Below are 114,461 nucleotides of genomic sequence, written 5' to 3'. Positions count from 1 at the left end.
GACGGCACCGTGCATCGGGTCGACCACAACGGGTCGCGTGAACCGTGTCTCGTAGGAGACGACCACGGTGGGATCGCCGAGCCGTTCCGTGAGGGTCTGCAGGGCGAGGGCTGCGGTGAGCATTCCCTGGCAGAGCACGCCGGAGCCCTTCGCCGGCTGCGACGACGTCGTCGTAGTGGATCGGGTTGAAGTCGCCCGAGGCACCGGCGTAGCGGACCAGATCGCTGCGGGTCACCGTCAGTTCGGTCTTCGCGATGACCGCACCGACCTCGAGTTCGTCGAATCGTATTGCGGTGCCGAGTGTCATGCGTCGTCTCCTCGGTGAAGCAGTGTCGAAGTGACTACCGCGACCAGATCGTCCGTGTCGTCCCGGATCTCGCAGATCGTGGACAGGATGTGGTTGCCGGCGCGTTCGGTGACCTCCGTGATGGTGAGCGTCGCGGTCAAATCGTCGCCGGCCACGATCGGGCGCCGGTGCTCGACCTTCTCCGACCCGTGCACCACCCGGTGCAGCTCGAGACCGGTACCCGGCGTCTCCGGAAGCTGTGTCACCGACGGACTCTGGACGACGGTGGTGAAGGTCGTAGGAGCCACGACATCAGGGAAGCCGGCGGCCCGGGCTGCCTCCGGGTCGAGATGGATCGGATGCGTCGATCGGACGGCGCGGGCGAATTCCCGGATCTTCTCCCGGCCGACGAGATAGGACGTCGGCGGAAAGATGCGTCCGGCAAGGTCGGGGTTCAGCGGCATCAACGCAGCGTAGCGACGTACGGGGAGGATCGGTGTCGTGTTCGTGACCTACACGCCGAATTCGAGGTGATCGTGTGGGGACCGTCTCGGGATCACGTGTTGCACCCTCGTGCCGCGACCTTCCATCGCTCGACTACCGCGTCGCCGGAGACCGTGATCAACTCGTCCGCGAGGTTCACGGCATTGCACACGTGGTTGGGGATCACCCGCACCCTGTCGCCGAGTTGTGGGCGGGTCGATGCCTCCGGCCACTGCACCGTCGCGTGATGCTCCGACAGTGCGGTGATGCGCGCGTCCGGTTCCCCGAGGATGCGTCCGTACCCCGTGGCCCACGCGGCTCGATCGGCGCCGAGCGCCTTGGAACCGGCATCGAGCACGATCACCTCGTCGCGAGCGGAAACGACGGTCGCCAGGGCGGTCAGCGCGATGTCGGATTCGCTCACCGCGCCGAGTTCGAGTTGCTGCGCATCACCGAAGACGTACACGCCGGGACGCAACTCGGTTGCAACCGTGGGCACGTCGAGATGTGCCGTGGGGGAGGAACCCCCACTGATCACGGTCGGCTCGATCCCCGCTGCTCGTAGCGACGCCGCTGCTGCCGCCAGTGCGTCGGCTTCCTCCCGTGCTGCGCTGTCGGGCGCGTCGGGTGCGTACGAGTGGCCGGGGAAGGTGAAGACGCCGCGCACGTCGAGGCCCGCCTCGCGGGCCGCCGACGCCACGGTTCCGGCCTGTTCGGGCAACACGCCGGTGCGGTGGTGCCCGCTGTCGATCTCGACGAGCACCCCGATCGCGGTGCCGGCGTGCTCGACGAATTGCCGGGCTCCGGTCGCGGAATCGATCCCGACCGTCAGGCGCACCCGGTCGGTCAACGCGCGCAGCCGTGCACCGCGGGCAGCGTCGACCCACAGCGGGTACGCGACGAACAGGTCGTCGAAGCCCTCGTCGGCGAAGACTTCGGCTTCGGAGACGGTCGCGACCGTCAGGCCGCGGGCTCCCGCACCGAGCTGGCGTCGTCCGATCTCGGAGCACTTGTGCGTCTTCGCGTGGGGTCGCAGCGACAGGCCTCGTGAGGCGGCGGACTGCGCCATCCGCGCGATGTTGCGGTCGAGGATGTCGCGGTCGACGAGCAGTGCCGGGGTGATGTCGAGGTCCATGGCCGAACCGTAGACCGTCGGAACCGGGAATTTAGAGAGTGCGCGGCCTCTTTTTCATGTACCCTCGCGCCATGAGTGGTGTGGATCACAATTACGGGGATTTCGATGTCATCGTCCGAGGTGGTCTCTGGTTCGACGGGACGGGCGCACCCGGCGTCGTCCGCAACCTCGGTATCCGCGACGGAGTCGTCGTCACCGCGACCTCCGACGACCTTCCTGCCGGCCCGAACACCGAGGTCGTCGACGCGCACGGCCGCTGGGTGATGCCGGGCTTCGTCGACACCCACACCCACTACGACGCCGAAGTGCTCGTGGGTCCGGGTCTGTCCGAGTCGGTGCGGCACGGCGTCACGACCGTGCTCATGGGCAACTGCTCGATCTCGACGGTCTTCGTGCCGCCGGTCGACGCTGCCGACCTGTTCAGTCGCGTCGAAGCACTCCCGCGCGAGCACGTCCTCTCAGCCCTCGAGAAGTCCAAGACGTGGAGCACGCCCCGCGAATACATCGAGGCGCTGAACAAGCTTCCGCTCGGCCCGAACGTGACGGCCTTCGTGGGACATTCGGACGTCCGCGCGTCGGTGATGGGGCTCGGACGCTCTACCGAGTCGGCGAACCGACCGACCCGGGCCGAACTCGCCGAGATCGACGCCCGCATCGAGGACGCCCTCGACGCGGGCTTCCTCGGCGTGTCGACGATGACGAACCCGTGGGACAAGATGGACGGCGACCGCTATCGCTCGCGCACCCTGCCGTCGACCCACGCGTCGTGGTCGGAATTCCGCCGCCTGCACAAGATCCTGCGCCGACGCGGTCGCACCCTGCAGGCCGTGCCGAACCTCAACACCAAGTACGACGTCGTGTTCTTCGCCCTCGCCGGCACGGGCATCGGGCGCAAGCCGATGAAGACGTCGGTGCTCGCAGCGGCCGACACGAAGGCCGAACGGTGGGTCAACCGCATCTTCGGTCCGATTGCATTCGCGGCCAACCGGATCGGCAAGGGTGCCTTCCGCTGGCAACACCTGCCCACGACCTTCGAGGTGTACTCCGACGGCATCGACCTCGTCGTCTTCGAGGAGTTCGGATCAGGCCGTGCCGCACTGCATCTGCAGGACGAACTCGTCCGCAACGACCTGCTGCGCGACGAGGCCTACCGCCGCTGGTTCCGGCAGGACTTCGAGAAGAAGTTCTCACCGCGCGTGTGGCACCGCGATTTCGACGACACCCGGATCGTCGAATGTCCCGACGCCTCGCTCGTCGGCCGGTCGATCGGCGACGTCGCGCGCGAGAGGAAGCTGCATCCTGTCGACACCTTCCTCGACCTCGTCGTCGAGTACGGCAGGAAGTTCCGGTGGCACACCGTGATCGCCAACGACCGAAGCAAGGTCGCCGACCGGCTCATCCGCACGCCCGGCGTCACCGTCGGGTTCTCGGACGCCGGCGCCCACCTGCGGAACATGGCCTTCTACAACTTCGCGATCTGCCTGCTCCGCCGCGTCCACGACGCCGAGAAGGCGGGCAGGCCGTTCCTCCCGCTGCCCGAAGCCGTCCACAAGCTCACCGGCGAACTCGGTGACTTCTACGGAATCGACGCCGGCCACCTGCGGGTGGGCGACCGCGCCGACTTCGTCGTCGTCGATCCTGCCGGACTGAACGCCGACGTCGATGCCTATCACGAGTCGCCGCTCGAGGAGTTCGGCGGAATCCGCCGCATGGTCAACCGCAATGACCGCGCGGTGACGGCGACGGCGGTCGCCGGCCGGGTGGTCTTCCGCGACGGCGAGTTCGTGCCCGGTTACGGACATACCGTCGGCACCGGCCGGTTCCTGCGCGCCGGGGTGGAGGAGCGCGGACCCGCGCCGATGCGCATCTCGGCGGGTGAGCCCGTCGCGTGAGTGCATCCGTAGTACGCCGTACCCAGCAGGAGCGCAGGGAGGAGACGATCGGCCGCATCCTCGACGCGACCATCACTGCCCTCGCCGAGCTCGGTTGTACCGCGACCACGATCGGTGAGGTGTGCCGGCGTTCGGGGGTGTCGTCGGGTGGGGTGTTCCGGCACTTCCCCACGCGACTCGACCTGATGATCGCGGCGGCCGACGCCGTCCGGGAACGCCAGTTCGCGAACTTCGAAGCGGGTCTCGCGGCGCTCGGTGACGAGCACGCGGACATCTCCGAGTCGCTGCGGGTGTGCCTCGAACTGCTGCGCACCGCCTGCCGGGCCCCGATGAACGCAGCCTGGTACGAACTGCTCGGCGCGGCGCGCACCGACCCGGCGTTGCGGGAGCATCTAACGCCGATGGCCGAGCGCTACCACGCCCAGATCGTCGATCTCGGCAGGTCGCTGCCTGTCGCGGCACGGTTCCCGGCCGACGTCTTCGACACCCTCCTGCTGTCGCTCGTGCACATGTTCGACGGCGAAGCGCTGGCGTCGACGGTGCATCCGCAGCCGGAACTCGAGGTGCGACGGATCGAACTGATGGCCCGGATGTTGGCGCTCGTCACATCTGACATAAGTTCGAATAATGAGCAATAGTGGATCTGCTCCTCAGTGGTTCGTCGACGCCCTGGCCACGCCCGTCGAGACCGGGAAGGTCGAGGCAGCCGGTGCGACCATCGCCTACCGGGCGTGGGGCGAATCCGGTCTGCCGGGCATCGTGCTGGTCCACGGCGGCATGGCGCATTCGGGGTGGTGGGACCACATCGGCCCGCAGCTTGCCGCCGGACGTCGTGTCGTCGCGCTCGATCTGAGCGGTCACGGCGACAGTGACCACCGCGAGCACTACACCCTGGAAGCGTGGTCCGCGGAGGTCGTCGCTGCGGCCCGCGCCGGCGGTATCAGCGGTCCACCGGTCCTCATCGGTCACAGCATGGGCGGGATCGTCTCGTTCGCCGCCTCACATCTCCACGGCGACGAACTCGCCGGTGTGGTGATCATCGATTCGCCGATCCGCGACATGACGCCCGAGGAACTCGAGATGCGCGCGAAGGCCGTCGCGAACGCCGGACCGCCGAAGGTGTACGCCGCGGCGGAGGACGCCGTCGCCCGATTCCGCCTCGTGCCGCCGCAGGACGACGCCGAACCCTACGTGCTCGAGCACATCGCCCGCGGATCGCTGAAGCAGGTCGACGGCGGCTGGTCGTGGAAATTCGACAATCTCCGCATGGGACGTGAGGGGCGCCGTAGCCTCGAGGCGATGAGTCCGGGATGCGCCGTCGCCTACTTCCGCTGCGAACGCGGCATCATCGACGACGCGCTCTACGGGCGGATGGTCGACAATCTGGGTCCTGATGCGTTGTTGATCGATCTTCCGGCCTCGGGCCACCATCCGATGATCGATCAGCCGCTGGCCGTCGTCGCCGCCGCCCGGACGCTGCTGGCAGCCTGGGGGAGATGACCGCATGAATCCGCTCCGACCGGTCGCCGTCCGTATCGGAGCGTTGCCGTGGTTGCCGCGGTATTCACAGCCGATCATCGCGGTGGACAAGACCATCCAACGGGCCACGCGCGGCAAGGTCACCCTGCTCGCGATCGCGGGACTGCCCTCGCTCGTGCTCACCGTGAAGGGCCGCAAGAGCGGGGTGCCGCGGTCCACACCGCTGCTGTGTGTGCCGCACGACGGGGGATGGCTCGTGGTGGGGTCGAACTGGGGACACCCGAAAGCCCCGTCCTGGGCGATCAACCTGCGCGCGGCCGACCAGGCGCAGGTGCTGTACGACGGGCACGAGCACGCGGTGTCGGTGCGGATCGCGGAGGGCGACGAACGCGCGCGGCTGTGGCAGGTGCTGCTGCAGACGTGGCCGAACTACGCGCTGTACGCGAAGCGCACCGACCGGGTGCTCCCCGTCTTCGTACTGACGCCGCTCGAGTCCTGATCGCAGGTCAGAGCGGGCGGTCGGCTTCCTCGACGCTCACCGGCCTCCGCCGTTCGCGCAGCAGGTGCCGCGCCGCCCAGTCGAGCCAGAACCCGAGGAAACCGATCACGACGATCACGGCCATGACCTGGTCGTAGGCGAGCTGGTCGCGGGCGTTGAGGATCTGGTAGCCGAGACCGGACCGCACGCCGAGCATCTCGGCGGGGACGAGCACGACCCACGCGATACCGAGACCGACCCGCAGACCGGTCTGCACCTGCGCGCGGATGGCCGGCAGGACGACGGTGGTGAGCAGTTCGAGTCGCGTCGCACCGAACGAGCGGGCCACCATCAGATAGCCCTGGTCGATGCCGTGCACACCGGCCGCCGTGTTGATGACGATCGGCCAGATCGCGGCGGCGGCGATGAGGAAGAAGACGGGCTGGTGGCCGATGCCGAACAACGCCACGGCGATCGGCGCCCACGACAGCGGCGAGATCATCCGCAGGAACTGCATGATGGGCATCGTCGCGCGCTCGACCAACGGGTTGAGTCCGATCAGCAACCCGAGCGGGATGCCGAGCGTCGCGGCGATCAGCAGACCCACCAGCAACCGCCACAGGCTCGCGAGCGTGTCGGGCAGCAGGACGCCGCGTGCGAACAGGTCGACGATCGCCGGGAAGACGTACTGCGGGGCGAAGTCCCGCACGAGCGAATCCGGCGCGACGAGCACCGTCGTCACCAGCCACCACAAGGCGATCGCGATGACGATGGCGACGGCCTGGGGGACGAGGGGCAGCTGCCGGACGGTGCGGGCCGTCTCCGGCGCCGTGCCGGTCGGGGCGCTCACGAAGGATCGACCTCCTCTGTGCGGGTGAGATCGGCGGGAAGGCCGAAGGCATCGGTGCCGTCGACGCGGGTGAGGGATGTGCGGACGAAGCGGTCGTCGACGAGGTCGTCGTGCACCGTCGCAGGGTCGAGACGAGAGAGGAACCGTGTGTCGCCGTCGACGACGGTGTCGTGCATCGCCTCGATCAGTGCCGCGGTGAAGGTCGGGAAGGGGAACGGCTGGTACCCGATGCGTTGCGGCTGCCACTGCGGGTGCATCGTGCCGGCCTCGCGGTCGGGATAGGTGAGGGCCTTCGTGATCGCGGGCAACGGCTGCGGAAGGTATCCGGCGGACAACATCGCGGCCGCGGCCTGACGGTCGGCGCCGATCTGCAACTGGGCGGAGACCACCGAGTCGGTGAGGGACTGTACGGCGACGGGGTCGCGTTCGATCAGGTCCTCGTGCACGAGCAGGGCGCAGCACGCGTGGTCGCGCCACACATCACCGAGGAAACGGTGGATCCGCCCCACCCCGCGGACCTCCGCGGCGGCGTTGAACGGATCGGCGACGGTGAACGCGGCGATCGAGCCGTTCGCCAGGGCCGGGATCATGTCGGACGGACCCATCACGACGAGGCCCACGGTACGGGCGGACTTCGACGGCGCCTCCCGCACGACCGGTGTCAGTCCGTGCGCCCGCAACAGCTGTTGCAGAGCAATGTTGTGGATCGACCACCAGAACGGGATCGCCACCGTCTGGCCTGCGAGATCGCTCAGGTCGGTGATGTGCGGGGCGACCGTCAGCGCCGAGCCGTTGGTGTGGTTCCAGCCGAGGATCCGCACGGAACTACCCAGGCTGTACCGCAACTGGACCGCCATGGGCATGAGCAGGTGCACGACGTCGACGCGCCGGCTGATGAAGGCTTCGGCGAGCGACGCCCAACTGCGGAAGAGCACCGGCTTCGCGGAATCGACGACGCCGGAGGGATACAGGCTCGACCCGTGCGCGACGAGCAGCGGCGCGGCGTCGGTGATCGGCAGGTAGCCGATGCGCAGTTGCCCCGTGCGATTGGCGCGGTCGGTGGTCGCGGTGCGCGCGAGGTCGATCGTGCCGGCAATACCCCCGGCTGCCGCGAGGCCGAGCGCACCGCGCATGAGGGTGCGACGGCTGAACAGACCCGGATCGGTCATGTCGCGGACAGCGACGAATCGCGGTAGTGCGCCAGGATGGCCGGACGCAGCGCGTCGCGGTCGAGCGCCGACATGCCGCCGAGCGCCCATTCCTGCTGCACCACACCCGAACTCCCGAACAGTGCGATGCGGTCGGCGAGTTCGAGCGCCTCGTCGATGTCGTGGGTGACGAGGACCGTCGTGAAACCGAGATCGCGCGCGAGTTCGCCGAGCCACGACCGCAAATCGGAGCGGGTGGCCGGGTCGAGGGCGCTGAACGGTTCGTCGAGCAGCAGCAGTCGCGGACGCACCGCGACGGCGCGGATGACGGCGATGCGCTGGGCCTGACCACCGGACAGCTGGTCGGGGTAGTAGCCGGCGAGCGCGGAGAGGCCGAAACGCTCGAGGAGCGAATCGGCGTAGGCGGTGTCGAACCGCTCGCGGTGCGCGGCGAACCGTCCACCGAAGGCGATGTTCTCGCGCACGGTGAGCCACGGCATCAGGAAGGGCTGCTGGAAGACCATCCCGGTGTGCGGACGGTTGTCGCCCTCGGTGTCGGGCCAGTCGACGGAACCGCGATCGAGGTGATCGAGACCCGCGACGATCCGCAGCAGCGTCGACTTGCCGCTACCGCTGCTGCCGAGCACCACGAGGAACTCGCCGGTCGCGATATCCAGATCCACCCCCTGGAGAACCGGGCTACGACGACCGGCGAAACTCTTGTATCCGTTCGCTATTCGTACTGCGACAGTTCCCACCGCAGCTGTCCTTCCGACGGCGATTGAATGGGCAGGAAGGCCGCCTCACGGAATCGGCGGTTGGTGGCGCTGGCCGTCGCGTATCCGGCACCGCCGCGCAGTGTCGCTTCGAGGCGGGTCGCGGCGACGGCGACGACCGAACCGTCGAGACGCAGGCGGATGAACTCCGCAGGAGCGATCGAGGTGGGATCGGTGGCGAAGCGGTACAGCCGTTCGCGCAGTGACTCGTACTGCGCCGAAAGCTCTTCGTACTCACCGGTGAACTGCTCGCCCAGTCCGTGCAGACGGCCGACGGCCTCAGTGAGCGATGCGCGTGCCATGCCGACGCAGAACGAGGTCTGCAGCATCATGAAGGTGGGCCGGATCGAACCGCAGAAGTTTGCGAGATCCTCGGTGAGGATGTGCGACTGCGGAATCCGCACACCATCGAGCTTCAGCGAGGTCGACGACGTGGCGCCGAGCGCGAGCAGTTCGGGTGAATCCGCGATGGTGATGCCCTCGGCGTCGGCGCGGACGACGGCGACGAGGCGGTCACCGTCGGCGGTGCGGGCCGGGAAGACGATCACCGAGTCGGGAAAGACGTTGGACGCCCAGTGGATCGGGCCGGTGACGGTGATGCCGTCGTCGGTTCGTTCGGCGACGAGGGGGAGCTCGCCGAGACCGGCAAGATGCTTGAGCGCCGCGGCCATGGCGGTGACGCCGATCGTGCGGCCGGACGCGAGGTCGTCCCGGTAACGATCGCGCAGGAACTGCGGTGCGCGATCGATGTATTCGAGCGCCATGCGCTGCGCCCACAGCGAGAAGCCGACGGTGAGCGATTCGGCGGCGACCTCGTCGATGACCGCGACCATCTCGGAGAGACACTCCCCGCTCAGCCCCTTGCGGAGCAGGCCGAGCTCGCCTGTACGGGCGATGTCGGTGCGGATGTCGGTTTCTCCGCGATCGAGAGCAGCTGCGCGATCGCGTACGAACTCTGCGATCGCCGCGCGCTGTTCCTCGCTCGTCCGGTCAATGGCCGCGGTCATCGGATGCTTATCCTTCGAGGGAGTGGAGACGGTCGATGGGCGTGCTGACGACCTCGCGGGCGCGCACGACGGCGGCCTCGTCGGGGGCGTTGTAGAAGCACAGGCACTTGTCCATGTCCTCGCGGACGTAGGTGCGCAGGAAGCTCACCTCGGGGACGTCGGCGTACTTCGGTGAATTCGCCTTCTTGCGCGCGAGGTAGGTCTCCATGTCGATGGTGTCGGGGATGTCCCACTCGACGAGGTAACCGGCCTCGGGGCGGGTGGCCTTGATCTGGTCGAGCTCGGCGCCGACCAGACGGACCTCGTTCGGGCCGACGATCTCGGCGACATCGAGGGAGGCCGACTCGAGCTGGGCGGGGCGGCAGGCGTCGAACTCGGCGATCGCGAAGACGCGCGTGCCGCCAGTGGTGACCTGCGATTCGATCAGTTCGCCGCCGGCGGCGACGACAGCATCGTCGAAGGCCTTGATGGCAGCTTCGGCCTGGCCCTCGGTGGGGACGAGTTCGTAGAGATACAGCGACATGGGGTCACCTTCCGGGAAAGCGGGTTGGAACTGTGACCGGTCCGGGCACGGCGGGGCGCCGTTTCGTCTTCGGACGGGGCGACTACGGCATGCGGCGCACGCAGACGAGGCCGGTCAGAGAGAGGAGCGACAACACGCAGCAGTCGACACCCGCACGAGATCCACGTGCAGGCGGCGAGTCAGAAGGCTGTGTGTCACGTGCTCCACCGTACTGTGAATAGAACGGTCTGTCTATCGCGCCCTGTCCGTTACTCTGGGTACGTGCGTACGTTCGTCGAGAGTGAATCGATCGGCACTCCGAAGGGCACGGCCGGTCCGAAGGGGAAAGCCGAGCGATCGCCGTCCAAGCCCTCACCCTCCACACGTCTGCTCGACACCGCAAGCACGCTCTTCGCCGAGCACGGCATCCGTGCGGTGGGCATCGACCGCATCCTCGCCGAGGCCGGCGTCGCCCGCGCGAGCCTCTACTCGTCGTACGGGTCGAAGGATGCACTGGTGCTCGCCTATCTGGAGGATCTCGACCAGCGCGACCGGCAGCGGTGGCACGCCGCCGCCGAACCGCTCGACGATCCGATCGCGAAGATCCTCACCTTCTTCGATCTCGCGATGCAGTCGGCGCCGAAGAAGAACTTCCGGGGATGCCAGTACGCCAACGCCGCGACGGAATTCCCCCAGGAGCCTCTCGAACCGGTGCTCGCGCACCGGGAATGGCTGAATTCGACGCTCGTCGACCTGCTGAATCTCGCCGGGGCGACCGAATCCGAGGTGGTGGCCGGGCGCGTGCAACTGATCTACGACGGTGCCTTGTCCGGCAGCAAGTTCGAGCACTCCGTCGAACCGATCCGGCTCGGCCGCGACATGGCTGCAGCGATCATCGAGACGCATCTCCCCCGCTGACCCGGGGTCCGCGTCGACCCGTGGACTCAGCCTGCCGAGTTGCTCCGCTGCTGTGTGCGGCGCTCCGTGGTCGCGGAGATTGCCGGCCGCGGCACGAGAGCGCGGAAACACACGCTCGCCAACACGAAGGTGCCGAGCGTTCCCAGCACCGCGGCAATGCCCGTCGAACCGGGACGGTCGTCGATGGTGTAGTCGGCCAGTGCGCTGTCGGCGAGCCGATGTTCCTCGACGTCCCGTGCCATGCAGTCGCCTGTGAGATCCTCGGCGAGCGAGTCGATCTCGCAGCCGCGTGAGGTGGCCACCTCGAGAGCGCCGGGGGTGTCGACGGCGAGCGGCGCGAGGATCCCCGCGACGACGAGCGAGGTGAACGCCAGGCCGATGAACAGCGTCCCGCGAGCGCGCGGACGCGGAGGCGGGGGCGGCGAGGCGGTCGCGTCGAGAGGATTGACCGGAAGCCGGGTGAGATGGACGGATTCCGGGGAGATCCGCGCAACGGCGAGCACGACGGCGGCCGTCACCACACCCTCGACCAGCCCGACGGGAATGTGCGTGGCGTAGAGGAATCCGATGTTCGACACCGGAACCGCAAAGGTGCCGCCGAGGGCGTACTCGACGACGAAACCCGTCACCGCCGCGAGGACCGAGACGAACCCTGCGACGAACGAGACCAGACCGAGCATGACGAACCGCCGCACCCCGTGGTGTTCGCACAGTGCGCGCAGCGCCGTCGCGGCGAGGAAACCGGCGGCGATGGCGACGAGCACCATGTTCGTGACGTTGGCGCCCAGTGCCGACAGGCCGCCGTCGGCGAAGACGAAGGCCTGCACCACGAGGACGATCGTCAATGCGACCGCACCCACGAACGGGCCGAGCAGGATCGCCGCGAGCGCGCCGCCCACGACGTGGCCGCTCACGTCCGGCAGCACCGGAACGTCGACCACCTGCAGGGCGAACAACAGGGCGCAGACCACCGCCGCAGTGGGCACCGACCTCTTGCTCAGGTCGCTGCGTGCGTACCAGGCGGCGATGCTGACCCCGATCACGGCGATGACGAAGAACCACGCGGACGCGCGGTCGGCGATCAGGCCGTCGCCCATGTGCAGGGCGAGGACGTCCGTGCCGGCGAACCCACTCGTATCGACCATCTCCGATGTCCCTCCCACCGACGGAGTGCTCTGCGGCGAAGGCTAGTACCGGCATCGGGGGAGGCGGAGCGTTTTCGAGAGCTCGGCGGGACGGGAGCCTGGGCAAAAAGTGAAACCCGTTCTATATTTGCGTCATGTACGAGTGGTCCGACACAGACCTCATGTTCCGCGATGCGCTTCGCGGTTTCATCGAGAAGGAAATCCGCCCGCACGTCGACAGTCTCGAATCGGGAGAACTGCCGCCGTACGACATCATCCGGAAGTTGTACGCGACTTTCGGCATCGACGAGATGGCCCGTGAGTCGCTCGAACGCGCCCTCGCGAAAGAGGAACGCGGAGAGAAGCCTTCGGGGTCGTCCGGTGGTACCGGTGGGTCGCCGGGGATGGCGGCGTTGCTCAATATCGAGATCGCCGGGGTGAGCCTCGGGCTCATCGCCTCGCTGGGCGTCAGCCTGGGCCTGACCGCGGGCACGATCCGCAGCCGCGGCACCCTCGCGCAGAAGAAGCGATGGCTGCCCGAGTTGGTGACCTTCGAGAAGGTCGGAGCGTGGGCGATCACCGAACCCGATTCGGGTTCGGACGCCTTCGGCGGGATGAAGACGACGGTGCGCCGCGACGGGGAGGACTACGTCCTCAACGGCCAGAAGACATTCATCACCAACGGTCCGTACGCCGACGTGATCATCGTGTACGCGAAGCTCGACGAGGGCGACTCCTCGGTGGATCGCCGCGACCGCAAGGTGCTCGCATTCGTGCTGGACAAGGGCATGGAAGGGCTCACCCAGAGCCCGCCCTTCAAGAAGATGGGCATGAACTCCTCGCCGACGGGCGAGCTGTTCTTCGACAACGTGCGCCTGACCCGCGACCGGCTGCTGGGTGAGACCGAGGACGGCGGTCGCAGCGACGGCAAGGACAGCGCGCGCGAATCCTTCGCCACCGAACGTATCGGCATCGCCTATCTGGCCCTGGGCATCATCGAGCAGTGTCTGAAGCTGTGCACCGAGTACGCGAAGTCGCGGAAGCTGTGGGGCAAGGAGATCGCACAGTTCCAGTTGATCCAGCTCAAGCTCGCCGAGATGGAGATCGCGCGGGTGAACGTCCGCAACATGGTCTTCAGCGCGATCGAACGCACGCAGGCGGGGAAGCCGGTGAGCCTGTCGGAGGCGTCGGCGATGAAGCTGTACTCGTCGCGGGCTGCGACCGAGGTGGCGATGGAGGCCGTGCAGCTGTTCGGAGGAAACGGATACATGGCCGAATATCGCGTCGAACAACTCGCGCGTGATGCGAAATCGTTGATGATCTACGCCGGTAGTAACGAAATTCAAGTAACACATATCGCGAAGGGATTGCTCGCACAGTAAGCCCTGAATACGACCGCTCGAAATTAGCAAAAAGGACAATTTTCGGAGGGGGGATGACAATTCCCCCACTGTGTCGACTATTGTTCGCCATGAGAAAAGTTATGCCGGTCGCCGACGAGGGGAGCGACCGGTCCGGAGGGGAGTCCGAGCGGAAATCGGGGGAGCGATGTACGCGGAACGAAGGGACGGCGAAAAGCCGTCGGTCACGACGGACGGCAGGAGCGCTCGCGCAGAGCGCACCCGGCAGGCCGTCATAGAGGCTCATATCGCGCTCATCAGGGCGGGAGAGCTCAAACCCACAGGGGCGCAGATCGCCTCGCGGGCCGGGGTGTCCCTGCGATCGTTGTGGGGACACTTCGGCGACCTCGAGACATTGTTCGCCGTCACCGGCGCCGAGCTGATGCGGCGCCAGGTCGACGCCTACGAGCCGATCGATCCGTCGCTGCCGCTCGAGGAGCGGATCGACGCCTACTGCAGGCAGCGGGCGGCGATGCTCGAATACATCGCGCCGTTCGCACGGTCGTCCGAGATCCGGGTGCCGTTCTCGCGCGAGTTGCAGCGCAACCGCGTGCGTTATCTCGACCGGGCGCGATACGAGATCGGGGCGTTGTTCTCCGACCAGTTCGAGGGCGTCGACGGCACCGTCCGCACCCACATCGAGAACCTGCTGGGTGTGTCGACGACCTGGCCCACCTGGGTGTCGCTGCGGGACGTACTGCGTTTGCCGGTGCCCGAAGCCGTCGAGGTCATGAAGCGGTCGGTGTCGGCGCTGCTCGCGGAGGCATCCGGAGCCGGCCGGCAGCAGGCGGTGGCCCGTGTTGCGCAGGAGAAGGCCGCGGTCGCACCGCACCGGAGGGCGCAGCAGTCCCGGCCGGTGCCGGCGATGACACCGCGGGAACAGGTCGTCGTCCCGGCCTGAGCGCCCGGCCTGAGCATCAGAGCGTGTCGGTCGGTTTCCGACCGGCGCGTGCCGAGAGAAAGGTCTCGACCGCAGGCAGCGCGGCCGAGACCGTCTCGGCATGGTCCACCCCGCGCAGGATCGCGAGTCGCGCACCGGGGACGGTGCGCGACAACGCGCGGGTGTCCTCCACGCGCAGGCGATCGTCCGACCCGACGACGGCGAGCACGGGCACGTCGATGTCGGCGAGCATCTCGTCGTCGATCCCCGGTTCCCGATCCGACCGGCGGAAATAGGCGGCGAGAGCCTGCGCGTCGTTCTTCAGGAAGGCCGAGCGCGTCGCGGGATCGACCGGCGTGCGACGCCGCTCCTCCCAGGCACGGACGAAACCGTCCATGCCCTCGCGCTCGAGCACGTCGACGGTGCCGGGGAAGAACATCGCGTCCATCGATCCCGCCTGGGGGCGTGCGCTCCCGCCGAGCAGCGTCAGACTCGACAGTCTGTCCGGAGCGTCGACGGCGAGCGCGAGTCCCGCACGGGCGCCGAACGAATAGCCGACGTAGTGCACCCGGTCGACCCCGGCCGCATCCAGGACGGCCAGCAGGTCCCCGACGATCGCGTCCATCGCGTAGGCGTCCTCGTCGTGAGGGGTGTCGCTGCGGCCGTGCCCACGCAGGTCGGGCATGACCAGCCGGAAACCCCCGCTGAGTGCCTTCACGTAGCCGAAGGCCCGCCACACCGCCGACGACAGGGCACTGCCGTGGACCAGCAGCACGACCGGTGCCCCCTCGGGACCTGCCGTGGTGAACCGGATCCGGGTGCCGTCGGCGGGATTCGTCGCGTGGCTCATCCCAGCAGTATCGCCGAACGGCTCACCGCCCGAGCTCGACCGACCGATCCACCTCCACCTCCTCCAGGAATCGTTCGTCGTGCGAGACCACCACGAGCGCACCGCTGTAGGCACGCAGGGCCTGGGTCAAGTGCGCGAGACCGGCCAGGTCGAGGTTGTTGGTGGGCTCGTCCAGCAGCAACAACTGCGGAGCGGGATCGGCCGCGAGCACGATCGCGAGCGCGGCCCGCAGTCGTTCCCCACCCGACAGTGCCCCCACGGCGACCTCGGCGTGCCGGCCGCGGAACAGGAAGCGCGCCAGACGTGCCCGCACCTGCTGCGGAGTCAGGTGCGGCGCACGATCCTCGGCGTTCTCCGCGACCGAACGATCGTCGTCGAAGATGTCGAGCCGCTGCGGGAGCAACGCGAAGGGAACGTGGGGTTCCGCCTCGACGATGCGGTGCAGCAGGGTCGTCTTCCCCGACCCGTTGGGGCCGCGCAGCGCGATCCGTTCCGGCCCGACGATCTCGAGCGGTGCGTCCGCCACACGCCGGCCGGGTGGAACCGCGGTTCCGGGCAGGTCGATGCGGATCTCCGGATCGTCGCGCACGGCGTCCTTCGCGCGATCGAGGTTCTCCCGTGCAGTGGTCAGATCCTCCTCGTGCTCACGGCGGAATCGCCCGGCGGATTCCTGCGCCTGCCGTTTGCGCGCGCCCATGACGATCTTGGGTTCGCGCTTCTGCTCGTACATCTTCTGCCCGTAGCGTTGCCGCCGGGCGAGCGTGACGTGCGCCGCCGCCAATTCGCGTGCCTGGCGCCGCACGTCGTTACGGGCGTCCCGCACTGCGGCCCGTGCCGCCTCCTGCTCCTCCGCGACGATCCGTTCGTACTCGCCGAATCCGCCGCCGAACAGGCGCAGAGCCCCGTTGCGCAGTTCGGCGATCGAGTCCATGCGGTCGAGCAGTTCCCGGTCGTGCCCGGCGACGAGCACCGTGCCGGGGAACCGGTCGAGCGCATCCTGCAGGCGCGCACGTCCGTCGGCGTCGAGATTGTTCGTCGGCTCGTCGAGCAACAGCGCGTCCGGCTCGTCGAGCAGGCGTGCGGTGAAGGCGAGCAGCACCGTCTCCCCGCCGGAGAGCTGACCGACGGTGCGGTCGAAATCCCCGACGTCGTGCAGGATCCGGTCGAGGCCGACGCGATGCATGAGCGCAAGAGCGCGGTCCTCGATGTCCCACCGATCGGCTACGACCTCGAAGTCCCGATCGTCGAACGATCCTGATTCGATGCGGCGCAGGGACTTTCGGATATCTCCGATGCCGAGGACGGAATCGACCGGCACCGTCGGATCGAGGGTCACGTCCTGAGGGAGGTAGGCGACCCGTCCCCGCACCGTCGACGAACCGGAGGTCGGGCGGAGTTCACCCGCGATCAACCGGAGCAGGGTGGTCTTCCCGCTTCCGTTGCGTCCCACCAGGCCGATCCGCCCCGCCGGGACGACGGCGTCGAGATCCTGCACGGCGACGGTGCCGTCCGGATGGGCGTAGGAGAGTGCGGACAGCGTGATACCGGATGAAGACATGATGGCTCCCGAAGGGTGAGGGTCGATTGCGCGAGTGCGCGGGGGACGGGACCTCTCACAGGAGCAACGGACTTCTCCGATCGACGGGTACTGGATGCGAACACCATGGTGAGCCCGCACCGTCCGGGATGCAACCGAATATTTCACCCCGACTCCTACCTGCGATAACAGGCACGGGCTCGAAAGTGCAGGCATGATCGGGACCGTGTGGATCCGACTGATCGGTATGGGAGTCGCGACAGTCACGGTGCTGTCGCTGTCGGCGTGTGCCCTCGGCCCCGATCAGCCCGAGACGATCGCGGAGGAGTTCGCTGCCGCTCTCGACGCCGGCGACGTCTCCGGAGCGGCAGCGCTGACCACCGATCCGGTAGCCGCGGAGTCCGCGATCGATGTCCTCTTCGCCGGCCTCGGCCACGACGACCCGACCGTGAGTGTCGCGGGGACGGGCGACGGCGACACCTTCGACCTCGACGTGACGTGGAACTTCGGGGAGGGCCGCGACTGGTCGTACCGCACCACCGGCAGCGCGACGGAGGACCCCGAGGCCGACGCGTGGCGGGTCCGCTGGGACCCCACGGTGCTGTCACCGGAACTGGCGGGCGGCGCGTCGCTGGAGTATCTGACCACCGTCGGCGCCCCGCCGACGATCTTCGACCGGGCCGGGCGGCCGCTCATGGGGGAGCAGGTCGTCACCGTCGTTAACCTGGATGCCACCGCCGATCCGGCCGCGGTCGCTCCCGTGCTGGCCACGGTCGTCCCGACGATCACGGCGGAGAGTCTCGCCGAGCAGGTCGCGGTGGCCGCCGGCGGCGCTGCGGGAGTGATCACGCTGCGTGAGGAGGACCTCGCACCGATCGAGGATCGCCTCGCCGCGCTGCCCGGCGTGACGCTCGTGCCGCAGACCCGTCTGCTCACCACCGAGCGCGACCTCGCCTCGCCCGTGTGGTCCGGCCTCGCCGAACTGTGGCAGGAGGGGCAGGACGCCTCGGCCGGCTGGGTGATCCGGCGGGTCGCGGCGGACGGCACGACGAGCCAGGTCGCCGGCGAAGCCGGACCGGAGGCACCCGACCTGACCAGCACGATCGACCTCGACCTGCAGCGACGGGCCGAGGAGGTCCTCGCGGGTTTCGACACGCCCGCGGTGATCGTCGGGATCGAACCCTCGACGGGCGCGATCCGCACGATGGCCCAGAACGACGCGGCCGACGCCGAGGGGCCGATCGCCGCGACCGGCCTCTATCCGCCGGGGTCGACGTTCAAGGTGGTGACGACGGCGGCGGCGCTCGATGCCGGGCTCGCCGAACCCGACACCGTGCTGCCGTGCCCGGGCGTCGCATCGGTCGGCTCCCGAACGATCCCGAACGACGAGAACTTCGATCTCGGCCCCGTGCCGCTGCACACCGCGTTCGCGTTCTCGTGCAATACGACCATGGGGCAGCTCGCTCTGGACCTGCCGCCCGACGCCCTGCGCGCCACCGCGGAACGCTTCGGTCTCGGCATCGATTACGTCACGCCCGGTCTCGTCACGGTCACGGGTAACGTGCCGGTCGCAGACACCGATGCTGCCCGCGTGGAGGCAGCGATCGGACAAGGTCGGGTGACGGCGTCGCCGTTCGGGATGGCGCTGGTCGCAGCCTCGGCGGCGAACGGCCGCACGCCGGTTCCGACGATCGTGGAGGGGCAGCCGGCGACCGCGGATCGGGAGGCCGAACCGATGCCCGAGAACGTGCTGACGGCACTGCGAGAGATGATGCGCGAGACTGTGATCGAGGGTACAGCCGGCACGTTGCGCGACATTCCCGATCTGACGGGGAAGACGGGGACGGCGGAGTACGGTGACAACGTCGGGGCGCACGGCTGGTTTATCGGATCACAGGATAATCTTGCCTTTGCGGTGTTCGTGTCGGGGGCGGACGGCTCCGCCCCTGCCGTCGAGGCGGCGGGTCGATGGCTGAGGGGGTAGGACGCGTGGCGCAATTGTGATGTGTTCGTGCACAACGCGTGCTGGCATCTCGTGTGACTGAAGTGAAGGTTGTTACATATGAGATTTCGTGATTGGCGGGGGAAGCGGGGGCGCATCGTCGCGCTGGCCGTGTGCCTCGTCGTGGCTGTCGTCGCTCTGACGACGGTTGTGTTCTCGGATTCTCGAAGCGAGGCGCAACGCCTCGTCGACGACTTCGTTGCCGCCCTCGACGATCGTGATGCGGGCGCAGCGGCGGCCCTGACCTCCTACCCGAACGCGGCGGAGGAAACGATCTCGCAGATGTACGACGGTCTGTCCGACGGCACCGTCGACTACGACGTCACCCAGCTGGTCGAACTCAACGACGACTCGGGATACTTCACGCTCTCCGCCGGCTGGAATTTCGGTGAGGGCAAGGACTGGTCGTATCAGGTCACCGGTTCGGTGCGGAAGCTCGCCGTCGGCTGGCGTGTGTCCTGGGACCCGGAGGTCGTCGTCCCCGACCTGTCCGGCGGACGCACCGTCCACCACGTGCGCACCGACGCCGCGCCGCCGAAGATCTTCGACCGCACGGGCCGCCTCCTCATGGAGGAACAGACCATCAACGCCGTGGTGCTCGACCCGGCGGCGATGCCCGACCCCGTCGACACCACCACTCGTCTCGCGGCGGTTCTCGAGCCGGTCGCACCCGTCATCACCGCCCAGCTGATGCAGGAGCGGATGGCGGAGAACCCCGGAAACCGGATCACCGCGGTCAAGCTCCGCGACCAGGACTACCAGTTCCTCGAGGGCGGCATCGTGTCGATCCCCGGGGTCGAGGTGCTCACGACACCCACCCTGATCAGCGCCGATCGGCGGATCTCCACGCCGCTGCTCGACTCGCTGCGCTCGGCCTGGCAGCTCGAACGCGACCGGACGGCAGGCTGGGCGGTCACCCTCGAGGATCCCGAGGAGGGCCCGATCCAGGTGGCGGGCTTCCAGGGCCCGCCGCCTCCGGACCTGCAGGCGACCGTCGACTCCCAGGTGCAGCTCGCCGCGAAGGAAGCGGTCGTCACCGCAGGTACCCCGGCCGCGGTGGTCGCCATCCAGCCCTCGACCGGTGGCATCCTCGCCGCCGACGTCAACAACTGGGCCATGGAACTCGGTCCCGTCATCACCCACGGTCTCTACCCGGCCGGCGGCGTTCTCGATCCGGTCCGGCTCGCGGCCGGCCTCGAGCACGGCGTCGATCCGAACGACGTGGGATCCGATGACGTCGCCTCGACCGCCCGTCGCCTCGGCCTCGGCGTCGACTACGACGTGCCGGGCTTCGAGTTCGAGACCTCGCAGATCGGGCACAACCGCTCCGGAGTTGTCCAGTTCGCCGGATCGGATTCCGACGAGAACCTGATCACGCCGCTCGGCGCCGCGGTGCTGGCCGCCTCGGTCGCACGGGGCAGCGTCGCTGCCCCGACGATCGTGCAGGGCCAGGAGACGGTCGTCCACGACGCCCCCGAGGCGCTGCCCGGTTCTGTGATCGACGCCCTGCGCGGCATGATGATCGACAACGTGCAGAACGGTCCGGCGTCCTTCCTCCGCGGACACGCCGGTCTCGCGGGTATCGCCGCGGCGAGCGGTGAGGACCGCTGGTTCTTCGGCTACACCGGCGGCGACCTGGCCTTCGCGGTCTTCGTCGCCGATGCCGACGGCGGCGACCGCGCGATCAAGATGGCCGACACCTTCCTGCGCAAGCTCGGAGAACCCCTGCTCGGGGAGTGATCGGCCGGAGGCCGGTCCATGGTGCGCTGATCCGCCGGAGGCCGGTCCGCGGCGTACAGGTACGTTGAGCGACCGTGACCGTCCTCGACCTGGCACTGCTCGTGGTTGCCGGATTCTTCGCGGGTGTCGTCGGGTTCGTCACCGGCCTGGCGTCGATCGTCTCGTATCCGGCGTTGCTCGCCGTCGGCCTCCCGCCGGTCGCGGCGAACGTCACCAACACCGTCGCGATGGTCGGTGTGGGTGTCGGGGCGCTGACCAATTCGGCGCGGGAGGTCGTCGACACCGGCCCCCGCGTGTGGTGGTGGACGCTCTACGCCGCGCTCGGCGGCGTGGTCGGCGCGGCTGTCCTGCTCGTCGCGCCGCCCGACTCGTTCGAGGCGATCGTTCCGGGTTTCGTCGCGCTCGCCGCTCTCGCGCTGCTGCTCCAACCACGCATCCGCACCCTGGCCGGCGGTCGCGACCTGCCGCGGGTGTTCTCCGTGGCGGTCTTCGTCGTCGCGGTCTACGGCGGATACTTCGGTGCCGGCGCCGGCGTCGTCTTCTACGCGCTGGTGCTTATCTGCACGTCCGAGCAGATTTGGCGCGCGAGCATCCTCAAGAGCTACCTGCTCGGCGTCGCCAACCTGGTCGCGGCGATCGGGTTCGCAGTCTTCGGACCCGTGCACTGGGGTGCGGCGGCCGCCATGGCCGTCGGCGCGTTCGCGGGTGGCTACTGCGGTCCGCCGCTCGTGCGGCGCATACCCCCGAACCTGCTGCGCGTGGGTGTCGCGCTCGCAGGGTTCGGGTTGGCGGTATGGCTCGCTCTCCGCTGAGCAGCGTCCTGTGCAGTGGTGCTACTGCACGCCGTGCATGAGCTTCTTGATGTGCGGCGCGAAGAGGGCCAGCACGATGCCCACTGCGATCGACGCTCCGCCGATCCACAGGTAGTACGGCACCTCGTTGTTCTCGTCGTAGAACCCCGCGAGGGTGCCGGCCATGGCCGTACCGCATGCGACGGACAGGTAGAACAACGCGACCATCTGCGTGTGGAAGTTCTTCGGCGCGAGCTTCGTCGACAGCGACAGTCCGACGGGGGACAGGAACAGCTCGGCGAAGGTGAACAGCAGCAGGATGAAGACCAGTCCGAGCAGCGGAGCGCTGTTGGGGCCGCCACCGGCCATGGGGATGAAGCACAGGAAGGCGATGCCCATGATGATCGTGCCTGCGGCGAACTTGATGGGCGACGAGGGCTGACGCGGTCCGAGTTTGGTCCACACGGCGGCGAAGACACCCGCGAACAGGATGATGAAGACCGGGTTGATCGACTGCACCCAGGACGGCGGGAACTCCCACCCGAACAGATTACGGTCCAGGCGTGTGTCGGCATAGACGGCGACCATCGTGAACTGTTGCTGGAAGAGCGACCAGAACACCGCGCTCGCGATGAACATCGGGATGAACGACAGCACCCGGCTGCGCTCGACCGGCGTGATCTGCTTGCTCGACAGCATGAGGACGAAGTAGGTGATCGTCGCGATGATGGTCAGGGCGACGACGATGTCGGACATGTTGCTCGTCGTGACGAGGCCGGTCAGCGCGGCGACCGCGATGAGGACCACGGCGACCAGACCGATCCCGGCGGCTTTCGTGCGCGTCTCGGCGGGAAGCGGATGGGGTGGCACCTTGCCGATGTCGCCGAGATGCTTGCGGTAGATCGTGTACTGCAGCAGGCCGAGGAACATGCCGACCGCGGCGAGACCGAAGCCCCAGTGGAAGCCGTAACGCGTCTGTAGGAAGCCGGTGAGCAGCGGGCCGACGAGCGCGCCGATGTTCACGCCCATGTAGAAGATGGAGAAACCGGCGTCGCGTCGCGGGTCCTGCTCGTCGTAGAGATCGCCGACGATTGACGTCGCCGTGGCCTTCAGACCACCGCTACCGAACGCGACCAGCACCAGGCCGATACCCACCCCGACGAAACCGGGCAGCACCGCGAGCGCGATGTGGCCGAACATGATGAGCACGGCGCTGTAGAACAGGGTCCGTTCGGAACCCAGCAGCCGGTCGGCGATCCACGCCCCGAGAATCGTCGACAGGTAGACCGTGCCGCCGTAGGCGCCGACGATGGAGGTCGCAGCCCCCTGGCTGATCCCCAGCCCGCCCTCGGATGCCGAGTAGTACAGGTAGTAGATCAGGATGCCTTGCATGCCGTAGAAGGAGAATCGCTCCCACATCTCGACACCGAACAGGTTGGCCAGGGGTAGTGGCTGACCGAAGAACCGATGGTCGGATCGCGACCCGGTCAGAGTAGGTGGTTCCAGCGTGGACATGATCTCCACTGTTCCACCGCACGGGGCGCGAGCGCGAAAAATTCGCGTATCCCGCGGTCGCAGATCACACTTCGCGTGTGAGTGCGAGAGCTGCGACCGGAGGGTCGGTACTGGTCGACCTCGGCGAGGTCAGTGAGCGTCGACCTTGCGGTGCTGGAGCAGTCCGACGACCACGCGCCAGCCCACCAGGAACAGGCCCAAGAAGATCGTCGCGACGATGATGAAGGCGGTTGCGGTGCCCTGACCGGTGACGGCCCGCAGCAGCATCCCCACGACGAGGGTGCTCACCCACACGAGCAGTCCGGTGGGAACGGCCGCGAAGGCGTCGAACTTGTCGCGGTAGAGCCACGCGGTGAAGAACCATCCGACGGTGAGGCCGCCGAGGAACGGCCACGCCGTTCCTGCGAGCCCCACGAGATCGAGCACTTCGTCGTGACTGGAACGACCGAGCACGGCGAATACGACGACGAGAACGACGTCGATCGCCAACGCCGGGATGTACTTCTTCACGGGTCCAGAGTAGCGGCGGCGCGGGGCGCGTCGGAATCTCCGGCGCGTGCTCTCGAGCACGATCCGGACCGGTAGAGCGGGTGGAACGCGGCAGCGCCCCTGCCGGAGCAGGGGCGCTGTCTGTGCGAGAGGGGTCAGGCCTGCAGGCCGGCCTCGATCTCGAGGGTGATGGTGATCTTGTCGCCGACGACGGCTCCGCCGCCTTCGAGCGGCATTTCGATGCTGATGCCGAAATCCTTGCGGTTGATGACGGTGGTGGCCTCGAAGCCGGCGACCGGGCCCTGGCCCATGCCGGGGTTGACGCCGTTGAACTCGAGCTTCAGGTCGACCGGGCGGGTGACGCCGTGGAGCGTGAAGTCGCCCGTGACGATGTAGTTATCACCGTCGGCACGCACGTCGGTCGAGGTGAAGGTGGCGACGGGGAACTGCTCGGCGTCGAAGAAGTCGGCGGAGCGGACGTGCGCGTCGCGGTCGGCGTTCTTGGTGTTGATCGACTTGACGTCGATCTCGGCGTTCACCGATGCGGTGCCGTCCTCGGCGACGGTGATGGCGCCGGAGAAGTTCTCGAAGGTGCCGCGAACCTTGCTGACGACGAGGTGCCGGACGGTGAAGCCCACGTTCGAGTGGACGGGATCGATGGCCCAGGTGCCGGTGGTCAGGCCGGGGAAGGTGGTGGTGGCGGTCGTCATGGTGGTCCTCCTCGATGGTCAAACTTTCAACTGCCTGTCGACAACCATGCCACCAAATAGTTGCATGCGCAACTACATCGTGAGGTGGATCACGCCGGCTCGGGATTCTCGACCGGACGCCGCCGCCGCTCCAGGGCGCTGCGCTCGTGTTCTGCGCGCTCGGCGATCGGATCGATCTCGTCGGGTCCGTTGCCCCGGTACATCGCGGCGACGGTGGCCCAGCCCGCCAGGGCCACGAACGCGAAGCTCACCATCCGATACACGAAGACCGCTGCCAGCGACTGCGACGCGCTCAGCCCGGCAGCGGTGAGCGTCGCGATGAGGGTGCCGTCCACGAATCCGAGGCCGCCCGGTGCGAGCGGCACGCTGCCCACGGCCTTCGCCGCCGCGAACGCGATGAACAACCCCGCCACCGACGGGGAGCCGCCGACAGCCCAACACGCCAGTCCGAGGCACGCGACATCGGCTGCACGGTGCACGGCCGACCACGCCACCGCGGCCACACCGTCGCGACGCGCGAGTTCGACGGACTCGAGCTGCGCGAGGGTGCGTTCGAAGACGTCGAAGCCGGTGTCCCTCGGCTTCCTCGTGATGCGGTTGACCCGACGGAGCACCCACGTGCCCGCCGCCTCGATCGACGTGGGGTTCTTCGCGACGTACCGCAGGCCGAAGATCAACGCGATCGCGCCCGCGAGCGACAACACGAGAGTGACGGGGCTGATCCGGCTGCCGACCGCGAACGCACCGATCATGCCCACCGACGCCAGGGTCACGGCCGCGATGACGCCGGAAACCGCGAGTTGCCACGAGGCGACCACGGGGGTCGCACCCCACTTGCGGGTCTGCTTGTAGGTGAAGGCCGTGGAGAAGACCGGACCTGCGGGCAGGGTCACCGCCATCGCCGTGCTGCCGTAGATCACCGACGCCGAACGCCAGTGCCCGACGCGCACCCCGCCGGCGCGGAGCAGTCGCTGCTGCACTCCCGCGAAGCCGCTGAGGGAGATCATCTGCGCCAGCACGGCCGCCGCGAACCAGCCCCAGTGCATCTCCGTGACCGCGCGCCACGAGTCGCTCATCGTCGGCCACAGGTAGATCGCCTCGACCGTCAGCAGAGCCACGAGGGCGATCGCCNCCCACTTGATCCACCGGAACGAGCCCCGACGCGGCGTGGCGTCGGGGCATGGAGGATCGTCGTGCGGCTGCGCCACGCTGTTCACCGTAACCGACCGTCGGGTCACGAAGAGGGCGCTGTGGCCGTTCCGCGTCGTTCGCGGGTGTCGCGGGACGGACCGTCACTCGTCCGTCGAAGTGTCCGTCCCGTTCGCTTCTCCGGGGGCTCCGGGATAGCGAACCGGCCATGCGAGATGGGTCATCCGCCGCCGGCCGCGAAGCTGCACCTCGTCGCCGAGTTCCCAGTGGCTGCGCTCCTCGTCGTCCGCGAAGTACAACGCGCTCGACGACGCGAGAACCCTACTCGGACGCAGTTTCGCCAGCTCGGTCAGGCGCGAGGCCTCGTTGACCGGGTCGCCGATCACCGTGTACTCGAAGCGCTCCGCCGCGCCGATGTTGCCGGCCACCGCGAGTCCCGCCGACACGCCGATCCCGACATCGAGTCCGGTGATCTCGTCCAGAGCGAAACGCAGTTCGCGGGCCGCCGCGAGCGCCGCCGTGGGGGCGTCCGGCCGGTCGAGGGGAGCGCCGAAGATCACCAATGCCGCGTCGCCCATGAACTTGTTGACGAAGCCGTGATGATGGTCGACCACCTCGACGACGACACGGAAGAACTCGTTGAGCAGTTCGACGACCTCGCTCGGCGGGCGCTCGGCGGCCGTCGCCGTCGAACCCACCATGTCGACGAACAGCACCGCGACGTAGCGCGTCTCACCACCGAGCTCGGTGCCGTACTGCAGGGCCCGGCGCGCGACGTCCTCACCGACGTGCTGACCGAACAACTCCCGCAGACGCCGGCGTTCGTCGGACTCGGCCATCATGCGGTTGAAGCCGACCTGTAGGCGTCCGATCTCACTGCCGTCGAACACCTCGACCTGCACTCCCGAGGCGCCGCGCTGCACGCGTTCGATCGCCCAGCGCAACTGCTTGATCGGGTCGGAGATCTGCGCCGACGTCAGCAGCGACAACACGAGCGCGAGACCGATCGACGTCACCGCGAGAGCGAGCACGGACAGGGCGAGCGCGTCGGCGTCGAAGTCGGTGTTGGCGCTCAACTGCGTCACGCACAGCAGCACGATCCCGGCGACCGGCATGAGCGTGCCCAGGCCCCAGGTCATGGCCAGGCGCGTGCCGACGCCGGGAGCCATCGTCCGGTCGAAGTTCCCCTCGCTCAGCGCCCGCGCGGCGACCGGCCGCAGGATGCGTTCACCGAGCATGTAGGTGAAACCGAAGGTGCTGGTCGCGGCCATTGCGACGGTGACCGAGACCGCCACCGCGAGCGACGGCATCTCCTCGGCGGTGAGGAAGACGAAGAGCACGCCGCCGAGCAGCCACAGACCGAGGTGCACGATCGCCTGTCGCAGCGGGGCGTGCAGGGCCGCCATCTGTTCGGCCCGGGTGGGCGGGCCGCCGCGGAGCTGCCACCGGACGACAGAGCGCAGCGTGATCGCTGCGGCGCCGAGGCTCACGATGCCGGCGAAGACCAGGTACACCGCGAAGACCGCGAAGTTGCGGACCCGATCCGCGATGATGGCGTCGGTCTCGGCGATGGGGATGCCGTACCGGACGAAGGCGAACACGAGCATCGCACCGAACAGGTTCGACGCGCCCATGGAGACCATGTAGAGCGGCCAACGACTCCGCAAGGTGGCGGCGACAGCTCGGTACGACCTCAGCACGACTTCAAATCAAACCACTGTGCGGACGGTCACAGGATGGGGCGGTCACTGTTGGAGGCGCGGAGTGGTTGGATTCACTCGCCCCACCTACTGTGACGAAAGGTGCGAAACGTACACATGAGGCCGCCTCCGACCGGTCCCGACGCGGATGCACCCCTGTGGCGGGCCGCCCAGGTCTTCCGGCTCGTGACCGTCGCATATGCGGTGGGATCGCAGTTCTCGACCGTCGTGAACTACACCCGTCCGGGCTTGTCGTGGTTCTTCACCGGGGTGCTCGTGACGTGGTCGCTCGTCTCGGCGGTGTTGCTCTCCCGCGAGGCACGACTGCGCCGCACGGTCACCGTGGTGGACCAGATCCTCGCCGTCGCGTTGATGGCGGCGACCCGGCTGGTCGCCGACCACGACTGGTACAGCAACCACCAGACCATGCCCACCACGCTGTGGGTCGCCAACGCCGTGCTGTCGGCCGCGATCCTCGGCGGTCCGCTCACGGGCATCGGCTCGGCGCTGCTGATGTCCGTCGTCAGCGCGGTGGTGCGCGACCAGATCAACCTCGACCTGTGGCGCGACGCGACGGCGCCGGTGCTCGTCGCGTGCGGTGTGGCAATGGGTTTCGCCACCACCACCGCGCGCAGTGCGCACCGGCAACTCGAGCAGGCCGTGCGCGTGGCAGCGGCCACCGAGGAACGGGACCGGCTCGCCCGGCAGGTGCACGACGGCGTGCTGCAGGTGCTCGCGCTCGTGCAGCGGCGCGGACTCGAGCTGGGCGGTGATGCGACGGAACTCGCCGAGTTGGCCCGCGAACAGGAGACCGCGCTGCGGCAGCTGATCTCCGAACAGGACACCGACGTCGACCGCGGCGGTGAGCATGCCGACCTCACCGCCCTCGTCCGGGCCAGGGCCGGGACCGGTGCGACGGTGTCCGCGCCCGCCGGCCCGATCATGATCCCGCGGGATCGAGCGGAGGAACTCGCGGCGCTCACGACAGCGGCGCTGTCGAACACGCAACTGCACGCCGGCGCCGGTGCCGCCGCCTACATCCTCCTCGAGGATCTCGGCGACGAGATCGTACTCAGCATCCGGGACGACGGCGTCGGGATCGAACCGGGCAGACTCGACGAAGCTCGCGAACAGGGACGCATGGGGGTGTCCAAGTCGATCGTCGGGCGAGCGGAATGGCTCGGCGGCGTCGCACTGCTCGACAGCGATGTAGGCGAAGGAACCGAATGGGAGATCCGGGTACCGAAGGGGAATGAGTGGCCGAGATCAGCGCGGAAACACACGAGAACAGCACAGAAGAACGCAGCACCGTCAGCGTGATGGTGGTCGACGACCACCCGATCTGGCGCAACGCCGTCGGACGTGACCTCGAGGAGGCCGGGTTCACCGTCGTCGCCGAGGCCGACGGTGTCGCGAGCGCCGCGCGCCGTGCCGCCGTCGTCCGCCCCGACGTCGTGCTCATGGACATGGCGATGCCCGACGGCACCGGCACCGAGGCGACCCGCGCGGTCCTCGAGGTCTCCCCGGACAGCCGGGTGCTGGTCCTGTCGGCGTCCTCCGAACGCGACGACGTCCTCGGCGCGGTCAAGGCGGGCGCGTCCGGCTATCTCGTGAAGAGCGCCTCGGTGCACGAACTCGTCGACGCCGTCCTCGCGACCGCGCGGGGACAGGCCGTCTTCACCCCCGGACTGGCCGGGCTCGTGCTCGGCGAGTACCGCCGGATGTCGAACGACGTCGCCGACCGGAGACCCCCACCGACCCTGACCGGCCGGGAGACCGAAGTGTTGCGTCTCGTCGCGAAAGGGTTGTCGGCGAAACAGATCGCAGCGCGACTGACGCTCAGCCACCGCACGGTGGAGAACCACGTCCAAGCGGCGCTACGCAAACTGCAGCTCGCCAACCGCGTCGAACTCACCCGCTACGTCATCGAACAGGGCCTCGAATAGCGCTCCGCACAGTGGCTCCGACGACTTCGGAGGCATACCGTTCGTCCCGTTAAGCTCAGGGCATGGAACCGAAGGATCTGCGGGTGTCGGACGCCGAGCGCGAGCACGTCGGCGAACTTCTGCAGCGGGCGGTCGGGCAGGGAATGCTCTCGCTCGGGGAGTTCACCGAACGGATGGACACCGTCCTCGCGGCCAAGACCCGAGGCGACCTGAACCAGGTGCTCGTCGACCTGCCCGGTATCCAGATCCGGCCCGAGTTCCAGGAGCAGAATCTGCCGGGCATGTCGCAGGCGCACTATCCGGCGCCGAGTGCGGCCGGCTACCCCGCGCCGAGTGCAGCTGCTTTCCCCGCGACCGGCCAGGGCGCTCCTCTCGTGATCAAGGGCCGCGTCTCCGGCATCGAACGCAAGGGTCGCTGGCACGTGCCGCCCGCCGTCGTTCTCGACACCGTCGCGTCCTCCGTGACCCTCGATTTCACCGAAGCGGTGATGCAGACGCAGGTCGTGCGGATCGACGTGAGCGACTACCTCAGCTCGATCAACATCGTGCTCCCCGCCGAGGCCACGGCCGACGTCAACGGCGTCGAGAACGTCGCGTCGAGCGTGTCGTCGAAGGTGCGCGGCGGAGCGCCGTACGGACCGCTGCACGTCGTGGTGACAGGCAAGGTCCGCGGCGGGAGCTTCAACGTCACCCATCCGCTGTCCACGCGGCTGCGGAAGTTCTTCAACGGCAGCTGACCCCGGAAACACCCGAGGCGACCCGCTCTGCGGGTCGCCTCGAGTTCGTTCGTCAGATCAGTCGCGACGCTGCCGGGCGATCAGCTCACTGACGCTGATCGAACGGCCGCTGTCGGGACCGTGGCGTCCACGCCTCCGCGACTCCGCGTCGTTCTGCTCCGGCTGCGATTCGTCCGCTCGCGCTTCCGGCCGCTCGCCGGCCGGGCGGGGCGGCTGCTCCGGACCACGGGACCGGGAGGGCAGAGGCGGACGGGGACCGTTCTGTGTCGGCGGCTGCATGCCCTGCGTCGGCGGCTGCTGAGTGCCCGGCACGGGCGGTCGGGCAGGTCCCTGCGCCGGAGGTCGCTGGGCCTCCGATGTCGGGGGACGTTGCGAGTCCGGCGCCGAGGGGCGCGGTGCGTCGGAAGTGGGCCTCGGTCGCTGGGCCGAAGACTCCCCGCCGGGCGACGTACGGCGCAACTGCGACAGCCAGTTCTCGATCGCCTGCGGATCCCGTCCACGACCGGTGCCGGGTTCGCTCGGACGCGGAGCCGGGGCACCGGGCAGAGCTTCCGCATCGCCCGGGACAGCGGGCGGTCGGATGAAGGACTGCGGCAGCGGCGGCGGAACCTCCCCGCGCTGACGGCGGGGGAGCGGAGGCACCGACGACGGCGACGACGGGTCGGACGCACCGCGCTGTGTGGCATCGAGCGCACCGCGCTGTGTCTGATCGAGCGCACCGCGCTGTGTCTGATCGAGCGCACCGCGCTGCGTGACATCGCGCTGCGGCATCTCCGGGGCACGACGTTCGGGCTTCTCCGGGACACCCTTCTCCGGGCCTCCGAGCCCCGGAAGAGCCGAGCCGTTGCGCTCGTCCACCGGCGGCCGACCCTCCGGGCGACGACGCGGCTCCGGGATCGGACGCGACCGACGCCCCGGACCCGTACCGGGCTGCTCCGGACGGCTCGCCGGCATCGGACGCCCGGCTGCGGGCGGCACCCGTTCGCCGTTCCGCGGAGCAGCAGGGGGACGACCGGACGCGGGCGCGGCCGGACGGACCGGGGGGCGGCCCGGGGCCTGCCGTCGCACCGGCGGCGGCGTGAGATCGCGGAGCTTGCGCTGTTCGGCGGCCGGCCTCGGCGGAGCGATCTTGGGCAGCGGCTGCGTGAGGTCGGAGCCGCCCTCGAAGGCACCTGCCGGGAAGCGGTGCGCGCCCGTGGCCGCGACCGTCGCCGGCCCGAACATGCCGACGGTGATGAGCTCGGGAACGTCCTCGGGCATCAGTTCGTCGGCGAGGATCGGCTCGCCCAAGCCGATCTTCTCCTGGATCCGCTTCATCCACGCCGGAGCCCACCAGCAGTCGTCGCCGAGCAGCTTCATCACGGCGGGCACGAGGAACATGCGGATGACGGTCGCGTCGATGATCAGCGCGGCGATCATGCCGAACGCGATGTACTTCATCATCACCAGCTCCGAGAACCCGAAGGCACCGGTGACGACGATAAGGATCAGGGCGGCCGCGGTGATGATGCGACCGGTGTGGGCGGTACCGATACGGATCGACTCGGTGGTGCTCGCCCCCATCGATCTCGCCTCGACCATTCTGGAGAGCAGGAACACCTCGTAGTCGGTCGACAGGCCGTACACGATCGCGATGATCAGCACGAGCACCGGCGACATGATCGGCCCCGGGGTGAAGTTGAGCAGGTCGGCGCCGTTGCCGTCGATGAAGATCCAGGTGAGGATGCCCAGCGTCGAGCCGAGACCCAGGGCGCTCATCAACACGGCCTTGACCGGCAGCACGAGCGAGCCGAACGCCAGGAACATCAGCAACGTCGTCAACAGCACGACGACCACGACCATCAGCGGCAGGGTCTCGAGCAGGGCCCCGATGGAGTCCTGCTCGATCGCCGGGGTGCCGCCGACGAGCACTTCGACACCCTCGGGCCATTCGGCTGCGTGCAGGTACTCGACGGTGTCGGCGGACTCGTTGCGGTCGGTCAGACCGGCCTTGAGCACACGGACGCCGTCCTTCGCGGGGCCGGTGATCTGGAACTTCTCGACGAGGCCGGGAGCTTCGCTGGCCGTCGTGATGATCTTGTTGAGGTCGCCGCCCTCGGCGCCGCGGACCACGAGCTTGACCGGCTCGGCGCGCTGGCCGGGGAACAGTTCGTCGAAGGTCTCCTGCGCGACGCGCGTGGGGTGCTCGGGCGGCAGGTAGGTCTCGTTGATGCCGCCGAACTTGATGCCGGTCAGCGGCATGATGAGCAGCAGCAGGCCGATGACCGTCGGGATGGTCACCTTCATCGGGTTGACCATCACCCAGCGGCACAGGCGGCCGAGGAAACTGTTCTCGACCTGCTCGTTCGACTGGATCTGCCCGAAGCGTTTCATGCCGAACTTGTCGATGCGCCTGCCGAGGATGCTCAGGATGGCGGGCAGGATCGTGATCGACAGCAGGGCAGCCAGTGAGACCGCCGAGATCGCGCCGTAGGCGACCGACTTGAGGAAGCCCTGCGGGAACAGCACGAGACCACCGAGGCTGGTGACGACCATCGTCGCCGAGAACACCACCGTGCGACCTGCGGTGACGACGGTGCGTCGCACCGCCGCCGGGGTGTCGTAACCCTCGGCGAGTTCCTCACGGAACCGCGACACCATGAACAGGCCGTAGTCGATCGCCAGGCCCAGGCCGATCAGTGAGACGACCGGTGCGACGAACGAGTTGACCTCGGTGAAGTTGGTGATCAACCGGACGATGCCGTTCGCCGCGACGATCGTGAGACCACCGGTGATCAGCGGGAGAGCGGCCGCGACGACGCCGCCGAAGACGAAGAACAACAGGATGCCGACGGCCGGGATCGCGAGGATCTCCATGCGCTTGATGTCGTTGGCCATCGTGTCGTTCAGTGCGCCGGAGATCGGCTGCAGACCGGCGAGCTGCACGTCGACGCCGTCGATGTAGAAGGCGTCCTTGATCTCGCGGAAGTTGCCGGTCAGCTCCGTGTCGTCCTCGCCGGCGATCGCGACCGACGCGATCGCGTGCTGACGCGACGGATCGGCCAGCGACGGCAGCGACGGCGCGTCGTCGGTGGGCCAGTACGCACCGTTGATCTTGAGGATTTCGTCGGGATGCTCGGCGACCAGCGAGTTCAGGCTGTCGGTGACCTTCGCCGCGAACTCGGGATCGTCGACCGTGCTGCCCTCGGGTGCCGTGTACAGCACCAGCACGTCGCCCGCGGTGTCGCGGCCGAAGGTGCCGTCGGCGAGCTTGGCAGCGGCGACGGACTCCGAACCGGGATCGTCCCAGCCGCTCTGGCTGAGGTGATCGTTCAGGCTCAGCCCGTACCCGGCGAGCGCGAGCAACCCCGCGACCATCACCGCAATGACGGTGAAGCGCGCGCGGTAGACGAGCTCTCCCCAACGGTCGAACACGTAAGTCTCCTATTCGGCGACGCTCTTGCGCCCCACCAGGAGAGCAGAAAGCGGTCGGAACGGCTGCAGCCAGGCACCCTCGTCGGGCAGCGATTCCAGGCTGACGCGGGGCAGCGGTTCGCGGAACACACCGGGAATGTCCTCGAGATCGAGGAACTGGATGATCTCGGAGGTCACCGCCCAGCTGGCGTGCTCGCGGAAACCGAGCACCTGGGTCGCGATGCCCTCCTGTGCGAGCCGCTCGAGGGGTTCACGGAACGCCTGCCCGTCGGCGGAGGCCACCATGACACCCGCGAGACCTTCCCGGTGCCTCAGCTCGATGTGGTCCAGCATGTCGGAGTCGACATCGCTGTCCTCGTCGATCTTCGGCTTGGCGAACACCGCGAAGCCCACATTACGCAAGGCCTCGACCCAGGGGCGGACGACGTCCGCGCTGCCGGGGGCGATATTGGTGAACACCGTGGCTTCGGGTTCGAGGGTCGCGGAGTGCAGACGCGACAGTTCGGCGGTGCGTCCGAGCAGCCACCGGCCGAGAGCGTCGAAGCGCGGGCGGTAGGCCGCGGTGGGCCGGCCGCCGAGGATCGCGCCGAGGCCCATGTCGAGGTTGGGTGCGTCCCAGACGAGCAGGACCTTTCGGACCGGCTCGACACCGTCGATCGCGGAGGGGTCGGTCACGCCGGGAAGCTCTTCATGGACACTCATGCTCCGATCTTCCCCCAGACGAACTCGTTGATAGCGCTACCCACCTGGTGTGCCTTGTCCTCGAACTTGGTGACGGGGCGTTCGAGGCTGATCGGGGAGGTGCCGGTGAAGCGGGCGAGGCGCGGTTCGGCATCGCCCACCTCGGCGATGGCCTCGGCGTAATCGGCGTGGTCGGTGGCCACGTGCAGCACTCCACCGGGCTTCAATCGGTCGGCGATCAGAGCGAACGTCGGGGCCTGCAGGAGTCGGCGCTTGTGGTGGCGGGCCTTGGGCCACGGATCCGGGAAGAACACCCGCACGCCGGTGAGTGACGCGGTGGTCAGCATCTTCTCGAGCACCTCGACGGCGTCGCCGCGCAGGATCCGCAGGTTCCGGATCGGCGCGTCGGTGTTGCAGCTGCGTTCGATGTTCTGCAGTGTCTGGGCGATGCCGGGCTTGTAGACCTCCACGGCGATGAGGTTCACCTCGGGCTCGGCTTGGGCCATAGCGACCGCGGCGGTTCCTGTTCCGGATCCGATCTCGAGGACGAGGGGCGCGGAGCGACCGAACCAGGCGTCGACGTCGAGCGGTTCGTCGCCGACTTCCTTGCCGAGTTCGGGCCAACGACGGTCCCAGCACTGCTGCTGGGGGTCGGTCAGCGATCCACGGCGGGACCGGAAACTCGTCACCCTGGGGTATAGGCGGTTCCCGCGGGTCGGGCGCTCCTCGAGCGTCTCGGTGGTGTGCTGATCGGCTTCGTTCACCGGTCCATTGTCGCGTATTCCGAGAGTGTGTGGCGGGAGTGACCTGAGTGGCCACAGTGTTTTCTCAGGGAAGCATTCGTTCGGCTGCCTGTCAGCGATCTCTCTGCGACAATTTCCGCCGACGATCGGGGGATCATGACGGGGGAGTTGTGGCACCACCTCGCCGCGCAGGTCGAACAACTGGATGCGCAGGCAGGGCGGTTGATTCGCAGGGCGCTGACCGAGCATACGGCCGCGCTGCGGGTGCAGGTCGCGGGGCGGGCCGGGACCGGCCGGGAGAGCGTCGAGACGCAGGTACGCGAACTGCTGCTCCGCAGGGTCGATATCGAGGGTGGGCGAGTAGACGCGGCCGTGGGCGGAGTGGCAGTGGACACGCCGGACGGTCCCGACCCGGTCCTCGACGGTGACGTCGTCGTCTACGTCGTGCCGCGTCGTCTCGACCCGGCCGTCGCCCATCCGGCCGACCGCGCCGCGCTGACGGCCGTGGATCCTTGTCGCCTCGTCCTCGTGGTGACGGGTGGGACGGATGACAGCGAGTGCGCTCTCGTCGCGCGTGCGACGGGGGTGCCGCCGGATCAGGTGGTCGCGGTCCGCGATGAGGAACTGCTCGGGGAACGGCTCGCCGCGCGTGCGGTCGTGGCGCGCCGCCTACGTGACGAGGAGCTCGCCCGGGTCGTGGCGGGCGTCCCGGCGGCACCGCAGGTGCGCGAACTCGTCGAACAGACACTCGACCTGGTCGGGCTGGACCCGATGGAGTCCGTCGCCGCGGGACTACGGTGACACCGCCGAGCGGACTCGTGGATCCGGCCGACGACGTCCTGCGCCGATGGAACCCGCGCGGATGGATGGGACTGCACCGGCCGGCCGCGACCGGCGTGCGGGTCGTCGGAGTGCCCGGTTCCGGCGCCGACACGCTGGCAGCGGAGCTACGACCTCTGGGCGGGCTGGACATCACGGACGACGGCCGCGCCGTCACCCTCGTGGTGTTCGACCCGTCGGCGACGATCGGCCGCACCGAACTCGACCTCGTCCGCTCGGCGGCAGCCGAGTCGATCGAGGTCGTCTGCGCACTGACGGGCATCGACCGCTTTCCCGACTGGCGTGCGGTCCGCGACGCCGACGTCGAGATCCTGCAGCGGCACGCATCCTGGCTGCCGAGGGTCGTGGTCCTGCCCGTGAGCGCCGCGGCCGCTCGGCGGGCACGCGAACTCGAGGACGACGCGAGCGAGGCGGTCCGGCAGACCCTGCTCACCGCGTCCGGACTCGTCGAACTGCGGGACGTCCTGGCCGCCACGGTCCGGTCGTCACACGACCCGCGACGAGCACGCGCCGCGGTCGTCGCCGCCACCCGGCCGATGATCGAGGAGGAGATCGGACGACTGAGCGCGGAGGACGAGGAAGGGGGCCTGCGTGCGGAGCGCTCCCGCCTCACAGCCGCAGCACCACCCGCGACCTCCGGCCCCGACCTGCGCCGGCTTCAGGTGACGCTGTTGCAGGAGGTCGCGATGCGCGTGCGGGCGGCGTCCACCGCCGCGGGCGAGGTGCTCGAGACCGCGGACGCGGATGCGGTGGTCACGACGATCGACACCCACGTCGACGACCTGTGTGCGCGGCTCACCGACGAGACGGCCCGGATCGCACCGGGCACTCCGGCGCCGGAACCCACGCGCACCGCCCGCCCACCGCAGACCGCGCGGTCGATGGAGGACACGCTGACGGTGGTCTTCGGTGCGTCGGCAGGCGCGGGTCTCGGCAGACTGCTCCTCACCCCGTTCGGGGACCTGCCGGGCTGGATGTCGCTGGTGGTCGCGATCGCGTGCGCGGTTCCGGCCGCCGGATGGCTGATGCGGATCCGTAGGCGAATCGCCTACCGCGACCGGATGCGGCGGTGGATCGCCGACGAGCTCGCGACCGTACGGGCGGAACTCGACACCTGGATCCGCACCCGCATCCACGAGACGGAACTGCAGTCCACCGCGCTCGCGGTCGCTGCGCGCGACCGGCACGCGACCCGCGTGCGGGAACGCGTCGCCGCGATCGACGCGGAGATCGCCCGTCGCCGGGGCGAGCGGCGTGCCCGCACCGCCGCGTGCGAACGCGACCTGGCGGCACTCGGACACATCCCGGAACCGCAAGGTGCCGGGGTGCGTCCAACCGGATAGGAGCGATCCGGCGCGTGCCGGGTCGGAAAGGGGAGACGATGGCCGAATTCGCCGGCTCGGGTGGCACACCCCAGCCGTTCACCGATCCCTTCGATCCGTCCGGGTTCGATCCGTCCGAGTTGGCCGCCTGGGCCGACGAGCTCGCCCCGACGACCGACCTCGACGGTGACGGCGCCGCCGAGACGGTCGTCGCCGATACCGAGCACTGGGGAGTCGGTGGCGACTGGGGCGACGGTCTGGTGGTGGCTACCGACACCGATCTCGACGGCAGCAGCGATCGCCTCTCGGTGATCGCGGACGACGGCCGTTACGGCGTGTGGGAATACTGTCGCGAGCTCGACGGATCGGGTCGGTGGAGTCGACTGGACACAGGTAGCCTTGAATACGACGTACACCACGGAGAAGAGTCGAAGTGATTCATATCCGGCTGCGCAGCAGGGGGAGGGGACGGTATTGTGCGCAAGTTCTGAATCGTTTCTGTGAGATTTCCGACCGGCCCCGAGTGACGCCGGTCGACATTCCGACGTTAACCTCTATGAAAAGGACATCCGGCGCCTACTTCGCCTGTTCGGCCACGGACGAAGTAGGTGGTACCCCTGCCGAGAGGGGCAAGCCCGGGTCTGCCCTCGTCCGCACAGAAGAACGTGCAGGTCGGAGGTGGGATCCCGGTTCCGGGCACACCCCAGGAGAGTTTTGATGACCTCAGCGACCATTCCCGGTTTGAACGGTACCGACGACAAGCTCCCGACCCAGCATGCCGAGTTGCTTGCCTGGGTCCAGGAGATTGCCGAGCTCACCCAGCCCGATCGTGTCGTATGGGCCGACGGATCCGATGAGGAATGGGACCGTCTGACCTCTCAGCTGGTCGAGGCAGGCACCTTCACGCGTCTGAACGACGAGAAGAAGCCGAACTCGTTCCTGGCCAATTCCGATCCGTCGGACGTCGCACGCGTCGAGTCGCGCACCTTCATCTGCTCGAAGAACGAGATCGACGCGGGCCCGACCAACAACTGGGTCGACCCCGACGAGATGCGTGCCACGATGACCGAGCTGTACCGCGGCAGCATGCGCGGACGCACCCTCTTCGTCGTGCCCTTCTGCATGGGCCCGCTCGGAGCCGAGGACCCGAAGCTCGGCGTCGAGCTGACCGACTCGGAGTACGTCGTCGTCTCGATGCGCATCATGACCCGCATGGGCAGCGCGGCTCTCGAGAAGCTCGGCACCGACCGTCCGTTCGTCAAGGCGCTGCACTCCGTGGGTGCGCCGCTCGAGGCCGGTCAGCAGGATGTCCCGTGGCCGTGCAACGACACGAAGTACATCACCCACTTCCCCGAGACCCGTGAGATCTGGAGCTTCGGCTCCGGCTACGGCGGCAACGCCCTGCTCGGCAAGAAGTGCTACTCGCTGCGCATCGCGTCGGCCATGGCGCACGACGAGGGCTGGCTGGCCGAGCACATGCTGATCCTCAAGCTGATCTCGCCCGAGGAGAAGGCCTACTACATCGCTGCGGCGTTCCCGTCGGCCTGTGGCAAGACCAACCTCGCGATGATCCAGCCGACCATTCCGGGCTGGCGTGCCGAGACCCTCGGCGACGACATCGCGTGGATGCGTTTCGGCAAGGACGGCCGCCTCTACGCCGTGAACCCCGAGTTCGGCTTCTTCGGCGTCGCGCCGGGCACCAGCGCCGACTCGAACCCGAACGCGATGGCGACCATCGAGGCCGGCAACACCATCTACACCAACGTCGCGAAGACCGACGACGGCGACATCTGGTGGGAGGGCATCGGCGGCGAGACCCCGGCGCACCTCACCGACTGGCTGGGCAACGACTGGACCCCCGAGTCCGGCACCAACGCCGCGCACCCGAACTCGCGTTACTGCACCCCGATGTCGCAGTGCCCGATCCTCGCCCCCGAGTGGGACGACCCGCAGGGTGTGCCGATCTCCGCGATCCTGTTCGGTGGCCGCCGCAAGACGACGGTGCCCCTCGTCAGCGAGTCCTTCGACTGGCAGCACGGCACCTTCCTCGGCGCGACCCTGTCGTCCGAACAGACCGCCGCGGCAGAGGGCAAGGTCGGTAGCGTCCGTCGCGACCCGATGGCGATGCTGCCCTTCCTCGGCTACAACGCCGGCGACTACCTGAACCACTGGATCACGCTCGGCAAGAACGCCGACGAGGACAAGCTGCCGAAGATCTTCTACGTCAACTGGTTCCGTCGCGGCGACGACGGCCGCTTCCTGTGGCCCGGCTTCGGCGAGAACTCGCGCGTGCTCAAGTGGATCGTCGACCGCATCGAGCACAAGGCCGGCGCGCAGTCCACGCCGATCGGCTACGTGCCCAGCGCCGCCGACCTCACGCTCGACGGTCTCGATGTCGATCCCGCCGACGTCGACGAGGCCCTGAAGGTCGACGTCGAGGAGTGGAAGTCCGAGATCGACGGCATCGCCGAGTGGTTCGAGTTCCTCGGTGAGAAGGTGCCCTCGGGCATCCGCGACGAGTTCGAGGCCCTCAAGCAGCGCCTCGGCTGAGTCCGTACACGACGACGAATGCCGTTCCCGGTTTCCCGGGGGCGGCATTCGCCGTCTGTGGGGTGAAATCCGGGAAATCGTTCACAGCGGATATCTCGGTTGTGCCACGCCGACCGGTGACGTAGTTCCACGATGCACTGCAACTACTTCCGTCGGCGAGCGGGTCGTCTCGTGCGTGGTTCGAGTCGTATCGGTCGGAAGTGTGCGGCACTGGTGGGGGCATTGCCGGGCGACGGCGCAGTCCGTGCGCTGTCACCTTCCCTTGACGAAATAGCCCAGGGCCATCACGCCGTCGTCGAATCGCTTCTGCGCACGCCTCTTGTCGAACACTGATCCCCCCGGCTCTCGTACGGAACATCCGGGAGGAAGATCCTAGTCAGCGTGCACCGAAGGGTGCTCCGTGGGCAACTGCTTTACACCTCACGCGTTCTGCGTTGCCGCCCACTCGTCGAGCCGTCGCTTTGCTTCCTCCGCGGGCACGTTCTCGACCCGCGTCATCACGGCCCACCGATGACCGAACGGATCGAGGATCGACGCGAACCGGTCGCCGGTGACGAAGGTCGACGGTTCCTCGAACACCCGGGCACCGAGGGCGACGGCCCGCGCGAACACGGCGTCGGCGTCCGCGCAGTACAGCACGTACGAATGGTCGACGTCGTTCGTTCCGCTCGGCGCGTGCAGGCCGATGCCGAGATGGGGATCGCTCAATTGCAGTCGGCCGTAGTCGAAGTCGAGCTCTGCGTGCATCACCGTCCCGTCGGGGCCGTCCATCCGCTCGACGACGGTCGCTCCGAACGCGTCGCAGTAGAAGTCGATCGCGCGGGAGGCACCGTCGACGACGAGGAAGGGGGTGAGGGAGGTGTATCCCTCGGGGATGGGGTTCACCGAATTCGTCATGGCGCCAGTGTCGGACGCCGACCGTGCGCTCGTATTGAAGAAATCCGACCGGTGACGACCTAGGGGCGGAAGACCGCGCGCAGGCAGTCGTCCTCCTTGTTCTTGAACATCTCGTAGCCGCGTACCGCGTCGGTGAGCGGAAGGTCGTGCGTCATGAGCCAACTCGGGTCCAACCTGCTCTCGAGGACGTGTTCGAACAGGGTGGGCACGTACCGCTGGCCATGTTGCTGCGCCGTCCGCAGGGTCAAGCTCTTGTTCGTCAGCACCGCCATCGGGAACTTGTCGGTGACACCGTAGATGCCGAGCACCGACACGACTCCGCCCTTGCCGCAGGACAGGATCGCCTCGCGCAGAGAGGTCGCGCGGTCGCTCTCCATCCGCAGCGCCTGCTTGACCTTGTCGTAGGCCTGCATGACGCCGGTTCCGTGACCCTCCATGCCCACAGCGTCGATGCAGGCGTCCGGTCCGCGTCCGCCGGTGCTCTCGCGGAGCGTCTCGTAGACGCTGTCGACCTCGGCGTAGTCCACGGTTTCGGCGCCGACCTTCTTCGCGGCGCGGTCGAGGCGGTCTCGGAAACGGTCGATCACGATCACCCTGTCGGCGCCCATGATCTTCGCGCTTGCCGCGGCCATGAGACCGACGGCGCCGGCGCCCCAGACCGCCACGGTGTCGCCCGGGGTGATGTCGCAGAAGTCGGCGCCCATGTAGCCCGTCGGTACCGCGTCCGACAGGAACAGGGCCTGTTCGTCGCCGACACCGTCGGGGATCTGGAAGCAGTTGACGTCGCCGAAGGGCACGCGGATGTACTCGGCGTGCGAACCTTGGTACCCGCCGAAGGGATGGGTGTAGCCGTAGATTCCGCCGGTGGGATAGCCCAGCACGGGTTGCTGCATCGCGGCGTTCGGGTTGGTGGTGTCGCACACCGCGTGCAGGCCGTCGGCGCAGTACGGGCACTTCCCGCATCCGATGAACGACGGCACGACCACCCGGTCGCCGACCCGCACGTTCGTCACCTCCGGGCCGGTGTCGACGATCTCGCCCATGAACTCGTGGCCGATCACGTCGCCCTCCCGCATCCCCGGCAGGTACCCGCCGAGGAAGTGCAGATCGGACCCGCAGGTCGTGGTGAGGCGGACCGCCACGATCACGTCGTGCGGGTTGACCAGGCCGGGATCGTCGACCGTCTCCACCGACAACTCGTTCACCCCTATCCAGCACAGGGCTCGCATCACGCGTCTCCTTCCGATGCACGGGCACTCGGACTGCCCTGCAGGGTGGGGATCTCACCGGTCTGCATGAGAGCCCGCGCACGGTAGAGCGCAGTGAAGGTCAGGGCGCCGGTGACGAGATCGGGGACGGGAACCTCGGCGCGCAGGGTCATCTCGGTGCCGCCCCGGGGCGCGTCGGACACCGCGAGCACTACGCGCGGACCCGGGGTGTCCGCGTCGTCCTCGCCGACGAACGCGAGTCCTTCCGAGGTGACGTCGATGCGGGTGTCCCAGGTCGTCGTCCCGCCGGGGCTCTCCCAGGTCCAGCGCAGCCGGTTCGCTTCGACCGTCTCCACCCGGACGTGGTCGCCGAAGACTCTGCTCAGGTTCTCGGGATCGCGCCAGAACTGCATGACCTGTGCGCGCGGAGCCGCGACGGTCACCGTCTGCGGTTTCCGAGCGTCGACGGGCCGGTCGACGGCGCGCCGGACGAATCCGCCCACCGAGCGACCGGCGTCGTCGATCGCCCTGTTCGCGTTCTCCACGACTCGGCTCGCGTTCTGCACGACTCTGTTGAAGTCGACCACGGTCGTCTCCTTGCTCGGATGCTCGGATGCTCGGATGCTCGGGTCGGTGTTCGGTGTTCGGTGTTCGGTCTAGTCAGGGTCTTCCGCGTTTCGGCGTCTGTTCGGCGACACCGTGCCGTAGCGGGGGGGTGATCGTCCACTGTGCTTCGTCGAGTGCACGGATCCTCGGCGCGAGCGTGCCCGGCGCCAGTTCGTCGTAATCGGGGACGGGAAGATCGTGACGACTCATATGGTCGGCTACCCGTGCTCGGTGGCCGGGCAAACCCGGTCGAGCCGATCCGAAATCTCGCGGGGCACGAACCCGTCGAGGCCGGGCCGGGCGACGACACGCCGACTCGCCGGGGAATAACGACGGCGTACGGATACGTTCGTACATCGATGGGCCCGCCGAGTCGTCCGATGACGGCGAAATGGTGCAATAGACCGAGACCGCGACCCGAGCCGCCGTGTGTGGCCATGAGGAGGATCGAGCATGAGCAGGATCTACGACAACGTCACCGAGCTGGTCGGACGGACCCCGATCGTCAAGCTCAACCGTCTGACCGAGGGAGCCGGCGCCACCGTCGCCGCGAAGCTCGAGTTCTACAACCCGGCCAACAGCGTCAAGGACCGCATCGGTGTCGCGATCGTCGACGCCGCCGAGAAGTCCGGTGAGCTGAAGCCCGGCGGCACCATCGTCGAGGGCACCTCCGGCAACACCGGTATCGCGCTCGCCATGGTCGGCGCTGCGCGCGGCTACAAGGTCATCCTCACGATGCCCGAGACGATGTCGACCGAGCGTCGCGTGATGCTCCGCGCCTACGGCGCCGAGATCGTCCTCACCCCCGGCTCCGAGGGCATGAAGGGTGCCGTCGCGAAGGCCGAGGAGATCGTCGCGAACACCGAGAACGCGATCCTCGCCCGCCAGTTCGGCAACCCCGCGAACCCGGAGATCCACTACAACACCACCGGTGAGGAGATCTGGAAGGACACCGCCGGTGAGGTCGACATCTTCGTGGCCGGCATCGGTACGGGCGGCACCATCACGGGCGCGGGCCGCAGGCTCAAGGAGTACAAGCCGGACGTGAAGGTCGTCGGTGTCGAGCCGGTCGACTCGCCGATCCTCAACGGTGGCGAGCCCGGACCGCACAAGATCCAGGGCATCGGCGCCAACTTCGTGCCCGACGTGCTCGACCGCGAGGTCTACGACGAGATCGTCGACGTGTCGTTCGAGGATTCGATTCGTATCGCGCGCGATCTGGGCACCCAGGAAGGCATTCTCGGCGGCATCTCGTCGGGTGCGATCGTCTGGGCGGCCCTCGAGCTGGCGAAGCGTCCCGAGAACGCCGGCAAGCTGATCGTCGCCGTCGTCTGCGACTTCGGTGAGCGGTACATCTCCACCCCGCTCTTCGAGCACATCCGGGACTGATCGCCGTCGTGGGTATCCTGCACACTCTCCGGGAGGATCTGCAGTCGGCGCGCGGCCACGATCCGGCCGCGCGCAGCGACGCGGAGAACGCCATCGTCTATTCGGGGCTGCACGCGATCTGGTCGCACCGCATCGCGCACCGGATGTGGCAGGTGCCCGCCCTGAAGGGACCTGCGCGGATCCTCGCGCAGTTCACCCGGTTCCTCACCGGCATCGAGATCCACCCCGGCGCGACCATCGGCCGGCGCTTCTTCATCGACCACGGCATGGGCGTGGTCATCGGAGAGACGGCCGAGATCGGCGACGACGTGATGCTCTACCACGGCGTGACGCTCGGCGGCCGGTCGCTGGCGAAGGAGAAGCGTCATCCGACGCTGGGCAACCGGGTCACCGTCGGGGCGGGGGCGAAGGTCCTCGGCCCGGTGGTGATCGGGGACGACAGCGCGATCGGCGCCAACGCCGTGGTCACCCACGACGTGCCGGCGGATTCGATCGCAACGGGTATCCCCGCGACCGTCCGGTCCCGCAAGAAGCACGAACCGCTCGTGGATCCGACGACGTACATCGATCCCGCGATGTACATCTGAGGTCGCGTCCTCCCGAAACACGAAAGAGGGGAGGATATGTGCGAGTTCTCCGTCGAGAACGTACATATCCTCCCCTTTTTTTCCGGGATCAGCCCTCGTAACCGAGCGGGTACAGCACCGACTTGGTTTCGCAGTACGCCTCGACGCCCTCGGGACCGTTCTCGCGGCCGATGCCGGAGTTCTTGTAGCCGCCGAACGGTGAACCCGGATCGAATGCGTACCAGTTGATTCCGTACGTGCCGGTGCGCACGCGCGAGGCGATCTCGAGGCCCTTCTCGACGTCGGTGGTGTACACCGAACCGGCCAGGCCGTAGTCGGAATCGTTGGCGATCTTCACGGCCTCGTCGACGCTGTCGTAGGGGATCACGCAGATGACGGGTCCGAAGATCTCCTCGCGGGCGATGGTCATGGAGTTGTCGACGTCGGCGAAGATCGTCGGTTCGACGAAGTAGCCCGTCTCGATGCCCTCGGGGCGACCACCGCCGAGCACGAGACGCGCGCCTTCCTCCTTGCCCTTGGCGATGTAGGACTCGACGCGATCGCGCTGCTTCGCGGAGATCAGCGGACCGAGTTGTGCGCCTTCGGTATCGGGCAGTCCGACGGGGAAGAAGGCCGCGGTCGCGGTCATCTTCTCGATCACCTCGTCGTAGCGCGACCGCGGCGCGAGGACGCGGGTCTGCCCGACGCAGGCCTGACCGGTGTTCATCAGGCCGGACATCACCAGCATCGGCATCGTCGAGTCGAGGTCGGCGTCCTCGAGGATGATCGCTGCCGACTTGCCGCCGAGTTCGAGCGAGCAGCGCTTGAGTCCGCGCGCGGCGATCTCACCGATGTGACGACCCACGGCCGTCGAACCGGTGAAGGTGATCTTGTCGACGTCGGGGTGCGAGACCAGGTACTCGCCGGTCTCGGCGCCGCCGGGCACGAGTGAGAGGACGCCCTCGGGAAGCCCTGCCTCCGTGAAGATCTCGGCGAGGACGTTCGTCGTCAGCGGCGATTCGGGAGCGGGCTTGAGGACCACCGTGCATCCGGCGAGCAGGGCGGGTCCGAGTTTGTTGAGCATCAGGAACAGCGGCACGTTCCACGCGATGACGGCGGCGACGACGCCGACGGGTTCGCGGCTGACGCGGCTGCGACCGAACAGGCCGGTGCGCTCCTCGGTCCATGGGAACGAATCGGCAAGCCCCGCATAGTAGTCGAGTGTGGCCAGGCCCGACGTCAGCTGCATCATCTCGACCGAGGCCGGCGGCTGGCCCATCTCCGCGGTGAGCGAGGCGCCGATCTCCGCACGACGCTCCTCGATGAGCTTTGCTGCCTTGCCGAGGATCTCGGCGCGCTCGCTCGGGGTGGTGCGCGACCACGGGCCTTCGTCGAAGGCCGTGCGGGCGGCGGACACCGCGGCATCGATGTCCTGCGGTCCCGCGACGGGCACGGAACCGACGCGCTCTTCCGTGGCGGGGGAGAACACCTCGAGTCTCTCGTCGGTCGACGGTGCCACCCATCGGCCGCCGATGAACAACTTGTCGTAGTCGGTCATGTCGCTTCCTCACCTGGCTGTGCTCGTGTATCGGCCGCATTCGTGTGACCTCGAACACTAGAACACGTTACAACTATTGACCAGGGGGTGACCAGACCGGACGGGATGGGAAGGCTCGATCCCCGAGATGGCAGCGACGGTGCAGGAGCCGAATCTCCTGCTCGAACTCGGGAACGGGCCCGTCGACGACGGCCTCCGGCACGACCTCGCGGATCGGCAGCGGACGTACCGGTGCCGGCGGCACGCCCATCTCGCCGAGCCACCGGACCAGTTGCTCGGAGGACGCCGCGTAGACGATCCGCCCCAGGCCCACCCAGCCGTGCGCGGCCGCGCACATCGGGCAGTGCTCACCGGAGGTGTAGACGGTGGCGGCGGCACGCCGGTCGGGTTCGAGATGTTCGGCCGCCCACCGCGCGAGCGCGAACTCGGGATGCCGGGTGCGGTCGCCGCCGGCGATGCGGTTGCGGTCCTCGGCCAGGACCGTGCCGTCCGCGTCGACGAGCACCGACCCGAACGGCTCGTCACCTGCCGCGACCGCCTCCTCCGCGAGTTCGACGCACCGCCGCAGATGCTGCAGATCCGTGTCGTTCACCATGGACGTCTCCTTCCTCCCTCGACTGCACCGTAGGGCGGGGGAGGAGCCGGGTGGCGCGAATCGGCGACCGTCACCACACTGGAGGGTGCCCAACGGTCAGGAGACATGTCATGGCGGAGAACAATCCGTTCGGGTTCGACCCCGAAGATCTCGACCGCGTGGTGCGGGAAGCCGGTGAGGAACTGCGGGAACTGAAGGACCGTATCTTCTCCTTCCTCGAACCGCCGGTGGCGCCGACGCGCACGCAGCCGCGGCCCGAGACCACCGGTGAGAAGGGCGACGGCGTCTGGGTCGTCTACACCACCGAGGACGACGGCGTGGCCCGCGTCGACCAGGTCCATCGCACCGAACTCGACGCGCTGCGCACGCTCAAGGGCAACACCGACCCGCGACGCTCGGTGCGGTTCCTGCCCTACGGGATGAGCGTGAGCATCCTCGATCGCCCGAGCGCCACCGAGGGCGGTGCCGCAGAGGAGAGTGCCACCGGCGACACCGCTCCCGACGACGCCGCGACCGGCGAGAACTGATCAGTTCTAGCCACCATCGTGGATGTAGGAGGCGAGCTGGTCGCGTTCGGTCTGTAGTTCGTCGATGCGGCTCTTGACCACGTCGCCGATACTGACGATCCCCACCAGCCGAGCGTCCACCACGACCGGTAGGTGCCGGATCCGTTGTTCGGTCATGGTCTCGGCGAGACTGTCGACCGAATCGGTGGGCAGGCAGGTCGTCACCGTCCGCGACATCAGTTCGTGTGCCGGGGCGGCGAGGATCGACGGTCCGCGTTCGTGCAGGGCGCGTACGACGTCGCGTTCGGTGACGATCCCGGCGACGGTCTTGCCCTCGCACACCACCATCGCGCCGATGTTGAACCGCGCGAAGTCGCCGATAAGCTCGCACACCGTGGTGTCGGGCTCGACCGTGTGCACCGCCGAGCCCTTGTTCCGCACAATGTCAGCAATCCGCATCCGGTACCGCCGATCTGCTCGCAGAGCATCCCGGCGGCCCCTCACCGGTTTCCGCCGGGACTCCGATGTGGTCCTCAGGGTAGGCCGGAAAACCGGGTGTGCCCGATCAGGTTATCCAGTCGTGACCTGCGGCGACGATCGATGCGCCGGTGAGGGTGCCCAGTGCGCCGAGTTCGGCGGGGACGATCTGCAGGTCCTGCACGAACCGTAGGCGGGCGTGCCGGGCCGCCGACGCGAGCATCGGCCGCCACAGGTGCCCGCCCGATTGCGCGAAGCCGCCGCCGACGACCACGCGTCCCACATCCGTCAGTGCCGCTGCCGACGCGATGACCTGGCCCAGTGCCGTCCCGGCCCGTTCGAGGGCCGCGGCGGCGACGCCGACCCCGGCCTCGGCGTCCGTGGCCAGCGCGACACCGTCGGGGCCTTCCCAGCCGTGGGCACGGGCCCAGCGCACCGCCGACGGGCCGCTCGCCACGGTCTCGATGCAGCCGACGCCTCCGCACGCGCACACCGTCGTGCCGTAGGGCGAGACGACGTGCCCGATGTGGCCGGCGTTTCCGGTGCGGCCGCGCACGATCCGGCCGCCGAGCACGAGACCGCCGCCGATGCCGGTGCCGAGCACGACCCCGAGCAGGTCGGCGACATCGCGTCCGGCACCGAAGCGCTGTTCGGCGAGGGTCGCGGCCGCGCCGTCCATCACCGGATCGACGCGGGCGTCGGGGAACACCGAACGCACGGCGTCGACGAGTGCGAAGCCGGAGCTCCACTCGGAGATGTTGATCGGGCCGATCGTCCCGGCGTTCGTGTCGACCGGTCCTGCCGCAGCGATACCCACGGCGGTCACCGGTCCCTCGCCGATCTCCGCGACCTCCCGCAACAGTCCCGCGCACGCGCCCCACACGTCCTTCCGGGGGACCGGCACGGATCGGGCTTCGAGCGGGGTGCCGTCGTCGGCGGCGACGGCCGCGGCGAGCTTGGTGCCGCCGACGTCCAGGGCCAATGCGGTCATGGCGACGACACTAAGCGACGGGTCAGCGTCGGCGCAGGACCAGTACGAGGTTGCTGGCGAGGAACTCCCGGACGCCGGGCACGTCCACGAGCCACCACGCCCAACTCGGGTGGTAGCGGGGGAAGGCCGCGAGCAGTTCGCCATCGGGTGTCGAACGTGCCCAGCGCAGACCGTCGCTCGCGCCCACGTCGAACAGCGACACCCCGTACCGGTTCTTCGGCTCCCTGCCGTGCTTGCGCGCGTAGCGCCGGGCCGCGTACTCGCCGCCGAAGGCGTGCCACGGACCGGTCTCGTGCCCGCCGAACGGTCCCCACCACAGGGTGTACGACAGCACCATCAGTCCGCCGGGCCGCGTGACGCGCAGCATCTCGTCGGCCATCACCCACGGCGTCGCGACGTGTTCGGCGACGTTCGACGAGAAGCACACGTCCACCGACCCGGTGCGCAACGGCAGCGCCAGGCCGGAGCCGCGGATCGCGCCGCCCACCTGCAGGCCGGCGGCGTGCATCTCCGACGGGTCGGGCTCGATCGGCACGTAGCGCGAACCCACCTCGGTGAACACGTCGGCGAAGTAGCCCGGTCCGCCGCCGACGTCGACGACCGTGGTGCCCGTCAGATCGGCGCCGGTCAGACCCGTGTAGAGATCGCCGATGAGGTCGACGGTGTCGCGCGCGAGACCGCCGTAGAACTTCTCGGGTGCTGTCTGCTCGAACCGGAAGCTGCCGAGCAACCCCACGGAGCGGCGCAGTGTGGCGCGGCGGGCGAACAGCCGGGTCACGTCGGTGCGGGGTCGGGTCGTCGATGGCACGTCCAGTCACCTTAGTGCGGGCCTCACACTCGTCCCTCACCTGTTGCCGCCCGGCACCCGCTACTGTGTCCCTGTCATCGTCCGAGTCACATCTGCCCGGCCGGGTGGTCGAGTCGACATACAGGGGGTCACCGCGTGCGGGAGGTTCTGCTGCTTTGCTGGCGCGATAGCGGACATCCGCAGGGTGGTGGCAGCGAGCGGTATCTCGAACAGGTCGGGGCGCAGCTCGCGGCGCGCGGCGTCCGCGTCGTCCTGCGGACTGCCTCCTATCCCGGAGCCGCCGAGCGAGACCGGATCGACGGCATCACCGTCAGCCGCGGCGGGGGACGGCTCACCGTCTATCCGCGCGCGCTCGCCGCGATCCTCGCAGGCAGATTCGGTGTCGGCCCCCTCGCCGGTATCCGTCCCGACGCCGTCATCGACACCCAGAACGGCATTCCGTTCTTCGCCCGGCTCGTCGCCGGTGCGCCCGTCACGGTGCTCGTGCACCACTGCCACCGCGAACAGTGGCCGGTCGCGGGCAGGCTGATGGCCAAGCTCGGCTGGTGGATCGAGTCGTCGCTCTCGCCGCGCGTGCACCACCGCAACCAGTACCTCACCGTCTCCCTTCCGTCCGCCGACGAACTGCGCGCTCTCGGGGTCGACCGGGAGCGGATCGCGGTGGTCCGCAACGGTGTCGACGCCGTTCCCGCCGGTGTCGCGGTGGGTGGCGACGACACGCGCACGGCCCACCCGAGCGTGTGTGTGCTCTCGAGGCTGGTGCCGCACAAGCAGATCGAGGACGCCCTCGCCGCGGTCGCTGCGCTGCGCGGCACCGTCCCGGGTCTGCATCTCGACGTCATCGGCGGCGGCTGGTGGGAGCAGAACCTCCGCGATGCGGCCGCCGAACTCGGCATCGGCGACGCCGTCACCTTCCACGGCCATGTCGACGAGCAGCGCAAGCACGAATTGCTCTCCCGCACCTGGATTCACGTGATGCCCTCGCGCAAGGAGGGGTGGGGACTGGCGGTGGTCGAGGCCGCCCAGCACGGTGTGCCCACCATCGGTTACCGCAGCTCCAAGGGATTGACCGACTCGATCATCGACGGCGTGACCGGTGTGCTCGTGGACTCGCCCGCCGAACTGACCGCCGCCGTCGCCGATCTGATCGCCGACGCCGACCGTCGTCGTCAGCTCGGCAACAAGGCCCGCATCCGCGCGGGCGAGTTCTCGTGGGAGGCCACGGGAGAGGGCGTGCACGAGGTCCTGTCCGTCACGACCTTCGGGCACACCGTCTCAGGACTGTTCCCGCGCGCCGACGAGCCGTCGACGCTCGCCGACCCGCTGCCCGAGCGCGCAGCCAGCGCCGCCGGCCAGTACCAGTAGCCACACGACGTGCGCCCCGATCGCCAGGGCGCGATGGGGTGACGGGGTCGAAGTGACTCCCTCCACCCGGTACAGGCTCAGATCCTCGTCCTGATAAGCGGTCTCGAGGGCTCCGAGCGTGCTCTGCGCGTCACCGAGTTCGCCCGGCGTGCCGTGCTCGACGAGCACCCAGCCCACCCCGCGGGCGGCGAGCGCACTCGGATCCGCGCCGGACAGCAGCAGGGCTTCGACGTCCTCCGCGCGACGACCCTCCCCGGCGACACTGCCCTCGGCGACGATCAGGGTTCCGGTCTGCAGGACGTCGGCGCGCAGCATGCGCGGGGACGGATCGAGCACCGGTACGGGCCCGGAGAAGTCGAAGACCCGGAACATGCCCACGGGCAGCACCGCCACGTCGCCGTCGTCGGCCGTGGCGATCTGCGACACCTTCTCCCAGCCCAACGGATAGCGCACGGGCTGCAGTTGCCCGCCCACACCCCACACCAGGTCGGGCAGCGCGACCAGCACGGCGGCGATCGCGGCCGCCGCCCACACCGGTTCGGGCGCCACGAAGCGCCGGGCGAGGACGGTCGTGCCGGCCGCCGCGGCGAGCGCGTAGGCGGGCATCGCCCACGCGACCCACTTCTGGGTGTCGCGCAGCAGTCCCGCGCCGGGCACGTTCACCATCGCCCATTCGCCGACGGCGAGTCCCGGGCCGGTCGCGGCGAGGGCGATGACGAGCACCGCAAGGACGGCAGGCACCGCGACCGCGACGATCACGGAGTTCCTACGTCGCCGCCACAGTGCCGGCACCCCGCACGCCACCACCGTGAGCAGCAGCAGGGTGCCCATCAGCGCCCATGCGGTAGTGCGCGAGGTGGGGACGGATTCGGCGTTCCAGATCCCGCCGAGCCCTGCCACCGAACCGATCGTGCCGAGCAGTGGTTCGGCCCGGGCGGCGAAGGCGCGCACACCGGCCGGGTCCGCTTCGGTGCCGCCACCGGCGAGCGCCGTCGCGATCAGCCACGGCAACGACACCGCGACACCCAGCGCGAGTGCGCCGCCCACGCGCGGCAGCACCCGCGTCCGCCCACCGGGCGCGACGAGGACGGCGCAGGCCGTCACGATCGCCAGCAGGGCACCGGTCGGGGTCAGCCCCGCAGCGGCCAGGCAGACCGCCAGCGACGCCCAGCCGCCGCGTCTCCGTCGCCGGATCGCGACGACCGCACAGATCGTCCACGGCAGCGCGGCGTACCCGGCGAGCAGACTCCAGTGGCCCTGCAACAGCCGCTCGGCGACATAGGGATTCCAGATCGCGACCGTCGCCGCGACGAGCCGGGCGCCGGTTCCGCTCGTCGGCAGCACCACCGCGACCAGCCGTGCCGCACCCCATCCCGCCGCCCACAACGACGCGACGAGCAGCGCCGTGACCGCGACACCACCGTCGACGACGGTGCTCACCCACGCCAGCAGGGCGTCCTGCGGCACCGCGCGGGCGGCGGCGTCGGACAGACCGAGCGCAGAATCGGTGAGGAACGATCGGGGAGTGCTCACCGCGTCGCGGAAGAGCAGGTAGCCGGGGGAGACGAGGAACGGACCGAGCACCGCGACCGTCAGGACGAGGGACCAGACCGCCGGGAGAGCCGCCGTCGTGGACATGCGGGACGACTCCGGGCGGGACATGGCGGCAGAATACGGTGTCGTTCCGGATGGGAGGATGAGCGGATGCCGCGAACACCCCGACCCGCGTCGGAGGGAACCGAGACCACTCGTGGTTCGACGACGGGAACCGCCGTCACCGGCATGACACTGGTGACGGTCGGCGCGATGACCGCGAACCTCGCGTCCTATCTGTTGCANGGACGCTGGCTCGGGCCCGCCGGATACGGCGAGTTCGCGAGCCTGCTCGCCGCGCAGCTCGTCCTCGCCGTGCCGGCACTGGCGTTGCAGACGGTCGTCGCCCGGGAGGCCGTGCACGGCACCGGCGCCGCGGCGCTGCGTCGTCTCGGTTACCGCTGCGCCGTGCTCGCCATCGTCGTCGCGATGCTCCTCGTGCCCGTCGTGGCGTGGGCGCTCGACACGAGTGTCGGCGGGGCGTTCGGGTCGCTCGTCACCGCGCCGCTGCTCGTCCTCCTCGCCGCCGAACAGGGCCTGCTGCAGGGCCGGGGCAGGTTCGCAGCGCTCAGCGTCGTCCTGTCCGCCGCGGGCGTCGCGAAGGTGGTGCCGGCCGTGGCGGTGCTCGCCGTCGGAGGCGGCCCCGGTGCCGCGCTGTTCGCCGGGGCGCTCGGCACGGGTGCGGTCGCGCTGGCCGCGAGTGTGCTCGTGGGCCGGACGTCGGGTGGACGGACGGAACCGGTCCCGACCGCCGGGGCGGTGCTGCGTGCCTCCCAGGTGCAGCTGGCCCTCATCGCGCTCACGTCGCTCGACCTGCTGCTCGCCCGCATGCTGCTCGATCCCGATTCCGCCGGGTTGTACGCGCTGGGGGCGGTGGCGACGAAGGTCGCCTTCTGGTTGCCGCAGGCGGTCGGTGTGGTGCTCTATCCGCGGATGGCGAATCCCGCCCAGTCGGCGGCCGCGGTGCGGTCGGCGCTCACCGTCCTCGTCGCGATCGGCGCGGTGCTCGTCGCCGGCGCGGCGATCTGCGCACCGATCGTCCCGATGCTGGTCGGCGACGCCTACGGGCCGGTGCAGTCGCTGCTGTGGCTGTTCGCACTGCAGGGCGCGTGTCTGGCCGTCCTGCAGGGCGCGCTGCTGTCGGCGATCGCCGGGGAACGTACCCATCTCGCGCTCGTCGCGTGGGTGGGCCTCGCCCTCGAGGCGGTGCTGATGTTCACGGTGGCGTCGACCCTGCGGCAGTTCATCGCCGTCGCTGTCGGTGTGGCCGCCGCGACGGCCGCGGTGGTCGCGGTGCTCGCTCTGCGCGGTGCTGCAGTGGCCCGGTCGTCCACGGACGACGCGGTGACCCCGTCCACCGACGAGTCACCCGCGAACGACACCGCCCCCCACCGGGATCGGTGAGGGGCGGCTCGGTTCGTCTACCGGACGATCACTCCTGCGTCGGAGGCTTCCGCAGATCGGTGCGCGGGATCTCCTGCGTTCGATCCGTCGTCCAATCACGCTGCTGCGCGTTCGGATCGGTCTGGCGCGGGATGACCTCGGTGCGGTCCTCGGTGTGATCGCGCTGCGCGCCGCCCGAATGCGCCGGGCCGACCGTGGTCGTGGCCGGACCTGCCGGGGCGGGACCGCCGGTCGCGGTGGCCGGACGACGGTTGCCGCCACCGCGGATGCCGAGCACGAAGCCGACGATCAGCAGGATGACGCCGAGGATGCCGAGGATGATCGGCAGGGTGCGGCCGAACAGCGAGATGGTGTCCTGGCCGTCCTTGGCCTGGCCGATCTGGTACTCGATCGTCTCCTCGTCGAACGGCAGCGTCACGTTGAGGACCGTCACCTCGGGCTTGTCGGCCTCGCGGGCGTAGTACTGGTCCTGCTGCTCCTGGCCCTTGACGACGACACCGGTGACCGGGTCGACCCACAGGTCGCGGATGTTGTTGTACCAGCGGGTCATCGTGATCGGCTCGTCGCCCTCACCGACACCCCAGGTGGAGGCGGGCAGGCTGAGCTTGTAGGTCGGGACCTCGGGGTCGGCCTTCGAGAGGTCGACCGGCCCGATCTCCTGGCTGAAGTGGTAGACCTTCATGCCGTTGATCTCCTCCTCACCGACGAAGTCGATGGGGAAGTTCTCGCGAGCGTTGATGTCGTAGTACGGGTACGACTCCTGCTGGACGTCGAACGGGAACTTGTACTGCAGTCCGGCGCGGTTGTCGATCTCCACCGGCGGCTTGTCGGCGCTCACCTGGATCGTGCTCACGCGCTCCGGGAACTCCTCCTCCGAGACGGGCATGGAGGTCTTCCGGTCGATCGTGAGACGGTCGACGACGGCCGAGACCAGGCCCGTGTCCCCTTGCATGTCGAGTCGTCGCACGGTCTGGCCTGCCTGCAGCGTCATGACCTCGGCGTTCGAGGGATCCTCGACGGTGACGAAGCGCTGCGCGACGATCGGCACGTCGCGATCGACCTGCGCGTTGCCGGCGAGCAGCTGACGGGAATTGAGGATGTCGCCCGTGCCTTCGGCGACCGTGGTCACCTCGAGATCGAGCGGTGTCGTTCTCAGCTTCCCGAGCGTGTACGTCGGCACGAGAATCGCGATCACCAGGAGGAAGGCCCCCAGGCCCACCAGAATCATTGCCAGTATCCGGCCGGAGCTCGAACGCTCAGCCATGCTTTCTCCTCACTCAACGGTCGTCATCGAGTACCCCCACCGGCAGCAGCAGGGCTGCACGGATCGCCTGGCATCCGGCCCGCGAACACCACGTGAGCTCAGACACTAACAGCCCGGTATGGCAATATGCGCGCCCGCTCGCCGCTGGGATGGATCGGTAGTCGATCTTCGTCGCGGCCGGGATCGTCCCGTTCCGGGTGATCCTGCTCTGTCCACCGCTCCCGCGACACGGCACACTGGTGCCCGATGACCACTACCACCGACCGGAACCGCAGCATGAGCGGATTCCTTCCGGCACTCGAAGGAATGCGCGGTTTCGCCGCAGTGGGCGTGTTGATCACCCACGTCGCGTTCCAGACCGGCGCGGTGCACGACTCAGTGATCGGCCTGGTGTGGGCGCGGTTCGACCTCGCCGTCGCCCTGTTCTTCGCCCTGTCCGGTTTCCTGCTGTGGCGACCGCACGCCGCCGCGGCCCGCGCGCTCGGTCCGTCCCCCTCGACGACCCGCTACTTCCTCTCCCGCGCGACCCGCATCCTCCCCGCCTACTGGACCGTCGTGATCCTGGTGCTGTGGTTGCTGCCCGGCGCGGGCGGCGGCGCGACGGTGTGGTGGTCGAATCTCGCGCTCGTGCAAGTGTTCGTCCCACTGACCCTCACCGAGGGCCTCACCCAGATGTGGAGTCTGTCGGTGGAGGTGGCCTTCTATCTCGTGCTGCCGCTGCTGGCGCTGGCGGTGAGCGGGCTGCGCGGGGACGCCGCCCGTTACCGCGTCCCGCTGCTGCTCGCCGTGAGCGCACTGTCGCTGCTGTGGGCGTGGCTACCGGTCGGCACCCCCGACCACATCAACCACACCAACTGGCTGCCCGGCTACCTGCCCTGGTTCGCGGCGGGAATGATCCTCGCCGAACTCGTCACCGGCCCCGAGACGTGGATGCACCGCTTCGCGGCGCGGCGCACGGTGATGGGAGCGATCGCCGTCGCCGCCTTCGCTGCCGCCACCACCCCGCTGGCCGGACCGGAGACGCTCACCGATCTCGCACCCACCGAATATCTCGCCAAGATCGCCCTGGGCGCGATCATGAGCTTCGCCCTGCTCGCCCCGCTGACCCTCGCACCGCGCCGGCAGCACCGCGTCCTGGCGAGCCCGGCCGCACTGGCCGTCGGACGCTGGTCGTACGGCGTGTTCATCTGGCATCTCGCGGTGCTGTCGATCGTCTTCCCCGTCTTCGGGATCCCGGCTTTTGCGGGGCACTTCTGGTTCGTCCTGACGGTGACGGTCGTGCTGAGTCTGGCCGTCGCGTCCGTCAGCTACGCCCTCGTCGAGGAGCCGGCGCGGGCCGCCTTCCACCGCTGGGACAAGGCCCGGCGCGGTACCGCCGCCAGGCCCACCGCGACCACGCCGACGAGCGCCGCGAACTGAATCAGGAACGAGTGCCCGACATATCCGTCGGGTGATCGCCACGGCCCGGTGGACAGCAGCGCCATCGCCAGCATCGTCGCGCCACCCGCGGTGCCTACGAGCACACGCGACGCCAGGACGGGGCCGTGGCGCACCGCGAGCGCACCGATCCCCACCGCGCCGGCGACCGCGACGGCGGCACCGGCCCATCCCGCGAGGAGCGTCGCGGCGACCAGCACACCGGTCAGCGCGAGAACCGACGAACCCCAGGTGCGCGGCATCGGACCCGGATCCTCGACCCGCCGCCGCGGCCACACGGCCGCCGCGAACAACGGGACGAGCAACAGCAACCCGCCGAAGATCCCGAGCCGGTACCAGCGGTCGGTCGCGAACTCGAGTGTCAGCGTCTGCTCCGGCCCGGCCGGCACGATCCAGCCCTGCTGCCAGCCGTCCACGACGACCGGCGTCGCCACGGCACCGTCCGGGGTGCGCGCCACCCAGCCGACGTTGGTGCTCTCGGGCACCACCACGAGCCGGTCCTCGTCGCCCGCCGGAACCATCACTTCGCGCAGGTTCTCCGTCCAGCGGCCCTTGTCGAGTTCCGTCGGCTCCGCGACGGGCGCGTCGGGACCGGGGACGTCGAGCCGAAGGCCCGAGACGACGAAGGCCGCACCGGGATCGACGTCGATGTCGACCCGGCCCGGGTTCATGCCGACGACGTCGGTGCCGCACAGTGTCGCGGGGACCTCCACGCCCGCCGCGAGATCGGCGACCCGCGCGGTGAGCGACGTGCGGTAGCTGCGTCCGTCGATCTCCACGACGGGTCCGCGCTCGCAGTCGACGGTCACCGTCTCGTCGTAGACGGATCCCTGTGCCCCGATCGGCCCGTCGTCGCCGAGCACCGACACCTCGGCGAGCCCGGGCGGGGTGAGTTTCGAGAAACCCAGCACTGTGCGATCGAGGGTGTCGCGCCAGTGCACCACGGTGAGTTCGATCCGGTCCGTGACGTGCGGGGTCAGATCGACGATCGTGTCGTCACCGTCGAGTTCGCGCACCTGCGGTCCGTTGCCGAGATTCACCGCGACCCGCGACGGCGCGACCGGCAGCGCTCCCAGCGCCGTCCTGATCTCCAATCCCGTGACGCGTTGTTCCTCAGGAAGCTCCAGCGTGAGCGACGGCCGCGGCGCACCCGCTTCGAGCGAGCTATCCTCCGCGGTCCACGACGTCCGCGGGTCGCCGTCGGTGAGGGCGAACGCCGAGCCATGCAGGTCGACGACGTCGGCGTCACCGCGCGCGACGACCCGATCCGAACGGTCCGCGAGGTCCTCGAGCGCCGGCCCGGGGCGCGCGCGCAGGAGCAGTTCCGGGCGGACCCAGGTCTCCTGCGGCACGTCCAGGGTGCGGGTGAACATGCCGGGTTCCTCGGCGGAGGTGGCGAGTCCCCGCGCGCAACGGACACGGTCGTCGGTGTCGACGCAGCTGCCGCGGCCGGGGAATTCCTGGCCGAGCTGCCATCCGCGTACCGCGGCGTCCTCGACCGGGCCCGGCACCACGATGCGGCGACGGATGTCGATCGGGCGTGGTTCGTTCCGGTCGGTGAAGTCCTCGACGACCACCTCGGTGAGACCGAACTGGTTGCCGACCGTGCCGCGTTCGGTGTGCACGGACGTGATGCGGATCCACGAGGTGGTGCCCAGCGGCAGCGCGACTGTCTGTTCGCGTCCCGGTTCGTCGACGCGCACCGCCGTGCTGCCCCGGTCGGTGGACACCTCGAGCCACTTGACGGGATCGCCGAGAGCACCGGAGCTGGTCGTCAGGTGCAGCAGACCCGCTTCGATCGGCCGGTCGAGGTCGAGCTGCAGCCACTGGCCGATCGCCGATTCGAGTCCGTTGCTGTGCCAGCCGGTCGTCGGATCGCCGTCGACCACCGCGGCCGGGCTGCTTGCGACCGACGTGCCACCGAGCTGGGTGGCATCCGACGCCGCGCTGGACACGCTGATGCGGGCGCCTTCCCATTCGGCCCGGACGAGTTCGGTGTCGGGCACCGGATAGTCGGGGACGGCGTTGTGGGTGCGACGCGGGTCGTCGGCGGTCCGGATCGTCGACGAATGATGGTCGACCTGCCCGTAGTCCGTCTCGCGGTCCGTCGGGGTGTCGGTGACCGTCACCTCGTCGACGGGCAGACCCGCGCGGGCCGCGTCGGCGGCGAGGAGCGTGGGACCGACGAACTCGGGCTGCGCGGTGTTGCGGCGCAGCAGCGCTTCGGGGCCGCCCTGCACGACCGGCACGTCGGCGATGTCCACGACGTAGGGACCGACGGGTGCCGCGGCGGGTTCGGCGACGCGGTAGATCTCCACGGCCGGATAGGCAGGTCGCAGGTCGGCGTCGGTGACGAAGTCGTCGGGGTTGTCGAAGACGATGTCGTCACCGAACTCGGCGACCCGCTCGATGCCCGGCGAACCGTCGAGCGCGCGATGCACGAGTGCCGGTCGCGCGGCGGGAGAGGTGTCGGGATCGAGGTCGTTGCGCACCACCAGGAAGCCGATGCCCTGACCGCGCAGGGTCGCGGCGAGACCGTCGGACGGGCGGCCGTCGGCGATGTCGCGTTGCACGGCGTCGAGGGCACGGATGGCGCCGGGTGGCACGAGCGGGACGGCGTCGCGCACCGCCCACGGCGTCGATGCGAGTGCCTGCAGCGGTTCGTCGCGGGTGAGCCCCCACATCTGGCTGCCGAACGGCGCGCCGGGAACGATGAGGGCGCGTTCGCCGCGCTCGCTCGTGTTGTCCTCGAGCCAGGCCGCCGTGGCGTGCCAGTGCTCGGGGACCTCGTCGAAAGCGCCGCGCGGAGCGAGCCGCCCGGTCCACGCGAGTGAGGTCGCGAGCGTCATCGCGACGAGGATCAGCGTCGTCACCGCGACCATCGGATTGCGTTCGGGATGCGCGAAGGCGTTCCGGGCACGCGTCCACGGCACCGATCCGGGCAGAGGAACGGCGCGCAGTAGGTGCGCGATCCCGAGCACGATCGGCAGTCGCACGAGCGGCTCGAGCTTGTGGACGTTGCGCAGCGGCGCACCGGCGGTGTCGAGGAACAACCGGACCTGCTCGGCGAACGGCGAGTCGAGCTGGCCGACGTAACCGACGCCCATGCCGACGAGACCCACCACGAGGATCAGGGTGAAACGACCGCGCGCGGGCATCGACCGCATCGCGAGACCGGCGAGACCGACCGCGGCCAGGGCGCCGGTGACGAGGACCGCGGCCGGTTGCGTGACGAGCACGGCGCCCGCGATGCGTTCGGGGGAGACGAAGGGCGTCCAGCTGCTGGTGCCGCGCAGCACCTCGGCGAGCGACGTCCATTCGGTGGTGACACCGGACGATTCGATGAAGTCGAGGAAGGGCGGACTGACGCGACCGAGCAGCAGCAGCGGCACCATCCACCAGGTCACCGCGACGACGCACAGCGGCAGCCACCACAGGGTGAAGCGCCACCAGCGCCGGTTCGGACGGTGCGCGGCCCACCACAGCGCCGCGACGAGACAGGCCGCGGCGGTCGCGACCGCGTTGATCGCGCCCATGAGCGCCACCGCCACGGCGGACTGCGCGGCGAGCCGGCGGGCCGAGCCCGGATTCTGCGTGTTCAGATACCGCACCAGCGGCAGCAGCACCCACGGCGCCAACATCATCGGATGTGCTTCCGACGAGATGGAACCGAGCGTCGTGAGGACGCGCGGGGACAGCACGAACACCGTCGCCGCGATCAGACGGGAGCTACGGCTCCCGATACCGAGGGCTTCGGCGAGGCGGACGAGACCCCAGAATCCGGCGACGAGCAGCAGCACCCACCACACCCGCTGGGTGATCCAAGGGGGGATGTGCAGCAGTTGACCCGCGGCGAAGAACGAGCCGTGCGGGAAGAAGTAGCCGTACGCCTGGTTCTGCACCTGCCCGAGCGGCGCCACACTGCTCCACTGGTGAGCGGCGCGCGTGAGGAATCCGATCGGGTTCTGCGTCAGGTCGTACTTGGTGTCGGCGACGACCAGGCCCGGAACCTGGGCGAAGGACAGGACCACCGCCACCGCGGTGACTGCGTACAGCCACCGGCGGGACAGCGGTTCGGCGGACGGGAGCTCCGTCTCGCCTCGGTACGTGCGTGAACTCGAAGCGTTGCCGGCGCCGTCAGCGGCTGCCGTACTCAACCTGGTTCAGGAGGGACGAATCGGCGTTGCCACTGCGATCGATCTGAGGGCGCGAATTCTCCTGCACAGCGGCCGTTACGCCGAAGACCGCCACGGCGCCGAGTACGGCACCGACGACCACGCTACCCAGGCCCGGTCCCAGGAACTTCCCCATTCCGTCTCCCCATCTCCAGTGACGCAGGCAGTCATCGCCGGCCGCCACGCTGTCTATCGGTCCGCGCCAAACTATCACCCCGGAAGGCGGTGGTGGACGGTGCGAGCCTCCGAGTCGATCTTTACCGTCGCCGCGGTGCGCTAGACGCCCAGTGCGCCGAGCAGTGTGCGCAGTTTCGCGGTGGTCTCGTCGAGTTCGGCGAGGGGGTCGGAGTCGGCCACGATGCCGCCTCCTGCCCAGGCCACGGCGCGTCGGCCGTCGGAACTGAGCTCCGCGCACCGGATGGCGACGAACCAGTCGCCGTCGCCTTGTTCGTCGCACCAGCCCACCGCGCCGCCGTAGAAGCGCCGGTCGCCCTCGACCCGGGAGATGNCGGTGGGGGTGCCCGCCACGGCCGGGGTGGGGTGCAGAACGTGGGCGAGGGTGAGCGCGTCGGTGTCGGGGTCGCGGAGGGTGCCGGTGACCGGCGTGGCGAGATGCCAGACATCGGGTGTCGCGGTGAGCTCGGGCTTGTCGGGGATGTCGAGGTCGCTGCACAGCGGGGCCAGTCGCGTGCGGATCCAGTCGACGACGTAACCGTGCTCGGTGAGGTTCTTGTCCGAGGTCAGCAGATCCTCACCGGCGCGGCGGTCCTCGTCCGGATCGGCCCGGCGCGCGGCGGTCCCGGCGAGGGGACGGCACGTGACGGTCTCGCCACGGCGGCTCACGAGCAGTTCGGGCGTCGCCCCGACCAGCGTGTGACCCCAATAGCGTTCGCCCGCCGCGCTCAGATCCAGCGCGTACGTCGCCGCGTCGGGATGGCGTTCGATCATGCGGGCCGCGAGAGCGAGCGGGTCGAGCGGTGCGTCGGCCTCGAGGGCGACCCGCCGGGCGGCGACGACCTTCTCCATCTCCCCGAGGGACATCTGCTCCACGAGCCGGCGCACCCGCTCGACGTGCACGCGGGGCAGTGGCAGTTCGGCGGAGATCCGCACCGGCGGCAGGTCCGACAGGTCGGGCGGGGCCTGCCACGGGCCGTCGAGGATCTCGACGTCGTCGGGCTGCGCGAGGGCCACCGGACGGTGCCGCGAGAACGGCAGTGCACCGACGACGATCGTCGCCTTACCGCTGCGGAGTGCCTGCGTGGCGGAGCGGACGTCGTCGAAGAACCGGCGGGTGCCGGTGGCGTGCACCGAGCGTTCGGTGCGCGAGAGCAGGAATCCGTCCATGGTGGATCGACAATATCCCTGCCCGCACCCGGCGCCGGTGACCCGGTGCGGGGCGTCAGCGACCCGGCGGCACGATCAGGACCGGCCGGTGACTGTGCCGGAGCACGTGATCGGCCACCGACGACTGCAACAGGGACCGCAGACCGGTGGTGCCGCGGGTGCCGGTGACGATGATGTCGACGTCCAGCTCGTCGGCGGCCTCGATGATCGCCGACCACACCGCGTTGACGACCTCGACGGTGCGGCCCTCGGCGTGCAGACCCACCGAGCGGGCCATCTCGAGCCCCTCGTCGTTGGTGATGCGCGCGTCGGAGAGGGCGACGTCCTCGCTGTCCTCGTCGGGCACCCAGTCGGGTTGCATGACACCGGACAGGCCGGACATGCGGGCGGCCTGCCGGACCATCGGCTCCCAGGCGGTGACGACGACGGCACGGCACGACTCGAGGAAACGACCCGCATACTGCACGGCACGCTTCGAGTTCTCGGAACCGTCGTAGGCGATGAGGATCAGATCTGCGCCCACCGCGTACCCCCTGGGTCGGATTCGGATGCTCGGGTGCACCTTAACCCGCCGGAGCGTCCCCGGGGGAGGTTCGAGCTGTGGATCCGCGAGGTTCGTCCGCTACCGTCGGCACCATGCGGATCCGTCACACTGTCGCCGCCGTGCTCGCGGTCGCCCTCACCACCGCGGGATGCGGTTCGTCCGATTCGGGCGGCGACGACCCGGTCGAGACGACGTCCGACACCGCGCCCGCCTCGTCCACCACAGCGACCACCGAGGCGACCGCGGCTGCGACGTCGGCGACCTGCGGCGACGATCTGCTCGCCCGGTTGACGCTGCGGCAGAAGCTCGCCCAGTTGCTCAACGTCGGGGTCACCGGAGCCGCCGACGCGCAGGCCGTCGTCGAATCCGAGCAGATCGGTGGCATCTTCATCGGCAGCTGGACCGACGCGTCGATGCTCACCGACCGTCTCGTGCCGCAGGTGGCCGCGCGGAGCGCATTGCCGCTCATGGTCACGATCGACGAGGAGGGCGGCCGCGTGTCGCGCGTGGGCGACCTGTTCGGGCCCGATCCGTCCGCGCGGGTGACGGCGCAGACGATGACGGTCGACGAGACCTACCGAATGGCGTTCGAACGTGGACAGGAACTGAAGTCGCTGGGCATCACGGTCGACTTCGCGCCGGACGTCGACGTGAGCAGCCAGCCCGACGACTCCGTCATCGGCGACCGCTCGTTCTCCGACGATCCCGAGGTCGTCACGCAGTACGCCGGCGCCTATGCGCGGGGACTGATCGACGCGGGCATCATGCCGGTGCTCAAGCACTTCCCGGGACACGGCTCGGCCTCCGGTGATTCGCACACCGGTGCCGTGACCACCCCACCGATCGAGCAACTGCAGCAGAGCGATCTCGTGCCGTACCGCAGCCTGGTCTCGCCCGAGGTGGGCGTCATGCTCGGCCACCTCGACGTGCCGGGTCTGACCGGCGGGCTGCCCGCGAGCATCAGCCCGGCAGCGGTGGACCTGCTCCGCTCGGGTGCCTACGGCGGCCCCGCCTTCGGTGGCGTGATCTTCACCGACGATCTGTCGGGGATGCGCGCGATCACCGACACCTACGGCATCACCGAGGCCGTCGAGGCCGCGATGGTGGCGGGCGTGAACCAGGCACTGTGGCTGACCACCGACGAGGTGCCCGCCGTGCTCGACCATCTCGAGCAGGTCGTCGCGGAGGGCACGCTCTCACCGGAATGGGTCGACGAGTCGGTACGGACCGTGACACGCGCGAAGGGCGCTCTGGACTGCTGAAATGTCGCAGGTTGCTTCGACCACAGGCTTCCTACCGTAGAGTAAGAACTTCATTCGAGGAGTCCGGGAGGAGTCATGGCGGGCGGAACCAAGCGACTGCCGCGTGCGGTCCGCGAGCAACAGATGCTGGACGCCGCCGTCGAAGTGTTCTCCGAGCACGGTTTCCACAACACATCCATGGACGCCATCGCGGCGCGGGCGTCGATCTCCAAGCCGATGCTCTACCTGTACTACGGGTCGAAGGACGAGTTGTTCGCGGCGTGCATCGCCCGCGAAGGGCAGCGGTTCGTCGAGGCACTCACACCGGCGGGCGACCCCACCCTCGCCCCGCGTGAACAACTGCGGGTCGCGCTCGAGTCGTTCCTCGGCTTCGTCGACGAGCACCGGCCGTCGTGGATGGTCCTCTATCGTCAGGCGCTGTCGCAGCAGGCCTTCGCGCCCCAGGTGCAGGGCAGCCGCGACCGGCTGATCGAACTCACCGCGCACTTGCTCGAATCGAGCACGCGCGATCCGGAACCCGACACGAACTTCACGATCATGGCCGTCGCGCTCGTCGGTGCCGGTGAGGCCGTCGCCGACCGCATCGCCGGCGGTGAGATCGATGTGCAGCAGGCAGCGGATCTGCTCGAGAACCTCGCGTGGCGCGGTCTCGCGGGACGCAAGCGCTCCGATCAGATGCACTGATCCGTCCCGCCGGGAACACCTCGGCCNCGGGGCGGGACGCCCCCATCGCGTCCCGCCCCGCCCGAAATCTCGGTGATTCCCCGCCCTACCGCAGGGTGGCGGTCAGGTGCGGGTACTGCTTCTTCGGATGCCGCAGTGCCAGATCCCATCCGTCGGCGACGTGCTGCGCGTACAGGCTCAGCGACGACGGCAGCAGGACCGGCTTCCCGAATCGCACCGCGTAGGTCACCTTGCCGGGGATCCGTCCCTCGACGGCCGAGAGGGTGGCCGCCGCGCTCCACATGCCGTGGGCGATGGTCTTCGGGAATCCGAAGGCCTTGGCGCCCAGGGTCGACACGTGGATCGGGTTGCGGTCACCGGAGACCGCCGCATAGCGGTCGATGACCTTCTGGTCGACCCGCAGTGTGGAGGTGGGGACCGGGGGGATCTCCTCCTCCTTCGGCTCCGGCTTGGGCTGACCCGACAGCGACGTGCGCTGCTGGTGCAGGAAGGTCGACGTCTGCCGCCACACCAACTCGCGTCCGACGTTGACCTCGCTGACGAGATCGACGAGCAGGCCCTTACGGTGTTCGCGCATGTTCTCCGCGTGCACCGCGATGTCGAGCGGCTCGGTGACCGAGATCGGCCGGAACTGCTCGATCACGTTCTCGGCGTGCACCGAACCGACGGCGGCGAACGGAAAGCCCTTCGACACCATCAGTTTCATCACGAGCGGGAACGTGAGGATGAACGGATAGGTCAGCGGCAGGCTGTCGCCGAACCGCAACCCGCACACCTTGGTGTACTCGGCGAGATCGTCGGGATCGACCTTCAGCGACCGCAGGACCAGGACGTCGTCGGGCAGACTGTCGCCCGACGCGCCCACCACGGGCAGCGCCCCGAGCACGGCCCGGCTGTAGATGTCGAAGGTCGACGGCAGCGAGGGCAGTTCGATCCGTGCCATCTAGGCCCCCAGCATGGACTGGCCGCACACGCGCACGACCTGCCCGGTCACGGCGCTCGACGCGGGGTTCGCGAACCACGCGACGGTCTCGGCGACGTCGACGGTCTCACCGCCCTGCTGCAGCGAGCTCATCAGACGACCGGCCTCGCGGGTGGCAACCGGGATCGCGGCCGTCATGGCGGTCTCGATGAAGCCCGGAGCGACGGCGTTGACGGTGATCTTCTTGTCGGCGAGCGCCTCGCTGGTCGCCTGGACGAGGCCGATGACACCGGCCTTCGAGGCGCCGTAATTGGTCTGGCCGCGGTTACCGGCGATACCGGCGATCGACGACACGTCGATGACCCGGCCACCCTCCTTCAGCGCGCCCTTCTCGACGAGCACGTCGGTGATCTTCCGCGGGGCGATCAGATTCACGCCCATCACGGAATTCCAGCGAGCGGCGTCCATGTTGACGAGCAGCTTGTCGCGGGTGATGCCGGCGTTGTGGACGATGATGTCGGCGCCGCCGTGACGCTCGAGCAGGTGAGCGGCGAGCTTCTCGCCGGCGTCGGGGGCGGTGACGTCGAGCGCGAAGGCGGTGCCGCCGACCTTGTTGGCGGTCTGGGTCAGCGCGTCGCCTGCAGCGGGGACGTCGGCGGCGACGACGGTCGCGCCGTCGCGGGCGAGGACCTCGGCGATCGTCGCGCCGATGCCGCGGGCCGCGCCGGTGACGACCGCGACCTTGCCGGCAAGCGGGCGCTCCCAGGACTCGGGGGCGGTGGCGTCACCCTCACCGATGCGGATCACCTGGGCGTCGACGAAGGCCGACTTCGCCGAGAGCAGGAAGCGCAGCGTCGACTCCACGCCGGACAGGCCGGTCGCGGCCTTCGGGGAGACGTAGACGAGTTGCACGGTGGCACCGCGACGCAGTTCCTTGCCGACGCTGCGCGTGAAGCCCTCGAGGGCGCGCTGGGCGATGCGCTCGTCGACCGACCCGGCCTCCTCGGGCGTGGTGCCGAGGACGACGACGCGGCCGCTCGGGGCGAGATTGCGCAAGGTGGGCTGGAAGAACGTGAAGAGCTGTTCGAGCCCCGCGGGGTCGGTGATGCCGGTAGCGTCGAAGACGAGTGCGCCGAACTTCGTGTCGGACGGCTCGGCGAACGTGTAGTCGCTCAGGAGGTTGCGGATCGGTTCGACCAGGCGGCCGTTGCCGCCGAGCAGGACGGGGCCGGGGAGCGGGGGCTCGCCGGGCTGGTAGCGCCGGAGCTTCTCGGGCTGTGGCAGACCGAACTGCTTGGCGAGGAACGCTCCGGGTGCGGACGAGATGAGCTGGGCGTAGAGCTTGGGTGCGCCCTTGGCTTCGGCCACGATTCCACCTTCTTCGATTCGGTCGTCGGTGCAGTGTTCGACAGCAAGCGTGTTCGACAACAAACTTACCCGTGAGTAAGAATAGTAGCCAGAATTCGAATCCGTCCGAAACCGGGAGACACCAGTGACCACCAAAGCCCGTTCCACGCAGCAGCGCCGTGTCGCCGTTCTCGGAGGCAACCGGATCCCGTTCGCCCGGTCCGACCGCAAGTACGCCCGCGCGTCCAACCAGGACATGTTCACGGCCACCCTCGACGGTCTCGTCGGCCGCTTCAACCTGCAGGGTGAGCGCCTCGGTGCCGTCGTCGGCGGTGCGGTCCTCAAGCACGCCCGCGACTTCAACCTCGTCCGCGAGAGCGTGCTCGGCAGCGCGCTGAGCCCCTACACCCCGGCCTGGGATCTGCAGCAGGCCTGCGGCACCGGCCTGCAGTCGATCATCGCGGTCGGCGACGCCATCGCCGCCGGACGGATCGAGGCGGGTATCGGCGGCGGCGTCGACACCACCTCCGACGCCCCGATCGCCGTGAACAACCAGCTCCGCGAGTTCTTGCTCTCCCTGAACCGGGCCCGCACCACGGCCGACCGGGTCAAGCTGCTCGGTAACGTCCGCCCGTCGATGCTCGGCATCGAGATCCCGCGCAACGGCGAGCCGCGCACCGGCCTGTCGATGGGTGAGCACGCCGCGATCACCGCCAAGGAATTCGGTGTCTCCCGCGAGGCGCAGGACGAACTGGCCGTGGCGAGCCACCGCAACATGGCCGCCGCCTACGACCGGGGCTTCTTCGACGACCTCGTCACCCCGTTCCTCGGGCTGACCCGCGACGACAACCTGCGTCCCGACTCGTCGGTCGAGAAGCTGTCGACGCTGAAGCCGGTCTTCGGCACCAAGCTGGGCGACGCCACCATGACTGCCGGTAACTCGACGCCGCTCACCGACGGCGCGTCGGCCGCGTTGCTGGCGAGCGAGGAGTGGGCCGCCGAGCGCAAGCTCCCCGTGCTTGCCTACCTCGTCGACTCCGAGACCGCCGCGGTCGACTACATCCACGGTGGCGACGGGCTGCTCATGGCACCCACCTACGCCATCCCGCGCCTGCTGCAGCGCAACGGCCTGACCCTGCAGGATTTCGACTTCTACGAGATCCACGAGGCGTTCGCTTCCGTGGTGCTCGCCACCCTCCAGGCGTTCGAATCGGAGGAGTACTGCAAGGGCAAGCTGGGCCTCGACGCCCCGCTCGGCTCGATCGACCGCAGCAAGCTCAACGTCAACGGCTCGTCGCTCGCGGCCGGCCACCCGTTCGCCGCGACCGGCGGCCGGATCGTGGCCTCGCTGGCCAAGATGCTGCACGAGAAGAAGCAGGAGACCGGCAAGCCCGTCCGCGGCCTGATCTCCATCTGCGCCGCAGGTGGACAGGGTGTGACGGCGATTCTCGAGGCCTGATCGACACCCCTCGGAAGTCGTTGAGAGAAATAGTTCCGTTCGGTGTGTAACGCTCCGCGACGGACAGCGATAGACCCATCGACCCCGCGCTGCTGCCTGACCCCCGACCTGGTAGCAACGCGGGGTCTTCGCATTCCGGGCGCAGCCGCTCTGAACCGGGGCACTACCCTTGAAAGCAGGTAGTCGGCGCGCGAATTCGAAGGCGTGCCCAGCTTTGCGAAGGGATCTGGGTGAGCGGCAGCAACGGGACCGACGAGTCCCCTCACGAGCACGACGACGCACGGACCGAGAACATCGGTTCGTCGCCGGAATCCGCTCGTGAGGGTGAAGGCGCGTCGGCTCCTACCGAGCGGTTCGAAGCGGTCGATCCTCACCGGGAGGTGGCCGAGGCGAAGGCGAGCAGTGTCACCGAGTCGCAGGCGAGCAGTGTCACCGAGTCGCAGGCGAGTGATGTGACCGAGTCGCAAACCGAGGCCCCGGCTGCCTCGCAGGCTCCCACAGAGGTCCGAGCCGATGGCACGAACCAGGCGGCTCCCACCGGTGCTGACGAACCCCCGACCCAGAAGGTCCATCCCTCGGAGGAGCCCACCGCGGTCATCCCGGTCGTCGCGCCGGGAAACCGGGCACCGGGTGACGGATCGTCCGCCGCCACCGATCGGCTCCTCCATTTGCAGGGGGAACAGAACCCGGCACAGCCCGGTCCCGAACAGGCAAGGGCTCCCGTCCCACCCACGTCGACGGCAATGCCCTCGGCCGCCCACCCACCGCAGGGCGACCAGCAGACTCAGCAGATGCAGGCGGGTCCGCCGCCGCAGGGACCGCCTCCTGTCACTCCTCCGCCCACCGGCGGACCGCGAGGTTCCGGCGGAGACGGCGACGAACCGGGCAAGCCTGGATCGAATCTGCCCCGGCGCACGATCGCGCTCGTCGTCGGTGGCGTCGTCGCACTGTTCGCCGTGTTCTACGTGGCCGATCTGGCGTTGTCGTCGGGCAAGGTGCCGCGCGGTGTCACCGTCGCAGGTGTCGAGATCGGCGGCATGTCGCTCGACGCGGCGGAGGCAGAGCTCACCGAACAACTGACGCCGCGGCTCGACATGCCCGTCGACGTCACCGCCGGCGACACTCAGGGGCAGATCGTGCCCTCGGAGGCCGGGATCGGGATCGACTGGCCCGCGACCCTCGACCAGGTGGGTTCGCAGCCGCTCAATCCGTTCACGCGACTCGCGTCGTTCTTCGGGAACGACGAAGTCGGCGTGGTCTCCACACGCGACGAGGTCGCCCTGTCCGCAGCCATCGAAAAGGCCGCCGCTGCCGCCGCGCACGAACCGCGCGAGGGCAACATCGTCTTCGAGGACGGCACACCCGTTCCGGTGACGCCGCAGCCCGGCCAGCAGCTCGACGTCGCAGTCGCGGGCGACGTCTTCGCCGAGCGCTGGCCGTACGGTGATGTCTCGCTGCCCGTCGAGAGCGTCGACGTCACCGTCACCCGCGAGGGCCTCGACCGGGCGCTGGCGGAGGTCGCCGTTCCGGCCGTGGCACAGGATCTGGTCGTCCGGGGACTCGACGGGTCCGTCGGTGTGCTGCCGCGCGATGCGGTGGGCGCTGTCCTGTCGTTCGTGCCGGACGGTTCGGGCGGACTCGAACCGCAGTACGACACCGAGGCCGCGATCGGCATCCTGGCGCCGCAGCTCGCCCCGTCGGAGACCGAACCGAAGGATGCGCGGATCGTCCTCGACGGTGGTCGTCCGACGATCGTGCCCAGCGAGACCGGCGAGATGGTCGACTGGCCCGTCACCCTCGAGAGGTTGCCCGACCTGCTGAAGGAAGCGGGCGACCGCAGCACCGACGCGGTGTACAGGAAGGCCGAACCCGAACTCACCACCGAAGGCGCCGAGAAGCTCGGCATCAGGGAGGTGGTCTCGGAGTTCACCACCAGCGGCTTCGAATACGCTTCCGGCGTCAACATCCGGCTGGCCGCGCAGGAGATCAACGGCGCCATCGTGAAGCCGGGGGAGACCTTCTCCTTCAACGACTACACCGGTCCGCGCGGTGCGGCGCAGGGGTACATCGAGTCGGGCATCATCGAGGCCGGACGTCCCGGTAAGGCCGTGGGCGGTGGCATCAGCCAGCTCGCGACCACCCTCTACAACGCGACCTACTTCGCCGGGATGGAAGACGTCGAGCACACCGAGCACAGTTACTACATCTCCCGGTACCCGGTGGCCCGCGAGGCCACGATCTACGACGGCGCCATCGACCTGAAGTTCCGCAACCCGTTCGACACGGGCGTCCTGATCCAGACGATCGGCACGAGCTCGGACATCACGGTGCGCATCTGGGGCACCAAGACCGTCGACGTCCAGTCGGTCACCGGCAACCGCACGAACTTCACCTCGCCCAACACGATCACGTTGCCCGCCGGTTCGGCCTGCATTCCGTCGAGCGGCGCGCAGGGCTTCACCGTCACCGACACCCGGATCGTCACCGACGCACGGACGGGCGCGCAGATCTCGAGCGCGACCCGCACGGTCCGGTACGACCCGGTCCCGATCGTGAAGTGCATCAGCCCCGAACCGGAACCGAGCGACGAGCCCTCGGGCGGCGGCGACGCGACCTCCGGCGACACCGGATCGGAGGACGCCGAGGCCGAGGACGCACCGGCGCCCGCACCCGAATCGCCTGCGGCCGAAGCGCCGGCAGTCGAGGCACCTGCAGCGGGTGGAACCGAAGAGGAGTAGCGGACGTCCTCGAAACTTCGGGGAGGTTGTGTGCGGTTCCGGTGAAGGAACACGCACACAACCTCCCCTTACTTCGTCACTCCGGAAGCGGCGCCACGTCGGGGATCTGGCCGTCGAGGAGGCGGAGCTGCTCCCGAGAAACGACGAGACCGACGTCGTGTGCGAAACCCGTGGGGGAAATCGCGCACAACGTCGGTCTCGTCTATCGCGCTACCGCCGTGAGCGGTTCGATCAGAACGCTGCTTCGTCGAGCTCCATGATGTCGAGGTCGACGTCGGTGATGATCTGACGCGCGACGCTCAGCTCCGGCAGGACGTTCTTGGCGAAGAAGGACGCGGCCGCGACCTTGCCCTCGTAGAACGCTTTGTCCGAGGCATCGACGCCGGCGTCGAGCGCGGAGAGAGCGATCTCGGCGTGCTCGAGCAGCAGCCAGCCGATCATCAGGTCGCCGAACGCCTCGAGGAAACGGACCGAACCGAGGCCGACCTTGTACAGCTCGGTGGGCTGTTCCTGCGCACCCATGAGGTACTGGGTGAGCGTCGCGACCATCGTCTGGGTCTCGCCGAGCGCGGTGGCCAGGAGCGTGCGCTCCTTCTTCAGACGCTGGTCGGCGTCGTCGCGCTCGACGAACTTCTTGATCTCACCGGCGATGTGGGCGAGCGCCACGCCACGGTCGCGGGCGATCTTGCGGAAGAAGAAGTCCTGCGCCTGGATGGCCGTGGTGCCCTCGTACAGCGAGTCGATCTTCGAGTCGCGGATGTACTGCTCGATCGGGTAGTCCTGCAGGAAGCCCGAACCGCCGAGGGTCTGGAGCGAATCCTTCAGGTACTGGTAGGCCCGCTCGGAGCCGCAACCCTTGACGACCGGCAGCAGCAGGTCGTTGATGCGGTGCGCGAGAGCGGCGTCGGCACCCGAGACCTGCTCGGCGACGACGTCGTCCTGGTGCGCCGCGGTGTACAGGTACACGGCGCGCAGGCCCTCGGAGTAGGCCTTCTGCATCGCCAGCGAACGCCGCACGTCCGGGTGGTGCATGATCGACACGCGCGGGGCGGTCTTGTCGGACATCTGGGTCAGGTCGGCGCCCTGGATGCGCTCCTTGGCGTAGTCGAGGGCATTGAGGTAGCCGGTCGACAGGGTCGCGATGGCCTTCGTGCCGACCATCATGCGGGCGTGCTCGATGACGTCGAACATCTGTGCGATGCCGTTGTGGACCTCGCCGACGAGCCAGCCCTTGGCCGGAACGCCGTGGCCACCGAAGGTGACCTCGCAGGTCGCGGAGGCATTGAGGCCCATCTTGTGTTCGACGTTGGTGACGAACACGCCGTTGCGCTCGCCCAACTCGTCCTTCTCGAAGTCGAAGTGGAACTTCGGGACGAAGAACAGCGACAGGCCCTTGGTGCCGGGGCCGGCACCCTCGGGGCGGGCGAGGACGAGGTGGAAGATGTTCTCGAACAGGTCGTCGGAGTCGGCCGAGGTGATGAACCGCTTGACACCTTCGATGTGCCAGGAGCCGTCGTCCTGCTTGATCGCCTTGGTGCGACCGGCGCCGACGTCGGAACCGGCGTCGGGCTCGGTGAGGACCATGGTGGCGCCCCAGCCGCGCTCGACGCAGGTGGCGGCCCACTTCTTCTGCTCATCGGTGCCGTTGTCGTAGAGCACGCCTGCGAAGGCGGGGCCGGCCGCGTACATGAAGGCCGCGGGCTGGGCGCCGAGCATCATCTCGTTGACGGCCCACAGGAGGCTGCGCGGTGAGTCGGTGCCGCCGAGCTCCTCGGGGATGCCCATGGACCAGTAACCGGCGTCCCACCAGGCGCGGAACGACTTCTTGAACGGCTCGGGAAGCGACACCGAATGGGTCTCGGGGTCGAAGACCGGCGGGTTGCGGTCGGCGTCGGCGAAGCCTTCGGCTGCCGGCCCCTCGGTCAGTGTCTTGACCTCGGCGAGGATGCCGCGCGCGGTGTCCTCGTCCAGGTCGCCGAACTTGCCTGCTTCGAGGACCTTCTGAATCTTCAGGAACTCGAAGAGGTTGAACTCGAGGTCGCGGAGGTTGCTCTTGTAATGGCCCATGTCGTCGGTGTCTCCCAGTGTGGTGCGGTCCAGCTGGCTTCAAGTACCGCCCAAGTTATTACTCGTCGGTAACATCTCCATGTTACTCGTCGGGCAACTAACTGCCAAGAGGTGGTTTGCTCGCCACGACGAGCGCGTCGATCGCGGTTCCCGCATCGGTTTCCCGATATCGCCGTTCGGCAATCCTGATGTCCAATCTGCCGTCGATTTCCTCGACGAGATCGGTTGGTGTGTAGAGGATTTCCTTGTCCTGGGGTCCGCCCACTCCTTCGTTGGGATTTATTGCGTCGTGCCCCAGGAATATGAGGATTCCTTCAGGTTTCAGTGAATTGATCGCGTGGTCGAGAAGCGCCTTCCGCTGTGGCGGAGGAAAATGCAGGAAGACCGAGAGGATCAGGTCATACTCTCCGTCGAACGAGTCGGTCGTCACATCCGCGCGGACGTAGCGGAGCCGGTCTCGTGAGCGGGACGGCGCCTGCGCAGCGACCTGCCGGGCCTTGTCGAGGGCGACCTCGGAGAAGTCGACGCCCACGACTTCCCATCCGCGAGTCGCCAACCACAGGGAGTGACGACCTTCACCGCAGCCGAGATCGAGGGCGCGACCGTGCGGTAGCGACGTCACGTGTTCGACGATCACCGGATTGGGCGGCGTGCCCCAGATCAGTTCCGACGCCGCGTACTTCTCGTTCCAGGCCTGTGCATCCATGACCGCGACGCTAGCCTCGCGTGGCGATTGGGACCCCCGCTTGCGGTGAGGGTTACGGAAGCGCATCGTCGGGGTAGCGCTGTGACGAAATCGTGACCTGCGATATCGTTGACCGGATGCGATGTACCGACACGCGGTACGTCGAGGAGGAGGAGTTCGTCTGATGGGTGCACAGATCGCTGTCCCTGCCCCGCTGAGGAACAGCGCGCTGCTCGGTCTGGGTGTGCACCGCCCCGAGCGCATCGTCACCAACGACGAGATCTGCCAGCAGATCGACTCGAGCGACGAATGGATCCAGTCGCGGTCCGGAATCAAGGAGCGCCGCTTCGCGAAGCAGCATCCGGAAGAGTCGGTCGTCGACATGGCGACGAGCTCCGCCGAGCAGGCCCTCGTGGCCGCCGGCCTCACGGGTGCGCAGATCGACACCGTGATCGTCGCGACCTCCACCTACCCCTTCCAGACCCCGCAGGCCGCGGCTCTCGTCGCCGACCGCATCGGCACCGGCGGCGCCGCGGCGCTCGACATCCAGGCCGGCTGCGCGGGCTTCTGCTACGCCCTCGGTGTCGCCTCCGATCTCGTGCGCGCCGGAACGGCCGAGCACGTGCTCGTCGTCGGTGTCGAGCGCATGAGCGACACCACCGAGCCCACCGATCGCTCGGTGCGCTTCATCTTCGGCGACGGTGCCGGTGCCGTGGTCGTCGGCCCGTCCGACGAGGTCGGCGTCGGTCCCACCGTCTGGGGCTCCGACGGTTCGCAGGCCAACGCGATCCGTCAGGAACCCGACTGGGTCGATTTCGCCACCAACCCGGACCAGAAGCGTCCCTGGATCATCATGGAGGGCACCGCGGTCTTCCGCTGGGCCGCCTTCGAGATGAGCAAGTTCGCCCGGCAGATCGCCGACAAGGCCGGCGTGGCCCTCGCGGACCTCGACGCCTTCGTCCCGCACCAGGCCAACCTGCGCATCAACGACGTCATCGTCAAGCAGCTCGAACTGCCCGAGACCGTCGCGGTCGCCGACGACATCATCGAGACCGGCAACACCTCCGCCGCGTCCATCCCGCTGGCGATGGAGAAGATGCTGCGCACCGGCCAGGTCGGGGTCGGATCCACCGCGCTGCTCCTCGCGTTCGGTGCCGGCCTGTCCTATGCGGGCCAGGTCGTGAAGATGCCCCCGCTCGCGAAGTAGGAAGCAGCGGTAGCAATACGACTTCGTAGCAGTATCGACATATGGCGAGTATTCGCACGTCGTCCGTTCCCCGTTGGGTCTGGATCCTGTGCTTCGTCGTGGTCTCCGTGGCCGTCGTCCNGAGCCGGGCGGTACCGGCGGGGGCACGGTCGAGAACCCCTTCGAAGCCCTCGAGGCGCTGGAGGCACTGCCCGTCCGGCCCGCCGAATCGCAGAGCGGCTACGACCGCTCACTGTTCGGCTCGGCGTGGACCGACGAAGTGACCGTCGACCTGGGGCGTAACGGCTGCGACACTCGTAACGACATCCTGCAGCGCGATCTCGTCGACGTCTCCTTCGAGCCCGGGAAGAAGCAGTGCACGGTCACTGCCGGCACGCTCGAGGACCCGTACACGGGGAAGACGATTTCCTTCCGTCGCGGGGTCGAGACCTCGTCCGCCGTGCAGATCGACCACGTCGTCGCCCTGTCGGATGCGTGGAAGAAGGGCGCCCGCCATCTGGACGACCAGCAGAAGCGGAATCTTGCGAACGATCCGCGCAACCTGATTGCCGTCGACGGCCCCACCAACCAGGGCAAGGGCGACTCCGACGCGTCGGAGTGGCTGCCGCCGAATACCGCCTTCCATTGCGAGTACGTCGTGCGGCAGATCGAGGTGAAGACGACCTACGAACTGTGGGTCACCCAGGCTGAACACGACGCGATGTCGCGGATCCTCTCCTCCTGCTGATCACGCCTCCAGCAGGGCCCGCGCGATGTCGTCCTCCGACATCAGTACGTGCGCCGCGGCCGGCCCGAGGGGCACGTAGCTGTCGTGGGAGGTGACCCGCGTGATCCGGCCCTGCCACGCATCGTCGACGAGCGTCGCGACGACCGATTCCGCGACACCCCCGCTGCGGCGCGTCTCGTCGACCACCACCACGCGCTCGAAGCGGCGGACGTGTTCGAGCAGCGCGGTCGTCGGCAGCGGCGACAACCACTGCAGGTCGAGGACGGTTGCCGCGACTCCCGCGCGACGGACGGCACGCAGACTCATCGGCACCCCGTTCCCGAAAGTCACCACCAGCACGTCGCGCCCGTCGCCGTAGACGCACACCGATCCCGGTGGAAGCCCGGCGGTGTCGGGGATCTGCTGCCACAGTCCGTCGCCCTCGTCGTAGAGGTCGCGCCGGTGGTACAGCGCGATCGGTTCCAGGTAGACGCACACCCGGCCCTCCTGACGAGCCAGCTCGACGCACGTGCGCAGCAGGGCGCCGGCCGTGGCGGGTGAACTCGGCACGGCCAGCACGAGACCGGGGATGTCGCGCAGCACGGCGACGGAATCGTCGTTGTGGAAGTGCCCGCCGAAGCCGCGCTGGTAGGGCAGGCCAGCGATGCGCACGACCATCGGATTGCGGTACCGCCCGTCGGAGAAGAACGCCAGACTCGCCGCCTCCCCGCGCAACTGGTCCTCGGCGTTGTGCAGGTAAGCCAGGTACTGGATCTCCGGGATCGGCAGCATGCCCGCGACGGCGAAGCCCAGCGCGGTGCCGAGGATCGTCTGCTCGTCGAGCAGGGTGTCGAACACGCGCAGGCGCCCGAAGCGCTCCTGCAGCCCTCGGGTGACGCCGTAGACCCCGCCTTTGAGGCCGACGTCCTCGCCGAACACGCAGGCGTGGGGATCCTCCTCGAGGAGCTGTCCGAGCGTGCGGGTGACGGCCCGGGCGAGCGTGAGCGGTTCACCGGCAGGATGCGGATCGTCGTCGACGAGCACGAGCCCGGATTCGAGCGGGCGCATCACGTCGGCGGCGGTCGCCAGTCGCGGCGGCCGGGTCAGTGAGTCCGCGACGGAGCCGACCTCGGCCCGTATCCGCTCGTACCGGTCGAGAACCCCTGCCGCATCGAGCATTCCGCGTGCGACGAGTTCACGGGCCGTACCCACCAGTGGGTCCCGCTCGTGGTCCGCGGCAAGATCCGACGGGCTGCGGTAGGCCGACTCGACGTCGGAACCGGCATGGCCGAGGAAACGCACTGCCCGCACGTGCAACAGGACCGGAGCTCGGGTCGTGCGCACCGTCTCCACGGCATCGGTTGCGGCAGCGAGCATCTCCACCGCATCGGCGCCGTCCACCGACCGGTACTCGATCCCCGGATACGACGACAGCGACCGCTCGAGCCAGCCGGGCGGGGTGGGCACACTGATGCCGAGTCCGTTGTCCTCACACACCAGCAGCAACGGCAACGGCAACCCGCGGTGCCGGCAGTAGGCGGCCGCGTTCAGGGCGCCGACGGCCGTCGAATGGTTCGCCGAGGCATCACCGAAACTGCACACCACCACCGAATCCCACGGCCACGCCGCGTCGAGCCCGAGTCGCTGCATCCGCGGTATCGCGAGGGCGAGACCGACGGCCCGCGGCATGTGCGAGGCGATGGTCGACGTCTGCGGCAGGATGTTCAGGCCGGCGTTGCCGAACACCTTGTGCCGGCCCGCCGAGATCGGATCGAGCGTGGACGCCGCACATCCGGCGAGCACGTCGCGGATCGGGGTACTGTCCTCGACGAGCGACGCGCGAGCCGCGTAGAAACCGCCCGAACGGTAGTGCAGCAGAGCGGGATCCGTCACCCGCGTGCACAGGCCCAGCGCGGCGTTCGATTCGTGGCCCGCCGATGCGATGGTGTAGAAGCCTTCGCCGCGTCCCTGCAGGGTGCGGGCCGCGACATCGAGGTGCCGCGACTGCACCTGGGCGTCGAAGTACCGCGCCAACCGGTCGTCGTCGACCTGCCGGTCGACCGGACGCGTCGGCGGTGCGTGCCCGGGCAGAGCGCGCACCGCGGTGACGAAACGTTCGTCGAGTTCGTCGGCGGCGGTCACTCCTTCTTTCTACGCCCGATCACCTCGGAAGGAGGTGGATCGGCCCCCCGTCGTTCGGGAACGGCAACGACGTGAAGTTCATCGGCTCGACGTAGTCGGCCGGCACGTGCCAGCGGAAACGCAACAGCAGATGGTGCAGCACCGTCTTGATCTCCGCTCCCGAGAAATGCATGCCCAGGCACCGATGCGCGCCACCGCCGAAGGGCGCCCACGCGTACTTGTGCACCTTGTCCTCGCGGCGCTCCGGCGAGAACCGCTCGGGAAGCGTGCATCACATCTCGGTTGCGTCGATTCGTCCCACGGGACGGTCGCTGGTCGGGCGTGCGGGTGCGTGCCATGCTGGCGCCATGGACGTCGAACGCCCCAAGCTCGAAGGCACCGTCGCGGTCGGGGAGGGCCGCCGGCTCGGTTTCGCCGAGTTCGGGTCGGCCCAGGGCCGCACGGTGTTCTGGCTGCACGGCACGCCGGGTGCGCGCCGCCAGGTTCCCATCGAGGCCCGCGCCTTCGCCGAACGGAACCACATCCGCCTCATCGGGATCGACCGCCCGGGGATCGGCTCGTCTACACCGCACATCTACGAGAACGTCCTCGCGTTCAGCGACGACCTGCGCATCGTCGCCGACACCCTCGGGGTCGACCGCATGGCCCTCGTCGGACTGTCCGGCGGCGGCCCCTACACCCTCGCCGCGGCCTATGCACTACGCGAACGGGTCGTCGCGGCTGCGGTCCTCGGCGGTGTGGCACCGGTCGTCGGTCCCGAGTCGATCGACAGCAACCTGATGAAGCTGGGCGCCTTCGTCGCGCCGGCACTGCAGACCGCGGGCGTCCCCATCGGCGTGGCGATGAGCGCGGCGATCCGCGTGGTGCGCCCGTTCGCGTCGCCGATCATCGACCTGTACGGACGGTTCTCACCCGAGGCCGACCGCCGCCTGCTCGCCCGTCCCGAGTTCAAGACGATGTTCCTCGACGACCTGCTCAACGGCAGCCGACGTCAGATCTCCGCGCCGTTCGCCGACATCGTCGTATTCACCCGCGACTGGGGTTTCCGCGTCTCCGACGTGAAGGTGCCCGTGCGGTGGTGGCACGGCGACACCGACCACATCATCCCGATCGAACACGGCCTGCACATGGTGGACCTGCTGCCCGACGCCCAGTTCCACCACCTGCCCGGCGAGAGTCATCTCGGGGGTCTCGGTGCGTCGGAGGAGATCCTCACTACGGTTCTGAAGTTGTGGGACCAGGACTGACCGAGGGCGAACGCCCGCTGCCGAGAGCGCTGCACCTGCGACCGTCGGCGCTGGCGGCGGTCGCCGTGGGCGGTCTGCTCGGGACGAGTGCCCGCTACGGCCTCGGCCGGTGGTTCCCCGTCGAGTCCGGGGGCTGGCCGGTCACGACCTTCGCGATCAACGTCCTCGGTGCGCTGCTGCTCGGATTCCTGCTCGAGGCACTGATCCGCATCGGTCCCGACACCTCCTGGCGTCAGGTGGTCCGGCTCGGGGTGGGCACCGGTGCGCTGGGCTCGTTCACCACCTACAGCGCGCTCGCGGTCGACACCGACCTGCTGCTGCGCGGCGGTGAACTCGTCGCCGCGGCAACCTATGCGCTCGGCACGATGCTCGTCGGCCTTCTCGCGACCGGCATCGGTGTCGCGCTGGGCGCGTGGTTCGGGAGTCGCCGAGCGGCACGGCGATGATCGCGGTGTGGGTGGCGTTGGCAGGCAGCGCCGGTGCGGTGACGCGGTTCGTCGTCGACAGTGCTCTGCGTGCCCGCTCCGGATCGTCCCTCCCGTGGCCGACCGTGCTGATCAACGTCATCGGTTCGTTGCTGCTGGGGCTGCTCACCGGTGCGGTGCTGTTCCACGACGCCGCCGCGGAGTTGCTCGCCGTCGTCGGGGTGGGGTTCTGCGGCGGGTTCACCACCTTCAGCACGACCAGCGTCGACTCCGTCCGCCTGATCGTGGCGCGCCGCTACGGTGCCGCCTGCGCGATCGCGCTGGGCACCCTGGCGACCACGCTCATCGCGGCGGCCGCCGGGCTCGCTCTCACCGCCGTGTGGTGATCAGCGAGCGCGGTCGATGAGGCCGAGCACCGAGCGCAGTTCGTCGGCGTCGACCTGCCCGGGTGCCGAGGCGGTGCCGACCATCCCGAACGTCGCCGCCGATCCGAAGACCTGCCCGGCGATCCGCGACACCACGCCGAGGCCGCCCATCGACATGGTGATCAACGGGCGGTCGGCGTGGTCCTCGTGCATGGTGCGGGTCGCGTCGAGCAGGGTGAGCACGTCGGCCGTCGACTGCGGCATGACGGCGATCTTGCAGATGTCGGCGCCGAGTTCCTGCATCTCGCGTAGCCGCGCGACGATCTCGTCCTTCGGCGGAGTGGCGTCGAAGTCGTGGTTCGACGCCACCACCGCAACACCGCAGGCGTGGGCCGCCGCGACGATCCGCTCGACGGCGGCACGGTCGCGGCGGTACTCGACGTCCACCAGATCCACCGCGCCGCTCTCGGCGAGTGCAACCGTCAGATCGGCGTACGCCTCGTCGCCGATCGCGATCTCGCCGCCCTCGTCGGCGGTGCGGCAGGTCGCGAGCAGGGGAGTGCCCTGCAACTGCTCGGACAACGAGCCGGCCTGCGCGACCACCGAGGCGACGTCGTCGACGGTGTGGAAGAAGTCCACGCGCCATTCGACGACGTCGGCCCGCTCGGCGACGGCCGCGATCTGTTCGCGCAGCACCTCGGGGGTGCGGCCGGTGACGGGGACGAGGATCGTGGGTGCGCCTTCACCGATCACCACGTCCTTGACGCGAACCGGTGTGATCGTTCGTCCCACGTGCCGTCTCCGTTCCCTCGTCCGATGATCGGCCCTATTCGATCACGACCGCTTCGAACCGCTGTCCGCAGTGTCCGCACCGGCCTCGGTCCCCTCGACGACCACGACGGCGTCGTCCTTCGCCGCCTTCGACGGGTCGGCGATCGCCTCGCCACGCGCGACCATGAGTGCTTCGTCGGAGAGCGGGATCTCCTTGATGAAGCACGCCAGGACGAATGCGATGAGCAGGAACGGGATGAGGTACCAGAACACCGGCGCCAGCGAGTCGGCGTAGGCGTCGACGATGCCTTCGCGGACGGGATCGGGCAGCAGCTTCATCGCCGCCGGATCGACGGTCGCGGTGGCCTGGCCGGCCTGCTCCGGTGTCGCACCGGCCGCGGTGAAGACCTCGACGAGCTTCTCCGCCAGGCGGTTGGTGAAGATGGTGCCGAAGATCGCGACACCGAGCGCCGCACCGACCTCACGGAAGTAGTTGTTCGAGCTCGTCGCGGTGCCGATCTCGTCGGCGGGCACCGCGTTCTGCACGATCAGGATGACGACCTGCATGATCAGGCCGAGACCCAGACCGAAGACGAACAGCATCGAGCAGATCACCCACAGCGGGGTGTCGCCCTCGAGGGTGGTCAGCCACAGCATGCCCGCCGCGGTGATGAGCGAACCGACGATCGGATAGATCTTGTAGCGCTGGGTCTTGGTGATGGCCAGACCCGAGCCGATCGAGGTGATCATCAGACCGGCCATCATCGGCAGCAGCAACAGACCCGAGACCGCGGCCGAGGTGCCCGACGACATCTGCAGGAAGGTCGGCATGAACGCGATCGCCGAGAACATGCCGAGGCCGAGGACGAAACCGATGGCCGTGGCGTTGACGAAGATCGAGTTGCGGAACAGCGACAGCGGGATGATCGGATCCTGCGCCCGCGACTCGACGAGCACGAACAGGCACACGAACACCACGAGTCCGGCGCCGAACATCCACGTGAGCGGAGCGGTCCAGCCGCGATCGGCGTCGCCACCGAAATCCGTGAAGAAGATCAGGCAGGTCGTGGCGAGGGAGAGCGTGAGCACGCCGAGGATGTCGATCCGCTTCGTCGGCTTCTTCACCGGCAGGCGCAGCGCGAACCAGGTGATGACGAACGCGATGATGCCGACCGGCACGTTGATGTAGAAGCACCACTCCCACGTCAAGTGGTCGACGAAGAAGCCGCCGATCAGCGGGCCACCGACGGCCGACAGACCGAAGATCGCGCCGAGCGGGCCCATGTACTTACCGCGTTCGCTCGCGGGCACGATGTCGGCGATGATCGCCTGCGACAGGATCATCAGACCGCCACCCCCGAAGCCCTGGATCGCGCGGAAGACCACGAAGGTCCAGAAGTCGTCGGTCATCGAGCACGCCGCGGAGGCGAGGGTGAACACGCCGATCGCGATGAGGAACAGGTACCGGCGCCCGAAGACGTCGCCGAACTTGCCGTAGATCGGCATCACGATGGTCACCGCGAGCAGGTAGGCGGTGGTGATCCACGCCTGGTGTTCGACGCCGCCGAGTTGCCCGACGATCGTGGGCATGGCGGTGGAGACGATCGTCTGGTCCAGGCTGGCGAGCATCATGCCCGCGATGAGCGCGGAGAAGATGATCCAGATCCGTCGCTGGGTGAGAACCAGAGGTTCCGAAGTGGTGGTCACGGTGTTCCTGTCGGAATAGGAATATCGAGCTGTTAGGCGAAGGTGGCCTGCACAGAGGTGAGGCGATCGGAAATTGTTGCACTCGGTAACTTCTGCTGCAAGGCAATTTCCTCCGGGTCACTCGAACCAGGACCGCACGGGCGGTTTGACCCACATGATCTTCTCGTCCTCGTCGGTGCGGACCGCTGCCGGATGATCCGGGTGCTTCTGCGCCCACGCCGTCTTCTCGTCCATCAATCTCGCGGCGAGTTCCCAGGTCTCCATCGTGCGCGGCGGATGCGCATCCGCGGCCCGCGCCAGCTTGCGTCGCGTCTCGTCGGTCATGGCGAGCAGTTCGGCTCCCGAGATGCCGCGGTTCCATGCATACCGGGCCAGGGTCACGGCCTTGTCCCGCCGGTTCTTCTCGGCGCGATCGGTGTGGGCGAAGTCGGCGTCGCTCATGCTCCGAAGGTACGCGCCGGCCCGGATCGGGTTCACCGTCGACGATCCCGGATCCGGCCACGACGGTGCTGCCGTCTGTCTACCCTCGATGAGGGGGGCCGAGGAGGCGTGATGACGGCCGACGAGATCCCGGAGGGCACACCCGACACGGTCGTGGCCCGTGCCGCCCGGCCGCCGCGGGTGCCGGTGTTCGACCCGACCCTCGGCATCGACGTTCCCCGGTCCTTCCGCGGCACACCGCCACACCGATTGGTGGCGCTCGGCGACTCCCTGCTGCAGGGCTTCCAGAGCGGCGCGATCTACAACACCGACGTCTCCGTCCCGGCGATCGTCGCCCACGAGCTCGGCGCCGATCTCCGATACCCGCGCTTCGGTGGACCGGGCGGACTGCCGTTGAACGTCGAAGTGCTGTTGCGCCGGATCGAGGAGCGGCACGGATCGACGCTGCAACCGTGGGAGCTGCCGACGGCGCTGTTCACGGCGCGCGGCTTCATGGACGAGGTCGAGGACTACTGGGAACGCGGACCCGGCGCGACACCACCGCTCGTCGGATATCTCCACAACCTGTCGTGTTTCGGCTGGGATCTGCGCGACGCGCTGCAGAAGACCGCCCGCGTCTGCGCCGAACGTATCGCAACACCCCGCGACGATCTCGTGCGGCAACTCGTCGAGAACAACGGGGAGCGGGCGGCGCTGTACGTCTATCCGAACACCGACGACCGGCGCCGCGAGATGACACTGTTCGACGTCGCGGCCGAACTCGGTGCCGAGCACGACGGCGACACCGAGGCGGGCATCGAGACACTCGTCGTCTTCCTCGGTTCGAACAACGCGCTGCAGACCGTCACCGAATTGCAGGTCGTGTGGAGCGGCGACGACTTCCGCGACCTCGACGCGAAACAGGCCTACACGATCTGGCGGCCCGAACATTTCGACAGCGAGTTCGCGGCTGTCGTCGCGAAGCTCCGCGACATCGACGCGCGGCACGTGGTGCTGTGCACCGTCCCGCACGTCACCATCGCTCCGATCGCCCGGGGGATCGGGACGAAGAACGGCTCGCCGTACTTCCCCTACTACACCCGGCCGTGGGTGGACGCGCGCCGCTTCGATGCGAGCCGCGACGAACACATCACCGGTGCGCAGGCCCGCATGGTCGACGCCGCGATCGACCTGTTCGACGAGACGATCACCGAAGCGGTCGCCGACGCGCGACGTGCCGGACTGGACTGGTATCTGCTCGACACCGCGGGCATCCTCGACCGCCTGGCCGCGCGCCGCTACGTCGACGACCTCGATGCGCGACCCGCGTGGTGGCAGCCGTACCCGCTACCGCCGACGCTCGCCGCGCTCGACCCGGTACCGGACACGCGTTTCCTGTCGGCCGACGGTCACGGCGGTCGCGACAGCGGGGGATTGTTCTCCCTCGACGGTGTGCACCCGACGACGGTCGCCTACGGGATCCTCGCCCAGGAGATCATCGACGTGATGGTGCGTGCCGGCGTCGAATTCCGGTCGCCGAACGGAACGGTGCGAAACGGTCCTGTCGCCGTGGATTTCGAGCGTCTGCTCCGGCACGACACCCTTGTGCGTACGCCACCGCAGAACATCGATTCGACGCTGTCGATCCTGGGGTGGGTCGACGAGGTGCTCGAGTGTTCCGGGTGCAGTTGCGTTTCGGTCTGTGAGGGATCAGGTCAGGTTGATGACGTGAGCGTGTGTCGCCACGGCGTCCTGCATCTTCTTCCGCGACAGCGAGCGCGGACCGCACGCGCATCCCGACGGAATGGCGTCGTCCTCGAACTGCGTCACCTCCAGGGTGTCCACATACTCCGAATTGAGTGATGTGCCGTTGTGCGGTGTCGCTTCGCGGTCGCGGTTGCCGCGGCCGCCGGGACCGCTGCGGGAGACCACGACCTGCCCCTCGGTGGTGTTGTACACCGCCGCTACGGTGTGGCCCTTGGGACAACGAACCTTGAGGACGGCCTTCTCGGTCCGCTGGGGTCCGAGTTCCTTCACTGCGGCGAGTGCGAGCTTGCGACGTTCGGTCGGGGGTGTCGTGGCGATATCCATTTTCCTATTCCACCTCACAGTGTCGGGGTTCACAGGGCTTCGGCAGAACCGCTTCGGGGTTTGTTTTCAGATGATCTCGTCGGTGAGCCGGTGCGGTGTGCCGAATCGATGAGCGGTGATCGTGACGGACTGTTCGGCCAGGAACGGCAGCATTTCGATTCGTCCGGATCCGGTCACCGGATGGTCGAACACCGCGATGTCGCATCGGGTGTTCCATTCGGCGGGCGGCGCTGCGCCGATCAGGCGGACACGCGCCGGGGTCGTGTCGACGATCCGTTCCTCCCATTCCACATCACTCTCCACGCGCACGCGACCGCCGAAACGTGCTGTATTCGAGCATCTTACGAGATCGACGGCGAAAGCCGAAGAGATTTCCACCGGCGCGCCCGCCCGGGCCGCGGCACCGAGCACGCGCACGAGTTCGTCGGGCCGCCCGGCCTCACCGAGGCGTACGTGTGTGCGAACGGGCCGGTACCGGAACAGGTTCCGCTCTGCCGAGAGTCCTGTGACATCTTGTGCCACAGCGAATTCCGACGTCCATGCTCGCTCGTCGTCCTCGAACGCCCGGCGCAGCGTGTCCTCGTCCCAGGCGCACGGTTCCCAGGAACCGAAGCCGAAGAGATAGTTCGGCCCGCCCGCCTTGAAGCCCGCTCCCACCGACGACTTCTTCCAACCCCCGAAGGGTTGCCGTCGCACGATGGCACCGGTGATACCGCGATTGACGTACACATTCCCGGCCTGCACCCGATCGAGCCAGCGGGCGATCTCGTCCGAATCCAGCGAGTGCAGACCCGCCGTGAGCCCGTAGTCCACCTCGTTCTGGATCGCGATCGCCTCGTCCAGATCGGCCGCGGTCATCACCCCCAGCACCGGACCGAAGAACTCGACGAGATGCGTGCGCGACCCGCCTCGCACCCCGGTGCGCACACCTGGCGTCCACAGCCGGCCCTCCTCGTCGAGCCGGCGCGGTTCGACGAGCCACGACTCGCCGTCGTCGAGTTCGGTGAGCGCGGTGAGCAGTTTGCCCTGCGCCGGTCCGATCAACGGCCCCATACGTGTTCGCGGATCGTGCGCAGGCCCGACCGGCAGTGACCGCACCGCGTCGACGAGCTGGTCGCGGAACCGGCGGGAGGTCGCCACGGAGCCGACGAGGATCACGAGCGACGACGCCGAGCACTTCTGCCCGGCATGCCCGAACGCCGACTGCGCGATGTCGCGCACCGCCAGATCCGGATCGGCGCTCGGCGTCACGACGATCGCGTTCTTGCCGCTCGTCTCGGCGAGCAGTCGCATCCCCGGACGCAGCGAACGGAAGAGTTCGGCGGTCTCGTAGGCACCGGTGAGCACCACCCGGTCGACGCGCGGGTCGGAGACGAGCTTCGTGCCCAGCGACCGTTCGTCGGCGTGGACGAGGTGCAGGACGTCGCGGGGCACGCCGGCATCCCACATCGCCTCGGCGAGCACCGACCCGCACCGAGCCGTGAGCGTCGCGGGCTTGAGGACCACCGCCGAACCGGACGCCAACGCCCCGAGCGTCGACCCCGCCGGGATCGCGACCGGGAAGTTCCACGGCGGCGTCACGACGGTGAGGGTCGACGGCACGAACCGCGCACCGTCGATCTCGTCGAGCGCGCGGGCCAGCTCGGCGTAGTACCGCGCGAAGTCGATCGCTTCCGAGACCTCCGGATCGGACTGGTCGAGCGTCTTACCGCCCTCGGCCGCCATCACCTCGAGCAGATCGGCGCGCCGCGCCTCGAGCACATCGGCCACCTGTTCGAGGATCCGTGCGCGTTCGGCACCGCTGCGGGCACCCCAGACACGACCGGCCGCGTTCGCGTCGACCAGCACGCGCTCGAGGTCGTCCTCGGAGGAGAGGGTGTGGGCGCGCACGGTGTCGATACCGAGTTTCGACGACGGCACCCGCTCGAGGATGCGGCGCCCCCACTCCCGGTTCTGCGGCAGGGACGGATCGGTGTCCGGTGTGTTCGTGAACACCGGCGGCGCAGGGGTGGGAGGACCCTGCCGGTTCTGCGTGCGGTTGGGGGAGGGGACGCTGTCGTCGAGCGCCGCCACCGACGCACGGAACCGCTGCTCCTCGCGTCCGAACAGGGCGGGATCGTCGGCCAGATCGAACACCGCCGACATGAAATTCTCCTGCCCCGAACCCTCGTCGAGCCGACGCACCAGATACGAGATCGCGACGTCGAACTCGTCGGGGCGGACGACGGGTGTGTAGAGCAACAGGCTGCCGACGTGTCGACGGATCACCTCGGCCTGGCTCTGCGCCATGCCGAGGAGCATCTCGAAGTCGATCCCGTTGCGCACCTGCCGGCGACCGGCGAGCTCCCACGCGTAGGCGATGTCGAAGAGATTGTGCCCGGCCACCCCGATCCGCACGTTCTCGATCCGCTCGGGCGTGAACGCGTAGTGCAGCAGCCGCTTGTAGTTCGTATCGGTCTCCTGCTTGGTGCTCCACGTCGCGAGCGGCCATCCGTGCAGCGACGCGTCGACCCGTTCCATCGGCAGGTTGGCGCCCTTGACCACCCGGATCTTGATCGCGGCGCCGCCGCCTGCGCGTCGCGCCGCCGCCCACCGCTGCAGTTCGATCATGGCGGTCAGGGCGTCGGGCAGATACGCCTGTAGCACGATTCCGGCCTCGAGATGGAGGAACTCGGGACGGTCGAGCAGCGTCGTGAACGCCGCGACCGTCACGTCCAGGTCGTGGTACTCCTCCATGTCGAGATTGACGAACTTCGGCGTCGGCGAGGTCGCGGCGAGACGGTACAGCGGGGTGAGCCGCTCGACGATGTCCGCGACGGTCTCGTCGAACGCCCATGGCGAGTGCGGCGCGACGGCCGCCGAGACCTTGAGCGAGACGTAGTCGACGTCGTCACGTGCCAGCAACGCATGGGTGCCCTCGAAACGGCGACGCGCCTCGGCCTCGCCGAGGACGGCTTCGCCCAGCAGGTTGAGGTTGAGCCGGATGCCGGGGCGTTGCAGTCGTGCGATGGCCCGGCCCAGCGCGGCATCGTCGGTGTCGACGACGAGGTGCCCGACCATCGTCCGGAGCGCGCGACGCGCGGCGGGGACGACGAGGTGCGGGAAGCGGGGACCGATCGCGCCGCCCGCCCGCACGGCCGCGCGGAGGTGGACGGGAAGGAAATCCGGTATGTTCCGCGACAATTCGGCAAGGGCATGCGCTGCGGTCGCCGGATCCTCGGGGCGGATGACCTCGTCGACGAAGCGCACGGTGAACTCGAGTCCGTGGGGATCCTTCAGAACGTCGGCGAGGTGGCGGGCCGCACGGTCGGGTGCGACCTTCGACGATTCCTCCACCCACCGGCGGGCCAGAGCGACAGCATCCTCGACGATCCGCACGATGCGCCTCCGATCGACGGCGTTTCGAACCTGACGCCAATCTACCCACCGGAGCCGGTTCGCGTTTGCGGTCCGCGGTGCCGGGAATACAGCGCGAAGGGGACAGTCCCGACCGATGAGGAGACGAGAGTGAACCGTCAGGCCCCCGCGTCACGTGGCGCGGCGTCATCCGCCGAGCGCATGGCGCAGAACGGTGTATTCGAGAAGTTCGCACGTGCCGGCTACGTCGGCAGTGGCATCGTGCACCTGCTCATCGGCTACCTCGCGATCAGGGTCGCGTTCGGTCGCGGCGAGCAGGAGGCGTCGCAGTCCGGTGCGATGGCGGAACTGGGCGAGCAGCCCGGCGGGAAGATCGCGTTGTGGATCGCCGTCGTCGTCTTCGTGATGATGGGCCTGTGGCGGTTCGCCGAGGCTACCTTCGGCAAGGCGTCCGAACCGGAACAACCCGACGCCGACATGAAGGACAAAGCGTTCGACCGGTTCAAGGCCGCCTGCGTCGGTGTCGTCTATCTCGCCTTCGCGTACACCGCGTTCGGGTTCGCCCGCGGCAGCGGCAAGTCCAGTGGTGAACAGAACGCGGGTCTGACGGCGAAGCTGCTGCAGTCCGGTGCCGGCAAGTTCGTCCTCGTCGTCGCGGGACTCGTCATCCTCGGTGTGGGCGCCTACCACGTCTACAAGGGCGCGTCGAAGAACTTCGTCGACGATCTGAAGAGCCACCCGAGCACGTTCGTGAAACGTCTCGGGCTTGTCGGTTACGTCGCGAAGGGTCTCGCGCTCGGTCTCGTCGGTGTTCTGGTGATCGTCGCGGTCTTCCAGGCCGACCCGCAGAAGGCAGCGGGCCTCGACGGTGCTCTGAAGACGTTGGGCTCGCAGCCTTTCGGTACGGTGCTGCTCGTTCTCATGGGCCTCGGCATCGCGGTCTACGGCCTCTACAGCTTCGTCATGGCCCGCGACGCGAAGATGTGACGCTCAGTCGTCTGCGTCGTCGAACCAGAACGACTCGGTCGCGACGTAGTGGAGGGTCGGTGGGCCGGGCAACTCGAACTCGATCGCGCCCACCGGCCGCAGCTCCCCGTCGTTGTCTTCGCAACTGGCGGTCGCGATGTTGAGTCCTGCGGCGATCCCGGTGAACTCGAGGGTCTGGTAGTTCGCTCCGAAGATCTCCGCGATTCCGGACTCGCCGGTGCCGAGCGCCGCGACGCAGATGAAGGGGTGGTCCTCGTCCGGTGGGGACGTGTACATCAGCTTCACCAGCACGGTGTCTCCGCGGGTGCTGACCGTCCACAATCCTCGGGTGTCCGTATCCGCCGCTGCGCTCGCGGCAGGTGCGAAACCGGCGAGCAGTGCGAGCGGTGCGAGCAACGAGACCGTCGCACGCAGGGTCCTGCGATGGTTCATGGGATCTCCTCGGAACCGCGGTGAGTCCCCGACATATTCATCGTCCGCACTCGACATCCGGGGAACGGGCGAATCGGATGTTCGTGAAGAAGACGTGACGGCGACGAGATCGTCGTACCCGGTCCGTGACTCCCCGGGTCACGAAGAGCTACCGCCTCGACCCAACTAGTTGACAACGCAACTAGTTGGGATCATCCTGGTTGAGAAAGCAACCACATCGGAAAGAAGGTGGATCGATGATCGCCGACGAGCAGCAGCGCTACGAAGAATTCGAGCGTCGGCGTGCACTCATCCGCGACGCACACCTGAAGCCTGCCGACGCGCGCCCGCAGTCGTCGGCGCGGGGGCTGCACCACACTGCGCTGATCAGCAGCGACGTCGAACGGACCGTGCGCTTCTACCAGGATCTCCTCGAGTTCCCGCTGACGGAGCTGATCGAGAACCGCGACTATCCCGGCTCTTCGCACTTCTTCTTCGACATCGGCAACGGCAATCTGCTGGCCTTCTTCGACTTCCCCGGTCTCGACGTCGGCCCCTATCAGGAGGTCTTCGGCGGTCTGCACCACATCGCGATCAGCGTCGCCCTTCCCGCCTGGGAGCGCTTGCGCGACAAGCTGATCGACGCAGGTGTCGAGCTCGTCGAACACAGCGACGTCTCGTTGTACTTCCGCGACCCAGACGGAGCCCGCCTCGAACTCATCGCCGACCCGCTCGGCGAGATGTACGGCTCGAAGGTGCTCTAGCGCGAAGCGCTAGCACGGGGTAAGGGGAGGTTGTGTGCGTGTCCGTCTACCGGACACGCACACAACCTCCCCTTCGTCTGTTCGCCGAACTCCTACTCGACGATCGGGAAGATCGACTCCCCGTCCTCGGGGGCGCCGCTGATCTGACCGCGGTCGACGCGCGAATCCTGCACGATCACCCCGTCGACCTCGTCGGCGAGTTTCGAGTCCTCGGGGGCGCCGGTGGTGGCGTCGTCGATCACCTCGTCGACGTCCTCGGTGAGCTCGTCCGCCGGTGTCGCCGCGATAGGCTTGTCCAGCGGCTCGGCGGGTTCGACGTCGGGTTCCTCCTCGGCGAGGCGCTGGTCCAGCGACTCGCCTTCTTGCTCTTCACGCTGGGTCGTTCCGAACTTGTCGGCGCCGCTCCAGTCCTCGGGCGGGTCGACGACCTCGTCGCCGTCGTCGTTCCGCACTTCGTCGGCGTCGAGGCCTTCGCTGGGGCTGAGGGTGTCGCCGGGACCGTCTTCGATGCTCATGTCGAGGAGATACCCGGCCGGCCCGGTGCGAAACCGGCGGCGGTTTCACTCCTGCCGGATGAGGCTATGCCGACGGAACACCACATCGAGGGAGTTTCCCATGGACGAGAACGAACTCTTCCAGCACATCGAGAAGCTGGTGGACGAAGAGAAGACACTGCGCTCACGAACCGGCGCGGACGGTCCGAGCGACGAGGACCTGCAGCGGCTGGCCGCTGTCGAGAAGAGGCTCGACCAGTACTGGGACCTGCTGCGGCAGCGTCGCGCGAANCCCGGACGACGCCCAGGCGCGGCCGGTCGACGAGGTCGAGTCCTACCGACAGTAGGGCGCCGACGGTGGGTCGACCGTTCTGCTTCGGCGACGAACCGTAGCCGGGTAGTTCGGCGTTCAGCACGTCGAAGTGCTCGGCGAGGTGCGGGACGAGGGTGGAGAAGTCGTCCATCGTGGCGCCGATCCCGTGCAGGAGGGGTAGGGGTTCACCGGATCCGGTGCGGCGGTAGCTCGGTCGTGAGTGTATCGGTTCCATCTTTCCCTTCCGGACGGGCCGGAGTGCTCTGTCGCAAAGGCTGTGTGTTCTGTCACATTCGTGAGGAAGGAAAAGCAACGACCTGGCCGAATGCCGTGTTATAGCCCTTGCTTATTGAATTTCTAGAAACTATCGATTGGCACAATTAATAGTTCGCGGATAACGTCGAAGCCGTCAACCCCATCGAGACGAGTGAGGTTTCTACATGTCGCTGATCAACAAGAAGATCAAGCCCTTCAAGGCCGAGGCTTTCAAGGACGGCGCCTTCGTGACCGTGTCCGACGAGGACATCAAGGGCAAGTGGGCGATCTTCTTCTTCTACCCCGCAGACTTCACGTTCGTCTGCCCGACGGAGCTCGGCGACCTCGCGGACCACTACGAGGAGCTGCAGAAGCTCGGCGTCGAGGTCTTCTCCGTCTCGACCGACACGCACTTCACGCACAAGGCATGGCACGGCTCGTCCGAGACCATCGGCAAGATCAAGTACGCCATGATCGGTGACCCGACCCTGCAGATCAGCACCGACTTCGAGGTCCTCCGTGAGGACCAGGGCCTTGCCGATCGCGGCACCTTCCTGGTCGACCCGGACGGCGTCGTCCAGTTCACCGAGGTCACCGCTGAAGGCATCGGCCGCAACGCCGCCGAGCTCGTTCGCAAGGTCAAGGCCGCTCAGTACGTCCGCAGCCACCCGGGCGAGGTCTGCCCGGCCAAGTGGGAAGAGGGCGACGACACCCTCGCTCCGTCGCTGGAGCTCGTCGGCAAGATCTGATTCGTCGACGGAAACTCGTTCCGGTGGCACGGGATCGAACGTCCCGTGCCACCGGGCACCGTCCGGGTCCGCTCGGCTCGAGCTGAGAAGTTCGCCGACTCCCATCTCTTCCGGTCACAGTTCTTCCACCTCTGGAGTGAATCCTCATGCTCGACGCCTCCCTCGCCGCCCAGTTGAAGTCCCTTCTCGAAAAGGTCACCCAGCCGATCGAGCTCGTGTCGTCCCTCGACGACCGGCCGAAGTCGAAGGAACTCGCCGATCTCCTCGATCAGATCGCCGGCATGTCCGATCTGGTCACCCATGTGCGCGACGGTGAAGCCACCCGTCGCCCCTCCTTCCTGATCCGCCGGGTCGGCACCGACATCGCGGTCGAGTTCGCGGGCATCCCGCTCGGCCACGAGTTCACCTCCCTCGTGCTCGCCCTGCTGCAGGTCGGCGGCCACCCCTCGAAGGAGGCCGTGGAGCTGCTCGAGCAGGTGCGCGACCTCGAGGGCGACTTCCACTTCGAGACCTACTTCTCACTGTCGTGCCAGAACTGCCCCGACGTGGTGCAGGCCCTGAACGTGATGTGTGTGACCAACTCGCGCATCAAGCACACCGCGATCGAAGGCTCGCTCTTCCAGGACGAAGTCGACGCACGCCAGGTGATGGCAGTGCCGACCGTCTTCCTCAACGGTGAGCTGTTCGGCTCCGGACGCATGAACCTCGAGCAGATCGTCGGCAAGCTCGACAGCGGTTCCGCCGAGCGCACCGCCGCCGCGATCAGCGAGAAGGATCCCTTCGACGTCCTCGTCGTCGGTGGCGGCCCCGCCGGCGCGACTGCCGCGATCTACGCCTCCCGCAAGGGAATCCGCACCGGCGTTCTCGCCGAGCGCTTCGGTGGCCAGGTGCTCGACACCATGGCCATCGAGAACTTCTCCTCCGTCCCCTACACGGAGGGCCCGAAGTTCGCTGCCGAGCTCGAGAACCACGTCCGCCAGTACGACGTCGACATCATGAACGTCCAGAAGGCCTCGAAGCTCACCCCGGCCCCCACCGAGGGCGGCCTCGTCGAGGTCGAGCTCGAGAGCGGCGCCCGGTTGCTTTCGCGCAGCGTCGTTCTCGCGACCGGTGCCCGCTGGCGCGCGATGAACGTGCCGGGCGAGCAGGAGTACCGCAACAAGGGCGTCACCTACTGCCCGCACTGCGACGGCCCGCTGTTCAAGGGCAAGCGCGTCGCGGTCATCGGTGGCGGTAACTCCGGTGTGGAGGCCGCGATCGACCTCGCCGGCGTAGTCGCCCACGTGACCCTCATCGAGTTCGACTCGGTCCTGCGCGCCGACGAGGTGCTGCAGCGCAAGCTCCGCAGCCTGCCCAACGTCGACATCATCGTCAGCGCCCTCACCACCGAGGTCCTCGGCGACGGTTCGAAGGTCACCGGCCTGACCTACACCGACCGCACCACCGACGAGTCGCGCACCCTCGAGCTCGACGGCGTGTTCGTCCAGATCGGTCTGCTGCCGAACACCGAATGGCTCACCGGCACGGTCGAACTCAGTCCACGCGGCGAGATCGTCGTCGACGACCACGGCCGCACCTCGGTGCCCGGCGTGTTCGCCGCCGGCGACTGCACGACCGTCCCGTACAAGCAGATCATCGTCTCCGCAGGTGCGGGTGCGACGGCCGCGCTCGGCGCGTTCGACCACCTCATCCGCACGAGCGCCCCGGCCCAGGCCGAGGAAGCGGTCGCCGCGACCGTCTAGGCGTCACTGCAGCCCTGTGGCCGTCACCCCTTCCGGGTGGCGGCCACGTTGCTTCCTCGGGGAGGTTGTTGTCGAAGATTCTGCGGAAATCGCCCATATCCTCCCCCAATTCACCCAGCACAGGCATTGACGCGCTCTTTACCCCGGCGCTTCACTGAAATGCGTACGTGTGTCCCCATCGCGACGGTGTCCCAGGAGGTCGACCTATGCGCAGCACACGGAAGTCCGAACGGCGGCGCAGACGCGAAGGACGCCTGTATCGCAGAGCCGCCACGGCGGTGGCGCTCATGGGACTGGTCGCCGTGTGGGTGAATCCCGCGGCGTCGGCGGACGAGTCCACGGGATTCTCGCTTCCCTTCTCCGGAGCACCGGCCTACGAGCATCTGGCGCCGACGCAGGTCACCGACCCGTCCCGGTTGCACGCTCCGCTCGGTCGGGAATGGGCCGAGGACATCGCCCGGCAGATCGGGCTGAAGCCTGAAGATGCGTTGTCCGAGCAGCAGGCCCGTGATTTCACCACCGGCGGGGGAGTGGGCGGCAGCAAGGAGGCCGCCGAGATCATCCAGGGTTCCATCGACATCCTCATCAATACGACCGGCCACCCCCTGTACTCCGACGTGAACGGTGTCTCCACCCCGACGGTGCTGGGCAGTTACGGCCTCTACGTGACGCCCGACGGGATGCTGCAGAGCCCGGCCAACGCGTCGGCGCCGACGAGGCAGGTGAACACGCTCATCGCGCCCGGCGGGTACGTCGACACCTGGCTGCGGAACAACGACGCGACGGACACGCTGGTGGCGCTGTACCGGTCGGCGTACCCGATCGAAGCGACCTTCGGTTTCGCGGCGCAACAGATATCCGGCGCCGCACAGCTGGTCACCAATACGAAGGGCGACGTCGTCTCGACCGTCGGCATGTCGATGGCGCCACCGCTGTGGATCGTGAACTTCGCTCTCATCTACGCCGTGAGCCCTTCCCTCGCGGCCGCGATGCCGGCCTACTGGGCTCCCATCCCGCCCGAGGTTGCCGAGGCCATCGAGGCGAGCCCCACGGGTCAGGTGCCCTACGCCGATTACGCGTCGTACCTCCAGTGAACTTCGGGGAGCCGCGCGTACCTCGAAGGCTGCCGGTAGGGCTGTCGAGGTAGGTGTTGTTGTCGAAGAACGCGGGAAAATCGACAACAACGTCGGCCCCGATACGACGAAGGCCCCGCATACGACGAAGCCCCGACCGTATGGTCGGGGCTTCGTGTGAGAGCCGATGACGGGAATCGAACCCGCGTATTCAGCTTGGGAAGCTGATGTTCTACCATTGAACTACATCGGCACGCTGGGCTTTTGCCGATTCTCGTCGACTCCGGCCCGAGCTTTCGGAGCAAACTGTAGCAGACTCTCCGGGTCGATCGCGGGACCCCTGGACCACACCGAGAGCCCGCCGCCGCGGTCGAAGCGACGCTGGTCGCGCGGCGTCCACGGCAGCAGCATCTGCTCGAAAATCGTGTCGTCGATCTTCACCTTGTGGAGGTTGTCCTCCCAGTGCTGCTTTCCGGGTCCATCGCGTTGTATTCGGCCGGGCTCGACTCGGTGGCGCGCACCTGCGCGTGTGCCTTGTCGACGGGCGTCGTCATCGAATGTCCCGCATCGTCAGAAGTGACCACGACTGTCACCCAGATGCGCGCCGACGGTAAAGACCGGAGGTTGCGCGGCACGGAAGCGGACGCTGCGAAGATAGAGGCATGGCAACTGGACGGCTCTACGGTGGACGCGCAGGCGAGGAACGACAGGCCGATCGGCGAGCGCAGCTGATCGAGGCCGGTCTCGATCTCCTCGGAGCTGCCGACGGCGAAGCCACCCTGTCGGTGCGCGGTGTCTGCAAGCGCGCAAGTCTGGCCTCGCGCTACTTCTACGAGAGCTTCGCCGACCGCGACGAGCTCACCGGTGCCGTCTACGACCATGTCGTCCAGCGCATCGCCGAGAGCACGCTCGCCGCCGTGGCCTCGGCACCGGCCGACGACGACCGCGCGATCGTGCGGGCCTGCGTCGAGAACATCGTCCGCGAGATCGACGAGGACCCGCGGCTCGGCCGCATGCTGTTCTCCGTCAGCCAGGCCAACACGCAGCTCGCGAAGCGGCGCCTCGACTCGACCCGCATGTTCGCCGGGCTGGTCACCGCCCAGGCCGAGAACATCTACGCCATCACCCCGAGCCCCCGGCTCGACCTGGCGGCGCACTACGTCGTCGGCGGACTCGCCCAGGCGCTGACGGCCTGGCTCGACGGCACCGTGCCGCTGAGCCACGACGACGTCGTCGAGGAGTGCACCGAACTGCTGATCACGATGTCGGCCCAATTGCGACGCGACTCGGCCACGTAGAACCCCGCGGCCGCGCGATTGTTAACCTCTACGCGTGCTGCTCTCCGATCGCGACATCCGCGCCCAGATCGCCTCCGGGCATCTGGGCATCGACCCGTTCGATCCGGAGCTGGTGCAGCCCTCGAGTGTCGACGTCAAACTCGACAGCCTGTTCCGCGTCTTCAACAACACGCGTTACACGCACATCGACCCGGCGAAGCAGCAGGACGAACTGACGTCGCTGGTGCAGGTTCCCGAGGGTGAGCCGTTCGTGCTGCACCCCGGCGAGTTCGTGCTCGGGTCGACGATGGAGCGGTGCACCCTGCCGGCCGACCTCGCCGGTCGCCTCGAAGGCAAGTCGTCGCTGGGCCGGCTCGGTCTGCTCACGCACTCGACGGCCGGGTTCATCGACCCGGGTTTCGACGGGCACATCACCCTCGAGCTGTCCAATGTCGCTAACCTGCCGATCACGCTGTGGCCGGGCATGAAGATCGGTCAGCTGTGCCTGTTCCGGCTGACGAGCCCCGCCGAGCACCCGTACGGCAGCGCGAAGGTCGGGTCCAAGTACCAGGGCCAGCGCGGGCCTACGCCGTCGAAGGCGTACCTGAACTTCGTGCACAAGCATCCCGACGCGCGTCCGAGCTAGTTCGTCCTGCGCACGTCGCAGACGAACCCCGGGGTGAATCTCGTCCGTGCGGGTCGGGCGCCCTCTCGCCCGGGTTAATCTCTGCATGTGCGCGTCGCTGCGGTCGCCACCACACTGCTGCTCCTGCTCGCGGCCTGCGCGCAGGACACCTCGTCGCGCCCCTCGTCTCCCGAGGATCTCCCGGTAGTGCGTGCCGACGGTGACCGGCTCGTCCTCGACGGCCGGACGTGGTGGCCCGCCGGACTCAACGCATACCAGCTCGGTACCCGCTGGGAGGTCAACCACGGATGCGGTGCCGAGGTGGACCTCGACGACTTCTTCGGCACGCTGGCGCCGCGTTCGATCGTGCGTTTCGACGCCTTCCAGTCCCACGCTGTCCACCGGATCGGCGGCACGCTCGACTTCACGGCGCTCGATGCCGTCTTCGACGCCGCCGAGCGGCACAGGGTGTACCTGATCCCGGTGCTTGCCCCGCAGGACAGTGATTGCGACGCGGGTGGATACAAGCAGGCGGACTGGTACGACGCCGCTTGGCACGACCCGCTGCCGGGTCATGTGCTCGCCTACGACGACTGGGTCGCGACCGCCGTCGAACGGTGGGGTTCGTCACCGGCGGTCGCGATGTGGGAGCTGATCGGCGAACCCGAGACCGCGACCTGCACCGACGACGAGTGCGCCCTCGAACGACGCGAGTGCTTGCCCGGCGGTGCTCGGCTGCTCCGCAACTGGATCGACGAAGCAGCCGGCATAGTCCGCGAGCACGACCCGGACCGGCTCGTCACCGTCGGCACCATCGGAGGCGACCAGTGCGGTTCCGCCGGCGACGATTTCGCGACCGTCACCGACGCCGAGCAGCTCGACGTGGTGCAGTACCACGACTATGACGACGCACAGTTCCTCGAACGGCGGCTCGACGGATTGTCGAAGCCGATGCTCGTCGCCGAACTCGGTGTCCGGGCCGGTTCGTGCCGCGCGGTGAGCGAACGTGCCGATATCGTCGACCGCACGCTTACGCGGTACCGCGATCTCGGGGCCGATGGCGCACTGATGTGGTCGTTCGTCCCCGACCCGCGACCGGACGAGTGCACCTACGACATCGGCCCGGACGACCCGGTCCACTACGTCCTACGGCGTCACCACGGCTCAGGGTGACGTCCGGTCGAGTACCCGGAAGAGTCGCCAATCGGGTTGGTCGGCACCGTCGTTGGGGATTTCGAGTTCGAGTACCGCGATGTCGCTGCCGGTCTCGTAGATGGTGGGGTAGCGGCGGTTGACGGCGTCCGATGTTCCGCGGCCCTCGTTGGGGACGGTCAGGATGTACTCGACCCCGGAGGCGGAAGGGCGGTTGAGCACGGCCGTGAAGTCGGAGTCCGAAGGGATGACGAACGTCTCGGGGCGTTCGGTGGCCGAGAAGATCGCGAACCCGTAGACCGTGTCCATCAGCACCGAGCCCGGCGGTAGGTCCATCGCGTCGAGGTATTCGGCGATGCGTCGTTCCGTGGAGAATGCCGCGATCACCTGTCGCTGCTTCTCACGCACCTCGGACGGATCGTTGTCGTCCGGGAACAGGACCGTGCGCAGTGCGTGCTGTTCCTGCGACAGGGTGGGCGAGCCCATCGCGACGAACGTGACGGGCAGGCTGCACACCAGGAGCACCGCACCCAAGGGTGCTGCGCCGCTGGGGTCCTCCGCCCTCGGAACGGCATGCGGCCCGGGGCGTCGTGCCGTGAGCAGTCCACGTCGCGGAGCCAGTTGTACGACCCACACCGCGAGCAGCGGGATCGCGCAAATGTAGAAGCGCAGGAACGGGAAGGTCATTCCGCGTGCGTAGGACAGGGCCGCGAAGCCCAGGACCGCGCCGAAGACGACGAACGGCACGAGCGGTTCGAGATCGCGTCGTCGCCATGCGAGCACCGCCACGACCGGGATCAGCAGCGGAAGCGCCGGCCCGAGCACGACGGTCTCGGCGAGCGAGAAGGCGATCGCACCGAGCCCGCCCGACGACCCGCCACCGCTCTGCTCGAGGATGGCGGCGTTGCCGTAGGCCGAGGTGAACTGCGCGAGCCATTCACCGGTGACGAGCCAGCTCGTCACGGCGAACGCGACGAAGGCCAGGGCGAGGGGAGCGGCGACGAGGATCGCGTCCATGATCGCCGGCTGCCATCCCGAGCCGGGAGCGTACCGTCGCGATCGGTACCGGACGAGCAGTGCGACGAAGACCGTCACCGCCCCGCCGACGGCCAGCGCGTCGTACCGCGCGAGATACGCCAGTGCCAGGGCGATTCCGGCCAGCGCCAGGTCGTGGATGTCGTCGGTGCTGCACCAGCGGATCAGGCGACGCGCGGCCCAGCACAAGGCGAACAGGAACGGCGCCTCGCTCATCCCGTTCGCGCCGTAGTAGACGATCATCGGGTTCAGGGCGAACACCGCCGTCACCGTCCACACGAACCACGGCGTGCAGCCGCGATCGCACGCGACGCGGTGGATCTGCACCGCCGCGCCGGCCATGAACGGCGCCGACATGAGCACGGCCGTCACCGCATAGGCCGACAGTCCCGGGAACCACGCCGACAGTCCTGTGAGGGGCACCTGGACGAGCGCGGTGAGGGGTGTGAACACGAAACCGATGGCGGCGAGGTGCGGGTCGCGGCTGAGCAGCACCGACCGCGCAGCGCTGACACGGCTGAGCGAATCACCCTGGTAGTACTGCACGTCCAGCGCGAGCCACAGTCCTACCACCAGATAGATCAGGCAGGCGGTCCAGAACACCCACGTGCTGCGGGTCCTCACGACGACAACCCGTGGAAGGTCTTCTCCCAGTAGGAAGGATTACGGATGAGCTGATAGGTGCCTTTGATCGCCGCGATCGACATGAGCACCCAGTAGAACGGCACGGTCAGGCACGGCCACCACAGGTTCGAGTGGCCCGTCTCGCGGCACGCCACGAAGTTCATGTACATCACGGCGACGTTGCCGAACACGAGCGAGATCAGCGCGGGGAAGTAGGCGTACCAGGGGAAGATCTCCTCGATCAGTTCCGCCTGGCCGAGCAGCCACGCGAGCGTTGTCATCCAGAACACCATGTTCAGGCACGCGATGATCGGCGTGCCCGCGAGCAGGGTCGTGAAACGCAGCATCCCCGCGGTGCCGATCACCCGCCACAACCGGACGGGCCGGCGCATGTGGACCAGCCAGGTCTGCAGATAGCCCTTGTACCACCGGGATCGCTGCCGCACCCAGTTGATCGGATCGCTGTTCGCCTCCTCCAGCGTGGTCGAGTCGAGAACCGCAGTGGAGTAGCCGGATTCGGCGATCCGGACACCGAGATCGGCGTCCTCGGTGACGTTGTACGGATCCCACGCACCGATCTCGTCGAACACCGATCGGCGGATATGGTTCGACGTCCCGCCGAGCGGGATCGGCGAGTGCGACTTCATCAGTCCGGGAAGGATGAAGTTGAACCACAGCGCGTAGTCGGCGGTGAACCAGCCGGTCAGCAGATTCTGGGTTCCGTTGTGGAAAGCCAGCTTCGCCTGCACACATGCCACGTCGTCGCCGAGACGGTCGAAGACGACGACCACCCGGCGCAACTGCAAGGGCTCGGGGAGGTCCTCGGCGTCGAAGATCGTCACGATCTCGCCCGTCGTGAAGTGCAGTCCGTAATTGCACGCCTTCGGTTTCGTCCGTGGGTCGGCGGCCGGGACGAGCAGGATCTCGACGCTCTCGCCGAGCCCGGCCTTCTCCGCGGCCTCGATCGTGACGGTGTCGTCCTCCTCGAGCAGCAACAACACCTGGAGCTTGTCGGCCGGATAATCGAGCGCGGCCATCGCGGCGAGCAGGTCGCCCACCACCTCGGGTTCGTTGTAAGCGGGGACGAGCACCGTGTACGGCGGCAACTGGTCGTCGGTGAGGGCGAGAGCTTCCTCGTCGTCGACGATGAACTGCGCGTCGCGTGCCATGCCGCGGGTGAACAGCAGCAGCCGGTCGGCGAGGGTCGCGATGTACCCGAAGGTGCACAGCACGGTGAAGACGATCAGGGTCGGTTTCGTCGCCACGACGAGCGCGAGCACGAAGGCCCCCGCGAGTGCGAATCCGAGGTATTTCTGCCACGGTACGATGGCGACCGACGCCGACGAGACGGGGCTGCGTTCGCGCAGTCCGTGCACCGCTTCGTGCAGGGCCGCGGTCCGGTAGGCGTCGAACTCGACGGTGTCTTCGGGCGGAACATCGTGTCCCGAGCCGACGTTCACTCGGCCTGCCATTGCGCCTCCACGAGTTCGCGACCCACCTCGATGAGCATGGAACGGTCCTTGTACTCGGGATCGGTGTCCTCGACGGTGCCGTTGCCGCGCAACAACACTCGCATCAGAGTGCGTGCGTTGGCGACAGTGTTCGGCTCGGGCTGCGGGAACGGCGCATCGAGTTCGTGGTTGTCCACCGTCAGCAGGCTCACCCGCTGGGCGACGGTGTCGCTGCGGGTCCACACGAAGCTGAGCAGGCTCCACGTCAGGAGCAGGTTGTCGTCGACGACGGTGAAGTACTCGGCGGTGACGCCGCGACCCAGATCGACATATTCCTTCGGGCTCACCCGTGATTTGCCCAGTGCGTACATCGATTCGGTGGGGTACACCGCGAACGAACCGACACGACGCACCTGCAGGGTCTGCACGGCGACGGTGCGGGGACGCAGCAGCCGATCCCACTCCGGGTTCGGTTCCTCCGCCCGGAGCATCTGCCGGCGCAGCACCGATCCCTGACGGAAGTATGCGCGGGGCCAGTCGTAGTCGACGGACGACAACTGCACCCATCCGGATGGGACGATCTGGGTGGCGGTGCCCGAGTAAGGGGGCCCGACCGAGACCGGCGTCAGGCGCTGGTCGGGAAGCGGCAGGAGTGCGGCGAGCAGGGTGGCCACCGCGACGCACATCGCTCCGCGCACGGCCTGGGGAACCGACACCGGATTCGGTGGCAGCGTGCGTGGCGCGAGCCCGCGGTAGGTCCACAGATAGGCACCGGCCCCGACGACCACCGTCGCGACCACCGCCGGCACGTACTGCGACACGGCGATGGGTGCGTCCGGCCACCGCTGATCGACCAGGACGAGCACCATCAGACCGGTCACGAATGTTGCGGAGCCGTAGAAGAATCCGCGGGCCCGGGTGCGCCGCGTCGCGAGTCCGACAGCCGTGGCGGCGAGCACGAGCGTGACCTGTCCCGCCGCGAGCTTCGTGCCCCCGGCCTCGACGAGCACGATCCGGTAGAGCACGGGCGAGCTCAGGAAGAGCATCGCCCACGCCTGCCAGTACGCCGCGGTCACGCGCAGGCCGAACATCGCGACGCACGCCCCGCACACGAACACCCACGCGGCGAGCACGTCGAGGTGCATCACCTGATAGTTCGTCGCGTAGCGCGGCATCAGCAGCCCCTTGATCGCGAGCGCGATCAGCAGCAGGAGCACCGACGTGATGATGTCGGTCTGTCGGTCGTGGATCGGCAGTTCGTTCTTCCGCTGCCGCGTGATGCCGATCGCAACGATCGCGACGAGAGGCGGCACGATGAGGACGTAACCACCCGTGGTGCCGGTGCGGATCTCGTCGAGCAGCTGCAGCCAGGTGGAGTGGAAGCCGATCAGGGTTGCGGCGACTATCGCGATCCACCGATTGGTGGTGTGCAGCATCGCGTTCGTGAAGAACCGCTCGATGAACGACGGATGCTCGGTTGTCGTGGTCATCGTGTTCACCGCGACTGCGGACGGCGCCGACGGGTGAGCGACCACACCGCGGCGCCCGCCGCACCGACGACGAGCAGGACGACCCCCGCGACGACCACTGCGGTCACCGTGCTGTCCGATTCCGACGACGCCGCGTCGACGTCGTCGTCCCGGGTGTGGGGATCGATGAGGGTGATCGGTTCGCGGTCGGGCGCGGTGAACAGCACGCTGCCCTCGAGTTCGAACCAGCGACCGGGCTCGGCGGAGAGCCAGTCGAGCGTCCGATCGAGTTCCTCGGGAGCACCGGTCGACGTGGCGACCAGCACGGTGCGTCCGTCGTCCCGCACGACCTGCAACGAGGCGAAGTCCACCTCGGTGCCGAAAGTGAGGCTGGTGCTCTCGCCGTCGGCGTTGCGGACCTCGAATCGGCGGTCCTCGGTGCGGACGAGCGGCAGCTGCGACTGCAGATCTTCGGGCAGGAGACCGTTCGCGGCTACGATCACTGCCGGTCCCGACGAGGCGAGCGCTTCGTCGATCGTCACCCATTCGGGGTCGAGCGGACGGCTGGTGAGCGACTGGAGCCCGGCGACGAGCTCGACGGCACGGGCGACGTCGACGAGGCTGCGATCGGAGGTGGCGACGTCGACCTTCGGCATCAGCGTCTGGGGCAGCGACGGGAAGCCGACGGGCAGCGGCGGATCCGCGAGGGTGCTGAAGACACGACTGCCGCCGTCGATGCGCAGGGTGACGGATTGCTGCAGACCGCACTGCTGCTGCGCGCCGGTGGTGCGGAGTTCGACACTGATGTCGGTGAGCCGCCCGAGGGCCGAGTTCGGAACCGTGACGACACGGTCGATGACGCCGCTCGCGTCGGCGGCCCACGAATCGAGCATGATGTCGCCGACGGAGACGGTGATCGACCCGCCCTGGGTGGCGGGGAGCGGGGTGTAGGTGCCCTGCAGGTCGATGCGCACATCGCGCACCGGCCGCCCGAATTCGGTCTGGTCGAGGAAGAGGTGTACGTCGGCGAGGCCGAGACCGCTCGTCTCGAGGTCGGACACGCGTAGGTCGTACAGGGTGGTCGAGTCCGGAGCGAGGATGGGCGGGACGTCGAAGGTGCCGACGGCGACGTCGGAACCGACGGCAAGACCGGACAGGATGCTGTTCACCAGGCCTACCTGGTCGAGGAGGGTCTGGGCGTCGCCTCGGACGTACAGGGCGGGCGGCCCGTCGGGCACCGGCACGACCTCCGCACCCGTCTGGTCGCCCTCGCTGACGACGATCTGCCGGACGAGCGGGGTGTCGGCTGCGGGGGGTAGGCCGTTCGCCGGGAGTTCACGTACGTCCACGGGCACCTGCCGCCCGGGATACCGGGCGCTCACGGTCGCTGCGAGGTCGAGGGCGACGCCCGCTTCGGCGTCCGTGGGGTCCTCGGCCAGATACAACTCGAGGCGATCGAGGACCGGCGGGAGGTAGTCGGCGACCGCTTGCGGCGCCGCGGGTGTGCCCGCGTACCGGACCAGACCGTCGCGCAGACGTACCGAACCCAGCGTCCAGTCGTCGGGGCAGATGTTGTCGACGGCGACCAGGTGCAGATCGAGCGAGACCACCGCGGCGCCGTTCTCCACCTTCGCCCCGGCGAGCGGAATCGACAGGGGCACGATGGCGCCACCGGGCGGCAGTTCCACGCGGGTGAGCAGGCGCCCGTCCGAGACGACGTCGATCCATCCGCGCGCGACATTCGTGGGCAGTTCGGCGGTGGTGTCCAGGAAGGCGGGAGTATTTCCGGCCGGGACAGGAAATGCGAGTGTGACGACATCGGAATTGCCACGGAATTCGATGTTCGGCCCGAGCCCGAGCTTGCGGGTCGGGAATGCGACCTCGCCCGGAGGAGTCGGTTCCGTCGGTTCGAGATCCTGCGCTGCAGCGGTAAGCGGGTTCGCGCACAACGTCATCGAGGCGGCAAGAGCCAGCACGAGGGTGCGACGGGAACGGCGACCGGTTCTGGGCGATGTCACTCGAGCAGCGTATTGCGTCCGATCACGAGAATATTGCAGACGCGGCAACAATTCGGTGTGACGTTGCGCTGTTGTAACGGAACGACGGCCGGCCTCGATTTCAGCCGACGACTCGAATCGGACGAATCAGGAGGCCCCGTGGCGGAAGCAGCGAGGGATCGGACGGTTGCGGCGCCGTGAGCGATCCGCTGTTGTTCGTCGCGCACACCGGTGAGCGGTCGGGTGCCGAGAAGGTCATGCTGATGCTCGTCGACGTCGCTCTCGCGCAGGGGCGTCGGGTCGTGGTGGCGTGCCCTGACGGGCCGCTCGCCGACGCCCTCCCGGCCGGATGCGTCCGTGTCCGGTTGCCCCGGCTGGGCATGTGGGGTCAGAGGGGAGTCGGGCGGATCGCGGGCCTGGCGGGTCTTCCGGTGCGGTGGCTGGTGGGAGCGCGCAGGCTCCGTCGCGTGCTCGCCGCGGAGCGGCCGCGGGTCGTGTGCAACTCGTTGTTCGCATTGCCGTCCCTGCGGCTCGCCGTGCTCGGCACGTCCCACCGTGAACGTACCGGGTGGCTGGTGCACGACACTCTGTCCTCCCGTAAGCAGCGCATCGTCGCCCGGATGGGCAGGGGTGCCGTGGGTGGAGCGGTCGCCGTCTCGCGGGCCTCGGCCGTGCCGGTCCGTGAATGCGGATATCCGGTGGTCGTCGCACCGCACGGCGTCCCGATCCCGCCTGTTCCGTCCCGGTCGACATCTCCCGATGCCTCGACTCCCGAGGACTCGACTCCCGATGCCTCGACCGTGCGGGTGGGCATCCTCGCGTCGGTGACGGAATGGAAGGGACACCGTGTCCTTCTCGAGGCGGTGGCCGAGGTGCCCGGGATCCGTCTCGATGTGGCGGGGGAACCGTTCCCCGGCGACGAAGCCTTCCTCGACGAACTGCGGCGTCGCGCACACGCCCCCGACCTGCGCGGACGAGTGTCGTTCCTGGGTCGGGTCGATCCCGCCGAGGTCTTCGCGGTGTGGGACGTGATGGTCTCCGCGAGCACCTCGCCGGAGGCGGGGCCGCTGGTCGCACTGGAGGCGATGGCGCACGGTGTGCCCGTCGTCGGCACCGATCACGGAGGGACCGCCGAGCATCTGGCCGACGGCGCGGGACTGCTCGTTCCGCCCGGCGATGCGAAGGCTCTGGCAGAGGCGTTGCGGCGACTGATGTCCGCTCCCGACCTGCGGAACGTCATTGCCGTCACCGCGCGTCGCCGGGTGGAGGAGCGCCACGACATCGAAGTCACGTTGCCGGCCATGGTGAACGCCTTGTGGGCGACGGGCGTCACATCGTGAGGCGGCCTCGAGTATTGCTTTTGCAACCATGTTGTGATCGCCGATGTTTGGTGTTCCCGGCGGATTCGCGCACACTGTGAGCCATGTGGGTGTGGATCGCATCGGCGCTGGCGGCGTGGCTGGGCCTCTCGGCTCTCGGCGCGCTCGCGGTCGGTCGGTTCCTGTTCGTCTCCGAGAGGGAGGAACAGCTCGTCGAGATGCAGCGGGAGCAGCGCGATCCTGCGAATCCTCCCGTCGCTTCCTGACACGCCGGACGTCCGCCTGCGCGATACTCGCGAGTAACAATTTCTCGTGTCTAGACTCGGTTCCGCGTCGTCCTCCTGTCCCCCCATGTGAGGACGGCCGCACGGGTCGGCTACCCCCCATCGCCGGTCCGTGCAGAAGCCCCGGCCGATCCACCACCACGATTGCCGGGGCTTCACCTATTCCCGGGCCTGTTTCCGGCGGAGATATCCTGTCGCTCATGACCGAGCAGGCTCCCCGCGTCGCGGTCACCTTTTGCACGCAGTGCAAGTGGCTGCTGCGCGCCGGATGGATGGCGCAGGAAATGCTGAACACCTTCGGTACCGCTCTCGGCGAGGTCGCGCTCGTTCCCGGGACGGGGGGAGTGTTCCGCATCGTTGTCGACGACACGGTCGTGTGGGACCGCAAGGAGGACAAGGGCTTTCCCGAGATCGTCGTGCTCGAGCAGCGAGTGCGTGATCTCGTGGAGCCGGATCGTGATCTCGGGCATGTGGATAGGGCCGCCCGGGCCGATGCCCCACCTCGTCGCGACAGCAACGACATCTAGCGGTAACGTTCTCGTATATGTGCCCGCGTTCTACGCGCGTCGGGCACGGTCGACGGCGTGCCGCTCACGAAAGTGGTCGCCGACATCGAAATACGGGGAGGAAAATCGATGAATTCTGTTGCGAAGAAGGCTGCAGTCGCGGCCTCCGGTGCCGCACTGCTGGCACTGGTCGTTCCGGGCGTCTCGTCCGCTGCGGGTCCGAGCGTCTCGGCGAAGGCGGAGAACGGCGCCATCGTCGTCGACTTCGATCTGACGCGCGCCGACGTCGACCGCGGCGTCACCTGCGTCACCTACGTCCTGAAGCCGGGCACCGTCGACACGGCCGATCCGTCGGGCCGCATCGACGCGCAGCCCGCCGGCACGAGCTTCTCGGTGACCAACACGAGCACCTCGAGCGCGCTGTACATCAAGGACGGCGCACCCTCGCAGGCCGGCCCGGAGTCGATCACCGACGGCACCTACAACGTCTTCTGGGGCTGCCAGGACGCCTCGGGTGCGCAGTACGAGAACATCTTCGACGCGTCCGGTCGCCCCTTCACCGGTGGCATCTCCGTCACGGTCGGCGGCGGCGAGTCCGCACCGCAGGGCGAGTCGGCTCCGCAGGCACAGTCCGCGCCGCAGGCCGAGTCCGCGCCCGCACCGCAGGGCGAGGCCGCGCCCCAGGCCGACAATGTTCCGCCGGCCCCCCAGTCGCAGCCGGAGCCGGTCGACCCGCTCCAGTTCGCGATCAAGTTCCTGCGCGACTTGATCGGCGCCTACCTCTGATCGGAGTCCANTCGGCGGCACCCATCGGGTGCCGCCGATGCCGTTTTCGTGCCGACCCTGTAGATGTGATCCGGGGTCGATTTCTGTGGCAGTGGAAGGAGAAGGGGTGGACGCCGCCTCGATCGCGACGGTTCTCGCATCGTCGCTGCAACTGCGACGTGCGTACGGCGCGAGCATGCGGCCGCTGACGTCCGGGGGCCACTGGTCCGAGGGTGACGGCTGGTGGATCGGCATCACCGCAGCCCCCGACCCCGACTACAACCTCGCGCTCGTCCACGGCGGCGACGTGACCGCTCACGCCCAGCATGTCTACGAGACGCTGACGGAGGCCGGTCACCCGTCGATCGTCCTGCTCGCCGGAGACGGCCTCGGCGCCGCCCAGGTTCTCGCCGACCACGGCTGGGTGTGTGCAGGTTCGCTGGACCTGACCTACCTCGTCGCCCACGACGCTCCGATCGATCCGGGCCTCCGGGTTCTCGGCGAGGACGACATGGTGCATGCCCGCGAACTCGCCGCCGCGACCTTCGGGATCGCCCCGGGGACCGCCGCGGTCGCCTACGCCGACGTCGTCGCCCGCACCACCGGCGTCGAGGTGATCGGGATCTTCGACGACGCGGATGCGGACGACGGGGCTGCAGCTCTGCAGTCCTGCACCCTGCTCGTCGACAGCGGACCGATCCGGACGGTGTGGTCGCTCGGCACCCGCACCGGCCGGCAACGTCGCGGATACGCGAACCGGCTGATCCGGGCCGGCGCCGCCCACACCCACACGCAGCGCGGCCCGGTCGCGATGTGCGGACTCACCAGGCCGCGTGTCACCCCGCTCTATCTCGCGGCCGGAGCGCGCGTCGCCGAGACCTGGCAGATGTGGTCCCGTCCGCGCTGGCTGCTCGGCAGCTGACGGACGTTCGGGTCGGTAACATTTGCCCGATTCGTCGCGACACACTGGCGACGTGCCCACTCCCCGGGGCGACAGCGAAAGGCCTGTGCATCGTGTCCGAACGAAGCATCCGCGACGCCGAACTGCGTCGTGAGCTCGGTGTTCCTCCCACCGTCGATCTTGTGGGGCATGCCCGCGATCTCGCTCGCGTGGCCGTGCCCGCCGCACTCGTCGCCGCGCTCGCCGCGGTCGCGGTCTTCTTCGTCCGTGACAGCGGCCCCGGGGTGTACGAGTCGTCGCTCGTCGCGGAGATCCGCTCGTCGGCATCCGTGTCCGGCAACGACGCGACCCTCGGGCAGCTCATCGCTCCCTATGTCGCGCTGTCGCAGGACTCGGCGGTCGTGGCCGCGATCGCAGCCGAGACGAACGAGGACCCCGCGAAGCTGCCGTCGAGGATCGACGTCGGCTACGGCTCGTCGCCCACCCTGCTCACCGTGACCGCCCGCGACGACTCGCAGGCCGACGCCGACCGGCTCGCGCAGACGGTCGTCACGCAGCTCGACCGCGCGCAGACCGAACGCAATCGCGTCGCCCTCGACGCGCGCATCGCCGAGCTGGACGCGGTCGTCGCCGGTCTGCGTGCCGACCTCGCCGCGAGTATCGCCACCGACGAGGAGGGCGTAGCCGATCCGGTGGTGCAGGCCGAACTCGATGCGCGGCTCGAGCAGCTCCGGCAGGCACGCTCGGGCGCGAGCCTCGAATACCTCCAGGTGCTGTCGATGCCCGCCGGTACCGGGACGAAGGTGTCCCCGATGCCGCGCGCCGAGGCCGCGGTCGCCTTTCTCGCCGTGTTCGTCCTCGTCGCCGAGTTGCTGGTCGCGCTGAACGGACGCTTCGGAGCGTCGAACAGCCCGGCCTGGGCCCGGCGGGTCGCGCGTCGCCACCGGACAGCTGTGCAGATCGAGCGCGACGATCGGGAGACGCTTCCTCTCGACACGATCGTCATGCTCGGACAGCGCGCTTCGCTCGGCGACCACATCCTCCTCCTCACCGGCGAGGGCGTGACCGTCGAGACCGACGCCTTCGGCGATGCCCGCGACCGGATCGTGTGCTGCGGAGTCGGGGAACAGTGGTGGACCCGCGCGAAGACCGAGGGGCTCGCGCTCGCCGTGATCGTGCTGCAGGCCGGGGCCGAGGAGCGAGCGCAGGCGGAGGACACACTGCGTGCCCTGGCCGAGATCGAGGTGCCCACGCGTCTCGTCCTGCTCGGTGCAGGACGCGAGTTGGTGCCCGTGCTTCCGGCCCGGCGCCGCGAAACGGCCGTGGAGGCGGCTCCCGAGCCCCCGGCTCCCGTCCCGGCCGCCGCACCTCAGCCCGCACCTGCACCTGCACCTGCGGCGCCTGCACCGCGACCAGTGCCCGACGACCGTCACCGGGCTCCGCAGCCGGTGCCGTCGCAACCCGAGTCGCTGTTCGTCCCGCCCCAGGATTCGGCCTACCGGCAGTACCGCTACGACGAAGGGCACGACTACGGATACGCCGACCAACAGAGCTACCGGGACGGGCACGCTCATCCCGAGCAGAACGGTTACGGCGAATCTCGGGAGACGTCGCGCTACTGACCGTGTTCCCGCCCGAGTTGAAGCTTCGCGCCGACAGGCTATAGTGATGGCGGTCACTCCAGGGGATGGGTTTGGCCTGCGCAGCCGAGCACATCGGCGTCACGACGAGGAAAATGATTTGTCTATCTGCATTGCCGGCACACCGCAGCACAGCACCGCGACGCCGGGAAGCACCGAATGGATCAAGGCTCATCTCGCCCGCATGGACGACGGTGCGGGCTCCGCATCGCCCTCCGAGGACGTCGCCACCGAGAGTGTCGTCGACGCGCGCCGTTAGGCTCATCTCCAGGACTGCACAGAGGACCAGCCGGGTACACGTGCCGTGAACCGGGCGACGGAGGGAGCGAGACATGAGGGAGTTGTTCCGAGGACAGCTCGACGACCTGGTCGAACGTCTCGGTGAGCTCGCCGCGGTCGCAGCCGAAGGGCTCGACCTGGCCACTCGCGCCCTGTTCGACACCGATCTCGACGCAGCCCAGGCCGCCCTCGATCTCGATGCACGGATCGCCGAACTCGACACCGACTGTGCCGAGCGAGCGGTGCGGATCCTCGCCCTGCAGGGTCCCGTGGCCGCCGACCTGCGGTTGGTCTTCTCCGCGGTTCGTATCACGGGCGATCTCACCAGGATGGGCGAACTGAGCCTGCACATCGCGCGGGTCGTACGGCGTCGCCATCCCGAGTCGCTGGTGTACGACCTCCTGCGCGACGATCTTCGCCGGATGGCCGAACTCGCCGCGCAGATCGTCGCGATCCTGCGCGACGCGTTCACCGACTTCGACCTCGAGACGATCAAGGGCACACACGCCATCGAGACCGAACTCGATGCGGTGCACTCGCGACTGCTCGCCCTGCTCGAGAGCCCCGAATGGGACGGCGACATCCGGACCGCGGTCGACACCGCACTCCTCGCGCGTTTCTACGGGCGGTTCGGCGACCAGGCCGTCGACGTCGCCGATCGGTTGATCTTCTTCGTCACGGGCCAACGACCAGCTGCCTGACTTCGCCGCGCGTACTGCCGCGAACCGTGCGATTCTCTCACCATGACCCGCGACGAGCGCCTCTCGGTCGGCGGTCCTGGGGTGCCCGGGTTCGACGACCTCGACTTCGATGCTCTGTCGGTGCGGTCCGGTGCCAAGTGGGCACGGGCGGCCGCCGACGGACTGGCCCCCGCCTGGGTCGCCGACATGGATTTCCCGGTCGCACCGCCGATCGCGCGTGCGCTGCACGAGCTGGTCGACCGTAGCGATCTCGGCTATCCCGACTGGTCCCACGGGACGCCGCTGCGCGAGGAGTTCGCACAGCGCATGCGAACGCGCTACGGATGGGAACCCGATCCCGGAGCCGTGCGCGAGCAGACGGATCTCATCCAGGCGTTGCAGCTCGTGTTGCACCTGAGCGCCACGCGCGGCGATGCGGTGGCGATCCAGACACCGAACTACCCGCCGTTCCTCGCGTCAGTGCGACGGATGGGTCTGCAGCAGATCGACTTTCCGTTCGTCGACCGGGGCGACGGGTGGGTGCTCGACTTCGATGTGTTCGAGCCGTTGGCGGCGCGTCGTCGTCCGCGGGTGCTGGTGCTCGTCAACCCGCACAACCCCACCGGACGGGTGCTCACGCGTGAGGAACTCGAGCGGATCGCCGATCTCGCCGAACGGTTCGACATGCTCGTCGTCAGCGACGAGATCCATGCCGAACTGATCTACGAACCGCACCGGCATATCCCGTTCGCCTCGCTCGGGCCGGAGACCGCTGCCCGCACGGTGACTCTCACCTCCGCCAGCAAGGCGTTCAATCTCGCGGGGATGCGGTGCGCGGTGGTGCACTACGGCTCCGAGGCCCTGTTGAAGCGCCGGGACGCGGAGCCGTTCGACCTGTACGGGACGGTCTCGGTGCCGGGCGTGGTCGCGACGCTCGCCGCGTGGCGCGAGGGCGGTGCATGGCAGCGCGACCTGCTGCAGGTCCTCGACCGGAACCGTCGACGGGTGGACGAGGTTCTGCGCGAACGGATTCCGGATCTGCGGCACCACCTGCCGCAGGGTACCTACCTGACGTGGTTGAACACCGGGCCGCTCGGCATCGACGATCCGGTGTCGACCGTCCGCGATCGGGGACGTGTCCTCGCCGACGGTGGGGTGCGGTTCGGGTCGGGCGCACGCAACTTCCTGCGCATCAACTTCGCGACGTCGGGGCCGATCCTCGATCGCATCCTCGACGGGATCACCGACGCGCTCGGTGCCTGATCGTCAGCACACCCCGTCACCACACCGCGTCGGCCGGGGTGTTCGTGGACTCGAGTGTGTCGTTCGCGGCCGCGCATCCGGAGGTCGCCGAAGCGACCACGGCGCGTGAGGGTTTGGCCGAGAAGTTCTGGTAGAGCAGCCCGAAGTTCTGCTCGACGTCGGCCTTGTTCGTCCCGCGGTCGCGCATCGAGTAGACGAAAACCTTCTGTACCCAGCCGAGCCGGCGGGCCTCTGCGATACCGTCGGCGATGATGTCGGCCTGCCGTTGCGTGCTCACCGCGTTCGAGGCGGTGCCGGTCGGGGCGCCGAACTCGGTGGCCCACACCGGTGTCGCGGCGTCGCCGTACTGCACCATGGTGTCGCGCATCAGACGCATGCGGTAGAAGGTGTTCCAGCTCTGCGTGCTCACATCGGACGGCAGTGCCGGATAACTGTAGGGGTGGACGGAGAGGATGTCGAAGTACTGGTGCGCCCCGCGCGCGTAGAGCTGCTGCACGTAGGTGACGGGGGAGATGTCGGAACCGTTGTCCACCGCCGGTGCGAGTCCGCCGTTGAGGATCCGGGCATTCGGTTGCACGGACTTGACGGCCGGAGCGGCCGCGGCGAGCAACTCGACGTACTTGCCGACGTCGGGACGGGGACGGAAGAAGTTCGTCAGGTTCGGTTCGTTCCAGATCTCCCAGTGCGTCACGCGGGTCGAATAGCGCTGTGCCGCCTGCCGGGCGAAACCGGCGAAGGCTGCCGGGTCGGCGGGGTATCCGTGAGTGTCGCCGCCGCCCGCGACGCGCGCCCAGGCCGGGGTGTACGCGACGATGCCGACCACCTCGAGTCCGCGGGCCCGAGCACGATCCACCACACGGTCGGGCACCGACCAGTTCTGTTGTCCGCGGTTCGGTTCGATCACCGACCAGTCGATGTCCACGCGCAGCCACCGGGCGCCGACCGCCCGGATCGTGTCGAGTTCGCGGTCGAGTTCGGAGTCCGGCAGATACATCAGCGGTGCGCCGGCGGCGATGCCGATGTCGTCGGTCGCGCAGGTGGTCGGCGGAGGGGGTTGGGGCGGTGGAGCGCACGCTGCGAGTGCGGCGAGGGTGCACGAGAGGGCTGTGGCCAGTGCAACGTGTGCGAGACGACCCATCGACTCTCCTGATGTATCATTCGGACAATTCAGGCATCGGTCGTAACGTCGCGCCGCCGACCTGCGATTCTTGCGGTGGAGCGAGCGGCAGACCGACGCCGCGAATTCACTGTAACGAGCAGGAGGCCGGAAGATGCGGGATTCGTGGACCGAAGGTTCCGGTGCATGCGCACCGTGAATTTCGAGATCCACGACGAAACATCCGCAGTCCGGCTCTCCGCGGAATGGGACGATCTCGCCCAGGAGGTGGGTCGGCGCGTCGCGACCCGCCCCTCCTACGTACTGGCCTGGAATCGGATGGGGCGCGGCCGATCGGCCGTGTGCACCGTCCGGCGCGACGGGCGCCTCGTCGGACTCGCGCCCCTGCACGCCCGCACCCGTCTCGGGGTCACCGCTCTACGACTCCCGGCTCACGGCCTCGCCACGATAGGAACCTTCCTCGCGACCGACGAGGCCGCGCTCGCCGACCTGCTCGACGGCATCGCCGATCGGAACATGGCACTGCAACTCGACCACGTCGATCTCACCGACCCTCTCGTCGAGATGCTGCATGCTTCGCCTCGCTGGAGCATCGACATCGCCGGAACCGAGCGGTGCCTGACCGTCGATGTCGCCACCGGTGCCGGCGCCGAATCGCTGCGTAGTCGGCGCACACTGAGAACACTGTCTCGGCTCGAACGCTCGCTGGAACGCGAAGGCACCCCGGTCTCCGTCGAAGTGGTGCGCGATCCGGACCATCTCGCGCAGAGGTGGCGCGATATCACCGCGGTCGCCGCGGCCGCCGACGCACACAGCGGGCGCGACAACTTCTGTGCGCCGCCGTTCACCGCGTTCACCCGGCCGCTGCTCGACGCCGAGGCCCGCGCCGGCCGGCTGCTCATCGTGGGCCTGCTCGTCGGCGACCGATGGACGGCACATGAGATCATGTTCCGCACCGGGACCACGGCCGAGATGTGGTTGAGCCGCTTCCATCCCGAGGTACGCCGCTACCAGCCCGGCCAGTTGCTGCAGCGCCACCTCGCCGACCGCCACGACGAGCTGGGCATCGACCGCTTCGACTATCTGCTCGGCACATCGGAATTCAAGGAGCAGTGGTCGAACGGTGACTACCGGGTGGGGCGGATCGTCGCCGTCCCCACCTCGCGACCGCACCACCGATGGACCCTCCGCGCCGCGGATCTCGGAGCCGACCTCGTCCGTCCCCTGCGCCTGGCGGCGCGCGATGCTCTCACGTCGAACCGCTGCTGATCAGAGGCAACCGGGAATGACCGCGGCCGTGCGCAGCACGTCCCAGGCCGGCTTGGGCGACCCGTCGTGTGTGAGGACCCCGAAGTTCTGTTCGCGATCGGCCACCTCGGTGCCCCGGTCGAGGAGGCTGTAGACGAACAGCTTGTCGACGAAGCCCAACGCGCGTTGCTCGGTGATCCCGTCGCGCAGGATGTCGGCCTGCTCCGTGGGCCCGACCGCGTCGGTGTCCGTGCCCGTCGGTGCCCCGAACTCCGTTGCCCAGATGGGCTTGTCGGAATCCCCGTGCTCGACCATGACGGTGCGCATCTCGCGCATGCGGTAGAAGGAGTTCCAGTCGGAGGTCGAGGCGTCGGACGGGAGAGCGGGATAGCTGTAGGGATGCATGCCCACCACGTCGAAGGCCGGCGACACGCCCTGGTCGTACAACTCGGTGAGGAAGGTCGTCGGGGCGATGTCGGAGCCGTTGTCGGTGCCGGGGGACAGGCCGCCGGTGATCACCACCGCCCCGGGGTCGACGTTGCGGATCGCCTCCGACGCCGCCACGAGCAGGTCGGCGTACGCGCCGACGTCGGGTTGCGGGGTGAAGAAGGCCGTCAGGTTCGGCTCGTTCCAGATCT

The 114,461-nt window shown here is 68.5% G+C and carries 103 protein-coding genes, 1 tRNA gene and 5 pseudogenes (2 of these 109 cut by a window edge); 52 read left to right on the top strand and 57 right to left on the bottom strand.

Translation table 11 applies throughout. The features are described 5' to 3' along the window. The 3 genes and pseudogenes from QR64_RS09720 to QR64_RS09710 form a co-directional block, all read right to left on the bottom strand. Positions 1–307, bottom strand: a pseudogene (locus QR64_RS09720) (MaoC/PaaZ C-terminal domain-containing protein) (it extends 129 nt beyond the left edge of the window). Beyond that, on the bottom strand, positions 304–750 hold the full coding sequence (locus tag QR64_RS09715) for a MaoC family dehydratase N-terminal domain-containing protein (protein WP_039585029.1): 447 nt from the start codon (positions 748–750) through the stop codon (positions 304–306). Before QR64_RS09715 ends, QR64_RS09720 begins: the two are co-directional and overlap by 4 nt. A 92-nt stretch (positions 751–842) precedes the next feature. After that, positions 843–1,904, bottom strand: a complete 1,062-nt coding sequence (locus QR64_RS09710) for an alanine racemase (protein WP_039585027.1) — start codon at positions 1,902–1,904, stop codon at positions 843–845. Between the two features lie 71 nt (positions 1,905–1,975). Here QR64_RS09710 and QR64_RS09705 point away from each other — a divergent pair, with 71 nt between their 5' ends. The 4 genes from QR64_RS09705 to QR64_RS09690 are packed head-to-tail and all read left to right on the top strand — an operon-like array spanning position 1,976 to position 5,774. Then, on the top strand, positions 1,976–3,796 hold the full coding sequence (locus QR64_RS09705) for an N-acyl-D-amino-acid deacylase family protein (protein ID WP_039585090.1): 1,821 nt from the start codon (positions 1,976–1,978) through the stop codon (positions 3,794–3,796). Continuing rightward, complete coding sequence (locus QR64_RS09700) at positions 3,793–4,434, top strand: TetR/AcrR family transcriptional regulator (RefSeq protein WP_006553702.1); 642 nt, start codon at positions 3,793–3,795, stop codon at positions 4,432–4,434. The genes QR64_RS09705 and QR64_RS09700 overlap by 4 nt, the downstream gene beginning before the upstream one ends. After that, complete coding sequence (locus tag QR64_RS09695) at positions 4,424–5,296, top strand: alpha/beta fold hydrolase (protein ID WP_019290848.1); 873 nt, start codon at positions 4,424–4,426, stop codon at positions 5,294–5,296. Before QR64_RS09700 ends, QR64_RS09695 begins: the two co-directional genes overlap by 11 nt. A 4-nt stretch (positions 5,297–5,300) precedes the next feature. Then, positions 5,301–5,774 carry a nitroreductase family deazaflavin-dependent oxidoreductase gene (locus QR64_RS09690; RefSeq protein WP_039585025.1) on the top strand — a complete coding sequence of 158 codons (474 nt, stop codon included), beginning with the start codon at positions 5,301–5,303 and terminating at the stop codon, positions 5,772–5,774. A 7-nt stretch (positions 5,775–5,781) separates the two neighbouring features. Here QR64_RS09690 and QR64_RS09685 read toward each other — a convergent pair whose 3' ends face one another. The 6 genes from QR64_RS09685 to QR64_RS28860 all read right to left on the bottom strand — a co-directional run bounded on the left by QR64_RS09685 (position 5,782) and on the right by QR64_RS28860 (position 10,222). Beyond that, positions 5,782–6,552, bottom strand: coding sequence for an ABC transporter permease (locus QR64_RS09685; RefSeq protein ID WP_202399481.1), 771 nt, complete (start codon positions 6,550–6,552; stop codon positions 5,782–5,784). A gap of 47 nt (positions 6,553–6,599) precedes the next feature. Then, the gene (locus QR64_RS09680) at positions 6,600–7,772 is read right to left on the bottom strand and encodes an ABC transporter substrate-binding protein (RefSeq protein ID WP_006553698.1); all 1,173 of its coding nucleotides are present in this window, start codon (positions 7,770–7,772) and stop codon (positions 6,600–6,602) included. Beyond that, positions 7,769–8,509 carry an ABC transporter ATP-binding protein gene (locus QR64_RS09675; RefSeq protein WP_039585024.1) on the bottom strand — a complete coding sequence of 247 codons (741 nt, stop codon included), beginning with the start codon at positions 8,507–8,509 and terminating at the stop codon, positions 7,769–7,771. Before QR64_RS09675 ends, QR64_RS09680 begins: the two co-directional genes overlap by 4 nt. Then, positions 8,485–9,534, bottom strand: coding sequence for an acyl-CoA dehydrogenase family protein (locus QR64_RS09670; protein WP_006553696.1), 1,050 nt, complete (start codon positions 9,532–9,534; stop codon positions 8,485–8,487). Before QR64_RS09670 ends, QR64_RS09675 begins: the two co-directional genes overlap by 25 nt. Before the next feature lie 7 nt (positions 9,535–9,541). Beyond that, positions 9,542–10,057, bottom strand: coding sequence for a DUF4242 domain-containing protein (locus QR64_RS09665; protein ID WP_016694511.1), 516 nt, complete (start codon positions 10,055–10,057; stop codon positions 9,542–9,544). Positions 10,058–10,171: 114 nt separating this feature from the next. After that, entirely contained in the window at positions 10,172–10,222 is a 51-nt protein-coding gene (locus tag QR64_RS28860; RefSeq protein ID WP_367880875.1) for a hypothetical protein, read from the bottom strand. Positions 10,223–10,318: 96 nt separating this feature from the next. Here QR64_RS28860 and QR64_RS09660 point away from each other — a divergent pair, with 96 nt between their 5' ends. Next, positions 10,319–10,954, top strand: coding sequence for a TetR/AcrR family transcriptional regulator (locus QR64_RS09660; RefSeq protein ID WP_039585023.1), 636 nt, complete (start codon positions 10,319–10,321; stop codon positions 10,952–10,954). A 26-nt stretch (positions 10,955–10,980) separates the two neighbouring features. Here QR64_RS09660 and QR64_RS09655 read toward each other — a convergent pair whose 3' ends face one another. Beyond that, complete coding sequence (locus QR64_RS09655; protein ID WP_039585021.1) at positions 10,981–12,099, bottom strand: energy-coupling factor ABC transporter permease; 1,119 nt, start codon at positions 12,097–12,099, stop codon at positions 10,981–10,983. A gap of 134 nt (positions 12,100–12,233) precedes the next feature. Here QR64_RS09655 and QR64_RS09650 point away from each other — a divergent pair, with 134 nt between their 5' ends. Next, positions 12,234–13,460 carry an acyl-CoA dehydrogenase family protein gene (locus tag QR64_RS09650; RefSeq protein ID WP_033096324.1) on the top strand — a complete coding sequence of 409 codons (1,227 nt, stop codon included), beginning with the start codon at positions 12,234–12,236 and terminating at the stop codon, positions 13,458–13,460. 328 nt (positions 13,461–13,788) lie between these two features. Next, complete coding sequence (locus QR64_RS09645; RefSeq protein WP_039585088.1) at positions 13,789–14,379, top strand: hypothetical protein; 591 nt, start codon at positions 13,789–13,791, stop codon at positions 14,377–14,379. A 16-nt stretch (positions 14,380–14,395) separates the two neighbouring features. Here QR64_RS09645 and QR64_RS09640 read toward each other — a convergent pair whose 3' ends face one another. Beyond that, positions 14,396–15,208, bottom strand: coding sequence for an alpha/beta fold hydrolase (locus tag QR64_RS09640; RefSeq protein WP_039585020.1), 813 nt, complete (start codon positions 15,206–15,208; stop codon positions 14,396–14,398). Between the two features lie 22 nt (positions 15,209–15,230). Then, entirely contained in the window at positions 15,231–16,766 is a 1,536-nt protein-coding gene (locus QR64_RS09635; protein ID WP_039585018.1) for an ABC-F family ATP-binding cassette domain-containing protein, read from the bottom strand. A gap of 193 nt (positions 16,767–16,959) precedes the next feature. Here QR64_RS09635 and QR64_RS09630 point away from each other — a divergent pair, with 193 nt between their 5' ends. The 3 genes from QR64_RS09630 (at position 16,960) to QR64_RS09620 (ending at position 21,299) form a co-directional block, all read left to right on the top strand. Next, entirely contained in the window at positions 16,960–18,729 is a 1,770-nt protein-coding gene (locus QR64_RS09630; protein WP_039585016.1) for a penicillin-binding transpeptidase domain-containing protein, read from the top strand. A 78-nt stretch (positions 18,730–18,807) separates the two neighbouring features. Beyond that, positions 18,808–20,487, top strand: coding sequence for an NTF2-like N-terminal transpeptidase domain-containing protein (locus QR64_RS09625; RefSeq protein WP_050993558.1), 1,680 nt, complete (start codon positions 18,808–18,810; stop codon positions 20,485–20,487). 74 nt (positions 20,488–20,561) lie between these two features. After that, positions 20,562–21,299 carry a sulfite exporter TauE/SafE family protein gene (locus QR64_RS09620; protein ID WP_006552709.1) on the top strand — a complete coding sequence of 246 codons (738 nt, stop codon included), beginning with the start codon at positions 20,562–20,564 and terminating at the stop codon, positions 21,297–21,299. A 21-nt stretch (positions 21,300–21,320) separates the two neighbouring features. Here QR64_RS09620 and QR64_RS09615 read toward each other — a convergent pair whose 3' ends face one another. The 5 genes and pseudogenes from QR64_RS09615 to QR64_RS09595 all read right to left on the bottom strand — a co-directional run bounded on the left by QR64_RS09615 (position 21,321) and on the right by QR64_RS09595 (position 26,784). Then, on the bottom strand, positions 21,321–22,793 hold the full coding sequence (locus tag QR64_RS09615; RefSeq protein ID WP_033096407.1) for a peptide MFS transporter: 1,473 nt from the start codon (positions 22,791–22,793) through the stop codon (positions 21,321–21,323). 129 nt (positions 22,794–22,922) lie between these two features. Next, the gene (locus QR64_RS09610) at positions 22,923–23,303 is read right to left on the bottom strand and encodes a DUF3054 domain-containing protein (RefSeq protein ID WP_006552707.1); all 381 of its coding nucleotides are present in this window, start codon (positions 23,301–23,303) and stop codon (positions 22,923–22,925) included. 134 nt (positions 23,304–23,437) lie between these two features. Next, positions 23,438–23,992 carry a YceI family protein gene (locus QR64_RS09605; RefSeq protein ID WP_039585015.1) on the bottom strand — a complete coding sequence of 185 codons (555 nt, stop codon included), beginning with the start codon at positions 23,990–23,992 and terminating at the stop codon, positions 23,438–23,440. 89 nt (positions 23,993–24,081) lie between these two features. Then, positions 24,082–25,123 (bottom strand): annotated as a pseudogene (locus QR64_RS09600) (lysylphosphatidylglycerol synthase transmembrane domain-containing protein); the annotation flags it as partial. Between the two features lie 161 nt (positions 25,124–25,284). Further along, complete coding sequence (locus tag QR64_RS09595; RefSeq protein WP_039585012.1) at positions 25,285–26,784, bottom strand: adenylate/guanylate cyclase domain-containing protein; 1,500 nt, start codon at positions 26,782–26,784, stop codon at positions 25,285–25,287. A gap of 174 nt (positions 26,785–26,958) precedes the next feature. On the opposite strand from QR64_RS09595, the gene macS reads away from it, so the two are divergent. The 3 genes from macS to QR64_RS09580 all read left to right on the top strand — a co-directional run bounded on the left by macS (position 26,959) and on the right by QR64_RS09580 (position 29,524). Continuing rightward, positions 26,959–28,161 (top strand): MacS family sensor histidine kinase, encoded by a 1,203-nt coding sequence (macS, locus tag QR64_RS09590; RefSeq protein ID WP_039585011.1) that lies wholly within the window; start codon positions 26,959–26,961, stop codon positions 28,159–28,161. Then, positions 28,161–28,787, top strand: a complete 627-nt coding sequence (locus tag QR64_RS09585) for a response regulator (RefSeq protein ID WP_006552702.1) — start codon at positions 28,161–28,163, stop codon at positions 28,785–28,787. Before macS ends, QR64_RS09585 begins: the two co-directional genes overlap by 1 nt. 62 nt (positions 28,788–28,849) lie before the next feature. Next, positions 28,850–29,524 (top strand): DUF1707 domain-containing protein, encoded by a 675-nt coding sequence (locus tag QR64_RS09580; protein ID WP_006552701.1) that lies wholly within the window; start codon positions 28,850–28,852, stop codon positions 29,522–29,524. A 57-nt stretch (positions 29,525–29,581) separates the two neighbouring features. On the opposite strand, the gene QR64_RS09575 is transcribed toward QR64_RS09580, so the two are convergent. Genes QR64_RS09575 through trmB form a run of 3 tightly spaced genes read right to left on the bottom strand, consistent with a single transcriptional unit; the run spans position 29,582 to position 34,383 of the window. Further along, on the bottom strand, positions 29,582–32,938 hold the full coding sequence (locus QR64_RS09575) for an MMPL family transporter (RefSeq protein WP_039585010.1): 3,357 nt from the start codon (positions 32,936–32,938) through the stop codon (positions 29,582–29,584). Positions 32,939–32,947: 9 nt separating this feature from the next. Continuing rightward, positions 32,948–33,640 (bottom strand): NYN domain-containing protein, encoded by a 693-nt coding sequence (locus tag QR64_RS09570; protein ID WP_006552699.1) that lies wholly within the window; start codon positions 33,638–33,640, stop codon positions 32,948–32,950. Continuing rightward, positions 33,637–34,383: a tRNA (guanosine(46)-N7)-methyltransferase TrmB gene (gene trmB / locus QR64_RS09565; protein ID WP_006552698.1), complete on the bottom strand. Its 747-nt coding sequence runs from the start codon at positions 34,381–34,383 to the stop codon at positions 33,637–33,639. Before trmB ends, QR64_RS09570 begins: the two co-directional genes overlap by 4 nt. A 135-nt stretch (positions 34,384–34,518) precedes the next feature. Between trmB and QR64_RS09560 the strand changes: the two genes are divergently transcribed. The 4 genes from QR64_RS09560 to QR64_RS09545 all read left to right on the top strand — a co-directional run bounded on the left by QR64_RS09560 (position 34,519) and on the right by QR64_RS09545 (position 39,074). Continuing rightward, positions 34,519–35,163 (top strand): hypothetical protein, encoded by a 645-nt coding sequence (locus tag QR64_RS09560; RefSeq protein ID WP_039585086.1) that lies wholly within the window; start codon positions 34,519–34,521, stop codon positions 35,161–35,163. Continuing rightward, on the top strand, positions 35,160–36,545 hold the full coding sequence (locus QR64_RS09555; RefSeq protein WP_052227259.1) for a hypothetical protein: 1,386 nt from the start codon (positions 35,160–35,162) through the stop codon (positions 36,543–36,545). The genes QR64_RS09560 and QR64_RS09555 overlap by 4 nt, the downstream gene beginning before the upstream one ends. Before the next feature lie 38 nt (positions 36,546–36,583). Beyond that, entirely contained in the window at positions 36,584–36,961 is a 378-nt protein-coding gene (locus QR64_RS09550; protein WP_006552695.1) for a DUF6802 family protein, read from the top strand. 280 nt (positions 36,962–37,241) lie between these two features. Beyond that, on the top strand, positions 37,242–39,074 hold the full coding sequence (locus QR64_RS09545) for a phosphoenolpyruvate carboxykinase (GTP) (RefSeq protein ID WP_006552694.1): 1,833 nt from the start codon (positions 37,242–37,244) through the stop codon (positions 39,072–39,074). Between the two features lie 420 nt (positions 39,075–39,494). On the opposite strand, the gene QR64_RS09540 is transcribed toward QR64_RS09545, so the two are convergent. The 4 genes from QR64_RS09540 to QR64_RS27720 all read right to left on the bottom strand — a co-directional run bounded on the left by QR64_RS09540 (position 39,495) and on the right by QR64_RS27720 (position 41,995). After that, a complete protein-coding gene (locus QR64_RS09540; protein WP_039585008.1) occupies positions 39,495–39,971 on the bottom strand; it encodes a VOC family protein in 477 nt (158 codons plus the stop codon). Positions 39,972–40,030: 59 nt separating this feature from the next. Next, the gene (locus tag QR64_RS09535; RefSeq protein ID WP_039585081.1) at positions 40,031–41,200 is read right to left on the bottom strand and encodes a zinc-dependent alcohol dehydrogenase; all 1,170 of its coding nucleotides are present in this window, start codon (positions 41,198–41,200) and stop codon (positions 40,031–40,033) included. Then, positions 41,200–41,766: an SRPBCC family protein gene (locus QR64_RS09530; RefSeq protein ID WP_039585007.1), complete on the bottom strand. Its 567-nt coding sequence runs from the start codon at positions 41,764–41,766 to the stop codon at positions 41,200–41,202. Before QR64_RS09530 ends, QR64_RS09535 begins: the two co-directional genes overlap by 1 nt. A gap of 73 nt (positions 41,767–41,839) precedes the next feature. Then, positions 41,840–41,995, bottom strand: coding sequence for a hypothetical protein (locus tag QR64_RS27720; protein ID WP_235367082.1), 156 nt, complete (start codon positions 41,993–41,995; stop codon positions 41,840–41,842). 243 nt (positions 41,996–42,238) lie between these two features. On the opposite strand from QR64_RS27720, the gene cysK reads away from it, so the two are divergent. Next, a complete protein-coding gene (gene cysK, locus QR64_RS09525) occupies positions 42,239–43,174 on the top strand; it encodes a cysteine synthase A (RefSeq protein ID WP_033096318.1) in 936 nt (311 codons plus the stop codon). A gap of 8 nt (positions 43,175–43,182) precedes the next feature. After that, the gene (gene epsC / locus QR64_RS09520; RefSeq protein WP_006552687.1) at positions 43,183–43,761 is read left to right on the top strand and encodes a serine O-acetyltransferase EpsC; all 579 of its coding nucleotides are present in this window, start codon (positions 43,183–43,185) and stop codon (positions 43,759–43,761) included. A gap of 88 nt (positions 43,762–43,849) precedes the next feature. Here the strand turns inward: epsC and QR64_RS09515 are convergent, their stop codons facing one another. Both QR64_RS09515 and QR64_RS09510 read right to left on the bottom strand, forming a co-directional pair. Further along, complete coding sequence (locus QR64_RS09515) at positions 43,850–45,298, bottom strand: aldehyde dehydrogenase (protein ID WP_006552686.1); 1,449 nt, start codon at positions 45,296–45,298, stop codon at positions 43,850–43,852. A 73-nt stretch (positions 45,299–45,371) separates the two neighbouring features. Continuing rightward, positions 45,372–45,893 (bottom strand): nucleoside deaminase, encoded by a 522-nt coding sequence (locus QR64_RS09510; RefSeq protein WP_033096317.1) that lies wholly within the window; start codon positions 45,891–45,893, stop codon positions 45,372–45,374. A 110-nt stretch (positions 45,894–46,003) separates the two neighbouring features. Here QR64_RS09510 and QR64_RS09505 point away from each other — a divergent pair, with 110 nt between their 5' ends. Then, positions 46,004–46,420: a hypothetical protein gene (locus QR64_RS09505; RefSeq protein WP_006552684.1), complete on the top strand. Its 417-nt coding sequence runs from the start codon at positions 46,004–46,006 to the stop codon at positions 46,418–46,420. Positions 46,421–46,426: 6 nt separating this feature from the next. Here QR64_RS09505 and QR64_RS09500 read toward each other — a convergent pair whose 3' ends face one another. The 3 genes from QR64_RS09500 to QR64_RS09490 form a co-directional block, all read right to left on the bottom strand. Beyond that, positions 46,427–46,858: a CBS domain-containing protein gene (locus QR64_RS09500; protein ID WP_024102052.1), complete on the bottom strand. Its 432-nt coding sequence runs from the start codon at positions 46,856–46,858 to the stop codon at positions 46,427–46,429. A gap of 106 nt (positions 46,859–46,964) precedes the next feature. Continuing rightward, positions 46,965–47,867, bottom strand: coding sequence for an ROK family protein (locus QR64_RS09495; RefSeq protein WP_006552682.1), 903 nt, complete (start codon positions 47,865–47,867; stop codon positions 46,965–46,967). Positions 47,868–47,889: 22 nt separating this feature from the next. Next, the gene (locus QR64_RS09490) at positions 47,890–48,645 is read right to left on the bottom strand and encodes a class I SAM-dependent methyltransferase (RefSeq protein WP_006552681.1); all 756 of its coding nucleotides are present in this window, start codon (positions 48,643–48,645) and stop codon (positions 47,890–47,892) included. A gap of 165 nt (positions 48,646–48,810) precedes the next feature. Between QR64_RS09490 and QR64_RS09485 the strand changes: the two genes are divergently transcribed. After that, positions 48,811–50,040, top strand: coding sequence for a glycosyltransferase family 4 protein (locus QR64_RS09485; protein ID WP_006552680.1), 1,230 nt, complete (start codon positions 48,811–48,813; stop codon positions 50,038–50,040). Here QR64_RS09485 and QR64_RS09480 read toward each other — a convergent pair. After that, a complete protein-coding gene (locus tag QR64_RS09480) occupies positions 49,951–51,702 on the bottom strand; it encodes a hypothetical protein (protein WP_039585005.1) in 1,752 nt (583 codons plus the stop codon). The genes QR64_RS09485 and QR64_RS09480 overlap by 90 nt on opposite strands. A 177-nt stretch (positions 51,703–51,879) precedes the next feature. On the opposite strand from QR64_RS09480, the gene QR64_RS09475 reads away from it, so the two are divergent. Then, a partial coding sequence (locus QR64_RS09475; RefSeq protein WP_235367080.1) for a polysaccharide biosynthesis protein occupies positions 51,880–53,037 on the top strand: 1,158 nt, incomplete at its 5' end. 28 nt (positions 53,038–53,065) lie between these two features. Here QR64_RS09475 and QR64_RS09470 read toward each other — a convergent pair. Beyond that, positions 53,066–54,301, bottom strand: a complete 1,236-nt coding sequence (locus QR64_RS09470) for a DUF3068 domain-containing protein (protein ID WP_072740554.1) — start codon at positions 54,299–54,301, stop codon at positions 53,066–53,068. Positions 54,302–54,547: 246 nt separating this feature from the next. On the opposite strand from QR64_RS09470, the gene QR64_RS09465 reads away from it, so the two are divergent. Continuing rightward, entirely contained in the window at positions 54,548–55,720 is a 1,173-nt protein-coding gene (locus QR64_RS09465) for an acyltransferase family protein (RefSeq protein WP_033096313.1), read from the top strand. Here QR64_RS09465 and QR64_RS09460 read toward each other — a convergent pair. The 5 genes and pseudogenes from QR64_RS09460 to QR64_RS09450 all read right to left on the bottom strand — a co-directional run bounded on the left by QR64_RS09460 (position 55,609) and on the right by QR64_RS09450 (position 61,780). Then, positions 55,609–59,895, bottom strand: coding sequence for an alpha-(1->3)-arabinofuranosyltransferase (locus QR64_RS09460; protein WP_039585004.1), 4,287 nt, complete (start codon positions 59,893–59,895; stop codon positions 55,609–55,611). The genes QR64_RS09465 and QR64_RS09460 overlap by 112 nt on opposite strands. Beyond that, entirely contained in the window at positions 59,876–60,049 is a 174-nt protein-coding gene (locus QR64_RS25785; RefSeq protein ID WP_006552672.1) for a DUF2613 domain-containing protein, read from the bottom strand. The genes QR64_RS09460 and QR64_RS25785 overlap by 20 nt, the downstream gene beginning before the upstream one ends. 140 nt (positions 60,050–60,189) lie before the next feature. Further along, a pseudogene (locus tag QR64_RS27715) lies at positions 60,190–60,421 on the bottom strand (chorismate-binding protein); the annotation flags it as partial. A 1-nt stretch (position 60,422) separates the two neighbouring features. Beyond that, positions 60,423–61,257, bottom strand: an 835-nt coding sequence (locus tag QR64_RS09455; protein WP_235367078.1) for an isochorismate synthase MenF, incomplete at its 3' end; no start/stop codon positions are given. Positions 61,258–61,312: 55 nt separating this feature from the next. Further along, complete coding sequence (locus QR64_RS09450; RefSeq protein WP_019290888.1) at positions 61,313–61,780, bottom strand: universal stress protein; 468 nt, start codon at positions 61,778–61,780, stop codon at positions 61,313–61,315. Positions 61,781–61,893: 113 nt separating this feature from the next. Between QR64_RS09450 and QR64_RS09445 the strand changes: the two genes are divergently transcribed. Together QR64_RS09445 and QR64_RS09440 are read left to right on the top strand one after the other, a co-directional pair. Continuing rightward, a complete protein-coding gene (locus QR64_RS09445; protein ID WP_039585076.1) occupies positions 61,894–63,063 on the top strand; it encodes a glycoside hydrolase family 3 N-terminal domain-containing protein in 1,170 nt (389 codons plus the stop codon). Positions 63,064–63,138: 75 nt separating this feature from the next. Then, the gene (locus tag QR64_RS09440) at positions 63,139–63,747 is read left to right on the top strand and encodes a TetR/AcrR family transcriptional regulator (RefSeq protein WP_006552668.1); all 609 of its coding nucleotides are present in this window, start codon (positions 63,139–63,141) and stop codon (positions 63,745–63,747) included. Between the two features lie 85 nt (positions 63,748–63,832). On the opposite strand, the gene QR64_RS09435 is transcribed toward QR64_RS09440, so the two are convergent. Continuing rightward, complete coding sequence (locus QR64_RS09435; RefSeq protein ID WP_033096310.1) at positions 63,833–64,690, bottom strand: MaoC/PaaZ C-terminal domain-containing protein; 858 nt, start codon at positions 64,688–64,690, stop codon at positions 63,833–63,835. Beyond that, complete coding sequence (locus QR64_RS09430; protein ID WP_019290889.1) at positions 64,691–66,037, bottom strand: 3-oxoacyl-ACP reductase; 1,347 nt, start codon at positions 66,035–66,037, stop codon at positions 64,691–64,693. A gap of 124 nt (positions 66,038–66,161) precedes the next feature. Between QR64_RS09430 and QR64_RS09425 the strand changes: the two genes are divergently transcribed. Both QR64_RS09425 and QR64_RS09420 read left to right on the top strand, forming a co-directional pair. Next, positions 66,162–67,475, top strand: a complete 1,314-nt coding sequence (locus QR64_RS09425) for an acetyl-CoA C-acetyltransferase (protein ID WP_006552665.1) — start codon at positions 66,162–66,164, stop codon at positions 67,473–67,475. A gap of 230 nt (positions 67,476–67,705) precedes the next feature. After that, positions 67,706–70,213, top strand: coding sequence for a VanW family protein (locus QR64_RS09420; RefSeq protein ID WP_052227258.1), 2,508 nt, complete (start codon positions 67,706–67,708; stop codon positions 70,211–70,213). 231 nt (positions 70,214–70,444) lie between these two features. On the opposite strand, the gene QR64_RS09415 is transcribed toward QR64_RS09420, so the two are convergent. Beyond that, on the bottom strand, positions 70,445–72,280 hold the full coding sequence (locus QR64_RS09415; protein WP_006552663.1) for an acyl-CoA dehydrogenase: 1,836 nt from the start codon (positions 72,278–72,280) through the stop codon (positions 70,445–70,447). Positions 72,281–72,377: 97 nt separating this feature from the next. Next, on the bottom strand, positions 72,378–72,986 hold the full coding sequence (locus tag QR64_RS09410; RefSeq protein WP_039585002.1) for a class I SAM-dependent methyltransferase: 609 nt from the start codon (positions 72,984–72,986) through the stop codon (positions 72,378–72,380). Between the two features lie 163 nt (positions 72,987–73,149). Here QR64_RS09410 and QR64_RS09405 point away from each other — a divergent pair, with 163 nt between their 5' ends. Both QR64_RS09405 and QR64_RS09400 read left to right on the top strand, forming a co-directional pair. Further along, positions 73,150–74,172, top strand: a complete 1,023-nt coding sequence (locus tag QR64_RS09405; protein ID WP_006552661.1) for a beta-ketoacyl-ACP synthase III — start codon at positions 73,150–73,152, stop codon at positions 74,170–74,172. Between the two features lie 121 nt (positions 74,173–74,293). Further along, positions 74,294–74,899 (top strand): HNH endonuclease family protein (locus tag QR64_RS09400; protein ID WP_235367076.1); only part of this gene is annotated, 606 nt, incomplete at its 5' end. On the opposite strand, the gene QR64_RS09395 is transcribed toward QR64_RS09400, so the two are convergent. Both QR64_RS09395 and QR64_RS09390 read right to left on the bottom strand, forming a co-directional pair. Further along, complete coding sequence (locus QR64_RS09395) at positions 74,900–77,020, bottom strand: thiamine pyrophosphate-dependent enzyme (RefSeq protein ID WP_039585000.1); 2,121 nt, start codon at positions 77,018–77,020, stop codon at positions 74,900–74,902. A 19-nt stretch (positions 77,021–77,039) separates the two neighbouring features. After that, a pseudogene (locus QR64_RS09390) lies at positions 77,040–77,282 on the bottom strand (cytochrome P450); the annotation flags it as partial. A gap of 85 nt (positions 77,283–77,367) precedes the next feature. Between QR64_RS09390 and QR64_RS09385 the strand changes: the two are divergent. From QR64_RS09385 to crcB, 3 genes are read left to right on the top strand one after another with little or no spacing between them, the layout of a single operon-like run. After that, on the top strand, positions 77,368–78,267 hold the full coding sequence (locus QR64_RS09385; protein ID WP_006552657.1) for an alpha/beta fold hydrolase: 900 nt from the start codon (positions 77,368–77,370) through the stop codon (positions 78,265–78,267). Continuing rightward, complete coding sequence (locus QR64_RS09380; RefSeq protein ID WP_039584997.1) at positions 78,252–78,713, top strand: fluoride efflux transporter FluC; 462 nt, start codon at positions 78,252–78,254, stop codon at positions 78,711–78,713. The genes QR64_RS09385 and QR64_RS09380 overlap by 16 nt, the downstream gene beginning before the upstream one ends. Then, the gene (crcB, locus tag QR64_RS09375; protein WP_006552655.1) at positions 78,710–79,078 is read left to right on the top strand and encodes a fluoride efflux transporter CrcB; all 369 of its coding nucleotides are present in this window, start codon (positions 78,710–78,712) and stop codon (positions 79,076–79,078) included. Before QR64_RS09380 ends, crcB begins: the two co-directional genes overlap by 4 nt. On the opposite strand, the gene aroD is transcribed toward crcB, so the two are convergent. The 3 genes from aroD to QR64_RS09360 form a co-directional block, all read right to left on the bottom strand. Next, positions 79,079–79,849 (bottom strand): type I 3-dehydroquinate dehydratase, encoded by a 771-nt coding sequence (gene aroD / locus QR64_RS09370; protein WP_039584995.1) that lies wholly within the window; start codon positions 79,847–79,849, stop codon positions 79,079–79,081. A 42-nt stretch (positions 79,850–79,891) separates the two neighbouring features. Continuing rightward, positions 79,892–81,535, bottom strand: coding sequence for an MDR family MFS transporter (locus QR64_RS09365; protein ID WP_019290902.1), 1,644 nt, complete (start codon positions 81,533–81,535; stop codon positions 79,892–79,894). 117 nt (positions 81,536–81,652) lie between these two features. Next, on the bottom strand, positions 81,653–81,976 hold the full coding sequence (locus tag QR64_RS09360) for a hypothetical protein (RefSeq protein WP_024102029.1): 324 nt from the start codon (positions 81,974–81,976) through the stop codon (positions 81,653–81,655). Positions 81,977–82,087: 111 nt separating this feature from the next. Between QR64_RS09360 and QR64_RS09355 the strand changes: the two genes are divergently transcribed. Further along, entirely contained in the window at positions 82,088–83,818 is a 1,731-nt protein-coding gene (locus QR64_RS09355; protein ID WP_235367075.1) for a hypothetical protein, read from the top strand. A 294-nt stretch (positions 83,819–84,112) separates the two neighbouring features. Here the strand turns inward: QR64_RS09355 and QR64_RS09345 are convergent, their stop codons facing one another. Beyond that, a complete protein-coding gene (locus tag QR64_RS09345) occupies positions 84,113–87,424 on the bottom strand; it encodes a bifunctional proline dehydrogenase/L-glutamate gamma-semialdehyde dehydrogenase (protein ID WP_039584993.1) in 3,312 nt (1,103 codons plus the stop codon). Between the two features lie 180 nt (positions 87,425–87,604). On the opposite strand from QR64_RS09345, the gene QR64_RS09340 reads away from it, so the two are divergent. After that, positions 87,605–88,390: a DUF1206 domain-containing protein gene (locus QR64_RS09340; RefSeq protein WP_006552648.1), complete on the top strand. Its 786-nt coding sequence runs from the start codon at positions 87,605–87,607 to the stop codon at positions 88,388–88,390. 3 nt (positions 88,391–88,393) lie between these two features. Here the strand turns inward: QR64_RS09340 and QR64_RS09335 are convergent, their stop codons facing one another. Continuing rightward, complete coding sequence (locus QR64_RS09335; RefSeq protein ID WP_006552647.1) at positions 88,394–88,822, bottom strand: hypothetical protein; 429 nt, start codon at positions 88,820–88,822, stop codon at positions 88,394–88,396. A 236-nt stretch (positions 88,823–89,058) separates the two neighbouring features. On the opposite strand from QR64_RS09335, the gene QR64_RS09330 reads away from it, so the two are divergent. Continuing rightward, complete coding sequence (locus QR64_RS09330; protein ID WP_006552646.1) at positions 89,059–89,565, top strand: VOC family protein; 507 nt, start codon at positions 89,059–89,061, stop codon at positions 89,563–89,565. 92 nt (positions 89,566–89,657) lie between these two features. Here the strand turns inward: QR64_RS09330 and QR64_RS09325 are convergent, their stop codons facing one another. Beyond that, entirely contained in the window at positions 89,658–90,080 is a 423-nt protein-coding gene (locus QR64_RS09325; RefSeq protein ID WP_039584992.1) for a hypothetical protein, read from the bottom strand. 100 nt (positions 90,081–90,180) lie between these two features. On the opposite strand from QR64_RS09325, the pseudogene QR64_RS25780 reads away from it, so the two are divergent. The 4 genes and pseudogenes from QR64_RS25780 to QR64_RS09310 all read left to right on the top strand — a co-directional run. Then, a pseudogene (locus QR64_RS25780) lies at positions 90,181–90,350 on the top strand (DUF2630 family protein); the annotation flags it as partial. Between the two features lie 462 nt (positions 90,351–90,812). After that, positions 90,813–91,376 (top strand): alkyl hydroperoxide reductase subunit C, encoded by a 564-nt coding sequence (gene ahpC / locus QR64_RS09320; protein WP_006552642.1) that lies wholly within the window; start codon positions 90,813–90,815, stop codon positions 91,374–91,376. Between the two features lie 146 nt (positions 91,377–91,522). Beyond that, positions 91,523–93,118 (top strand): alkyl hydroperoxide reductase subunit F, encoded by a 1,596-nt coding sequence (gene ahpF / locus QR64_RS09315; RefSeq protein ID WP_033096297.1) that lies wholly within the window; start codon positions 91,523–91,525, stop codon positions 93,116–93,118. A 206-nt stretch (positions 93,119–93,324) separates the two neighbouring features. Beyond that, entirely contained in the window at positions 93,325–94,212 is an 888-nt protein-coding gene (locus tag QR64_RS09310) for a hypothetical protein (RefSeq protein WP_039584991.1), read from the top strand. 161 nt (positions 94,213–94,373) lie between these two features. Here the strand turns inward: QR64_RS09310 and QR64_RS09305 are convergent. The 3 genes from QR64_RS09305 to QR64_RS28855 form a co-directional block, all read right to left on the bottom strand. After that, positions 94,374–94,444: transfer RNA gene (locus tag QR64_RS09305), tRNA-Gly, on the bottom strand. Continuing rightward, positions 94,435–94,632, bottom strand: a complete 198-nt coding sequence (locus QR64_RS25770; protein WP_063714189.1) for a hypothetical protein — start codon at positions 94,630–94,632, stop codon at positions 94,435–94,437. The genes QR64_RS09305 and QR64_RS25770 overlap by 10 nt, the downstream gene beginning before the upstream one ends. Then, entirely contained in the window at positions 94,629–94,745 is a 117-nt protein-coding gene (locus tag QR64_RS28855) for a hypothetical protein (RefSeq protein ID WP_367890697.1), read from the bottom strand. The genes QR64_RS25770 and QR64_RS28855 overlap by 4 nt, the downstream gene beginning before the upstream one ends. Positions 94,746–94,853: 108 nt before the next feature. Between QR64_RS28855 and QR64_RS09300 the strand changes: the two genes are divergently transcribed. The 3 genes from QR64_RS09300 to QR64_RS09290 all read left to right on the top strand — a co-directional run bounded on the left by QR64_RS09300 (position 94,854) and on the right by QR64_RS09290 (position 97,266). After that, positions 94,854–95,489: a TetR/AcrR family transcriptional regulator gene (locus QR64_RS09300; RefSeq protein ID WP_006552639.1), complete on the top strand. Its 636-nt coding sequence runs from the start codon at positions 94,854–94,856 to the stop codon at positions 95,487–95,489. Positions 95,490–95,523: 34 nt separating this feature from the next. Continuing rightward, the gene (dcd, locus tag QR64_RS09295) at positions 95,524–96,114 is read left to right on the top strand and encodes a dCTP deaminase (RefSeq protein WP_016696219.1); all 591 of its coding nucleotides are present in this window, start codon (positions 95,524–95,526) and stop codon (positions 96,112–96,114) included. A gap of 87 nt (positions 96,115–96,201) precedes the next feature. After that, positions 96,202–97,266, top strand: coding sequence for a beta-mannosidase (locus tag QR64_RS09290; protein ID WP_039584990.1), 1,065 nt, complete (start codon positions 96,202–96,204; stop codon positions 97,264–97,266). Here the strand turns inward: QR64_RS09290 and QR64_RS09285 are convergent. Genes QR64_RS09285 through QR64_RS09270 form a run of 4 tightly spaced genes read right to left on the bottom strand, consistent with a single transcriptional unit; the run spans position 97,258 to position 103,842 of the window. Next, positions 97,258–98,904: a glycosyltransferase family 39 protein gene (locus QR64_RS09285; RefSeq protein ID WP_200886492.1), complete on the bottom strand. Its 1,647-nt coding sequence runs from the start codon at positions 98,902–98,904 to the stop codon at positions 97,258–97,260. The genes QR64_RS09290 and QR64_RS09285 overlap by 9 nt on opposite strands. Beyond that, positions 98,901–100,376, bottom strand: a complete 1,476-nt coding sequence (locus tag QR64_RS09280; protein ID WP_039584989.1) for a glycosyltransferase — start codon at positions 100,374–100,376, stop codon at positions 98,901–98,903. The genes QR64_RS09285 and QR64_RS09280 overlap by 4 nt, the downstream gene beginning before the upstream one ends. Continuing rightward, complete coding sequence (locus QR64_RS09275) at positions 100,361–101,845, bottom strand: archaeosortase/exosortase family protein (protein ID WP_235367073.1); 1,485 nt, start codon at positions 101,843–101,845, stop codon at positions 100,361–100,363. Before QR64_RS09275 ends, QR64_RS09280 begins: the two co-directional genes overlap by 16 nt. 5 nt (positions 101,846–101,850) lie before the next feature. Beyond that, the gene (locus QR64_RS09270) at positions 101,851–103,842 is read right to left on the bottom strand and encodes a hypothetical protein (protein WP_052227257.1); all 1,992 of its coding nucleotides are present in this window, start codon (positions 103,840–103,842) and stop codon (positions 101,851–101,853) included. Positions 103,843–104,018: 176 nt separating this feature from the next. Here QR64_RS09270 and QR64_RS09265 point away from each other — a divergent pair, with 176 nt between their 5' ends. The 9 genes from QR64_RS09265 (at position 104,019) to QR64_RS09235 (ending at position 111,458) form a co-directional block, all read left to right on the top strand. Then, positions 104,019–105,161 carry a glycosyltransferase family 4 protein gene (locus tag QR64_RS09265; protein ID WP_039584986.1) on the top strand — a complete coding sequence of 381 codons (1,143 nt, stop codon included), beginning with the start codon at positions 104,019–104,021 and terminating at the stop codon, positions 105,159–105,161. An 83-nt stretch (positions 105,162–105,244) separates the two neighbouring features. Continuing rightward, entirely contained in the window at positions 105,245–105,406 is a 162-nt protein-coding gene (locus QR64_RS27165; protein ID WP_019290926.1) for a hypothetical protein, read from the top strand. Positions 105,407–105,624: 218 nt separating this feature from the next. Further along, positions 105,625–105,951, top strand: a complete 327-nt coding sequence (locus tag QR64_RS09260; protein WP_039584985.1) for a SelT/SelW/SelH family protein — start codon at positions 105,625–105,627, stop codon at positions 105,949–105,951. Between the two features lie 108 nt (positions 105,952–106,059). After that, positions 106,060–106,716 (top strand): hypothetical protein, encoded by a 657-nt coding sequence (locus tag QR64_RS09255; RefSeq protein ID WP_039584983.1) that lies wholly within the window; start codon positions 106,060–106,062, stop codon positions 106,714–106,716. 106 nt (positions 106,717–106,822) lie between these two features. Beyond that, complete coding sequence (locus tag QR64_RS09250) at positions 106,823–107,617, top strand: hypothetical protein (protein WP_006552627.1); 795 nt, start codon at positions 106,823–106,825, stop codon at positions 107,615–107,617. Between the two features lie 92 nt (positions 107,618–107,709). Continuing rightward, positions 107,710–109,218: a hypothetical protein gene (locus QR64_RS27025; RefSeq protein WP_052227256.1), complete on the top strand. Its 1,509-nt coding sequence runs from the start codon at positions 107,710–107,712 to the stop codon at positions 109,216–109,218. Positions 109,219–109,336: 118 nt separating this feature from the next. Then, complete coding sequence (locus tag QR64_RS26825; RefSeq protein ID WP_153811627.1) at positions 109,337–109,495, top strand: hypothetical protein; 159 nt, start codon at positions 109,337–109,339, stop codon at positions 109,493–109,495. Between the two features lie 73 nt (positions 109,496–109,568). Further along, positions 109,569–110,216 carry a phosphate signaling complex PhoU family protein gene (locus QR64_RS09240; protein WP_006552625.1) on the top strand — a complete coding sequence of 216 codons (648 nt, stop codon included), beginning with the start codon at positions 109,569–109,571 and terminating at the stop codon, positions 110,214–110,216. Positions 110,217–110,258: 42 nt separating this feature from the next. Next, the gene (locus QR64_RS09235) at positions 110,259–111,458 is read left to right on the top strand and encodes a MalY/PatB family protein (protein ID WP_039584981.1); all 1,200 of its coding nucleotides are present in this window, start codon (positions 110,259–110,261) and stop codon (positions 111,456–111,458) included. 16 nt (positions 111,459–111,474) lie between these two features. On the opposite strand, the gene QR64_RS09230 is transcribed toward QR64_RS09235, so the two are convergent. After that, entirely contained in the window at positions 111,475–112,596 is a 1,122-nt protein-coding gene (locus QR64_RS09230) for a GH39 family glycosyl hydrolase (protein ID WP_039584979.1), read from the bottom strand. A 165-nt stretch (positions 112,597–112,761) separates the two neighbouring features. On the opposite strand from QR64_RS09230, the gene QR64_RS09225 reads away from it, so the two are divergent. Beyond that, on the top strand, positions 112,762–113,844 hold the full coding sequence (locus QR64_RS09225; RefSeq protein ID WP_039584978.1) for a GNAT family N-acetyltransferase: 1,083 nt from the start codon (positions 112,762–112,764) through the stop codon (positions 113,842–113,844). Here QR64_RS09225 and QR64_RS09220 read toward each other — a convergent pair whose 3' ends face one another. Then, positions 113,845–114,461, bottom strand: partial view of a GH39 family glycosyl hydrolase gene (locus tag QR64_RS09220; protein WP_235367072.1) — the 3' portion only. The gene runs 493 nt beyond the window's last position; only the last 617 of its 1,110 coding nucleotides appear in the window; its start codon lies beyond the right edge, outside the window — the gene reads right to left on this strand; the stop codon is at positions 113,845–113,847.

It is taken from the genome of Rhodococcus sp. Chr-9 (assembly GCF_000801125.1).
GTDB classification, from domain to species: Bacteria; Actinomycetota; Actinomycetes; order Mycobacteriales; family Mycobacteriaceae; genus Rhodococcus; species Rhodococcus pyridinivorans.
Note: the sequence above shows the minus strand (reverse complement) of the source record. Positions and strands in the feature narration are given on the sequence as shown.

What these genes read in the sequence shown, in the direction of transcription:
- ahpF (WP_033096297.1), top strand. Translation starts at nt 91,523, where the DNA reads ATGCTCGACGCCTCCCTCGCCGCCCAGTTGAAGTCCCTTCTCGAAAAG.
- QR64_RS27720 (WP_235367082.1), bottom strand. Translation starts at nt 41,995, where the DNA reads ATGAGTCGTCACGATCTTCCCGTCCCCGATTACGACGAACTGGCGCCG.
- QR64_RS09585 (WP_006552702.1), top strand. Translation starts at nt 28,161, where the DNA reads ATGGTGGTCGACGACCACCCGATCTGGCGCAACGCCGTCGGACGTGAC.
- QR64_RS09445 (WP_039585076.1), top strand. Translation starts at nt 61,894, where the DNA reads ATGCGGATCCGTCACACTGTCGCCGCCGTGCTCGCGGTCGCCCTCACC.
- QR64_RS09355 (WP_235367075.1), top strand. Translation starts at nt 82,088, where the DNA reads ATGACGGCCGACGAGATCCCGGAGGGCACACCCGACACGGTCGTGGCC.
- QR64_RS09235 (WP_039584981.1), top strand. Translation starts at nt 110,259, where the DNA reads ATGACCCGCGACGAGCGCCTCTCGGTCGGCGGTCCTGGGGTGCCCGGG.
- QR64_RS09500 (WP_024102052.1), bottom strand. Translation starts at nt 46,858, where the DNA reads ATGCGGATTGCTGACATTGTGCGGAACAAGGGCTCGGCGGTGCACACG.
- QR64_RS09385 (WP_006552657.1), top strand. Translation starts at nt 77,368, where the DNA reads ATGGACGTCGAACGCCCCAAGCTCGAAGGCACCGTCGCGGTCGGGGAG.
- QR64_RS09440 (WP_006552668.1), top strand. Translation starts at nt 63,139, where the DNA reads ATGGCGGGCGGAACCAAGCGACTGCCGCGTGCGGTCCGCGAGCAACAG.
- QR64_RS09625 (WP_050993558.1), top strand. Translation starts at nt 18,808, where the DNA reads ATGAGATTTCGTGATTGGCGGGGGAAGCGGGGGCGCATCGTCGCGCTG.
- QR64_RS09480 (WP_039585005.1), bottom strand. Translation starts at nt 51,702, where the DNA reads ATGTCCCGCCCGGAGTCGTCCCGCATGTCCACGACGGCGGCTCTCCCG.
- QR64_RS09280 (WP_039584989.1), bottom strand. Translation starts at nt 100,376, where the DNA reads ATGGCAGGCCGAGTGAACGTCGGCTCGGGACACGATGTTCCGCCCGAA.
- QR64_RS09410 (WP_039585002.1), bottom strand. Translation starts at nt 72,986, where the DNA reads ATGGATGCACAGGCCTGGAACGAGAAGTACGCGGCGTCGGAACTGATC.
- QR64_RS09540 (WP_039585008.1), bottom strand. Translation starts at nt 39,971, where the DNA reads ATGACGAATTCGGTGAACCCCATCCCCGAGGGATACACCTCCCTCACC.
- QR64_RS09230 (WP_039584979.1), bottom strand. Translation starts at nt 112,596, where the DNA reads ATGGGTCGTCTCGCACACGTTGCACTGGCCACAGCCCTCTCGTGCACC.
- QR64_RS09415 (WP_006552663.1), bottom strand. Translation starts at nt 72,280, where the DNA reads ATGGGCCATTACAAGAGCAACCTCCGCGACCTCGAGTTCAACCTCTTC.
- crcB (WP_006552655.1), top strand. Translation starts at nt 78,710, where the DNA reads ATGATCGCGGTGTGGGTGGCGTTGGCAGGCAGCGCCGGTGCGGTGACG.
- QR64_RS09570 (WP_006552699.1), bottom strand. Translation starts at nt 33,640, where the DNA reads ATGAGTGTCCATGAAGAGCTTCCCGGCGTGACCGACCCCTCCGCGATC.
- QR64_RS09505 (WP_006552684.1), top strand. Translation starts at nt 46,004, where the DNA reads ATGGCGGAGAACAATCCGTTCGGGTTCGACCCCGAAGATCTCGACCGC.
- QR64_RS09405 (WP_006552661.1), top strand. Translation starts at nt 73,150, where the DNA reads ATGGGTGCACAGATCGCTGTCCCTGCCCCGCTGAGGAACAGCGCGCTG.
- ahpC (WP_006552642.1), top strand. Translation starts at nt 90,813, where the DNA reads ATGTCGCTGATCAACAAGAAGATCAAGCCCTTCAAGGCCGAGGCTTTC.
- QR64_RS09615 (WP_033096407.1), bottom strand. Translation starts at nt 22,793, where the DNA reads ATGTCCACGCTGGAACCACCTACTCTGACCGGGTCGCGATCCGACCAT.
- QR64_RS09655 (WP_039585021.1), bottom strand. Translation starts at nt 12,099, where the DNA reads ATGGTCGATACGAGTGGGTTCGCCGGCACGGACGTCCTCGCCCTGCAC.
- QR64_RS09300 (WP_006552639.1), top strand. Translation starts at nt 94,854, where the DNA reads ATGGCAACTGGACGGCTCTACGGTGGACGCGCAGGCGAGGAACGACAG.
- QR64_RS09255 (WP_039584983.1), top strand. Translation starts at nt 106,060, where the DNA reads ATGAATTCTGTTGCGAAGAAGGCTGCAGTCGCGGCCTCCGGTGCCGCA.
- QR64_RS09640 (WP_039585020.1), bottom strand. Translation starts at nt 15,208, where the DNA reads ATGAGCCACGCGACGAATCCCGCCGACGGCACCCGGATCCGGTTCACC.
- QR64_RS09495 (WP_006552682.1), bottom strand. Translation starts at nt 47,867, where the DNA reads ATGACCGCATTGGCCCTGGACGTCGGCGGCACCAAGCTCGCCGCGGCC.
- QR64_RS09680 (WP_006553698.1), bottom strand. Translation starts at nt 7,772, where the DNA reads ATGACCGATCCGGGTCTGTTCAGCCGTCGCACCCTCATGCGCGGTGCG.
- QR64_RS09710 (WP_039585027.1), bottom strand. Translation starts at nt 1,904, where the DNA reads ATGGACCTCGACATCACCCCGGCACTGCTCGTCGACCGCGACATCCTC.
- QR64_RS09535 (WP_039585081.1), bottom strand. Translation starts at nt 41,200, where the DNA reads ATGCGAGCCCTGTGCTGGATAGGGGTGAACGAGTTGTCGGTGGAGACG.
- QR64_RS09465 (WP_033096313.1), top strand. Translation starts at nt 54,548, where the DNA reads ATGACCACTACCACCGACCGGAACCGCAGCATGAGCGGATTCCTTCCG.
- QR64_RS09510 (WP_033096317.1), bottom strand. Translation starts at nt 45,893, where the DNA reads ATGGTGAACGACACGGATCTGCAGCATCTGCGGCGGTGCGTCGAACTC.
- QR64_RS09670 (WP_006553696.1), bottom strand. Translation starts at nt 9,534, where the DNA reads ATGACCGCGGCCATTGACCGGACGAGCGAGGAACAGCGCGCGGCGATC.
- QR64_RS09560 (WP_039585086.1), top strand. Translation starts at nt 34,519, where the DNA reads ATGACGGGGGAGTTGTGGCACCACCTCGCCGCGCAGGTCGAACAACTG.
- QR64_RS09240 (WP_006552625.1), top strand. Translation starts at nt 109,569, where the DNA reads ATGAGGGAGTTGTTCCGAGGACAGCTCGACGACCTGGTCGAACGTCTC.
- QR64_RS09580 (WP_006552701.1), top strand. Translation starts at nt 28,850, where the DNA reads ATGGAACCGAAGGATCTGCGGGTGTCGGACGCCGAGCGCGAGCACGTC.
- QR64_RS09715 (WP_039585029.1), bottom strand. Translation starts at nt 750, where the DNA reads ATGCCGCTGAACCCCGACCTTGCCGGACGCATCTTTCCGCCGACGTCC.
- QR64_RS09665 (WP_016694511.1), bottom strand. Translation starts at nt 10,057, where the DNA reads ATGTCGCTGTATCTCTACGAACTCGTCCCCACCGAGGGCCAGGCCGAA.
- QR64_RS09595 (WP_039585012.1), bottom strand. Translation starts at nt 26,784, where the DNA reads ATGGTCTCCATGGGCGCGTCGAACCTGTTCGGTGCGATGCTCGTGTTC.
- QR64_RS09705 (WP_039585090.1), top strand. Translation starts at nt 1,976, where the DNA reads ATGAGTGGTGTGGATCACAATTACGGGGATTTCGATGTCATCGTCCGA.
- QR64_RS09690 (WP_039585025.1), top strand. Translation starts at nt 5,301, where the DNA reads ATGAATCCGCTCCGACCGGTCGCCGTCCGTATCGGAGCGTTGCCGTGG.
- QR64_RS09635 (WP_039585018.1), bottom strand. Translation starts at nt 16,766, where the DNA reads ATGTCTTCATCCGGTATCACGCTGTCCGCACTCTCCTACGCCCATCCG.
- QR64_RS27165 (WP_019290926.1), top strand. Translation starts at nt 105,245, where the DNA reads ATGTGGGTGTGGATCGCATCGGCGCTGGCGGCGTGGCTGGGCCTCTCG.
- QR64_RS09435 (WP_033096310.1), bottom strand. Translation starts at nt 64,690, where the DNA reads ATGGCACGGATCGAACTGCCCTCGCTGCCGTCGACCTTCGACATCTAC.
- QR64_RS09695 (WP_019290848.1), top strand. Translation starts at nt 4,424, where the DNA reads ATGAGCAATAGTGGATCTGCTCCTCAGTGGTTCGTCGACGCCCTGGCC.
- cysK (WP_033096318.1), top strand. Translation starts at nt 42,239, where the DNA reads ATGAGCAGGATCTACGACAACGTCACCGAGCTGGTCGGACGGACCCCG.
- QR64_RS09470 (WP_072740554.1), bottom strand. Translation starts at nt 54,301, where the DNA reads ATGGCTGAGCGTTCGAGCTCCGGCCGGATACTGGCAATGATTCTGGTG.
- QR64_RS25785 (WP_006552672.1), bottom strand. Translation starts at nt 60,049, where the DNA reads ATGGGGAAGTTCCTGGGACCGGGCCTGGGTAGCGTGGTCGTCGGTGCC.
- QR64_RS09225 (WP_039584978.1), top strand. Translation starts at nt 112,762, where the DNA reads ATGCGCACCGTGAATTTCGAGATCCACGACGAAACATCCGCAGTCCGG.
- macS (WP_039585011.1), top strand. Translation starts at nt 26,959, where the DNA reads ATGAGGCCGCCTCCGACCGGTCCCGACGCGGATGCACCCCTGTGGCGG.
- QR64_RS09630 (WP_039585016.1), top strand. Translation starts at nt 16,960, where the DNA reads ATGATCGGGACCGTGTGGATCCGACTGATCGGTATGGGAGTCGCGACA.
- QR64_RS09515 (WP_006552686.1), bottom strand. Translation starts at nt 45,298, where the DNA reads ATGACCGACTACGACAAGTTGTTCATCGGCGGCCGATGGGTGGCACCG.
- QR64_RS09650 (WP_033096324.1), top strand. Translation starts at nt 12,234, where the DNA reads ATGTACGAGTGGTCCGACACAGACCTCATGTTCCGCGATGCGCTTCGC.
- QR64_RS09550 (WP_006552695.1), top strand. Translation starts at nt 36,584, where the DNA reads ATGGCCGAATTCGCCGGCTCGGGTGGCACACCCCAGCCGTTCACCGAT.
- QR64_RS09340 (WP_006552648.1), top strand. Translation starts at nt 87,605, where the DNA reads ATGGCGCAGAACGGTGTATTCGAGAAGTTCGCACGTGCCGGCTACGTC.
- QR64_RS09360 (WP_024102029.1), bottom strand. Translation starts at nt 81,976, where the DNA reads ATGAGCGACGCCGACTTCGCCCACACCGATCGCGCCGAGAAGAACCGG.
- QR64_RS28855 (WP_367890697.1), bottom strand. Translation starts at nt 94,745, where the DNA reads ATGACGACGCCCGTCGACAAGGCACACGCGCAGGTGCGCGCCACCGAG.
- QR64_RS09310 (WP_039584991.1), top strand. Translation starts at nt 93,325, where the DNA reads ATGCGCAGCACACGGAAGTCCGAACGGCGGCGCAGACGCGAAGGACGC.
- QR64_RS09605 (WP_039585015.1), bottom strand. Translation starts at nt 23,992, where the DNA reads ATGACGACCGCCACCACCACCTTCCCCGGCCTGACCACCGGCACCTGG.
- QR64_RS09335 (WP_006552647.1), bottom strand. Translation starts at nt 88,822, where the DNA reads ATGAACCATCGCAGGACCCTGCGTGCGACGGTCTCGTTGCTCGCACCG.
- QR64_RS09545 (WP_006552694.1), top strand. Translation starts at nt 37,242, where the DNA reads ATGACCTCAGCGACCATTCCCGGTTTGAACGGTACCGACGACAAGCTC.
- QR64_RS09275 (WP_235367073.1), bottom strand. Translation starts at nt 101,845, where the DNA reads ATGACCACGACAACCGAGCATCCGTCGTTCATCGAGCGGTTCTTCACG.
- QR64_RS09330 (WP_006552646.1), top strand. Translation starts at nt 89,059, where the DNA reads ATGATCGCCGACGAGCAGCAGCGCTACGAAGAATTCGAGCGTCGGCGT.
- QR64_RS09325 (WP_039584992.1), bottom strand. Translation starts at nt 90,080, where the DNA reads ATGAGCATCGAAGACGGTCCCGGCGACACCCTCAGCCCCAGCGAAGGC.
- QR64_RS09260 (WP_039584985.1), top strand. Translation starts at nt 105,625, where the DNA reads ATGACCGAGCAGGCTCCCCGCGTCGCGGTCACCTTTTGCACGCAGTGC.